Origin of the sequence: Sphingopyxis sp. J-6, assembly GCF_046603995.1 — a bacterium.
GTDB lineage: Bacteria > Pseudomonadota > Alphaproteobacteria > Sphingomonadales > Sphingomonadaceae > Sphingopyxis.
The window spans coordinates 3,784,869-3,899,941 of record NZ_CP145810.1; the positions used below are offsets into that span (position 1 = coordinate 3,784,869).

98 protein-coding genes and 1 tRNA gene (2 of these 99 cut by a window edge) are annotated in these 115,073 nt (G+C 66.1%); 50 read left to right on the forward strand and 49 right to left on the reverse strand.

Annotated elements, in window-relative coordinates; genetic code table 11:
• Positions 1-1,259 carry the 3' portion of a DUF1963 domain-containing protein gene (locus tag V6U71_RS18100; RefSeq protein ID WP_411339734.1) on the forward strand. The gene continues 427 nt to the left of window position 1, outside the view, so only the last 1,259 of its 1,686 coding nucleotides appear in the window; its start codon lies beyond the left edge, outside the window; it ends in the stop codon at positions 1,257-1,259.
• A gap of 110 nt (positions 1,260-1,369) precedes the next feature.
• A complete protein-coding gene (phbB, locus tag V6U71_RS18105; RefSeq protein ID WP_411339735.1) occupies positions 1,370-2,092 on the forward strand; it encodes an acetoacetyl-CoA reductase in 723 nt (240 codons plus the stop codon).
• A gap of 292 nt (positions 2,093-2,384) precedes the next feature.
• Here the strand turns inward: phbB and V6U71_RS18110 are convergent, their stop codons facing one another.
• Both V6U71_RS18110 and V6U71_RS18115 read right to left on the reverse strand, forming a co-directional pair.
• Positions 2,385-2,798 (reverse strand): DUF4019 domain-containing protein, encoded by a 414-nt coding sequence (locus V6U71_RS18110; protein ID WP_411339736.1) that lies wholly within the window; start codon positions 2,796-2,798, stop codon positions 2,385-2,387.
• A gap of 14 nt (positions 2,799-2,812) precedes the next feature.
• Positions 2,813-3,133, reverse strand: coding sequence for a helix-turn-helix domain-containing protein (locus tag V6U71_RS18115; RefSeq protein ID WP_411339738.1), 321 nt, complete (start codon positions 3,131-3,133; stop codon positions 2,813-2,815).
• 113 nt (positions 3,134-3,246) lie between these two features.
• Between V6U71_RS18115 and V6U71_RS18120 the strand changes: the two genes are divergently transcribed.
• Positions 3,247-3,474 carry a ribbon-helix-helix domain-containing protein gene (locus V6U71_RS18120; protein ID WP_411339739.1) on the forward strand — a complete coding sequence of 76 codons (228 nt, stop codon included), beginning with the start codon at positions 3,247-3,249 and terminating at the stop codon, positions 3,472-3,474.
• A 25-nt stretch (positions 3,475-3,499) separates the two neighbouring features.
• On the opposite strand, the gene V6U71_RS18125 is transcribed toward V6U71_RS18120, so the two are convergent.
• The 4 genes from V6U71_RS18125 to V6U71_RS18140 form a co-directional block, all read right to left on the reverse strand.
• Complete coding sequence (locus V6U71_RS18125) at positions 3,500-3,805, reverse strand: hypothetical protein (RefSeq protein ID WP_411339740.1); 306 nt, start codon at positions 3,803-3,805, stop codon at positions 3,500-3,502.
• A gap of 53 nt (positions 3,806-3,858) precedes the next feature.
• Positions 3,859-4,722 carry an ATP-grasp domain-containing protein gene (locus V6U71_RS18130; protein ID WP_411339741.1) on the reverse strand — a complete coding sequence of 288 codons (864 nt, stop codon included), beginning with the start codon at positions 4,720-4,722 and terminating at the stop codon, positions 3,859-3,861.
• 129 nt (positions 4,723-4,851) lie between these two features.
• A complete protein-coding gene (locus tag V6U71_RS18135) occupies positions 4,852-9,564 on the reverse strand; it encodes an NAD-glutamate dehydrogenase (protein WP_411339743.1) in 4,713 nt (1,570 codons plus the stop codon).
• Between the two features lie 160 nt (positions 9,565-9,724).
• The gene (locus tag V6U71_RS18140; protein ID WP_411339744.1) at positions 9,725-11,056 is read right to left on the reverse strand and encodes a hypothetical protein; all 1,332 of its coding nucleotides are present in this window, start codon (positions 11,054-11,056) and stop codon (positions 9,725-9,727) included.
• Between the two features lie 313 nt (positions 11,057-11,369).
• On the opposite strand from V6U71_RS18140, the gene V6U71_RS18145 reads away from it, so the two are divergent.
• Complete coding sequence (locus V6U71_RS18145; RefSeq protein WP_411339745.1) at positions 11,370-11,801, forward strand: DUF983 domain-containing protein; 432 nt, start codon at positions 11,370-11,372, stop codon at positions 11,799-11,801.
• The gene (locus V6U71_RS18150) at positions 11,791-13,161 is read left to right on the forward strand and encodes a PLP-dependent aminotransferase family protein (RefSeq protein WP_411339747.1); all 1,371 of its coding nucleotides are present in this window, start codon (positions 11,791-11,793) and stop codon (positions 13,159-13,161) included. The genes V6U71_RS18145 and V6U71_RS18150 overlap by 11 nt, the downstream gene beginning before the upstream one ends.
• A 5-nt stretch (positions 13,162-13,166) precedes the next feature.
• Here V6U71_RS18150 and V6U71_RS18155 read toward each other — a convergent pair whose 3' ends face one another.
• The 5 genes from V6U71_RS18155 to V6U71_RS18175 all read right to left on the reverse strand — a co-directional run bounded on the left by V6U71_RS18155 (position 13,167) and on the right by V6U71_RS18175 (position 20,623).
• The gene (locus V6U71_RS18155; protein ID WP_411339748.1) at positions 13,167-14,576 is read right to left on the reverse strand and encodes an efflux transporter outer membrane subunit; all 1,410 of its coding nucleotides are present in this window, start codon (positions 14,574-14,576) and stop codon (positions 13,167-13,169) included.
• A gap of 11 nt (positions 14,577-14,587) precedes the next feature.
• A complete protein-coding gene (locus tag V6U71_RS18160) occupies positions 14,588-17,773 on the reverse strand; it encodes an efflux RND transporter permease subunit (protein WP_411339749.1) in 3,186 nt (1,061 codons plus the stop codon).
• Between the two features lie 135 nt (positions 17,774-17,908).
• Positions 17,909-19,177 (reverse strand): efflux RND transporter periplasmic adaptor subunit, encoded by a 1,269-nt coding sequence (locus V6U71_RS18165; protein WP_411339750.1) that lies wholly within the window; start codon positions 19,175-19,177, stop codon positions 17,909-17,911.
• A 403-nt stretch (positions 19,178-19,580) separates the two neighbouring features.
• Positions 19,581-20,192 (reverse strand): TetR/AcrR family transcriptional regulator, encoded by a 612-nt coding sequence (locus V6U71_RS18170; RefSeq protein ID WP_411339751.1) that lies wholly within the window; start codon positions 20,190-20,192, stop codon positions 19,581-19,583.
• Between the two features lie 50 nt (positions 20,193-20,242).
• Positions 20,243-20,623 carry an OsmC family protein gene (locus V6U71_RS18175; protein WP_411339752.1) on the reverse strand — a complete coding sequence of 127 codons (381 nt, stop codon included), beginning with the start codon at positions 20,621-20,623 and terminating at the stop codon, positions 20,243-20,245.
• A gap of 176 nt (positions 20,624-20,799) precedes the next feature.
• On the opposite strand from V6U71_RS18175, the gene V6U71_RS18180 reads away from it, so the two are divergent.
• Positions 20,800-22,155 (forward strand): amidohydrolase, encoded by a 1,356-nt coding sequence (locus tag V6U71_RS18180; protein WP_411339753.1) that lies wholly within the window; start codon positions 20,800-20,802, stop codon positions 22,153-22,155.
• Between the two features lie 19 nt (positions 22,156-22,174).
• Here V6U71_RS18180 and V6U71_RS18185 read toward each other — a convergent pair whose 3' ends face one another.
• Positions 22,175-22,930, reverse strand: coding sequence for a helix-turn-helix domain-containing protein (locus V6U71_RS18185; protein ID WP_054589223.1), 756 nt, complete (start codon positions 22,928-22,930; stop codon positions 22,175-22,177).
• A 203-nt stretch (positions 22,931-23,133) separates the two neighbouring features.
• Here V6U71_RS18185 and V6U71_RS18190 point away from each other — a divergent pair, with 203 nt between their 5' ends.
• The 10 genes from V6U71_RS18190 (at position 23,134) to V6U71_RS18235 (ending at position 34,649) form a co-directional block, all read left to right on the forward strand.
• Positions 23,134-25,284, forward strand: coding sequence for a prolyl oligopeptidase family serine peptidase (locus tag V6U71_RS18190; protein WP_411339754.1), 2,151 nt, complete (start codon positions 23,134-23,136; stop codon positions 25,282-25,284).
• Positions 25,285-25,320: 36 nt separating this feature from the next.
• Positions 25,321-26,784 (forward strand): amidohydrolase family protein, encoded by a 1,464-nt coding sequence (locus tag V6U71_RS18195; protein WP_411339755.1) that lies wholly within the window; start codon positions 25,321-25,323, stop codon positions 26,782-26,784.
• Positions 26,785-27,019: 235 nt separating this feature from the next.
• The gene (locus V6U71_RS18200; protein ID WP_411339756.1) at positions 27,020-28,369 is read left to right on the forward strand and encodes an amidohydrolase; all 1,350 of its coding nucleotides are present in this window, start codon (positions 27,020-27,022) and stop codon (positions 28,367-28,369) included.
• A 379-nt stretch (positions 28,370-28,748) separates the two neighbouring features.
• Positions 28,749-29,294: a spore coat U domain-containing protein gene (locus V6U71_RS18205; RefSeq protein WP_411339757.1), complete on the forward strand. Its 546-nt coding sequence runs from the start codon at positions 28,749-28,751 to the stop codon at positions 29,292-29,294.
• A 22-nt stretch (positions 29,295-29,316) separates the two neighbouring features.
• Positions 29,317-29,862 (forward strand): spore coat U domain-containing protein, encoded by a 546-nt coding sequence (locus V6U71_RS18210; protein WP_411339758.1) that lies wholly within the window; start codon positions 29,317-29,319, stop codon positions 29,860-29,862.
• A 22-nt stretch (positions 29,863-29,884) separates the two neighbouring features.
• Positions 29,885-30,655 carry a molecular chaperone gene (locus tag V6U71_RS18215; RefSeq protein WP_411339759.1) on the forward strand — a complete coding sequence of 257 codons (771 nt, stop codon included), beginning with the start codon at positions 29,885-29,887 and terminating at the stop codon, positions 30,653-30,655.
• Positions 30,656-30,661: 6 nt separating this feature from the next.
• Complete coding sequence (locus V6U71_RS18220) at positions 30,662-33,031, forward strand: fimbria/pilus outer membrane usher protein (RefSeq protein WP_411339760.1); 2,370 nt, start codon at positions 30,662-30,664, stop codon at positions 33,029-33,031.
• Complete coding sequence (locus tag V6U71_RS18225; RefSeq protein WP_411339761.1) at positions 33,019-34,014, forward strand: spore coat U domain-containing protein; 996 nt, start codon at positions 33,019-33,021, stop codon at positions 34,012-34,014. The genes V6U71_RS18220 and V6U71_RS18225 overlap by 13 nt, the downstream gene beginning before the upstream one ends.
• Before the next feature lie 88 nt (positions 34,015-34,102).
• On the forward strand, positions 34,103-34,447 hold the full coding sequence (locus V6U71_RS18230; protein ID WP_411339762.1) for a hypothetical protein: 345 nt from the start codon (positions 34,103-34,105) through the stop codon (positions 34,445-34,447).
• A 43-nt stretch (positions 34,448-34,490) separates the two neighbouring features.
• A complete protein-coding gene (locus V6U71_RS18235; protein WP_411339763.1) occupies positions 34,491-34,649 on the forward strand; it encodes a hypothetical protein in 159 nt (52 codons plus the stop codon).
• 74 nt (positions 34,650-34,723) lie between these two features.
• Here V6U71_RS18235 and V6U71_RS18240 read toward each other — a convergent pair.
• A tRNA-Cys gene (locus tag V6U71_RS18240) sits at positions 34,724-34,797 on the reverse strand.
• Between the two features lie 265 nt (positions 34,798-35,062).
• Between V6U71_RS18240 and V6U71_RS18245 the strand changes: the two genes are divergently transcribed.
• The 3 genes from V6U71_RS18245 (at position 35,063) to V6U71_RS18255 (ending at position 37,754) form a co-directional block, all read left to right on the forward strand.
• The gene (locus V6U71_RS18245; RefSeq protein ID WP_411339764.1) at positions 35,063-35,725 is read left to right on the forward strand and encodes a protein-L-isoaspartate O-methyltransferase family protein; all 663 of its coding nucleotides are present in this window, start codon (positions 35,063-35,065) and stop codon (positions 35,723-35,725) included.
• 34 nt (positions 35,726-35,759) lie between these two features.
• Positions 35,760-37,253, forward strand: a complete 1,494-nt coding sequence (locus V6U71_RS18250) for a TolC family outer membrane protein (protein WP_411339765.1) — start codon at positions 35,760-35,762, stop codon at positions 37,251-37,253.
• 102 nt (positions 37,254-37,355) lie between these two features.
• Entirely contained in the window at positions 37,356-37,754 is a 399-nt protein-coding gene (locus tag V6U71_RS18255; RefSeq protein WP_411339766.1) for a DUF2497 domain-containing protein, read from the forward strand.
• On the opposite strand, the gene nudC is transcribed toward V6U71_RS18255, so the two are convergent.
• Genes nudC through V6U71_RS18270 form a run of 3 tightly spaced genes read right to left on the reverse strand, consistent with a single transcriptional unit; the run spans position 37,755 to position 40,902 of the window.
• On the reverse strand, positions 37,755-38,624 hold the full coding sequence (gene nudC / locus V6U71_RS18260) for an NAD(+) diphosphatase (protein ID WP_411339767.1): 870 nt from the start codon (positions 38,622-38,624) through the stop codon (positions 37,755-37,757).
• The gene (locus tag V6U71_RS18265) at positions 38,624-39,910 is read right to left on the reverse strand and encodes a serine hydrolase domain-containing protein (protein WP_411339768.1); all 1,287 of its coding nucleotides are present in this window, start codon (positions 39,908-39,910) and stop codon (positions 38,624-38,626) included. Before V6U71_RS18265 ends, nudC begins: the two co-directional genes overlap by 1 nt.
• A complete protein-coding gene (locus V6U71_RS18270; RefSeq protein WP_411342373.1) occupies positions 39,907-40,902 on the reverse strand; it encodes an A/G-specific adenine glycosylase in 996 nt (331 codons plus the stop codon). The genes V6U71_RS18265 and V6U71_RS18270 overlap by 4 nt, the downstream gene beginning before the upstream one ends.
• Positions 40,903-40,997: 95 nt before the next feature.
• On the opposite strand from V6U71_RS18270, the gene V6U71_RS18275 reads away from it, so the two are divergent.
• The 4 genes from V6U71_RS18275 to smc all read left to right on the forward strand — a co-directional run bounded on the left by V6U71_RS18275 (position 40,998) and on the right by smc (position 46,739).
• The gene (locus V6U71_RS18275; RefSeq protein ID WP_411339769.1) at positions 40,998-41,570 is read left to right on the forward strand and encodes a DUF721 domain-containing protein; all 573 of its coding nucleotides are present in this window, start codon (positions 40,998-41,000) and stop codon (positions 41,568-41,570) included.
• 14 nt (positions 41,571-41,584) lie between these two features.
• Positions 41,585-42,310: a thioredoxin domain-containing protein gene (locus V6U71_RS18280; protein WP_411339770.1), complete on the forward strand. Its 726-nt coding sequence runs from the start codon at positions 41,585-41,587 to the stop codon at positions 42,308-42,310.
• A gap of 37 nt (positions 42,311-42,347) precedes the next feature.
• A complete protein-coding gene (locus tag V6U71_RS18285) occupies positions 42,348-43,091 on the forward strand; it encodes a thioredoxin domain-containing protein (RefSeq protein WP_411339771.1) in 744 nt (247 codons plus the stop codon).
• A 204-nt stretch (positions 43,092-43,295) separates the two neighbouring features.
• Complete coding sequence (smc, locus tag V6U71_RS18290; protein WP_411339772.1) at positions 43,296-46,739, forward strand: chromosome segregation protein SMC; 3,444 nt, start codon at positions 43,296-43,298, stop codon at positions 46,737-46,739.
• 14 nt (positions 46,740-46,753) lie between these two features.
• Here the strand turns inward: smc and ubiA are convergent, their stop codons facing one another.
• The 4 genes from ubiA to V6U71_RS18310 all read right to left on the reverse strand — a co-directional run bounded on the left by ubiA (position 46,754) and on the right by V6U71_RS18310 (position 50,904).
• Positions 46,754-47,662 carry a 4-hydroxybenzoate octaprenyltransferase gene (gene ubiA / locus V6U71_RS18295; RefSeq protein ID WP_411339773.1) on the reverse strand — a complete coding sequence of 303 codons (909 nt, stop codon included), beginning with the start codon at positions 47,660-47,662 and terminating at the stop codon, positions 46,754-46,756.
• A 70-nt stretch (positions 47,663-47,732) separates the two neighbouring features.
• Complete coding sequence (locus V6U71_RS18300; RefSeq protein WP_411339774.1) at positions 47,733-48,389, reverse strand: TadE/TadG family type IV pilus assembly protein; 657 nt, start codon at positions 48,387-48,389, stop codon at positions 47,733-47,735.
• On the reverse strand, positions 48,386-48,985 hold the full coding sequence (locus tag V6U71_RS18305) for a TadE/TadG family type IV pilus assembly protein (RefSeq protein WP_411339775.1): 600 nt from the start codon (positions 48,983-48,985) through the stop codon (positions 48,386-48,388). Before V6U71_RS18305 ends, V6U71_RS18300 begins: the two co-directional genes overlap by 4 nt.
• Positions 48,982-50,904, reverse strand: a complete 1,923-nt coding sequence (locus V6U71_RS18310; RefSeq protein WP_411339776.1) for a TadE/TadG family type IV pilus assembly protein — start codon at positions 50,902-50,904, stop codon at positions 48,982-48,984. Before V6U71_RS18310 ends, V6U71_RS18305 begins: the two co-directional genes overlap by 4 nt.
• A 204-nt stretch (positions 50,905-51,108) precedes the next feature.
• Between V6U71_RS18310 and V6U71_RS18315 the strand changes: the two genes are divergently transcribed.
• From V6U71_RS18315 to V6U71_RS18330, 4 genes are all read left to right on the forward strand, one after another.
• Positions 51,109-51,855, forward strand: coding sequence for a 16S rRNA (uracil(1498)-N(3))-methyltransferase (locus V6U71_RS18315; protein WP_411339777.1), 747 nt, complete (start codon positions 51,109-51,111; stop codon positions 51,853-51,855).
• 155 nt (positions 51,856-52,010) lie between these two features.
• Positions 52,011-53,924 carry a proprotein convertase P-domain-containing protein gene (locus V6U71_RS18320; RefSeq protein WP_411339778.1) on the forward strand — a complete coding sequence of 638 codons (1,914 nt, stop codon included), beginning with the start codon at positions 52,011-52,013 and terminating at the stop codon, positions 53,922-53,924.
• Positions 53,924-56,290, forward strand: coding sequence for a beta strand repeat-containing protein (locus V6U71_RS18325; protein WP_411339779.1), 2,367 nt, complete (start codon positions 53,924-53,926; stop codon positions 56,288-56,290). The genes V6U71_RS18320 and V6U71_RS18325 overlap by 1 nt, the downstream gene beginning before the upstream one ends.
• Positions 56,291-56,351: 61 nt before the next feature.
• Positions 56,352-57,725: a glutamate--cysteine ligase gene (locus V6U71_RS18330; protein WP_411339780.1), complete on the forward strand. Its 1,374-nt coding sequence runs from the start codon at positions 56,352-56,354 to the stop codon at positions 57,723-57,725.
• A 176-nt stretch (positions 57,726-57,901) separates the two neighbouring features.
• On the opposite strand, the gene V6U71_RS18335 is transcribed toward V6U71_RS18330, so the two are convergent.
• The 4 genes from V6U71_RS18335 to V6U71_RS18350 all read right to left on the reverse strand — a co-directional run bounded on the left by V6U71_RS18335 (position 57,902) and on the right by V6U71_RS18350 (position 60,119).
• Complete coding sequence (locus V6U71_RS18335) at positions 57,902-58,369, reverse strand: Dps family protein (protein WP_411339781.1); 468 nt, start codon at positions 58,367-58,369, stop codon at positions 57,902-57,904.
• Positions 58,370-58,475: 106 nt separating this feature from the next.
• Entirely contained in the window at positions 58,476-59,048 is a 573-nt protein-coding gene (locus V6U71_RS18340) for a hypothetical protein (protein ID WP_411339782.1), read from the reverse strand.
• A gap of 30 nt (positions 59,049-59,078) precedes the next feature.
• The gene (locus V6U71_RS18345; protein ID WP_054589242.1) at positions 59,079-59,408 is read right to left on the reverse strand and encodes a hypothetical protein; all 330 of its coding nucleotides are present in this window, start codon (positions 59,406-59,408) and stop codon (positions 59,079-59,081) included.
• 66 nt (positions 59,409-59,474) lie between these two features.
• A complete protein-coding gene (locus V6U71_RS18350) occupies positions 59,475-60,119 on the reverse strand; it encodes a GGDEF domain-containing protein (protein WP_411339783.1) in 645 nt (214 codons plus the stop codon).
• Between the two features lie 178 nt (positions 60,120-60,297).
• Here V6U71_RS18350 and purE point away from each other — a divergent pair, with 178 nt between their 5' ends.
• The 9 genes from purE (at position 60,298) to V6U71_RS18395 (ending at position 69,676) form a co-directional block, all read left to right on the forward strand.
• On the forward strand, positions 60,298-60,795 hold the full coding sequence (gene purE, locus V6U71_RS18355; protein WP_411339784.1) for a 5-(carboxyamino)imidazole ribonucleotide mutase: 498 nt from the start codon (positions 60,298-60,300) through the stop codon (positions 60,793-60,795).
• Between the two features lie 4 nt (positions 60,796-60,799).
• Positions 60,800-61,873: a 5-(carboxyamino)imidazole ribonucleotide synthase gene (locus tag V6U71_RS18360; protein WP_411339785.1), complete on the forward strand. Its 1,074-nt coding sequence runs from the start codon at positions 60,800-60,802 to the stop codon at positions 61,871-61,873.
• Positions 61,870-62,364: a dihydrofolate reductase gene (locus V6U71_RS18365; RefSeq protein WP_411339786.1), complete on the forward strand. Its 495-nt coding sequence runs from the start codon at positions 61,870-61,872 to the stop codon at positions 62,362-62,364. Before V6U71_RS18360 ends, V6U71_RS18365 begins: the two co-directional genes overlap by 4 nt.
• Entirely contained in the window at positions 62,364-63,581 is a 1,218-nt protein-coding gene (locus tag V6U71_RS18370) for a dipeptidase (RefSeq protein WP_411339787.1), read from the forward strand. The genes V6U71_RS18365 and V6U71_RS18370 overlap by 1 nt, the downstream gene beginning before the upstream one ends.
• Positions 63,578-64,519 (forward strand): bifunctional riboflavin kinase/FAD synthetase, encoded by a 942-nt coding sequence (locus V6U71_RS18375; protein ID WP_411339788.1) that lies wholly within the window; start codon positions 63,578-63,580, stop codon positions 64,517-64,519. The genes V6U71_RS18370 and V6U71_RS18375 overlap by 4 nt, the downstream gene beginning before the upstream one ends.
• Positions 64,520-64,618: 99 nt before the next feature.
• Positions 64,619-65,659 carry a glycerophosphodiester phosphodiesterase family protein gene (locus V6U71_RS18380; RefSeq protein WP_411339789.1) on the forward strand — a complete coding sequence of 347 codons (1,041 nt, stop codon included), beginning with the start codon at positions 64,619-64,621 and terminating at the stop codon, positions 65,657-65,659.
• Between the two features lie 147 nt (positions 65,660-65,806).
• Positions 65,807-68,689 carry an isoleucine--tRNA ligase gene (gene ileS, locus V6U71_RS18385; protein WP_411339790.1) on the forward strand — a complete coding sequence of 961 codons (2,883 nt, stop codon included), beginning with the start codon at positions 65,807-65,809 and terminating at the stop codon, positions 68,687-68,689.
• On the forward strand, positions 68,686-69,231 hold the full coding sequence (gene lspA, locus V6U71_RS18390; protein ID WP_411339791.1) for a signal peptidase II: 546 nt from the start codon (positions 68,686-68,688) through the stop codon (positions 69,229-69,231). The genes ileS and lspA overlap by 4 nt, the downstream gene beginning before the upstream one ends.
• A 25-nt stretch (positions 69,232-69,256) precedes the next feature.
• On the forward strand, positions 69,257-69,676 hold the full coding sequence (locus tag V6U71_RS18395; RefSeq protein ID WP_411339792.1) for a DUF3035 domain-containing protein: 420 nt from the start codon (positions 69,257-69,259) through the stop codon (positions 69,674-69,676).
• A gap of 56 nt (positions 69,677-69,732) precedes the next feature.
• Here the strand turns inward: V6U71_RS18395 and V6U71_RS18400 are convergent, their stop codons facing one another.
• The 4 genes from V6U71_RS18400 to V6U71_RS18415 are packed head-to-tail and all read right to left on the reverse strand — an operon-like array spanning position 69,733 to position 73,183.
• The gene (locus V6U71_RS18400) at positions 69,733-70,401 is read right to left on the reverse strand and encodes a hypothetical protein (RefSeq protein WP_411339793.1); all 669 of its coding nucleotides are present in this window, start codon (positions 70,399-70,401) and stop codon (positions 69,733-69,735) included.
• Positions 70,402-70,430: 29 nt separating this feature from the next.
• A complete protein-coding gene (gene dxs / locus V6U71_RS18405) occupies positions 70,431-72,359 on the reverse strand; it encodes a 1-deoxy-D-xylulose-5-phosphate synthase (protein WP_411339794.1) in 1,929 nt (642 codons plus the stop codon).
• Between the two features lie 55 nt (positions 72,360-72,414).
• Positions 72,415-72,936 (reverse strand): hypothetical protein, encoded by a 522-nt coding sequence (locus tag V6U71_RS18410; RefSeq protein WP_411339795.1) that lies wholly within the window; start codon positions 72,934-72,936, stop codon positions 72,415-72,417.
• Entirely contained in the window at positions 72,923-73,183 is a 261-nt protein-coding gene (locus V6U71_RS18415; RefSeq protein WP_411339796.1) for a hypothetical protein, read from the reverse strand. The genes V6U71_RS18410 and V6U71_RS18415 overlap by 14 nt, the downstream gene beginning before the upstream one ends.
• Positions 73,184-73,380: 197 nt before the next feature.
• Between V6U71_RS18415 and V6U71_RS18420 the strand changes: the two genes are divergently transcribed.
• On the forward strand, positions 73,381-74,391 hold the full coding sequence (locus tag V6U71_RS18420) for a MipA/OmpV family protein (protein ID WP_411339797.1): 1,011 nt from the start codon (positions 73,381-73,383) through the stop codon (positions 74,389-74,391).
• A gap of 39 nt (positions 74,392-74,430) precedes the next feature.
• On the opposite strand, the gene V6U71_RS18425 is transcribed toward V6U71_RS18420, so the two are convergent.
• The gene (locus tag V6U71_RS18425) at positions 74,431-75,144 is read right to left on the reverse strand and encodes a Bax inhibitor-1/YccA family protein (protein WP_411339798.1); all 714 of its coding nucleotides are present in this window, start codon (positions 75,142-75,144) and stop codon (positions 74,431-74,433) included.
• A 245-nt stretch (positions 75,145-75,389) separates the two neighbouring features.
• Complete coding sequence (locus V6U71_RS18430) at positions 75,390-76,742, reverse strand: flavin monoamine oxidase family protein (protein WP_411339799.1); 1,353 nt, start codon at positions 76,740-76,742, stop codon at positions 75,390-75,392.
• A gap of 65 nt (positions 76,743-76,807) precedes the next feature.
• Here V6U71_RS18430 and V6U71_RS18435 point away from each other — a divergent pair, with 65 nt between their 5' ends.
• Together V6U71_RS18435 and V6U71_RS18440 are read left to right on the forward strand one after the other, a co-directional pair.
• A complete protein-coding gene (locus tag V6U71_RS18435; RefSeq protein ID WP_411339800.1) occupies positions 76,808-77,440 on the forward strand; it encodes a TetR/AcrR family transcriptional regulator in 633 nt (210 codons plus the stop codon).
• A gap of 267 nt (positions 77,441-77,707) precedes the next feature.
• Entirely contained in the window at positions 77,708-79,585 is a 1,878-nt protein-coding gene (locus tag V6U71_RS18440; RefSeq protein ID WP_411339801.1) for a serine hydrolase domain-containing protein, read from the forward strand.
• A gap of 66 nt (positions 79,586-79,651) precedes the next feature.
• On the opposite strand, the gene V6U71_RS18445 is transcribed toward V6U71_RS18440, so the two are convergent.
• From V6U71_RS18445 to V6U71_RS18460, 4 genes are read right to left on the reverse strand one after another with little or no spacing between them, the layout of a single operon-like run.
• The gene (locus V6U71_RS18445; RefSeq protein ID WP_411339802.1) at positions 79,652-80,692 is read right to left on the reverse strand and encodes an alcohol dehydrogenase family protein; all 1,041 of its coding nucleotides are present in this window, start codon (positions 80,690-80,692) and stop codon (positions 79,652-79,654) included.
• A 21-nt stretch (positions 80,693-80,713) separates the two neighbouring features.
• A complete protein-coding gene (locus V6U71_RS18450) occupies positions 80,714-81,940 on the reverse strand; it encodes an acyl-CoA dehydrogenase family protein (protein ID WP_411339803.1) in 1,227 nt (408 codons plus the stop codon).
• Positions 81,941-81,954: 14 nt separating this feature from the next.
• A complete protein-coding gene (locus V6U71_RS18455) occupies positions 81,955-82,692 on the reverse strand; it encodes an SDR family NAD(P)-dependent oxidoreductase (RefSeq protein ID WP_411339804.1) in 738 nt (245 codons plus the stop codon).
• A gap of 10 nt (positions 82,693-82,702) precedes the next feature.
• Positions 82,703-83,728 carry a phosphotransferase family protein gene (locus tag V6U71_RS18460; RefSeq protein WP_411339805.1) on the reverse strand — a complete coding sequence of 342 codons (1,026 nt, stop codon included), beginning with the start codon at positions 83,726-83,728 and terminating at the stop codon, positions 82,703-82,705.
• A 74-nt stretch (positions 83,729-83,802) separates the two neighbouring features.
• On the opposite strand from V6U71_RS18460, the gene V6U71_RS18465 reads away from it, so the two are divergent.
• Positions 83,803-84,438, forward strand: coding sequence for a TetR/AcrR family transcriptional regulator (locus V6U71_RS18465; RefSeq protein WP_411339806.1), 636 nt, complete (start codon positions 83,803-83,805; stop codon positions 84,436-84,438).
• 2 nt (positions 84,439-84,440) lie between these two features.
• Here the strand turns inward: V6U71_RS18465 and V6U71_RS18470 are convergent, their stop codons facing one another.
• From V6U71_RS18470 to V6U71_RS18500, 7 genes are all read right to left on the reverse strand, one after another.
• The gene (locus V6U71_RS18470; RefSeq protein WP_411339807.1) at positions 84,441-85,937 is read right to left on the reverse strand and encodes an acyl-CoA synthetase; all 1,497 of its coding nucleotides are present in this window, start codon (positions 85,935-85,937) and stop codon (positions 84,441-84,443) included.
• Positions 85,934-86,440, reverse strand: a complete 507-nt coding sequence (locus V6U71_RS18475) for a hypothetical protein (RefSeq protein WP_411339808.1) — start codon at positions 86,438-86,440, stop codon at positions 85,934-85,936. The genes V6U71_RS18470 and V6U71_RS18475 overlap by 4 nt, the downstream gene beginning before the upstream one ends.
• On the reverse strand, positions 86,437-87,528 hold the full coding sequence (locus V6U71_RS18480) for a zinc-binding dehydrogenase (protein WP_411339809.1): 1,092 nt from the start codon (positions 87,526-87,528) through the stop codon (positions 86,437-86,439). The genes V6U71_RS18475 and V6U71_RS18480 overlap by 4 nt, the downstream gene beginning before the upstream one ends.
• Positions 87,525-88,043 carry a cupin domain-containing protein gene (locus tag V6U71_RS18485; RefSeq protein ID WP_411339810.1) on the reverse strand — a complete coding sequence of 173 codons (519 nt, stop codon included), beginning with the start codon at positions 88,041-88,043 and terminating at the stop codon, positions 87,525-87,527. The genes V6U71_RS18480 and V6U71_RS18485 overlap by 4 nt, the downstream gene beginning before the upstream one ends.
• 13 nt (positions 88,044-88,056) lie before the next feature.
• A complete protein-coding gene (locus V6U71_RS18490) occupies positions 88,057-88,848 on the reverse strand; it encodes an SDR family NAD(P)-dependent oxidoreductase (RefSeq protein ID WP_411339811.1) in 792 nt (263 codons plus the stop codon).
• A 13-nt stretch (positions 88,849-88,861) separates the two neighbouring features.
• On the reverse strand, positions 88,862-91,186 hold the full coding sequence (locus V6U71_RS18495) for a TonB-dependent receptor (protein ID WP_411339812.1): 2,325 nt from the start codon (positions 91,184-91,186) through the stop codon (positions 88,862-88,864).
• Between the two features lie 105 nt (positions 91,187-91,291).
• Positions 91,292-91,897: a TetR/AcrR family transcriptional regulator gene (locus tag V6U71_RS18500; RefSeq protein ID WP_054589271.1), complete on the reverse strand. Its 606-nt coding sequence runs from the start codon at positions 91,895-91,897 to the stop codon at positions 91,292-91,294.
• Positions 91,898-92,115: 218 nt separating this feature from the next.
• Here V6U71_RS18500 and V6U71_RS18505 point away from each other — a divergent pair, with 218 nt between their 5' ends.
• On the forward strand, positions 92,116-93,240 hold the full coding sequence (locus tag V6U71_RS18505; RefSeq protein WP_411339813.1) for a phosphotransferase family protein: 1,125 nt from the start codon (positions 92,116-92,118) through the stop codon (positions 93,238-93,240).
• Positions 93,237-94,247, forward strand: a complete 1,011-nt coding sequence (locus V6U71_RS18510) for a DUF7065 domain-containing protein (RefSeq protein WP_411339814.1) — start codon at positions 93,237-93,239, stop codon at positions 94,245-94,247. Before V6U71_RS18505 ends, V6U71_RS18510 begins: the two co-directional genes overlap by 4 nt.
• Here V6U71_RS18510 and V6U71_RS18515 read toward each other — a convergent pair.
• The 3 genes from V6U71_RS18515 to V6U71_RS18525 are packed head-to-tail and all read right to left on the reverse strand — an operon-like array spanning position 94,244 to position 98,220.
• Complete coding sequence (locus tag V6U71_RS18515; protein ID WP_411339815.1) at positions 94,244-94,615, reverse strand: EthD domain-containing protein; 372 nt, start codon at positions 94,613-94,615, stop codon at positions 94,244-94,246. The two genes, V6U71_RS18510 and V6U71_RS18515, sit on opposite strands and share 4 nt — an antisense overlap.
• Before the next feature lie 9 nt (positions 94,616-94,624).
• The gene (locus V6U71_RS18520; RefSeq protein ID WP_411339816.1) at positions 94,625-95,881 is read right to left on the reverse strand and encodes a cytochrome P450; all 1,257 of its coding nucleotides are present in this window, start codon (positions 95,879-95,881) and stop codon (positions 94,625-94,627) included.
• Positions 95,881-98,220, reverse strand: a complete 2,340-nt coding sequence (locus V6U71_RS18525) for a TonB-dependent receptor (protein WP_411339817.1) — start codon at positions 98,218-98,220, stop codon at positions 95,881-95,883. Before V6U71_RS18525 ends, V6U71_RS18520 begins: the two co-directional genes overlap by 1 nt.
• Before the next feature lie 175 nt (positions 98,221-98,395).
• Between V6U71_RS18525 and V6U71_RS18530 the strand changes: the two genes are divergently transcribed.
• Positions 98,396-100,561 (forward strand): molybdopterin-containing oxidoreductase family protein, encoded by a 2,166-nt coding sequence (locus V6U71_RS18530; RefSeq protein WP_411339818.1) that lies wholly within the window; start codon positions 98,396-98,398, stop codon positions 100,559-100,561.
• On the opposite strand, the gene V6U71_RS18535 is transcribed toward V6U71_RS18530, so the two are convergent.
• Positions 100,562-101,161 (reverse strand): TetR/AcrR family transcriptional regulator, encoded by a 600-nt coding sequence (locus V6U71_RS18535; protein WP_411339819.1) that lies wholly within the window; start codon positions 101,159-101,161, stop codon positions 100,562-100,564.
• An 82-nt stretch (positions 101,162-101,243) separates the two neighbouring features.
• Here V6U71_RS18535 and V6U71_RS18540 point away from each other — a divergent pair, with 82 nt between their 5' ends.
• Both V6U71_RS18540 and V6U71_RS18545 read left to right on the forward strand, forming a co-directional pair.
• On the forward strand, positions 101,244-102,986 hold the full coding sequence (locus V6U71_RS18540) for an N-acyl-D-amino-acid deacylase family protein (RefSeq protein ID WP_411339820.1): 1,743 nt from the start codon (positions 101,244-101,246) through the stop codon (positions 102,984-102,986).
• 8 nt (positions 102,987-102,994) lie between these two features.
• The gene (locus tag V6U71_RS18545; RefSeq protein ID WP_411339821.1) at positions 102,995-103,780 is read left to right on the forward strand and encodes an SDR family NAD(P)-dependent oxidoreductase; all 786 of its coding nucleotides are present in this window, start codon (positions 102,995-102,997) and stop codon (positions 103,778-103,780) included.
• Between the two features lie 10 nt (positions 103,781-103,790).
• Here the strand turns inward: V6U71_RS18545 and V6U71_RS18550 are convergent, their stop codons facing one another.
• A complete protein-coding gene (locus tag V6U71_RS18550; RefSeq protein WP_411339822.1) occupies positions 103,791-104,399 on the reverse strand; it encodes a TetR family transcriptional regulator in 609 nt (202 codons plus the stop codon).
• Positions 104,400-104,532: 133 nt separating this feature from the next.
• Here V6U71_RS18550 and V6U71_RS18555 point away from each other — a divergent pair, with 133 nt between their 5' ends.
• Together V6U71_RS18555 and V6U71_RS18560 are read left to right on the forward strand one after the other, a co-directional pair.
• Positions 104,533-105,972, forward strand: coding sequence for an aldehyde dehydrogenase family protein (locus V6U71_RS18555; protein ID WP_411339823.1), 1,440 nt, complete (start codon positions 104,533-104,535; stop codon positions 105,970-105,972).
• Between the two features lie 784 nt (positions 105,973-106,756).
• Positions 106,757-107,752 (forward strand): MBL fold metallo-hydrolase, encoded by a 996-nt coding sequence (locus V6U71_RS18560; RefSeq protein ID WP_411339824.1) that lies wholly within the window; start codon positions 106,757-106,759, stop codon positions 107,750-107,752.
• Between the two features lie 3 nt (positions 107,753-107,755).
• Here the strand turns inward: V6U71_RS18560 and V6U71_RS18565 are convergent, their stop codons facing one another.
• From V6U71_RS18565 to V6U71_RS18575, 3 genes are all read right to left on the reverse strand, one after another.
• Entirely contained in the window at positions 107,756-108,523 is a 768-nt protein-coding gene (locus V6U71_RS18565; protein ID WP_411339825.1) for an SGNH/GDSL hydrolase family protein, read from the reverse strand.
• 74 nt (positions 108,524-108,597) lie between these two features.
• Positions 108,598-109,524: a sugar phosphate isomerase/epimerase family protein gene (locus tag V6U71_RS18570; protein ID WP_411339826.1), complete on the reverse strand. Its 927-nt coding sequence runs from the start codon at positions 109,522-109,524 to the stop codon at positions 108,598-108,600.
• 156 nt (positions 109,525-109,680) lie between these two features.
• Positions 109,681-110,694, reverse strand: coding sequence for a LacI family DNA-binding transcriptional regulator (locus V6U71_RS18575; RefSeq protein WP_411339827.1), 1,014 nt, complete (start codon positions 110,692-110,694; stop codon positions 109,681-109,683).
• Between the two features lie 223 nt (positions 110,695-110,917).
• On the opposite strand from V6U71_RS18575, the gene V6U71_RS18580 reads away from it, so the two are divergent.
• The 3 genes in view from V6U71_RS18580 to V6U71_RS18590 are tightly spaced (at most 26 nt apart) and all read left to right on the forward strand, a layout consistent with a single transcriptional unit that may run on beyond the window.
• Positions 110,918-112,354, forward strand: a complete 1,437-nt coding sequence (locus V6U71_RS18580; RefSeq protein ID WP_411339828.1) for an MFS transporter — start codon at positions 110,918-110,920, stop codon at positions 112,352-112,354.
• A 26-nt stretch (positions 112,355-112,380) separates the two neighbouring features.
• Positions 112,381-113,610: a Gfo/Idh/MocA family protein gene (locus V6U71_RS18585; RefSeq protein WP_411339829.1), complete on the forward strand. Its 1,230-nt coding sequence runs from the start codon at positions 112,381-112,383 to the stop codon at positions 113,608-113,610.
• A gap of 3 nt (positions 113,611-113,613) precedes the next feature.
• A protein-coding gene (locus V6U71_RS18590; RefSeq protein ID WP_411339830.1) for a GMC family oxidoreductase crosses the window boundary here: on the forward strand, positions 113,614-115,073 show its 5' portion. Its footprint extends 244 nt past the window's final position; 1,460 of the gene's 1,704 nt are visible here — the first part of the coding sequence; it begins with the start codon at positions 113,614-113,616; its stop codon lies beyond the right edge, outside the window.

The window sequence follows — 115,073 nt, forward strand, 5'->3', positions numbered from 1 at the left end:
CGCCGCGCGATGCGGGCGGAGCGACGAGCTGGCTCGGCGGCGCGCCCCGCCTCGACGCACGCACGCCATGGCCCGAGATTCGCGAGACGCCGGCCGATTTCCTCGCGCAGATCGATTGCACCGCGCTGCCCGCCGAGCTTTGGGACGGCTTCGGACCGCGCAGCGGCGCGCTCGCCTTCTTTATCCATCCGCGCGACGGCGACATGCTCGTCGTCCATGTCGCCGAGCCCGGCGATCCGGTCGGCCCGCCGCGGCCGCAGGGCGACGACGACAATTTCTTCGCGCCGCACGGCGGGCTGCGTTTCGGCGACCTGATGCCCTTCACGCGGCGCGCCTTTCCCCAATGGCCCGTCGATCTGGTCTCGGTACGCCCCGGCGATCCCGATCCGCGCGATGCCGAGAACGGCGACGACGGGCCGGGCCACCGCCTCTACCGCGCCGGCTATGATATCGCCGACCCGGCATGGCACCCGTTCGACTGGGCGAGCATGACCGCGATGGCCGAGATCCTCGACATGCGGATTTCGCGCTTCTGGCGCGATCCCGGCGATGCGCCATCGCCGATCGAGGTACAGCGCGCCAATGTCGAGCGGCGCCTCGCCGAGACTGTCGACGGAGAAGCTGAATCGATCGACCGGACGCTGCTCGAAAACCAGCTTGCGACGCTGACGGAGCTTGCCGAAGCCGCACATGCCGCCGCCGAAATGAACCGCGAAGCGCTGGCCAATGCGCAGGAAATCATCGCGATCGTGCGCGAAAGTGCCGGCCGCGACGATTTCTCGCCGGCCGCCGCCGCGGCGGTGATGGGGGCGCTGCAGACGATCCGCTGGGCCAAGGTCAACCGCAAGCCCGATCCCGCGGGACGCCCCGGCGCCGAGGCGATCGAGACGCTTGTCCTGCCGCTCACCGAGCATCATCCCGAAGCGCCTCTGTGGGCGCATGATTACCACAGCCTCTGGTTCGACCATGCGAAGCATGCCTATGCCGCCGGATCGGACGCGCTGTCGCCCGAGGCGCTCGCGTTCCTCGAACCCTATTGCCGCGAACTGGCGGCGCGCGAGATGGCCGGGATCGGCCATGTCCCCTTCGCCTATGTCCATGATTATGATGCGGACGCCGATGCGACGATGCTCGAACTGCCGTCGAGCGGGCTGATGAGCTGGATGTTCGGCGATGTCGACCATCTGGTGCTGACGATGCGCAAGAGCGATCTTGCCGCCGGACGGCTCGACCGGCCGGTCGTCCAGATCAGCAACTAGCCCCCTGCCCACCCCCCTGAAATAGCGTTGCGATTGACGTTCCGGTCAACTTGCGGCGCCCCGTAGCGCCGCCTACTCTGGTCCTCCAACTCTGTGGGAGAGCCTGATTCATGACACGCGTAGCAATCGTCACCGGCGGCAGCCGCGGCATCGGCGAAGCCATTTCGCTGAAATTGCAGGAGCAGGGCGTCACCGTCGTCGCCAACTATGCCGGCAACGACGAAAAAGCCCGGGAATTTACCGAACGCACCGGCATCGCGGCGATGAAATGGGATGTCGGCGACCATCAGGCGTGTCTCGACAGTTGTGCGCGGATCGCCTCCGATGTCGGCCCGATCGACATCGTCGTCAACAACGCCGGGATCACCCGCGACGGCACGCTCGCCCGCATGAGCTATGACGATTGGGACGACGTCATGCGCGTCAATCTTGGCGGCTGTTTCAACATGGCGAAGGCGACCTTCGGCGGCATGGTCGAGCGCGGCTGGGGCCGCATCGTCAACATCGGCTCGATCAACGGACAGGCGGGCCAATATGGTCAGGTCAACTATGCCGCCGCCAAATCGGGCATTCACGGCTTTACCAAGGCGCTGGCGCAGGAAGGCGCCAAGAAAGGCGTGACGGTGAACGCGATCGCGCCCGGCTATATCGACACCGACATGGTCGCGGCGGTGCCTGCGCCGGTGCTCGAAAAGATCGTCGCCAAGATCCCGGTCGGCCGCCTCGGCCAGGCCGACGAGATCGCGCGCGGCGTTGCCTTTCTGTGCAGCGAGGACGCGGGTTTCGTCACCGGATCGACGATGAGCATCAACGGCGGGCAGCATATGTATTGACGGGCCGAGGGCGCTAGCGAAGGCGTTCGCGCCGCGAACGGCGAACTGGCAACCGGTGGCGAAGCCACGGCCCGGCTCGGCCAGCGGGGCGGACGGCCCCGCAAGGCCGGCCGAACCCGTCTGACGTCATGGCGGCGGCTTTGCCGTCGCTAGCGCTCCACCAAATAAAAACCCGTTCGCATCGAGCGAAGTCGAGATGCCCCTCGGGCTTGGCTATCCCGCCGCGTGTCTCGACGTCGCTCGACGCAAACGGGAAGAGAGGGAATTCCGACCCCGGATCGGCGCCTCCCGATTACTCCACCATCACGCCCACAACCCGCCAACTCCCGCCCTCGCGCACCAGCGACAGCGTTTCGATCGCCCCCGCCTTATTCGCATAGTCGGTGCGGAACTTGACCATCTGATAGCCATAGGGCGGCGCGGGCACCGCCTCTTCGTTCAGCAGCACGCGCGCCTTCACCGCGCCGAGCGGCCCTTGCACCTGGTGCGCCACGCGCGCCCAGGTCTCCGGCGTGTTGAGCGTCTTGAACGACTGGCCCGTCGCCTCCCAGCTACCGTTCCAGTCGCCGCGGTCGACCAGCGCGAGCCAGCCCAGCGCCGCCGCGACCGCGGCGCTTTCGGCGGGCGCGGTCAAGGGCGGTGCCGCAGGGGTATCGGCGCTTCCGGACATCGAGGCGAAAGCGAGCAGGGCAAGAGCGAACGACATGAACAAACCTCCGGCTATCCAGCCGGACCGCCGCCCCATGCGGCGCGTCGCGGCTGATGCGTCGTCTGTTCCATGCCGGGGACGGCCGCGGCTTCCCCCAAAGCCTTGTCCCCGAGAATTTGAGGGTCACGATGTTCGAGGTCGCGCAGTTGCCGCGCCGCTTCGCGGCTGCTCGACACCGCGAGCTTGCGCCGCGCATCGCGTAGCCGCTCGTTGACCGTGTGCACCGACAGGCCGAGGTGGCGCGCCATCGACTTCGCGTCATAGCCGCTGACCAGCAGGCGCAGTGTCTCCTTCTCCTTTTCGGTGAGCGCCTGGATTCCGGCTGTCGTCACGTTTCCTGTCCCTCGCTCCGCTGCTATCGACGCCGACATTAAGCTCCGCCAGAACGCGGTCACCCCCAAATAATTCGTACTCCGATCGGCGGCCGAGCCGCTATGCTACGGCGATGGCCGCCCCCTATCGTCCCCCCGTCAAACGCTCGGTCACCATCGCCGGCCACCCGACGTCGATCAGCCTCGAACCCTTGTTCTGGGACGCGCTGGAGGAAGCGGCAGCGCGGCTCGCGCTCCCGGTCAACGCGCTTGTCGCACGCATCGATGTCGAGCGGATGGAGGCCGACGATCCACCGAACCTCACATCGGCGATCCGGCAATGGCTATGGCGCGAGCGCTGATCCGACGAGCGCGTTCGCCGCGACCCTAGCCCAAACGGTGCGGCGTGGGGTCGCCCAGTTCGCCGACGAGCTGCCGATAGGCTTCGGCACGGCAGCGCGCATATGACGCGCTGAGCTCGGCCCGATCGAGACGCCGGTCGGCGACAAGCCGCTCCAATATTCCCGCATCGTCGGACAGCGCGATTTCGCCGACCAGTTCGTCACCGCTCGCGCCCAACGCTTCGGCGAGCAGGCGGAACGTCCGCGCGCGCTGCCGGAATTCGAAGTCCATCAGCCGCGCCGATTCCACCTCTTCCTTGCGAAGCAGGGCCGCTCTGAGGTCGAAAGCCATGGCGTCGATTTAGGCCGCAAGGCGCGTCGGCGCAATCGTCATGCGTCGTGCGTTCAGCCGAACAGCGCCGCTACCACGGCGTTGCCGAACGCCGCTCCCTTGTCGGGCGCGTGGTGCAGGAAGAGCGAAGGCTCGATCAGTTCGAGTTCGATGATGTGCAACCTGCCCGCCGCATCGCCGACCATATCGACGCGCGCATAGACCGGCGGTACCGGCGCCGCGGCCAGCGCGGCGGCGGCCAGATCGCGCGCCGCTTTGCTCGCGTTCCAATCGGCCTCGCGCCCGCCGAACTGTTCCTGGACGCGAAAGTCGCCCGCCGCAGGGCGCTTGACGATCGCGTGGCTGAACTTGCCGGCAAAAAAGAAGAGCGAAAATTCGCCGTCGGTCAGAATGCCTTGCATCAATGGCTGGATGAGCCGGCGCCGGCCGAGCGCGTCGCCGGGGATCGGTGCCCCCGGAGCGACACGGTGCGTGCCGTCGGCGCCACCCGAAATGGCGGGCTTGATCACCACCTCTTCGGCACCGAGCGCGGCGCGCGCCTTGCGAAGCCCCGCTTCGTCGAGTGCGGCGATCTCGACCGTCGGCACCACGGCAACCCCTGCCGCGCCCAGTTCGGCCAGATAGGCCTTGTCGCTGTTCCAGCGTAGCACCGGCACCGGATTCACCACCGGCAGCGCCTCGGCTTCGAGCCGGTCGAGCAACGCATACCAGGCGACGACGTCGCGCTGATAGCCCCAGGTAAAGAGCGGCAGGATCAGCTCATATCCCGTCAGGTCGCCGGGATCGGTCCACACGCGCTGCTCGACGACCAGTCCCGCCGCCGTCAGCGCCGCAGCCTTGCGCGCGAAGGCGGGCTGCCATTTTTCATAATAGTCGGACGCCGGGACGAGGATCGCGACGCGGGGCTGATAGGGCATGGGTTCCACTCGCTTCCTTAAGCTCGTCATTGCGAGGAGCCGAAGGCGACGCGGCAATCTCCAGCTATCGACCTTGAGTCCGTTCGATAGCTGGAGATTGCTTCGCTTCGCTCGCAATGACGATGGTTGTTACCGCCCCAGCAGCCCGCGCGCCTGCCCGGCGATATGCGACAGCATCGCGCCGTTCGGGTTCGGGATCGTCCGCGCGCGGTCGACCGTGGCCCGGAACTGCGCAACACGCGGCGCATTGTCGGCGAGCCATTTGGTCACCGCCGCGTCGAGATCGCCCTTCGGCAATCCCGCCAGGAAACCCAGCCGCATCTGCTGGAAATCGCGCGCAAGGCTGTTGACCAGCAAGCGCTCCCACGGATCGGCGGGGCTCATATGCGCCGCGAGCGTCTGCGCCCAGTCGAGCCCCAGCGCTTCGCCCAAATGAGTGAAGGCGTGCGTCACCGCGATCTCGTCGTCGCCGCGCCGTTCGGCAAGATCGACGATGCCGATCGCGCCGTCGGTCTTGAACAGGCGCACGACCGATGCTGTAAGCGCCTCGGGCGCCCCGGCGTCGAGCAATTGCTGGCTGAGCATATCCCACTGGCGCTTGACCGATTGGCTGAGCAGTCCGTCGACCCCGGTGGTCAGGCGATCGACCCCGGGTTCGAGCCGCGCCACCACCGGGCCGGGCAGCGTCAGCGTCGGGTTGATGCGGAGCAGGTCGGCCATTTGCGATGTCATCGCCGATGCGGCCTGCGCAAACAGCGACAGGCGGATCGTTTCGTCGATCTTGGCCGCGTCGAGCGCGGTCCAGATCGCGGGCATGTCGAGCAGGCGTTCGACAGCAACAAACGCCGCCGCGATGTCGCCGAGTGCGCAGCCTTCCTCTTCGACGAGTTCGAAGGGATGGACGACGCCCAGACGGTTGATCATCCGGTTGGCGAGCTTGGTCGCGATGATTTCGCGGCGTAGCTGGTGATCGGCGATCGCACCCGCAAAGTCGCGCTGCATCTCGGCCGGGAAGGCCGCCGCAAGGTCGGACCCGAGCGCCGGATCGCCCGGCAGCTCGCTGTTCTCGATCGCGTCCTGCAAGGCGAGTTTCGCGGTCGACAGCAGCACCGCGAGTTCGGGCCGCGTCAGCCCGCGGCCCTCGGCCGAGCGGCGGAGCAGTTCGTCGTTCGCCGCGAGCCCCTCGACCTTGCGGTCGAGCCGGCCCGACGCCTCGAACGTCTCCATGATCCGGACGAGCGACGGCACCGCCGACGAACCGCCCTTTTCGGCGATCGACAGCGCCAGCGCCTGCAACCGGTTGTCTTCGAGCACCAGCGCGGCGACATCGTCGGTCATCCGGACGAGCAAGGCATCGCGATCGTCCTGCGCCAGACGGCCTTCGGCCATCTCGCGATTGAGCGCGATCTTGATATTGACCTCGTTATCCGAGCAGTCGACGCCGGCGCTGTTGTCGATGAAGTCGGTGTTGATCCGGCCGCCCTTCGCGGCAAAGGCGATGCGCGCCGCCTGCGTGACGCCAAGGTTGGCGCCCTCGCCGACCGCCTTGACGCGCAGATCCTCGGCATCGACGCGCAGGGCGTCGTTCGCGGGATCGCCGACCTCGGCATTGTTCTGGCTGGCCGCCTTCACATAAGTGCCGATACCGCCGAACCACAGCAGGTCTGCGGGTGCCCGGAGGATCGCCGAGATTAGCGAGCCGGGGTCGATTTCGGACTGCGAAAGGCCAAGCGCCGCTTGCACTTCGGCGGTCAGCGGGATGCTCTTCTGGCTGCGCGGGAAGACGCCGCCGCCCTTCGAGATCAGCTTCTTGTCATAATCCTCCCAACTCGACCGCGGCAGCGCGAACATGCGGTCGCGTTCCTTCCAGCTTTTCGCCGGATCGGGATCGGGGTCGAGGAAGATATGGCGATGGTCGAACGCCGCGACGAGCTTGATCGCCTTGCTGAGCAGCATGCCGTTGCCGAACACGTCGCCCGACATGTCGCCGCAACCGACGACGCGGATGCTGTCGGTCTGCACATCGACGCCCATTTCGGCGAAGTGGCGCTGGACCGAGACCCATGCGCCCTTGGCGGTGATGCCCATCGCCTTGTGGTCGTAACCCTTCGACCCGCCGCTCGCGAAGGCATCGCCGAGCCAGAAGTTGCGCTCCATCGCAAGGCCGTTGGCGACGTCGGAGAAGGTCGCGGTGCCCTTGTCGGCGGCAACGACGAAATAGGGGTCCTCGCCGTCGTGGATCGCGACGCCCTTCGGATGCACGACCTTGCCCGCGACGATATTGTCGGTGATCGACAGGAGCGAACGGATGAAGATGCGATAGCATTCGGTGCCCTCGGCGAACCACGCATCGCGGTCGAGCGCCGCGTCGGGGAGCGCCTTGGGATAGAAGCCGCCCTTCGCTCCCGTCGGCACGATCACCGCGTTCTTGACCCGCTGCGCCTTCATCAGGCCGAGGATTTCGGTGCGGAAGTCGTCGCGGCGGTCGGACCAGCGCAACCCGCCGCGCGCGACCGGACCGGCGCGCAGGTGGATGCCCTCGACGCGCGGGCTGTACACCCACACTTCGCGCCAGGGCAGCGGCTTGGGCAGCCCGGGGATCAGGCTGGAATCGATCTTGAACGCCAGCGCTTCGGCCGCCGCGGGCGCAAAGGCGTTGGTGCGCAAGGTCGCGCCGATCACCGCGTGGAAAAGCCGCAGGATGCGGTCGTCGTCGATCGACTTGATGTCGGCGAACCCGGCGACGATCTCCTCGCCGAGCGCCTTGGCACGCGCCGCGTCGGCGCGTTTCGGATCGTGGAGCGCGCAGAAACGCTCGATCATCTTCGCGGTCAGTTCGGGCGCGTGGCGCAGCGCCGCGACGACCGTGTCCATACCGTAACTCGCCCCGCCCTGCCGCAGATAGCGGAACCAGGCGCGCAGCCAGACGATCGCCTGCGGATCGGTCTGCGTCGCGATGACGAGTTCGTTGAACGCGTCGTTTTCCGCCGCGCCATCGAGCACCGCGGTGATCGCGCCCTCGATCACGTCGGTGTGCGGGAGCAGCGCGGTCTCGTCGACGTTGGCGGGAACGCGCAGCGTGAAGTCGTGGATGAACGCCGGCCGCTCTTCGCCATCGGCGTCGGGCGCCCGGCTCTGTCCCAGCGGCGTCGGGATTTCCTCGAGCACTTCGAAGCCGAAATGTTCGAGCGCCGGGACGACGTCGGACAATGCGAGCGCGCCCGCCGAGCTGTAGACCTTGAGCCGCAGCCGGTCGTCGCCGTCGAGGCTCTTGCGCGCCAGCCGCACCCCGCGCGGGCTGTCGGCGTCGAGGTCGCGGAGCCGCAGGATGTCGCGCGCGGCCTCCTCGGGCGAATAGAGGTTGCGGTAATTGGGCGGGAACAGCGCGGCGAACCGCGACGCCAGCGCCGCCGCGCGGCCGGGATCGCCGCGCTTCGCCAGTTCGGCCTCGACCTCGGGCTGCCAGCCGCGCACCATCTGTTCGAGCTGGGCGTTCAGCATATCCGCGTCGGGAACGACCCCGCCGCTGCGTAGGTCGAGCGTATAACGGAGCAGCGCGGCACCGCCGTCTTCGAGGACCATCGTCCAGCCGATCACCCCGGCCCTCGCTTCGCGCACCAGCAAGGATTCGACGGCGATGCGGCGGCCGGTCGACACCTCGTCGCGCGGCAACCAGACAAAGGCGAACAGGTGGCGGCCGAGCGCGCTCTGCACCATGACGATGCGCGGGCGCGGCCGGTCGGTGATCGACATCGAGGTCAGCACCAGTTCCTCGAGCGAGGGGGCGTCGAAGGCGATGAGCAGGTCGTGCGGCAGCGCGGTCAGCGCATGGGTCAGCGCCTTGCCGGCGTGGCCCGTCGGATCGAAACCGAATTTCGCCATCAGCGCGGCGAGCTGCGCACGCAGCATCGGCACCTTGTCGGGACGCGCCGACAACGCGGCGCTGGTCCACAGGCCGGCGTGGATCGACAGGCGTTCGGCCTTCGTCCCCTTATATTCGGGGACGATAACCAGATCGAGGAGGACGCGGCGATGCACCGCCGACAGCCGGTTCGACTTGATGAGCAGCGGCCCCTGATTGCCCTTGTCGAACCAGGCGAACGCCGCTTCGAGCGCCGCCGCCGACAGGAGATCGCCGGCACCCGAGGCCGAAATTCCGAGCGGGTCCTGCGCCGGGCCCGAACGCGCGCGCCATTCATGGCCGAGCTGCGTCAGCGCGCCGCCTTCGAACCAGCGCAACAGTTCGGCGGCTTCGCCGTCGGCGCGCATCGCGGCATCGGCGAGCATCGCGGCGCGCATCGCCTTCCAGTCCTGGACCGCGGCGCGGACGTCGCCGAGCGCCTGTTCGAGGCCGTCGACCAGGCGGCGGCGGGCGCGCGCGTCGCCGCGTTCGAGTTCCATATAGATGACCGATTCGCGCCCGGCGCTGCCGGGCTGCGCATCGCCGGCTTCCTGAAGCTGTCCCTTGGCATCGCGCTTTGCCGCGACGACGGGGTGGAGGATGCGGTGGACGACAAGCCCCTGCGCCGCGACGACCTGCGAGGTCGAATCGACGAGGAACGGCATATCGTCATTGACGATCGCCAGCCGCATGCGCCGGTCGGTGCCGTCGGCCACGACGGGCTCCAGCAGCAACGAAGGCTTGCCCGGCGCACGCGCGATCGAGGCGCGGCCGACGAACTGCGCGGCATCCGCGAGCGCCGCCTGATCGAGGTCGTCGCCTTCGCCGGGCAGCGCGCTGCCGCGCAGCGCGGCCAGATAGGCGGCGGCGATTTTAGCGGGGATTTTGGGGGTCGAAAGCGTGGCGTCCGTATCGGGGGTTTCGGACAATTTTTTAGGCATGGGGTACGGCATCCTGAACCGAGGCGAACCCTTGCCGACGATCGGCTGGTCCGTTCGCTGCCGCCCCTATGCGCCTGCCGCGCGCAGGGCTCAACCCCCCGCGCAGCGGTCGCGCAAATAAATATCACGCAATTGATTGACTATTACGTGAACGTCAACGTCAGGGCAAAATCGGGCTCGCCTTGCGCGCCAGCCGGGCGACGAGAGCGGGGTCATCGGCCGCCTTGGCGACGATGCCGATATGCCCGCCCGGCAGCGCCCGTGCGATCAGCACAACAAATTCGGCGCCCTCTGCCTCATGTTCGAGGATCACGGCAGGATGCGCCTGACGGAGCGTGTCGAGCGCCGTACCGCTACCCTCGTCGCCATCCTTTGCCGGCCGGCGCCGGGCGCGCTCGTCCTTGACGAGGCCCTTGAGCCCGCCCGGATAGCGGTCGAGATAGGCGGCGAGTTCGCCGCGGCCGACACCCTCGCCCTTCGCATGGCCAAGGACGCAGGCATATTCGGCGAGGCGCGTCTTGTCATAGGCGGCGCCGAAAACCAGTTTCACGACCGGCGTCATCGGCGCGCGGTCCTGCACCGTCAGCCCGGCATCGTCGAGCAGCGCGGCAAAGGCTTCGGGCTGGCGTTCGGCAACGAGCGCAAAATCCCATGCCTGGCCGACCGCCTGATAGAGCGCGCTGCGGCTGCGGCTGTCGGCGGCGCTTGCCCGATCGGCGGTTTCGCGCGCGAGCGCCAGCCAGTCGGCAAGCTCGGCCTCATCGCCGGGATCGACCGGCGAAAGATCCGCGTGCATGGCGCCGCCGCGGACCGACAGCAGTTCGCTCCCCTCGCCCAGCGCCGCAAAGCCCGGCGCCGCATCGTCGTCGATATGCCCCGAGTCGGGACCGTCAGCCCACACCGGTACCGGCGCGGTGAGCGGCGGCGCGCTGCGCAGCGACTGTTCGACCGAAAGCTGGAGCTCCTCCGCTTCGTCGGCGGGCGCCGCTTCCTTCCAGTTGATCACGCCGAGGATGAAATCGATCGTGTCGTCGTCCGACGAGAAGGGCAGCAGGATGCCGCGATACATGATCGTCACGCCGCGGTCGTTGACGAATTCGGCCTCGAAACCGATCGGCGCGCGGTTGGCGATGATCTGCAGATAATGGTCGGTTAGCCGCGACAGCAGCGAACGCCCCGGTATCTGGTTGATATAATGGACCTCTTCGTCGATTTCCGACTCGGCGCGCAGCCGCTCGCCGATGAAGGCGATGCCGGGGTTCTCGACCCCGGTGGTGAAATCGAGCAAGACCGAATGCGGGCCGAAATCGCCGACATTCTCGAGGTCGAGGTCCTCGACCGACGGATAGGCGCGATCGGCGAGCAGCGACGCCCAGTAATTATAGGCGCGCACCTGCATCCGCCGTTCGTCGACGCCGACAGAGACGGGCGTGTCGATCGCTCCGTCATCGTGGCCGTGGCTGCCCGCGAGCAGTCCGCGCATGCTGTCCATCATTCATCCCCAGTCGCAAACATTGGTAAACACCATGCAACAGGACTGGTAAAAGCGGCGTAAACGATGGCTTCGCCGCCTCGCGCCGACGCCATGCGCGATCAAGCTGCGCCGCGACCCTTCAGGCCACGTAAGATTGCTAGCAGGACATAGCTGACCATATGCTCTATATGCATGGCTACATCGTCTGACTTTCCCATACAAAATAGCATAGTTGAACTTATATCATTGTTAAAATGATGTTTTCATTGATATGGACAATATCGATTTCACTCCTATGTACGGCACATTGCATGTACAAGCGAGATGAGGAATGTTGAGCGAACTCGGCAATGACAAGTTGCGCTGGATCCTGTGGTCGGGCTGGCACGGACGCTGCCCCGAATGCGGCGAGGGCAAGATGTTCCGGTCGTGGCTGAAGCTGGCCGACCGCTGCGAGGTCTGCGGACTCGATTTCCGCTTCGCCGCGCCCGACGACGGCCCGGCCTTTTTCTCGCAATGCTTCGTCGCCTTTCCGCTGACCTTCCTCGTCCTGTGGCTCGAGATCGCCTATGATCCGCCCATCTGGGTCCATCTGTTTTTTTCGATCCCGCTGATGGTCATCGGCTGCGTGCTGCCGCTCCGACCGATCAAGGGTTGGCTCGTCGCTTCGCAATATGTGAACAAGGCGCAGGAATCGGGTACCGAGCATCTGTGGGCCAAGCTCCATGCGCGCGAGGAGGTGGACAAACAGCGTGACAAATAGCAGCTGGCTGCCCGACCTGTCGGCAGAGGCGGGTCCGAAATATCGCGCCGTCGCGGCAGCGATCGCCGCCGACATCGCGCGCGGCCGGCTCCACCATGGCGACCGCCTGCCGCCGCAGCGCGACCTGGCCGCGCGACTCGGCATCGACCTGACCACCGTCACCAAAGCCTATGATCTCGCCCGCCAACGCGGACTGATCGTCGCCCGCGGGCGCGCGGGAAGTTTCGTCAGCCCGCAGGCGCGCGATCACGCGGCGGCATCGGCCGCACAGACCGATATCATGATGAACAGCCCGCCAACCCCGCCCGAAGCACGGCTGACCGAAGCGATGGCGGCCGCTTTGGGAGCCTTGGCGCGGCGGGGAGAATCGGCGCGGCTCCACTATCAGCGCCCGGGCGGCGCGGCGGCGGATCGCGAGACCGGCAGCGCCCTGCTCGCCCGGGTCGGTCTGGCATCGGACGCCGAGCAGGTGGTGGTGACCGCCGGCGGCCAGAACGCACTCCACGCCATCGCTTCGATGCTGCTTCGTCCCGGCGACCGCGTTGCGTGCGGCCTCTATATCTATCCGGGCTTCCATGCCCTTGCCCGGCGGATCGGCTTCACGCTCGTCCCGCTTGCCGAGATCACGCCCGCCGCCCTCGCCGCCGCGCACGACGCCGCGCCGCTCCGCGCGCTTTATGTGGTCCCGACGAACGACAATCCGACCGCGCAGACGATCGCCGCCAACGACCGGGCAGCGATCGCGACGTGGGCGGAGGATGCCGGCGTGCGGATCATCGAAGACGACGCCTATGGCCTGCTCCCCGAAAAGCCTTTGCCCGCGATTACCAGCTTGGCGCCCGAGATCGGCTGGTACATCGCCAGCATGGCGAAGATCGTTTCGCCCGCGCTGCGCGTCGCCTTCGTCCACGCCCCGACGGTCGTCGACGCGATGGCGCTTGCGGCGTGCCAGCATGAAAGTGCGGTGATGGCGCCGCCGGTCAACGCCGCGATGGTCTCCCTATGGCTTGCCGACGGCAGCTTCGACGCATTGGTCGGCGCGGTGCGCAAGGAGTCGGCGTGGCGCCAGCGGTTGGCGGACACGATGCTCGGCGACGCGCGGCCCACGGCGCACCCCGAGGGCTATCATCTGTGGTTGCCGCTCGCGCCGGGCCTGGCGCCCGAAGTCCTTGCCGCGGCGCTCGCGCTCGAGGGTCTGTCGGCGGTGACCTCCGACCGTTTCGCCGTCGCTGCCGATGCGCCGAAGGCGCTGCGCATTTCGCTCGGCGGCGCCATCGACCGCAATCTTCTGGCGCGCGGCCTCCGCACGCTCGACGGCCATTTGCGGTCGCCCGCCGCGCAGGCGCTGCCGGTGATCTGAAAAACTCAGCTCGACCAGCCGCCAGCGAGCGCGCGGAACAAGGCGATCTGGCGGCGCGAGATCTGCGCGTCCTGCGCGGCGAGCACCGCTTCGGCCTCCGCGAAGGTGCGTTCGGCGTCGAGCCATTCGAGCGAATCCGACGCGCCCTCGGCGCGCTTCGCGCGGACGATCCGCGCGGCGCGTTCGGACTGGTCGCGCGCCGCGCGCAGCGCCTGCCGCCGGTCGAGCGAGCGGGCGTAGGAGGAGAGCGCGGTTTCGGTCTCCTCGATCGCGCGCAGCACCGTACCGTCGAAGCGCGCGAGCGACGCCTGCGTCTCGGCCTCGGCCGAGGCGATCCGGGCTCGCGCCGGTTCCTGATTGGGGAAAGCCCAGTTGAGCAAAGGCCCGAGCAGCCAGCGCAGCGGCCCGCCGCCGAAGATATCGCCGAAGCCCGCACCGGTCGAGCCGACTGAGCCACCGAGCGTGATGCGCGGATAGAGGTCGGCGGTCGCGACCCCGATGCGCGCGGTGTCGGCGGCGAGCCGCCGTTCGGCGGCGCGGACGTCGGGGCGGCGCTTGAGCAGCGCCGCCCCGTCACCGACCGGGATGGGGTCGGTGATCTCGAGGCTGATGTTGCGGTCGGCGGCGATCGTCGGCAACGCCGCGGGGGGGCGGCCGGTCAGCGTTGCGAGACGAAATAATGCCGCCTGCCGGTCGGCCTCGATGTCGGGAATATCCGCCGCGCGCTGGTCGCGCAGCGTCGTGATGCGGGCAAGGTCGAGCCCGGTCGCAAGCCCCGCCTCCTTGCGCCGCCCGGTCAGCTTCACCTGCTGGTCGAGCAGCTCGACGATATGCCGCGCGACGTCAAGCCGCGCCGCGCCCGAGGCCGCATCGGCATAGGCGAGCGTCGTGTCGGAGACGACCATCACGCGCACCGCGTCGGCATCGGCCTCGGCGGCTTCGGTATCGCCGCGCGCCGCCTCGACCGAGCGGCTGACGCGGCCGAACAGATCGACTTCATAAGCGACGTTGAGCCCGACATCGACCGACCAGTCTTCGCGGTCGGCGCCGGGCAGGCGCTGACCCTCGGGGCTGCGGCCGTAATTGGCGCCGGCGCCGATCTCGCCCTGCGGCAGCCGGTCGGCACGCGCACCGCGCAGCGATGCCCGCGCCTTCGCGATGTTGGCGACCGCGACGCGGACGTCGGTGTTCGCGGACAGCGCGTCGGCGACAAGCCCGTCGAGCACGGGGTCGTTGTACAGCCGCCACCAGTCGGCCGCGACCGGATCGAGGCTCACGGCGGGACTGCTGGCCGAGAGGAACGGCCCGGTCGCGGCCGGCGCCGACGCGGACTGCGGCGCCTTGTAGTCGGGGCCGACGGCGCAGGCGGCGAGCGCGAGCGCCGAAGCGGCGGTTATAAGATTGCGGAGCAACATGGTCATTCTCCTTATTCCGCCGGCACGGGCAGCGCCGCGCCATGGTCGTCCGATCCGCGCCGCCGCGCGGCGATCCACTCGCCGAGCGCGCGGCAGACGACGTAGAAGGTCGGGGTGAAGATGAGGCCGAACGCCGTCACGCCGAGCATGCCGAAGAAGACGGCAGTGCCGAGCGCCTGGCGCAGCTCCGCCCCCGCCCCGCTCGCGATCAAGAGCGGCACCGCGCCGAGGATGAAGGCGAAGCTGGTCATCAGGATCGGGCGCAGGCGGTCGCGCGCCGCACGCACCGCCGCCTCGACCGGCGACAGCCCGTCCTGTTCCTCGGCCTGCTTGGCGAATTCGACGATCAGGATCGCATTTTTCGCCGCGAGCGCGATCAGCACGACAAGCCCGATCTGGGTCAGGACATTATTGTCCATGCCGCGCAGGTTGACCCCGATCATCGCCGCGAGCAGGCACATCGGCACGATCAGAATGATCGCGAGCGGGAGGGTCAGGCTCTCATATTGCGCCGCGAGCACGAGGAAGACGAACAGCACCGCGAGCGCGAAGACGATCCCCGCGGTGTTCGCCGCCGCCTTCTGCTGGAAGGCGATGCCGGTCCATTCGGTGCCGTAGCCCGCAGGCAGCGTGTCGGCGCCCAGCTTTTCCATCGTCGTCAGCGACGCGCCCGACGACGATCCCGGCGCGGTGTCGCCATCGACCTCGACCGCAGGGAACAAATTGTAGCGCGTGACGCGATACGGCCCGGTGCGATCCTCGAAATTGGCGACCGACCCGATCGGCACCATCGCCCCCGAATTCGACCGGGTGCGCAGGTTTGCGATGTCGGCGACGGTCTGGCGATAGGGCGCATCGGCCTGCGCAGTGACGCGATAGGTGCGGCCGAGCAGGTTGAAGTCGTTGACGAAGGCCGAGCCGAGATAGACCTGCAGCGCCTCGAACACCCGGTCGGACGGGACGCCGAGCGCATTCGCCTTGGCGCGGTCGATATCGGCATAGATGCGCGGGTTGCTGGGATCGAAGAAGGTGAAGACATTCGCCAGCCCCGGCGTCTGGTTCGCCTTGCCGATCAGGCCGTTCACTTCCTTCGCCAGTTCGGCATAGCCGTGGCCGCCGCGATCCTGCACGATCATCCGGTACCCGCCCGCGGTGCCGATCCCCTGGATCAGCGGCGGCGGGATGATCACGATCTGCGCCTCGGTGATGTCGGCGGTGCGCTTCTGCGCCTCGCCCATGATGTCCGCCAGCGTGACGCCGAGTTTCTTGCGCTCCTCGAAGCTCTTGAGCGGGAAATAGGCGGCGGCCGAATTGGGCGCCAGCGTCTGCGACGGGCCGTCGAAGCCCGCGAGCATCACCGACCCGAGCACGCCGTCGACCGGCAGCACGCGCTGCGCGACCTTTTGCAGCACCGCGTCGGTGCGTTCGACCGAAGCGCCCGCGGGCAGCTTGGCGACGACGAGGAAATAGCCCTGGTCCTGCGCCGGGATGAAGCCCGTCGGGGTCGCCCAGAACAGGGCGACGGTCGCCGCGATCAACCCCGCATAGGTCGCCATCACCTTCTTCGGCGCGCGGACCAGCCGCGCGGTGAGCGCCGCATAGGCGTCGCCCATCCGTTCGAAACCGCGATTGAACGCGTCGCCGGCGCGGCGGACGAGTTGCATGCCGCGCCCCTCGTTCACCGGCGCCGCGTGCGGCTTCAGCAGTATCGCTGCGAGCGCGGGCGACAGGGTGAGCGAGAGGATCAGCGAGATGATCGTCGCGGTCGAGATGGTCACCGCAAACTGCTGGTAGAAAGCACCCGACAGCCCGGTGAGGAACAGCGTCGGCACGAACACCGCGCAAAGCACGAGGACGATAGCCACCAATGCCGCCGACACCTCGTCCATCGACGTCCGCGCCGCTTCGAGGGCGCTCATGCCGCGCTCGAGATTGCGCTCGACATTCTCGACGACGACGATCGCGTCGTCGACGACGATCCCGATCGCCAGCACCATGCCGAACAGCGACAGGTTGTTGAGGCTGTAGCCGAAGCCGGCGAGCACCGCGAAGGTACCGATCAGCGACACGGGAATGGCAAGCACGGGGATGATCGCGGCGCGCCATTTCTGCAGGAAAACCAGAATGACGATGACGACGAGCACGACAGCTTCGAACAAGGTGTCCATCACCGCGTCGATCGACTGGGCGATGAATTCGGTGGGGTTGTAGATGACGCGATATTCGAGCCCCTTGGGAAAGCTTTTCGACGCCGCCTGCATTTCGGCCTCGACCGCCTGCGCGGCGGCGAGCGCGTTCGATCCCGGACGCTGGAAGGTCGCGAGAATGACGGTCGGATCGCCCGACAAATAGGTGTTCGAATTATAGTCGGACGCGCCGAGTTCGACGCGCGCGACATCGGATACCCGCACCTGGCGCCCGTCGGCGTCGCTGCGGATGACGATGTTGGCGAAATCGGCGGGGTCGGCGAGGCGGCCCTGCGTTTCGACGTTCAACTGAAAGCTGCTGCCATTCGCCTGCGGCGGCTGGCCGAGCGATCCCGCCGCGACCTGCACATTTTCGCGGCGCAGCGCCGCGACGATCTCGCCCGCGGTCAGGTCGAGCGCGGCGGCGCGACCGGGATCGATCCACACGCGCATCGCATAATCGCGGCTGCCGAACAGACGGACGTCGCCGACCCCGTCGATGCGCGACAGGCGGTCGCGAAGCTGGGTCAGCGCATAGTTGGAGATATAGGCGCGATCGAGCGACTTGTCGGGCGAGACGAGGTTCACGATCAGCAGGAAGTCGGGCGACGTCTTGCGCGTCACGACGCCGAGCCGCTGCACCGTTTCGGGCAGCCGCGGGGTCGCGATGGCGACACGGTTCTGTACCAGCACCTGCGCGGCATCGAGGTCGGTACCGATCTTGAAGGTCACGGTGATCGTCACCGCGCCGTCGCCGGTCGACTGGCTGCTCATATAGAGCATATTGTCGACGCCGTTGATTTCCTGTTCGATCGGCGCCGCCACCGTATCGGCGACGGTTTCGGCCGACGCGCCGGGATAGGTCGCGGTGACGGTGACCGTCGGCGGAACGATGTCGGGATATTGCGAGACGGGAAGGCCGATATAGGCGACCGCCCCGACGATGGTGATGATCACCGCAAGAACCGCCGCGAAGATCGGCCGGTCGATGAAGAAACGCGATAGGCGCATGGGAGAGCCCCTGTTCTAGGATGGTGTCGAACCTCCGGACCGATCCGGAGCGTAAGGGGTGAGGGCCGCCGGCCTTTGCGGGTGGCCGCGGCCCCCACCCCGGCCCCTCGCCCGATGGCGAGGGGCTAACTCAACTCACTTCGCGAAGGTCGCCTGCGCCGACAGCGGTTCGCTGGCCGATGCGGCTTTCTTCTCCGCTGCCGCCGCGATCCGGCCGGGCTTGGTCGCCGCCTTTTCGCCGGGCCGTGCGAACTGGTAGCCGGTGATCACGACGCGGTCGGTCGCGGCGAGCCCCGAACGGATGACGCGCAGGCCGTCGACCTCGGGACCGAGTTCGACCGGCTTCGCGGCAACCATGCCGTCCTTGCCGACGACATAGACGATCTTGCGCGCCTGATCGGTCTGCACCGCCGCCGCAGGGACGAGCAGCGCCTGAACGGTCTGGCCGGTCGACAGGCGCATGTTGCCGAACATGCCGGGGGTCAGGAACATTTCGGGGTTGGCGAAGCGGGCGCGGGCGCGGATCGTCCCCGAACGCGGGTCGAGCCCGTTGTCGGTGAAATCGAGCTGGCCCTTCCAGCGGTAATCGCCTTCGTCCTGCAGGCGGACTTCGACCGTCGAGCCCTTTTCGGCAGCGGCACGCTTGGCCTTCAGGAACAGGGCTTCGGAGCCCTGGAAGCTGAAATAGATCGGATCCATCGCATTGATCGTCGTCAGCAAAGTGCCACCGGCATCGCCGGCCGAGACGAGGTTACCCGCGTCGATCTGGCGATCGGAGATACGCCCGCTCAGCGGCGCGCGAACGGTGGTGAATTCGACGTCGAGGGCGCGCGCCGCAATGCGGGCGTCGGCCCCGGCAAGCGCTGCGTTTGCCGCACGGACGCGGGCGCGGAGGCGGTCGATCTCGCTCTGCGACACCGCCTCGACATCGACGAGCCGGCCGGCGCGTTCGAGTTCGAGCTGCGCCAACGCAAGATCGCTGCGCGCGCTGGTCGCCGACGCGCGCGCTTCGGCGAGCGCGGCGCGATAGGGACGCGGATCGATGGTGAAAAGCGGCTGGCCTTGACGGACGACCTGACCGTCCTTGAAATGGATCGCGGTAATCGCGCCCGAGACGCGCGGACGCACCTCGACCGATTTGCTCGCCTCGAAGCGGCCGATATAATCGTCCCATTCGGTGATCTCGCGCGCCAACGGCGACGCGACGGTCAGCACCGGCGGCGGTGCGGCGGCGGCCTGCGGGGTGCGGTCGCCGAGCAGCCACCAAGCGCCTGCGATCAATACAAGCAGGGCTCCGACCCACGCTGCGCGCCGGCGGCGGCCGGGGTGGAGCAGTTCGTTGAGGTCGCGGCGGACCTTGGCATCGGCGGGATCGAATTTTTCGATCGGAGTGTGGACGGTCATGGCTGGGCCTCTTCTTTTTGTTCGGTCGATCGGGCACACGCCCCCGATCCCGGAAGCGCATCTTCCGGGCCGGATCGGGCAATCCCTTGTCGAGAAGCGGCAAAGCGCCGCCCTCCCTGGACAGCCGCTTTTGTCGCGGCTGCCGGTTATCTGGCATATTCGTCGGATCTGAAGCCCGCCCCCGGTGGACCGGGCAGCGGCGAATCTTCCCGGCCACCGCACGGACGGGGTGCGGCAGCCGGTCGGGGGAGAGACTGTTTCCTTTCGAACGCGACCGCGCCTTCTCGGAAAAGCGCCAAGCGCTCCACCGGTGCCGGTTCATCCTTCTTTATGTACTATGCGGTATATAATCTATGCTGCGCCGCGTCAAGACCATATTGTACCGGTCAGTAAAATATTTCTATCAGCGTCCCGGCCACAGCTTCAGACTGGTCTCGACGAGCCGTTCGAGTTCGGCGCGCGTCGCGCCCGCACCCGCCTGCACCGCCATTCCCTGGTTTACCGCGGTGAGGAAGGACGCGAGGCCTTCGGGATCGGTGCCTTCGGGAAAATCGCCTTCGTCCCTGGCGCGCGCGAAGCGGGCGAGCATCGCCTTTTTCGCCGCCGCGCCGCGCGCGACGACGGCCTCGCGGATGCATTCAGCCTCGGCGCCGCAGGCAACCGAACTGATTACCCCGAGGCAGCCGTTCGGATTGTCGGGGCAAGTGTGCATATCGAGCGCGCCGTACATCAGCCGTTCGGCGACCCCGCGCGCGGTCGGCGCATCGAGCGCCGCGTGCATATAATCGGCCTTCTCGCGCTCGTAGAGATCGAGCGCCTTGTTGAAGAGCGCTTCCTTGTTGCCGAAGGCGGCGTAAAGGCTGGGCTTGGTGATTCCCATCGCATCGGTGAGGTCGGCCATCGAGGCGCCCTCATACCCCTTGCTCCAGAACACGCGCAGCGCCGCCGCGAGCGCGGCATCGACGCAGAATTCGCGCGGACGGCCCTTGGTGGCGGGGAGGGAATCGACTTCCATAACGGGCGGTATATATGTGGTCGGCGGGGCTTTGTCCAGTGGGGCGGCCTTCAGGCCAGCCGCGTATCGATCGGCAAGCCATTCTTCAGCGTCAGCGTCACCGGCGTTCGCTCGGCGATATCGGCCATCCGGGCCATTTGTTCGTCGTCGAGCCCCGCAATCGTCAGCACCCGGTCGATCCGCCGCTCGTCCTTGCCGTGAAGACGCAGCGCGACCTCGACCGACGCCATCGGCCAGCCCTTGCGGTCGGCATACATGCGCAGCGTGATCGCGGTGCACGCGCCGAGACTGGCGAGTAGCAGGTCGTAGGGCGCCGGCCCCACCCCCTGCCCGCCCAGCGAGCGCGGCTCGTCGGCGACGATCGCATGGCCGCCGACCTCGATCTCGGTGCGATAGCGGTCGTTGCCGATCCGTGCGGTGCCCTGCGCCATGCGTCTCTCCTTTGCTGCCGCACCACTAAGGCGATTTGCGGCCGCCGGGCAAGCTGGCAGCGCTTGCCAGCCTTCCGATAAGCGGGCACCAGAAGCACGGCCCGGGCGCAGCCCCGGCACATTCAACAGATGAGCAGCAATTGGGGGAAGCGATCGTGGCGTATCGGAAGCAGAGCATGGGCAGCATTCACAACGGCGTCCGGACTTCCCGCCGGACGGGATTCGCCGCGCTGGTCGCGGCATGCCTCACCGCCACGCCCGCGCTTGCCGCGTCCGACGTCGTGCCCGCCGTCGAAGCCGATTATGCCGCGCATCTCGAAAAGCTGTTCCTCGATTTCCACCAGAATCCCGAACTCTCGTTTCTCGAGGTCCGCACCGCCGCGATCATGGCGAAGGAACTCCGCGCAATCGGCGGGATCGAGGTCACCGAAAAGGTCGGCGGTACCGGCGTCGTCGGGGTGATGCGCAACGGCGACGGCCCGGTGCTGTTGATGCGTGCCGACATGGACGGGTTGCCGCTGAAGGAAGACAGCGGGCTGCCCTATGCCTCGACCGCGACGCAGGTCGACCGCGACGGGGTGACCAAGCCGGTGATGCAGGCGTGCGGCCACGACGTCCATATCACCGCGCTGATCGGCGCCGCGCGCCAGCTCGCACGCCTCAAGGACCGGTGGCAGGGTACGATCCTGTTCGTCGTCCAGCCCGCCGAGGAACGGATCGCCGGCGCCCGGATGATGCTCGAAGACGGGCTCTACACGCGCTTCGGCAAGCCGGACTATGCGATCGGTTTCCACGTCACGTCCGACTTTCCGTCGGGCACGCTCGGGATCGAGCCCGGGACCGTGCTGTCCTCGGCCGACAGCGTCGATGTGATCATCCCGGGTGTCGGCGCGCACGGCGCTTCGCCGCAGATGGGCAAGGACCCGATCGTGATGGGGTCCGAAATCGTCATGGCGCTCCAGACGCTGGTCAGCCGCCAGATATCGCCCCTCAAACCCGGCGTCGTCACCGTCGGCTCGTTCCAAGCGGGCAACAAGCATAATATCATTCCCGACAAGGCGCTGCTGCAACTCAGCGTCCGCGCCGATGACGAGGGGACGCGCGCCAAGCTGATCGACGGGATCAAGCGGATCGCGGTCAATGTCGGCCGGATGAACGGCATGCCCGAGGACAAGCTGCCCGAAGTGAAAGTCGGGTTCGAATCGACCCCGGTAACCTCGAACGACCCGGCGCTGACCCAGCGCGTGCGCAGCGCCTTCGTCGCCGGACTCGGCGAGGATGTCCTCTATTCGAAGCCGCGCGAAAGCATGGGGTCGGAGGATTTCTCCTATTTCATCCAGCCCGACCTCAAGGTGCCCGGCGCCTTCTTCTGGGTCGGCGGCACCCCGCGCGCCGAATATGACGCGGCGGCGAAGGGCGGCGCACCGCTACGTCCACACCATTCACCATTCTTCCGGATCGAGCCGCGTCCGGCGGTGACGCTGGGGACGCAGGCGATGACGGTCGCCGCGCTCGATATCCTCAAGAAATAGCCCGCGCGGCGGGGCAGCGTCACGCCGTCGTTTCGAGCCGCCGCATTTCGGTCGGCGCCATCCCGAAACGGCGCGCGAAGGCGCGGGTGAAGCTGGCGTTGCTCATATAGCCGCAGCGATAGCCGATGCTCGAAATCGGCAGGTCGCTCTGGGCCAGCAACCGTTTCGCATGTTCCAGCCGGCGTTCGCTGACCGCTTCGGGAACGGTGCATTGGTAAAGCTCGCGAAAGCCGTAGGTCAGCTTCGCCTTGCTGAGCCCGCACCGCCGCGCGACATTGCCGACCGTCAGCTTTTCCTGCCAGCGCTCGTTGACCATCTGGTGCGCCGCCGCGATCCGCGTGATGTCCTGCTCGCTCAGCGTCGTGACGCCGCCGACCTCGACCATGCTGTTCGCCTGGAGCGCGATGAAGAGCTGGCAGAGCAGCTCCATGCTGCGCGCGACGCGCAGCATTTCCGGCACCAGCCCCTCGCCCTCGACCGCAACGACGGCACGCCCCAGCCCGCGCAGATTGGCGGGCAGATACCAGCGCCCGTCGGGGCGTGGCAGCAGGTCGAACAGGCGCAGACATTCGCTCCGGCTGATCGCGAAGACGATCAGATGGTCCTGCGCCTCGCCGTCCAGATCATCTGCGGTCAGCATCATCACCGCCGGCTCGCCGATATCGCCAAAGCCGAGGATCACCGCATCAAGCGGCAGGCGGGCGGGGTCGCAGACGCCGCGCCCGACGAAGCTCGTGAACGCGGGTGAGATGATGACGGAAAGCTTGCTGGTCATTGGCAATGGTTCACATGTCACGGCTGCGCCAAGTCTAGCAAGATACAGCAGTGTATCAATCGCGCAATTCTCCCTTGGCCGATCGACGCCGATAACGCCTTCAACCTCATTCCCGTTCGGAACAACATGTGTCCGAATCCGGCATTTTCACGTCACGGGTAATATGGAATATATTATACGATAATTGAAAACGGGAGGCGAGCATGCGGGGACATTTCCTATTCGCGATGTCGGTGTCGGGATTGATGCTGATGACACCGCCCGCTGCCCGGGCTGCGCAGGAAACGTCGGCGGCGGCCGCTGCCCCTATCGCCTATCCCCAGACCCGACGCGATAATGTCGTCGAGGATCATTTCGGACAGAAGGTCGCCGATCCCTATCGCTGGCTGGAGAATGACGTCCGCGAGGACAGGCAGGTCGCGGCGTGGGTCGAGGCACAGAACAAGGTAACCGGCGCATATCTCGACGCGCTGCCCGGGCGCGACCTGTTCAGGGCCCGGCTGAAGCAGTTGTTCGACCACGAGCGCTTCACCGTGCCGATCAAGCGCGGCGGCCGTTATTTCTATCGCCGCAATTCGGGACTGCAGAATCAGGCGGTACTCTATGTCCGCGACAGCCTGAACGGGCCCGAACGGGTGCTGATCGACCCCAATAGCTGGTCGAAAGACGGCGCCGACGCGCTCGCCGAGCTGTCGGTATCAAACGACGGCAAGCGCATGGCCTATGCCGTGCAGGAAGGCGGCGGCGACAAGCGGACCTTCCGCGTCCTCGACATCGACAGCGGCAAGACGTTGGCCGACGAGGTCCATTGGGCGCGCTTCACCACGATCGAGTGGCTGAAGGACGGGTCGGGCTTTTTCTATTCGCGCTTTCCTGCCACCACCGCTTTCCAGAGCCTGGCGCACAACCACAGCATCTATTTCCACAAGGTCGGCACGCCGCAGGCGCAGGACCGGCTGGTCCATGCGACGCCCGACGAGCCGAAGACCGCGCATTATTCGGGGATCACCGACGACGGACGCTATCTGACCATCGTGTCCGACAATGGCTCGATCCAGCCCAAGCTGGGCATCGTCGATCTGAAGTCGAGAGACTGGAAGGTCCGCCACCTCGCCGGCGACTATAACAGCAGCTGGTTCTATGTCGGCAATGTCGGCACCAAATTCTATATCGCGACCAGCGAGGGCGCGGAGCGGTTCAAGCTGGTGTCGATGGATATCGCCGCCGCCGATCCGGTCGCGACCGATGTCGTGCCCGAACAGGAGGCGACCCTCAAATCCGGCCGGCTGATCGGCGACACGCTGTTGCTGTCCTATCTGGTCGATGTGAAGTCGGAGGTGCGGCGCTTCACGCTCGACGGCAAGCCGGCGGGGGTCGTGCCGCTGCCTGGCATGGGCGTCGCGGGCGAAATCAGCGGCAGCGCGAGCGATCCGGAGACCTTCTTCGAATTCAGCAGTTTCAACATCCCGAAGACGATCTACCGCTATGATGCGGCCGCCAACACCGTCACCCCGTGGGCCAGTCCGGAGGTGAAGGCCGATCTCGACAAGATCGTGGTCGAGCAGCGCTTCTATCATTCGAAGGACGGCACGCGGGTGCCGATGTTCGTCGTGCGCCGCAAGGATGTGACCGGACCCGCGCCGACGATCCTCTACGGCTATGGCGGCTATACGCTGGTCTTCCCGCCTGAATTTTCGGAAGAAAAGCTCGCCTGGGTCGAGCAGGGCGGCGTCTATGCGGTCGCCCATATCCGCGGCGGCGGCGAATATGGCGAGGCTTGCCATGACGCCGGCCGCCTGCACAAGAAGCAGAATGTTTTCGACGATTTCATCGCCGCCGGCGAATATCTGAAAGCGCAGCAGATCACCCCGGCCAAGGGGCTGGCGATCCAGGGCGAGTCCAATGGCGGCATGCTGATCGGCGCGGTCGTCAACCAGCGGCCCGATCTGTTCGAAGCCGCGTTGCCGATGGTCGGGGTGCAGGACATGCTGCGCTTCCACAAGTTCACCAACGGCATCTTCTGGACCACCGAATATGGCTCGCCCGAGGTGGAGGCCGACTTTCGCAACCTCTATCGCTATTCGCCCTATCATAATATCCGGTCGGGCGTGACCTATCCGGCGATCCTCGCGGTGACGGCCGACACCGACGATCGCGTGATCCCGGGACATACGTTCAAATACACGGCGGCGCTGCAGGCCGCGGACATCGGCCCCCGACCGCATCTGGTCCGCATCGAGACGCGCGCCGGGCATGGCCGCGGCAAGCCGGTCGACAAGATCGTCGAGGAGACCGCCGACATGTGGGCCTTCGCGGCGAAGTGGACCGGATTGCCGATCGAACCGGTCGAGTGACCGGGCAGGCGCAGGGCTGGGACAAGGGGAAAGATGATGACAATCGCACGGATCGCCGCGCTGCTGCTTGCGACCGCTATCACCGCGACGCCGGTCATGGCGCAGGAGCCGGTTATAGCGCAGGATAGGGATAGCGGACCGGAGGCGCGGCCGCTCTATAATCGCGACCAGTGGCTGCCCCCGACGGTGCCGACGTCGGACGAGGTGCTGCGTATCCCGGTACCCGCCGACTATAACGCGCCCAAGGGGTCGTTCGTGCTGGTGGGCGGCCGGTTGTTCGACGGCACCGGCAAGCCGGCACGCCCGGCGACGGTGGTCGTTCAGGGCAAGTCGATCACGGCGGTGCTGAGCCCCGGCGACAGGAACTGGCCGGCCGATGCGGTGGTCTATGATGTCGCGGGCAAGACGGTGATGCCCGGTCTGATCGACCTGCATACACACCTGACGAACTTCCGTTCGGCAGACGCGGCCAACGTCTATTCGTCAGCCGGGATCAGCGGCGCAGAATCGGTGATGCGCGGGCAGTGGCGCATGGGCATCTTCCTGCAGGCCGGGGTCACCAGCATGCGCGACGTCGGGTCGCATGGCGATGCGCCATTCGTGCTCAAGCGGGCGCAGGCGGCCGGCGAAATTCCCGGTCCGCGTATCTTCGCGGCGGGCCAGCTCATCACCCAGACCGGCGGACATGCTGCAATCCATGCCTTCGGACCGGGCTTTCCCGAAGTCCCCAATGGCAACCCGAATTCGATGACCCGTATCGCGTCCGGTCCCGACCAGTGGCGCGAGGCGGTGCGCATCCAGTTCGCCAAGGGCGCCGACCTGATCAAACTCGCCAGCGAGTATAGTCAGGCCGAGATCACCGCGGCCGTCGATGAGGCGCATTCGCTTGGCTTGCCGGTGACGACGGATACCGAAACCCAATATATCGACATGGCGATCAGGGCCGGGGTGGACTCGATCGAACATCCGCTGCCGCGCAGCGACGCGGCGATCGCGCTGATGGCCAGGCGCGGCATCGCCTCGGTCCCGACCTTCGTTCCCTATCGCCTCGTCATGCGGACTTGGGGCGGTGGATATTTCGGCTCCACCTCGCGCCGGTTCGAACTGAACGAGGAGAGCATCCTCGCAATGGGCAGGAAAATGCGGCGCGCCGGCATCAAAATGGGAATCGGGCTCGACCTGATCAGCGATTGGCCGGACTATATGCCCGGCGCCTATATCAACGAGCTCGAGAGCTTCGAACTGATCGGCTACACGAAGACGGAAGCGCTGGTCGCGGCGACCAAGACGAGCGCCGAGATCATGCACATGGGCGACCGGCTGGGGACGATCGAGCCCGGCAAGCTGGCCGACATCATCGTCGTCGACGGCAATCCCGACGAGGATTTCGCCGCGCTGCGCAAGGTCAGGACCGCCTTCGTGGGCGGCCGGCTGATGCTGCAGGACGGCCGCCTCTACAAGCCGCCGCACGAAGAAGTGCCGATGCCGGAGAGGAAATAGCCTGACCGGGATCGCCGTCGCCGAGGCGCGCCCTGCCCGGCACGACCGGACATCTTCGTGCTATCTTGCTCCGCCGGCCATGCTTTCGACGTCGCGATATCGGAACTCGCTCCGCAATCTCTCTTGTTCAGTTGATAATTCAATTCATATTGCATCAAGTGTTGAAGCAAGGCAATAAGGTCGCCTGACATGCGATCCTTCGGTGCCCAAGCACCGAATTGCCGGGAGATACACGATGCGCAAAAAGTTGCTGGCGATCGCCGCCGGGGCCGCTGCAACGCCAGCCCTCGCCCAGACGCCTCCGGCGCCGGCCTTCGACGTGGCAGCCGCGAGGGCCCGCATCGCGCCGGTTCTCGAAAAGGCCTATCCGCATCTGGATGCGATCTACAAAGACATCCATGCCCATCCCGAACTCGGATTTCAGGAGACCCGCACGGCGGCCCTCCTTGCCGAGGAAATGCGCCAGCTCGGCTTTACCGTGACAACCGGAATCGGCGAGACGGGCATTGTCGCAATCTACAAGAATGGCGATGGCCCGATCATCCTGGTGCGCACGGAACTCGATGCGCTTCCGATGGAAGAAAAAACAGGGCTTTCCTATGCGAGCCGCGTCCAGCAGACCGCGAACGGCAGCAGCACCTTCGTCGCCCATAGTTGCGGGCATGACCTCCACATGGCGTGGTGGCTCGGCACCGCGACGACCCTTGTGGAAATGAAGGATCGCTGGAGCGGAACGCTGATGTTCGTCGGCCAGCCCGCCGAAGAGCTCGGCACGGGCGCCAGGGCGATGCTCGACGATGGTCTTTTCACCCGCTGGCCGAAGCCCGACTTCGCCTTTGCGGCGCACGTCATGCCGCTGCCCACGGGCCTTGTCATCGTGAAGGACGGCGTCGTCAGTTCGGCGTCCGACGCGATCGACATCAGCTTCAACGGCGTCGGCGCCCACGGATCGATGCCCGACAAGGGTATCGACCCCATCATGATGGGCAGCCGCTTCGTGACCGACGTACAGTCCGTCATCAGCCGCGAAAAGGATCCGAAGGCCTTTGGCGTCATCACCGTCGGCAGCTTCGTGGCCGGCACCGTCGGCAACATCATTCCCGACCGGGCGGACCTCAAGCTGACCCTTCGCTCTTATGACGACGCGACACGGAAGCTCCTGGTCGAGGGGGTCGAAAGAACGGCGCGCTCGGTAACCGACATGGCGCGCGCGCCGGCCCCTGTGATCACCCATCAGGGCGGGACCGCCGCGGTCGTCAATACCACCGACCTCGCGCAAAAAGCCGCGACGATGCTGAAGACCGCCTTCGGCAGCGAAGCCATCTTCGTCCCCGCCAGCGAGGCCGGCGGCAACGCCAGCGAAGATTATTCCGAATTGGTGAAGGCGGGCATAGCATCGGTTTTCTTCGCGATCGGCGGGCTCGATCCTGCCCTTTTTGCCAAAGCGCAGGCCGACAAGACCGCCATCCCCGTCAATCACTCGCCGTTTTTCGCGCCAGTGCCGGAGGCAAGCATCAAGCGCGGCGCCGAAGTTCTGACCCTCGCCGCTCTCATGGCACTCGCGCAGCCCGGCGCGGGGCAATAGCCGGGCGTGCGAGACGCGCCGGAAGAGAGTCGCGCTGGCTGTGCGATGTCCGCCAGCCAATATGGCTAGCGGAGCGAAACATCCATTACGGAAGAACCCGTCGTCCAGCCCGGTGCCCTGCGCCGATGATTCCGCAAAATCCCTCGCCTCCCGTCGCATCCGGCCTGACGCAGCAATGCTCCAGATCGGACCCACCCCGCCGTGACAATTCAACAATCTCTCTATAGTATCAATATAAAATGCAGGAAGTATAATTTTAATAACATAATAAATTAATTCATCATATTGTTGCAACTTGTTAACTCCATGATCGTATGTTGATTTTGCCGAGAACATAAATAGCGGCAAAAAAAGGGGGGATAGATCAGGAGTTATTCTCGTGCGTAAACATCTATTACACGCCACCCTCCTCCTTCCTGCCCTGTTTATTGCTGCCCCCCCGGCGTATGCCGATATTACGGGAACGATCGACGCGACGATCACGCTCGAAGCCGGCTGCATCATCAATGGTCAGAATTACGACGATGGCTCGACCGGCGTAGATTTCGGCACGCTCGATTTCGGGACCCAGAACACGCTGTTCACCCAGACCGATGCACAGGTGCTCAGCGGCGCGACCGGTTTCACGATCCAGTGCAGCAACGGCATCACGCCGACCCTGTCGTTCGACGCCGGGCAGAATGACGGGTCGGGTGCGGGCACCGGGCTCCATGCCATGGCGCATCAAACCGCCGCGGGGCAGTTCGTGACCTATAATCTCTATTCGGATGCCGGCCGTACGGCCGTCATCCCGGTCGGCGGAGACATCGTCCTCGCCGGCGACGGATCGGTGCAGACGGTGAACGTTTATGGCCGCGCATTCGGCGAGGCCGGGCTGACGCCGGGCGTCTATGCCGACGTCGTAACGGTGGTGGTCGAGCTTTAGGGCCGGCCGCCGGTTCGCGGCGATGTCCCGCCCACGCCCGTGGACCGCATTGGCGGCTTTTGCCGGGCTCGTCGCATATGCGGCGGGCAGCTCCGCGCAAGCCGAAACGACAGCCCAGTTCGACGTTTCGGCGACGATCACCGCCGGATGTCTGGTCGACGGTCTCGGCGGCAGCGGCAATGCCGGACGGGTCGGCACGCTCGATTTCGGGCTCGATTCGACCTTCTCGACCGCGACGCACACCGCGACGACGACCGGCACCCAGGCGATCCGCCTGCGCTGCACCCCGGGCGCCAATCTGACGATGAGCATCGACGGCGGCAGCCATGCAGCCGCTGGCGCGCGCAATCTCCAGCTTGGTGCCAACAGCGGCGCGCGCCTCGTCTACACGCTGTGCCGCGATGCCGGATGCACCCAGCCGATCGCGATCGGCACACCCTACGCAGTCCCGGTCTCCGGCGCGAACAGCGAGGATGTGCGCCTGCCGATCTACGGCTTGCTGACGCTGCCCGGAACGCGGCCGCCCGGCACCTACACCGACACGTTGACGGTCACGCTGACATGGTGACCGCGCTTCCAAGGATTGGCCCATGAAACGCGCATATCTTCCCGTCGTCCTGTTGATCGTTGCGATCATGATGCTCCTCACCGCGCCTCGCCCCGCTGGGGCGCGGCAGCCCGGGTCGATCCTGATCTGGCCGATCAATCCGGTCATCGAAGGCGATGATCGAGCGGCCGCGCTATGGCTCGAAAACCCGGGGAAGACGCCGGTCACGCTGCAGATACTCGTCTATGCCTGGGCCCAGCAGGACGGCCGCGACGCCTATGCGCCGCAGGACGAGGTGCTGGGAACGCCGCCGATCGTCAGCATCCAGCCCGGCGAACGGCAACTGGTCCGCCTGACCCGCACGACGCCGCCGCCGACCGTCGCGGAAAAGCCTTACCGCGTCGTCGTCGACGAAATCCCGACCAGCGATGCGCCGACGGCGCCGGGCGCCGCGGTCAGTTTCCGGATGCGCTACTCGCTGCCACTGTTTTCCTATGCCGGGGGCGAGGCCCGTAAAGGCAAGGCAAAGGCGCCGCCGCCGCCCGCGCTCGGCTGGCGTTTCGGCTCCGACGCGAGCGGGCGCTTTCTCGAGATCCGCAATAGCGGCGCCGGCCACGCGCGCCTCACCGACGTCGCTTTCGTGACGAGCGGCCGCCGCTCGGCGATCGCCGAAGGACTGTTCGGCTATGTGCTCCCCGGCGCGACAATGCGCTGGCCTTTGCCGCAGGGAACGACGGCGCCGGGCGACCTGTCGGCCCTGTCGGCGGCGATCAACGGGCAGCAGAGCGCGCGCATCGAGCGTCTGCCGGAATGACGGGCGGTGGCGCGCGCGATATTTCCGCCGCGACGCCTCCGCTGGGCGCCGGCCTTTGCCGCCGCGCTCTGCAGCCCCGGCGGCGCCTATGCCGCGAATGGCGATACGCGCCTCGATGGCTACGCCGACCTGCCGCCCCCCGTGCGGTCGGACGACGTCGCGAAGCTCGCCGCCGAGCAGCGGCTCGAGCTCGAACTCTTCGTCAATGGCCTGCAGACCGGCATTGTCGCGGCCGTCGTCAAGCAGGGTGGCCGGTTCCGGATGCAGGTGGCCGACCTGCGCCGCGCCGGACTGTTGTTCGAAGCGCCGGGCGACATGCTGTTCCTCGACGATCTCGAAGGCGTGCGCGCCGACTATGATGCGCTGACGCAGCAACTGCACCTGACCGTGTCGCCCGAATATCTCCCCGCCCAGCGGCTTGGCGGGGCGGACCGCGAATTCCGGCCGGCGCAATATGATATGGGGGCGCTGCTCAATTACGATCTTTATGTCACCGGCGGCAACCGGGGGTCCGTCCAGGCGTCGCTATGGCACGAAGCGCGCATATTCGGCCCGGCAGGCATTTTTTCGACTACCGGCGCGATCCGCACCGGCGCCGGGAAGCGCTACGTCCGCTTCGACAGCTATTGGCGCTGGTCCGACGAGCGCAGCATGACGACGGTCGAAGCGGGCGATATCATCACGCGGACCTTGCCCTATGCGCCCGCCGTCCGCCTCGGCGGCATTCAGGTGTCGCGCGACTTTTCCGTCCGCCCCGACATCATCACCTATCCGCTGCCCGAATTCGCCGGCAACGCCGCGCTGCCGTCGACCGTCGATCTGGTCGTCGACGGCCAGCGGATCGCGGGTAGCCGGGTCAATCCCGGACCCTTCACCCTCGGCACGCTGCCGCCGATCAACGGCTATGGCCAGGCCAACCTGATCGTCACCGACATGCACGGCCGCAGCGTCGCGACGGCGCTGCCCTTCTATGTGAGCAGCGCGTTGCTTCGCCCGGGCCTGACCGATTATTCGGTCGCGGCGGGCGCGTTCCGCCGCAACTATGGCATCCGCAATTTCGATTATGGCGGCCTCGCGGTCAGCGCCTCGGCCCGCCACGGAGTGACTCCCGGCGTGACGCTGGAAGTGCGCGCCGAGGTCGCCGACGACATGCGGCTCGCCGGCGGCGGCGCCGTCGTGAAGCTCGGCAATTTCGGAACGGTCAGCGCCGCCTATAGCCGCAGCTTCGGGGACAATGCCAATGGCGGCCAGCTCGACCTTGCTTATGAATATCAGGCGCGGGGCTTTTCGATCGGACTGCGCCACACGCGGCGCGGCAGCGGCTATCTAGACCTCGGCCTCCTCGATCGCGGCAATCGTGGCAATCGCCCGGGCTGGGAACGGCTAAGCGCTGCAACCGCGAGCGTGTCGCTGGGCGCGGCCGGAACACTGGGCATCGGCTATTTCGAACTGCGGCAGGAACGCGGGCGCGATGCGCGGCTGGCGAATCTCGCCTGGGCGATCCCGCTGTGGGGCGAAAGCCGGGTCTATGCGTCGCTGTCGCGCGATTTCATCGACCGCAGATGGTCGGGCGCGCTGACGCTCAGCATCCCGCTCGGCGGCGGTACGCTCAACGCCGGGGTGGCGCGGGATCAGGACGGGCGCGCCGGCGTGCGAGCCGACTATTCGCAGCCGGTTCCGACCGAGGGCGGTTTCGGCTGGAACGCCAGCGCCGTGAGCGAGGACGGCGGCAGTCCCTATCTGCGCGGCGACGTGATCTGGCGGACGCAGCCGGTCCAGCTCCGCGCCGGCGCCTATGGCCGCGACGATGTCACCGCCTGGTTCGGGGCAAGCGGCTCGCTGGTCTTCATGGACGGCTCGCTCTTTGCCGCGAACCGCGTTTCCGACGCCTTTGCGGTGGTCAGCACCAATGGCGAACCCGGCATCCCGGTGCGTTACGAGAACCAGCTCATCGGCACGACCAACGACAAGGGCCAGCTGCTCGTCCCGTCTGCGAGCGCTTATTATCCCGCGCGCTACGACATCGATACGCTCGACCTGCCCGCGAACGTGCAGACTCCGGTCGTCAGCCAGCGCGTCGCGATCGCCGCGGGCAGCGGTCATGTCATCCGCTTTCCGGTCGCGCATATGGCCGCGGCGCGCGCCACGCTCCGCGACGCCGCGGGCGCGGTGATCCCGGCGGGGGCGGCGGTCACGATCAACAGCGATCGTTCGACTTACGTCGGCTGGGACGGCCTGCTCTTCATCGAGCAGGTCGCGGCGGACAATCGCATCGCGGTCAGCCTGCCCGACGGCACGACCTGCCACGCCGCCTTCGCCACCGATCCGAAAGCCGACGCCATCATCGAACTGGGAAGTGTGACATGCCGACCCTGACCCGCCTTGCCGGAGCGTCGCTCCTGTTCGCTGCCGCAATCATGGCGCCGGAGGCGGCATCGGCTTGCACGACCGCGACGACGAATACGAATCTCGGCAGCTTCAGCTCCTATACGATCGCCTCGACGCCGCAGCAGGGCAGCGGTCTGGCCGGCCTTCAGTGCGATATCCTCCTCGCGGCGCTCACCACCCATTATATCGGCCTGCGTGTCGAAGCCTCGACATTCCGGCTGACCGGACCGACCGGCCAAACGATTCCCTACACCGCATCGCTGACGTCCGGCGGCACGCCGCTGGCGGTGGGTAATGTCCTCGACCTGTCGTCGCTCAGCCTCGTCAGCCTGCTCTCCGGAACGAACAACAGCGTGCCGATCTATTTCCGCACCAGCACGGCCGCGGGCCTCCGCGCCGGCACCTACACCGGCTTCATCGATCTTCGCTGGTATTATTCGGTCTGCTCGCTGGGCGTGGCGGTGTGCCTTGCCTATTCGTCCAGCCCCGGTTTTGTCCGCCCGCTCCTGGGGCCGGCGACCGTCTGGGGAACCGGCGTTCCGGTGCGCGTCAATGTCCAGCTGACCGTCCAGAACGACTGCATCATCACCGCACCGAACGTCGCCTTCGGATCGGCACCGCTGGCCGGCGCCTTCAATCCCGTGACGCGCACGATCCTGATCCGTTGCAGCGCGGGCGCAGCTTACACGGTCGGTCTCAACGACGGCAACAATGCCGTCGGCGGCGTGCGGCGGATGCGCAGCGGCACCAATTATCTGCGCTATGAACTCTACAAGACCGCCACGTCCGCCGACCGGTGGGGCGCCGTCGGCGCCGCGCGCCGCAGCAGCGCCAGCGCCGACACCAACGCCGGCATCTATGATTCCACGACAACGCAGGGCTATACTTATCGCGCCGCGATCCTGCCGGGGCAGATCACCCCGCCGGCGGGCAGCTACAGCGACACAATCCGGATCGACGTGGCCTTTTAAGACTGCATCCGGCCAACATGAACAAAATATGGAACAATCCTGCATGCCAAGCGCTATAGGGCGGGGACCGTAGCGAAGGGGGTGACCAATGGGTCATCAGGCGCAGGACGGTGCCCGCAGCGAATCCGAAGAATCGCGTCTCGACCGGCTGGAAAGCCGGCTCGACAAGCTTGTCGCGTTGCTGGAAACCATGGTCGCGGGCGCTCCGGAAACGGGACCGCCATCTGCCGCAGCCGCGCTCACTCCCGATAGTCTTTTGTCTGCCTCCGAGCGCAAGGCGGACATCATTCGCCCGACCAGCTTTCCGAAGGCGCGCGCGCTTTGCCCGCGAAACGATTCGCCGCAGGCGCAAACGCGAGGAATATTTCCCGGCCGAACTATTTTCGGACGCCTGCTGGGACATTCTGCTCGACCTCTATGCCGCGCATTATGAGGGCGAGGCAGTATCGATTTCCAGCCTTTGCATCGCGGCATCGGTGCCGCAAACCACCGCGTTGCGTTGGATCGCCTTGCTGACCAACGAGGAATGGCTGGTCCGCTGGGCCGATCCGACCGACCGCCGGCGCTCGTACATCAAATTGAGCGATAGGGCGCGCGGCCGGCTGGATGCCTATTTCGACGACCTGCCCTATTAACGGCAGTCGCAGAAGCAGGCGATTGCGCTATTTCGCTGACGACACCGTCTATCGTTCGCTTCGACGGATATGGTTGGAGGCCCGAGCCGGAATCGAACCGGCGTATACGGATTTGCAGTCCGCTGCGTCACCACTCCGCCATCGGGCCTCAAGCGCAGAAATGCGTGGAGACAGCGCCCCTAGCCGTTTCACTTCGCGACTGCAATCCGATTGTTCGGCAAATCGGCGGCAGTTCCGCGCCCGCTATCGAACCGACGCATTCGCGGAAGGGCGATGCGGGCTTGGCGGCACCCCCATTGCCAGCTATGCGGCGTCAGCATGGGGACGCACCTGTATTACTATTGCAATACAGCACTGCTTCGGTTAGAGCTTCCCCGTAAGGATAGGACCCTTAGGAATCGGAAAACAGGCTGATGGCGACCCAATATAGCGAGATAAGCGCGGCCGACATGCGCGCGGCGATGATCGACAGCCAGCTGCGTCCCAGCGACGTCATCGATCCTGCCGTCATCGGGGCGATGGCCGAGGCGCCGCGCGAGGCCTATGTGCCGGCGGCGCTCGCGGGCGTTGCCTATATGGACCGGGCGATAGCGCTGGGTCAGGGCCGGGTGATCAATCCGCCGCTCGTCACCGGCCGCCTGCTCGCCGCTGCGGCGATCCGGCCGGGATCGCGCGTGCTGCTGGTCGGCAGCGCCACCGGCTATACCGCCGCGCTGCTCGCGTTGATGGATGCCGAGGTCCATGCCGTCGAGGAAGCGGCCGAGTTGATGGCGGCCGCTCAGGCCACCGCCACCGACGACAATATCCGCTGGACCCAAGGCCCGCTGAATGCCGGTGCGCCCGACGCCGCGCCGTTCGACCGCATCATCGTCGAAGGCGCGATCGAGACGCTGCCCGAAGCCCTCGCCGCGCAGCTCGCCGAAGGCGGGCGACTGGTCGCGGCGCGCCGCGAGGGGGCGGTGACCCGGCTCGTTCAGGGCGTCAAGACCGGCGGGACGATCGCGCTGCGCAGCTTCGCCGATATGGATGTCGCGCCGCTGCCCGGCTTTGCCGCCCCGGCGGGATTTCGCTTCTAAACGCCCTTCCCTCTTGCTTCAGGCGACAACCATAATGCACGATATCCAGATCAGACCGCCAATCCGCCGCGCGCGGCTGTTCGGCGGGCTGGCGTTCGGCGCGCTGATGCTGGCATCGCAGGCGCAGGCCGAAACGCTGCAGGGGGCGCTCGCCAAAGCCTATGAGAACAACCCGACGCTGACCGCAGCGCGCGCCGGACAGCGCGCGAACGACGAAAATGTCCCGATCCAGAAAAGCTATGGCCTGCCGAATCTCGGCGGGCAGGTCGATTATCAGGAAAATATCGTCGTCCCGGGCAACAGCTTCACCTCGCCCGGCCGGGTGCTGAGCGCGACGGGGCAGTTTTCGGTCCCGATCTATCAGGGCGGCGCGGTGCGTAACGCCGTGAAGGCAGCAAAATTCCGCGTCGAAGCGGGCCAGGCCGACCTCCGCGCCACCGAGGCGAGCATCTTCTCGCAGGTTGTCGGCGCCTATATGGACGTCATCCGCGATCAGGCGATCGTCCAGCTCAACCAGAAGAATGTCTCGGTCCTGCGGACCAATTTGCAGGCGACGAGCGACCGTTTCGAGATCGGCGACCTCACCCGCACCGACGTTGCCCAGTCGGAAGCGCGGCTCGCACTCGCCGAAGGCGATTTGCGCACCGCCGAGGCGAACCTGATCGCCAGCCGCGAATCCTACATCCGGCTCGTCGGCGACGCGCCGGTCGACCTTGAAAGCCCGCCGACGCTGCCGAACCTGCCGGCGAGCGCCGAGGATGCGGTGGCGATCGCGCTCACCAGCAATCCCGACATCGAAGCGGCCAACCAGATCGTCAGTGCGAATCGCGCCGACATCGGCGTTGCTCGTGCTTCACGGATGCCCAAGCTGTCGGGGACTGTCGGCGGCGGCTATAGCGACTATCTCGGTTCGCTGCGCGGCACCGACCAGACCGGCGCGCGTTTCGCCCAGACGACGACGAGCGCACAGGCCGGCCTGTCGCTGACCGTACCGCTCTTCCAGGGCGGCCGCCCCGCGGCGCAGGTTCGGCAGGCGCAGTCGCGCACCAGCCAGGCGATCGAAAATTATGTCGAGACCGAACGCGGCGTGATCGCGCAGACGCGCGGCGCCTATGCGGCGTGGCAGGCGAACGAGCGAATCATCGCGGCGACGCAGCAGGCGGTCGGCGCCAATGCGCTGTCGCTCGAAGGCGTACGCGCCGAAAACAGCGTCGGCACCCGCTCGATTCTCGATATATTGAACGCCGAACAGGAATATCTGAACACCCAGGTCCAACTCGTGTCGGCGCGGCGCAACAGCTACGTCGCCGCCTTCTCGGTGCTCGCGGCGATGGGCAAGGCCGAGGCCCGCGACCTCGGCATCGAAGGCGGCGCGCTTTACGATCCGGCGGCCAATTATGAGCGCGTGCGCGGCAAGATCTTCGACTGGGACGACGATCCGAAGCCGCAGCAGCAATCGACCGACACGCGCAACATCCCCGCCGCCAACGCCAATGTCCCTGCCGGCGAGCCGCTCCCCGGACAATAGGGCTTGGCAAGCGCCGCCCCTCACCGGTATGATCATGGTTAATCGCCCTTGCCGGGCGCGCCGAAGGGGGATTTGATGGGCGACATGTCGCGAGAGCCATCGATGGAAGATATCTTGTCGTCGATCCGGCGCGTTATCGCGCGCGACGAGGCGCCGGGCGCCGCGCGCGATGCGCAGGCGGTCCGCGTCGAGGATATCCTCGACCTTCAGGACGAAGACGTTGGCGGCGGCGATCCCGCGCCGTCCACCGAGGAGCTGGTATCCGCGGCGAGTGCCGATGCTGCGCGCCAGTCGCTCGAGGCACTGAGCGCTGCCGTGACGCCCGATACCGGCGCGGCGCATGCTACCGCAGCCCCCGTATCGGCCGCCCGCACGATGGAAGACGTCGTGCTCGATGCGCTGCGCCCGATGCTCAAAGACTGGCTCGACGCCAACCTGCCGCCGCTGGTCGAAGCTATGGTAGCCAAGGAAATTAGCCGGATTACCGGCAAGCGGCTCTAGCTAGCCCACCCAATCTTCCAGCAGGTGCCGGGCGATCGCCAGCGACGGCGGCGCCATGAACGGTGCCCCCATGTCGCCCGCCAGCGCGGCGCGGACTTCGGCGCGATCGACCCACATCGCCGCTTCGATCTCCGTCGTGTCCAGCGTCAGCGCCGGGTCACGGGCGACCGCGCGGCAGCCGATCATCAGCGACGACGGGAAGGGCCACGGCTGACTCGCGACATAGGTCACGTCGGAAACGCGAATCCCGGCTTCCTCGAACAATTCGCGCGCCACCGCTTCCTCGAGCGATTCGCCGGGCTCGACAAAACCCGCGAGCGCCGAGAAGAAGCCCGGCGGAAAGCCGCCCTGCCGCCCGACGAGCACGCGCCCGTCGCATTCGGCGAGCATGATCACCACCGGATCGACGCGCGGGAAATGCTCGGCATTGCAGGCCCCGCACTTGCGCCCCCAGCCGCCGCGAAACAACTCGGTCGGGACGCCGCACACCGCGCAGAAGCGATGCCGCGCGTGCCAGTCGACAAGACTGCGCGCGCCGCCATAAAGCGCCGCCTCCTCACCCGACAGCAAAGGCAGCAGACGCATGACGGTGCGCGAGCGCGCGTCGATTCGCTGGCCCGCGGCGGGCTCACGCACGAAATGCGGCACCCGGTCATCGTCGAGACCGAGCAGCAACAGCGCGCGGTCGTCTGTGCGGTCGAGCGGCTCCCAACGGAGCCCGCCGCCATCGCCGGGCACGAAATCGATCCCGTCGAGCGCGAGGCAGCGCGCCCGCGGATCGGACGTCGCCGCCGCAAAGGCATCGGCGTCGGTGCGCAACTGGTCGGCGCGGTCGAGCCGCGCGCCGGTGAAACCCAGCGGCAAGGCCATCAGCCTGCGACGTCCTTGAAGAAGGTCTCGCCGAACTTGCCCTGGAAGGAAACGGCATCGGGCGGCATGATTTGCGTATAACCGGCCGCCCGATAACCGAGCCCGCGGTGAACGAAGCCGATCGTCCCCGCCGCGCCGGCCCAGCCGAAAATCCCTTCGCCGCCCGGCGAGGTCGGCAGCGACACCCGGCCGCCCGCGCCGAAGCCTTCGCCGTCGATGAAGCTGCCCTTGCGGTCGACGCTGTCGGAGAGAAGGTTCGACATCGCGAGCCGCGCGGTTTCGGGCTGCATCACCCGCACCCCGCCCGTCTCGCCTTCGCCGAGCAGCATCGCGAGGAACCGGTCATAATCGCGCGCGCTCGACACCAGTCCGCCGCCGCCGAACGGATAGGGCGGCGGATCGAGATAGATCGAATTCGCCGCCGGATCGAACGGGATCAGCGCGCCGCCGAAGGGGGCGTAATTGCTCGAGAAACGCGAGACGTCCCGCGCGCCGACCATGAAGCCCGTGCTGGCCATGCCGAGCGGATCGAACAGTCGCGCCTTCAGGAAGGCGTCGAACGCTTGCCCCGACACGACCTCGATGACGCGGCCCATCAGGTCGAGACCGATCGAATAGCTCCATTTGGTGCCGGGCTCATAGACCAGCGGCAGCGCCGCGAGCCGGTCGGCCATCGCAGCAAGGCTCGGCGCGGGCTTCACGTCGGCGAAGCCCGGAATCGGCAGGCGGCTGGCCTGTCCGCCGACGATGCCGGCATCGTCATAAGCCTTTTTGATCGGGCCCTTCTGGATGATGTTATAGCCGAGCCCCGCGGTGTGGGTGAGCAACTGGCGCACCGTGATCGGGCCTTTCGCCGGGCGCACATCGGTGATCGAGCCATCGGGCGTGTTCTGCACATTCATCTTTGCGAACAACGGCAGGAAATCGGCAATGGGCTGGTCGAGCGTCATCTTGCCGTCCTCGATCAGCAGCATCGCGGCGATGCCGGTGACCGGCTTGGTCATCGAATAGAGCCGCCAGAGCGTGTCGGGGCCGACCGGGGTCGGCGCATCGTTCGATTGCACCCCGGCGCCAAAAAACACCGGTGCCTCCTGCCCCTTGCCGATCGCGGCGAGGGTGCCGACGAGTTCGCGGCGGTCGACGAAGCCTTTGATGAAGCTGTAGGTTCCGGGGTAAAGCTGCTCGCCGCCCGCCTTCCATGCAAAGGCATTGCGCGGCAGCAGCGCCGTCGCCCCGGCGGCGGCAAATCCGCCGAGCAACGCGCGCCGCGAAACCATCATGTTCATGCATCTCTCTCCCGCATCTTGTCGACCAGCTTGCGATAGAGCGTCGGCAACCCCGCCGCGTCAAGGTCCGAGATCGGCCACCATTCGCCTTCCGCTGCGGCATCCCGGGCTTCCGGAGATCCTTCACGGCGTATGAGGGTCAGCGTCAGGTCGAAATGGGTGAAACCATGATCGACGCTGGCGATTCCCGACTCGTCCGCCGGAGTATCGGCCCATTCGCCGCCGGGGAGCGCGCGCATCCCGCCGAGCATGCCCTTGCCCGGCCGGCGGACCAGCCAGAGCCGGCCGTCCTGTTCGATCCACCACGCGACCCCATGCCGGTGCGGCTTGGCCTTTTTGGGCGGCTTGACCGGTATCCGCTCGATATCGGCGCGCCCGGGCGCACGGCAATCGGCCATCACCGGACAGATCGCACAAGCGGGCGAGCGCGGCGTGCAGATGGTCGCGCCAAGATCCATCAGCGCCTGCGCGAAATCGCCCGGCCGATCTTCGGGCACCCGCGGCGCCAGCGCGGCGCGAATCTCGCGCTTCGCCAGCGGCAGCGGGGTGGTAATCAGCCGGTGGCGTGCGAGCACGCGTTCGATATTGGCGTCGATCACGACCGCCGGACGGCCGAAAGCGATCGCCGCGACCGACGCCGCGGTATAATCGCCGATCCCGGGAAGGGTGCGCAGGCCCGCCTCGCTGTCGGGGAAGCGCCCGCCATGCGCTGCGACCACCGTCCGCGCGCAGGCGAGCAAGTTTCGCGCGCGGGCGTAATAGCCGAGCCCGGCCCACGCCGCCATGACGTCGGCGTCATCGGCCGCGGCAAGATCGGCAACCGTCGGCCAGCGCGCGGTGAATTTCAGGAAATAGCCCGTAACCGCTGCAACGGTCGTCTGCTGGAGCATGATTTCGGCAAGCCAGACGCGGTATGGATCGGGGACGGTGCGGTCGCCGGGGCCGATCCGCCAAGGAAGGTCGCGCGCCGCGCGATCATACCAGCTCAGCATGCGTCCCGCGAAATCGCCGGCCGTCTCGTCAATCGGATCGTCGATATGGTCGGATGTCTGGACGCTCACCCCCCGCCTATGGCATGGCACATGCGATGACGAAAGACACGGGAGACGGGCCGCCCGCCAAAAAGGCGAAGGCGAAAGAGGGCGGCAAAAAGCCCAAGGCAAGCGCACGCCCCTATGAACGCCCGCGTGGCGGCGAAGCGCGGTCGATCGCCGACCTCGTTCCCGAAATCGGCCGCACCGCCTTTCGCAAGTTCGGGTTCATCCAGTCGTCGGTGGTCAGCCGCTGGCGCGAGATCGTCGGCGACCGGCTCGCCGACGTCACTCAGCCCGCGATGATCCGCTTTCCGGCCGGCCAGAAGGCGGGCGGCACGCTGCACCTCACGATCAGCGGCGCGCACGCGCCGATGCTCCAGCATGTCGCGCCCGACATCATCGGCGCGGTCAATCGCTTCTTCGGCTATGCCGCGATTGCCACCGTCCGTATGACGCACGGGCAGGTCACCCCGGCGGCGCCCGTTCAGCCTCCGGCAATGCTGAAGCCCGTACCCGCCGAACTGGGGGACAGTCTTCGCGACATCGGTGACCCGGAGCTCAGGACCGTGCTCGAACGCATGGCGGCCGGGCTGGCGACCGCACCGAAGCTTCCCCGCATCAGTTAGAAAGACCCGCGACGATGTCCGCTTACCGCTCCATCCTTTTCGGACGCCGCGCCGCGATCGGCGCCCTCGCCGCAGGCGCGCTGACGCTGATCGGCGCCGCCGCACCGGCCAAGCCCGCTGCGCCGCGCTGGTCGGCCAGTGTCGCGACGACCGACATCGGCTCGTTCAGCATCGGCAACCCCAAGGCGAAAGTCCGGCTGATCGAATATTTCAGCTATACGTGCAGCCATTGTGCCGACTTCGCGCGCCTCGGCTCGGTGCCGCTGAAGACGCTGTATGTCGACAAGGGGCTGGTGGTCTTCGAATATCGCAACCTCGTCCGCGACCCGGTCGACATGACCGCCGCGCTGCTCGCGCGGTGCGGCGGCGGCAAGGCATTTGTGGGCAACCATCAGGCGATTTTCGCGGCGCAAAAAGTCTGGCTCGCCAAGGTGCAGAAGGCCAGCGAGGCCGAAATGAAGAGCTGGTATCAGGGCGATCTCGGCGAGCGGGCGAGAAAGATCGCCGCCTTTACCGGGCTCGACGCGCTGATGCGCGCGCGCGGTTATACGGCGGCGCAGCTCGATCGCTGCATGAACGACGGCGTCGCGCAGGCCGAACTCGAGGGCATGACCAATATCGCCTTCAACGCCGACCGGGTGAAGGCCACCCCGACCTTTTTCATCAACGGCCGCGAGGCCGGCGCAAGCCAGTGGCCAGCGCTGAAAACGCCGCTCGACGCCGCGCTCAAGGGCTCCTAAAAGCCCGCCAAACCCTTTTCGTCCGGAGAGAAAACCCATGACCCGCACGCTGCGTATCGCCATCCTGTCCTCGCTCGGCGCACTCGCGCTTGCCGGCTGCGGCGACAGCAAGACCGACCCCGCCAAGGAACAGGATGTCATCGCCAAGGTCGCGGCGCCCGCGAACAAGAGCTGGTCGCAGACGGTCGCCGTCTCGCCCGACGGCGGCTATGTGATGGGCAACCCCGACGCGCCGATCAAAATCGTCGAATTCGCGTCGATCACCTGTTCGCACTGCGCCGAATTCTCGAAGGAAAGCCATGAGGAGATCAAGCGCGACTTCATCGATACCGGCCGCGTCAGCCTCGAACTTCGCAACTTCATCCGCGATCCGCTCGACGCGTCGGCCGCCGCGATCATCCGCTGCGCGCCCGTCGACCGCTTTTACCCGCTGATCGAGAATACTTTCGCCTCGCAGGCCGAACTTTTCGCGGCGGCGCAGGCAAACCCGAAAGGCGGCGAGGAAGCGATGGCGCTGGCACCCGCACAGCGTTTCCCCGCGCTCGCCAAGGCGTGGAAACTCGACACCTTCTTCCAGTCGCGCGGCGTAACCGCAGAACAGGTGAACGCCTGCCTCGGCAAGATCGAGAATATCTCCAAGCTTGAAGAAGGCACCAACGCGGCGATCGAGAAATATCAGGTGCAGGGCACCCCGACCTTCCTGATCAACGGGCAGGTCGCCGAGGGCGTCGCAACCTGGCCGCTGCTCCGCGACCGGCTGCGCACGATGGGCGCGCGGTAAAAATTATCCTGTTTCATTCGTCATCCCGGCGCAGGCCGGGATCTCATCGTCGCGTAATAGCGATAGGGCGAGATCCCGGCTTTCGCCGGGATGACGAGGATGCCCTTGCGACTCCCCCGGCCACACGGCATGACGGGTCGCAGGGGGAAATGTGACATCAAGGTTGCAACAGCTCCGATTCGATAGCCTGCGCGGGAGCCCTCCGTGCAGATAAAGCGCTTGCGCCTGACCGGTTTCAAAAGCTTCGTCGAACCCACCGAGCTGCGCATCGAACCCGGGCTGACCGGCGTCGTCGGTCCCAACGGCTGCGGCAAGTCGAACCTGCTCGAAGCGATTCGCTGGGTAATGGGCGAATCCTCGCCGAAATCGATGCGCGGCGGCGGGATGGAGGATGTCATCTTCGCCGGCACCTCGACCCGTCCGGCGCGCGACTTTGCCGAGGTCGCCATCCATTGCGACACCGAGGGGGCGCTGGTCGCCGGATTATCCGACGCGAGCGAAGGCCACGAACTCGAAATCATCCGCCGCATCGAACGCGGCGCCGGTTCCGCCTATCGCGCCAACAGCCGCGACGTGCGCGCCAAGGATGTCGCGCTGATCTTCGCCGACGCGGCAACCGGCGCGCACAGCCCGGCGCTCGTCAGCCAGGGCAAGATCGCCAATGTCATCGCCGCCAAGCCCACCGACCGCCGCGCGATGCTCGAGGAAGCGGCAGGCATCGCCGGGCTGCACGTCCGCCGCAAGGATGCCGAGCAAAAGCTGCGCGCGACCGAAACCAACCTCACCCGCCTGTCCGAAATCGTCGCCGACATGGAGGTGCGCGCCAACGCGCTGCGCCGGCAGGCGCGCGCGGCGGAGAAGTACAAGAAACTGAGCGACGAAATCCGCGTCGCCGAAGCGCGGCTCATCTATGCACGCTGGCGCGATGCCGCCGCCGCCGCCGACCAGGCACGGCGCGACGCCGACGCGGCCGAAGCCGCGGTAAAGACCACGCAGGACGAGCTCGAAACCGTCTCGAAGGCGCAGACCGAGGTTGCGACGCGCGTCGCCGCCGCGCGCAGCGATGCCCAGACGCAGCGCGACGCGCTGGCCGAGGCGACCGCGACGCAGGTGCGGCTGCAAGGCGAGGAACGCGCCGCGCTTCAGCGCCTCGAAGATCTGGCGGCGCAGCAGCGGCGCATCGCCGACGACCGCGCGCACGAAGGCGAACTGGCGCGCGAAGCCCATACCGCGCTCACCGCACTCGATACCGAGACGAAATCGCTCGCACAGGATATCGCGGGGCACGACGCCGGCAAGGCGGCCCTCGCCGAAGCCAGCCTCGCCGCGCAGGCGCGCCTCCGCGACGCCGAGGTTGCGCTGGCGCAGGCGCGCGCCAGGGCGGCGAGCGAAGCCGCCGACCGGCGCATCGCCGCCTCGGCACGCGACAGCGCCGAAAGCGCGGTGCGCCGCGTCGCCGGCGACAAGGCACGGGTCGACGCCGAAGTTGCCGCGCTTGGCGACAGCGACGCGCTCGCCGCGCGGCAGGTCGAAAGCACGGAGGCGGCTGTCGAGGCCGAAGCCGCGATCGCGGCGGCCGAAACCGCGCTGCAGGACGCCGAGGCCGACCGCGAAGCCACCGCCGCCGACCTCGCGGGCGTCGAAGCCGGGCTGGCCGAGGCCCGCGCCGCGCTCGCCGCGCTCGACGGCGAGGCCGCGACGCTCGAACGTGCGCTGGCGGCAGCGCGTAGCGGCGACGACCGCGTTCTCGACCAGTTGCGCGTTGCCGCCGGCTATGAAGCCGCGCTCGCCGCTGCGCTCGGTGACGACCTCGACGCCGGAACCGACAGGCAGGCGGCGCGCAGTTGGGGCGGTGCGGACGCGGCCAAGGGCGATCCGGCCCTCCCGGCCGGGACCCGCTCGCTCGCGGATTTCGTGACAGCACCGGCGGCGCTTGCGCGGCGCCTCGCACAGGTTGCGGTCACCGAAACCGACGACGGGCAACCGCTCGCGGTGGGCCAACGGCTCGTGACCACCGAAGGCGTGATGCGCCGCTGGGACGGCTTCGTCACCCGCGGCGACGGCGCGACCGCGACCGAGCGTCTGCAACGCCAGAACCGGCTCGACGCGCTCGCAGCGCAGCGGCCGCAGGTCGAACTCGGTGTGCAGGAATTGCGCGACCGGCGCGATGCGGCCGCGACGAAAAGTAGCCAGATCGTCGAAGCCGCCGCCGCTGCGCGCAAGGCGCTGGCGCAGGCCGACGAGGCGCGGCGCACCGCCCTGCGCGCTGCCGATCAGGCGCAGGCCGCGCTCGACCGCCACCGCGACGCCGCCGCGCTCTTCGACCGCCGGCTCGGCGAAATCGCCGAAGCCGCGAAAGAGGCTGCCGAGGCGCTCGCGGTGACCGAAGCTGCGCTCGCGGCGCTGCCCGACGACAGCATCGCGCGCGCGGCGCTCGAAGCCGAAGAGGCGGCGGCCGAGCGCGCGCGTACCGACGCCGGGACCGCCCGCGATGCGCTCGCCGCACACGAACGCGCGCTCGCGGCGCTGAACGAACGCCAGGCGGTGGTCAGCGCCGAGATCAAGAGCTGGAAAGCCCGCGCCGGCGAGGCCGCACGCCGCGTGACCGAAATGGACAAGCGCGCCGACGCGCTTGCCGCCGAGGCCGCGAAGCTTGCCGACCTGCCGGAGCGGCTCGCGGCGCAACGCGTCGCGGCCGAGCAGCAGCAGACCGCGCTGCGCGAAAAGGTAGCCGCCGCCGAAGCACAGGAACGCGAAGCCGAAGCCGCGCTACGCGAAGCGGAAACCGCGCTCTCGGCGATCCGCGAACGCGTCGCGGCCGCGCGCGAAACGCGCGCCGGCGCGATTGCGCGCTCCGAAAATGCCGAACTCCGCCGCATCGAAATGGGCCGCCTGTCGGGCGAGCGCTTTGAATGCCCGCCGCCGCTGCTACCCCAGAAGGCCGGTTTCGATAGCGCCGAGGTCGGCGATGCCGCGCACGAATCGACGCAGCACGACCGGCTGATCGCCGACCGCGAACGGCTGGGCCCGGTGAACCTCGTCGCTGCCGACGAGCTCGCCGAACTCGACGCCGAACGCGAGAAAAATGCCGCCGAGATCGAGGAGCTGACGCAAGCGGTGAATCGCCTGCGCGGCTCGATCGGCAATCTCAACCGCGAGGGCCGGGTTCGCCTGCTGGCGGCGTTCGAGACGGTGAACGAGCATTTCCAGCGTCTTTTCACCACGCTGTTCAACGGCGGGCAGGCGCATCTCGAACTCGTCGATTCGGACGATCCGCTCGAGGCCGGGCTCGAAATCATGGCGCAGCCGCCGGGCAAGCGGCTCGGCACCCTGACATTGCTGTCGGGCGGCGAACAGGCGCTGACCGCCGTCGCGCTGATCTTCGGCCTCTTCCTCACCAACCCGGCGCCGATCTGCGTCCTCGACGAGGTCGACGCACCGCTCGACGATGCGAACATCGAACGTTTCTGCGACCTGCTCGACCGCATGACGCGCGAGACCAGCACCCGCTATCTGATCGTCACCCACAATGCGGTGACGATGGCGCGCATGCACCGCCTGTTCGGGGTGACGATGATCGAAAAGGGTGTCAGCCGCCTCGTCTCGGTCGATCTGGGCGGCGCCGAGGAACTGCTCGCCGCCGAATAGCTAGGGTCCTGACCCTAGGGCGCGCTGCCGACCACCAGCATCGCGGCGAAGATCAGCAAACCGGCGAAACGATTGCTGCGGAACTTGGCGAGCGCATCGGCCTCGTTCGCCGGGTCGAGCGTGACGACCTGTCCGGTGAAATGCACCGCCGCCGGAAGCAGTGCGACGAGCACCAGCGGATCGGGACGCACCGCCCATAATGCCCCGCCCCACGCCGCCAGCGCCGTGCCATAGCAAAGCGCGACGCCGCCGCGGACATGACGCCCCATCGCGCGTGCGCTCGACTTCACGCCGACCAGCATATCGTCCTCGATATCCTGCAGCGCATAAATGGTGTCATAGCCGATCACCCAGGCGATACAGCCGGCGTAGAGCAGGGGCAGCGCCAGGCCGTCCTGCCCGCCGACGGCGGCCCATGCGACGAGCGCGCCCCAGCTGAACACAAGGCCGAGCCACGCCTGCGGCCACCAGGTGATGCGCTTCATGAACGGATAGCCGGCAACCAGCAGCAGGCTGCCCAACGCGACGATCTGCGCGCCGCGAGGCAATTGGAGCAATACCGCCAGCCCTACCAGCGACAGGAGCAGCGTCCACAGCAGCGCGCCCCGCACAGAGACCGCTCCGCTCGCGACGGGACGCGATGCGGTGCGCGCAACCTTCGCATCGAGGTCGCGATCGACGATGTCGTTATAGACGCAGCCCGCCCCCCTCATGGCAATCGCGCCAAGCAGCAGCCACAGGAACAACGGCCAGTGGCTGACCGCCCCGCCGCCGAGCGCGAGGGCAAAGGCGCAGGGCCAGTAGAGCAGCCACCAGCCGATCGGCCGGTCGAAGCGCGCGAGCAGCGCATAGGGCCGCGCACGGGCGGGCAGCAGGGCGACGAAACCCCGGTGCTGGCTGTCGGGAGGATGGATTGCAGTCATCGGCCCCGGCGCGATAGCAGGCTGCGGCGCGCCGATAAATGCCGATTATCTCCGCGCGCCGCGCGGCGCGTCAGCAGCTCGATTTGGTACCGGGGCTGTAGACCTGGGTCAGGTCGCGCGTCTCGCGGATATTGAAGGCTGCGGTCGATTTGATCGTCTTCGGTCCCAGCCATTTGCCGTAGACGAGCGGCTGATATTTATAGCTGATCTCGACGAACATCACCGCCGTGCCGCCTGCCGCGGTCACTTCCTTGCCCTTGTCCCCCATGCCGGCGAAGCTCTTGCCCGTCGCCCCCGTTCCTTCCGTACCGTAGGCCGAAGCAACGGCAAGCTTGCCATAGCAGCGCTGCCACTTGATCGTCTGGCCGCCGTCGTTGTTGCGCTGGAGACTCGACAGGATGATGCGGCCGTTTTTCTGGAAATCCAGCCCGACGCCCTGTTTCTCGATGCCGGCGAACACCTCGTTGATGTCGGCCTCGCGCACCTGCGGCAGCGCGAGGTTGCTCCCCGCCGCGATGCGCGACGCGTTGTCGGCAACGCTGAGGCCGATCTGGCTGATCTGCGTGTTGACGAGCGTCAGGTTGGCGACCTCGAGCCCGCCGAAGCCGATGAGGACGAGGATCGGGATGGCAAAGGCCATTTCGATCATGATCGCGCCGCGCACATTGCGCGCGAGGCGCCGGGTTGCGACCCGCGCACGGCGGAGAAGGTCGGGACGGGCGATCATTTGCATTCGTCCGGCGGCGCATCGGTGCCGTTAGCGAACGGCTGGTTGCGCAGCACCGTCGACGACGACAATGTCGTCTCCTGCGGCTGGCCCAGCATGTACCACACCGGCAGGACGCGTTTGAACTTCATCGACGCGGTGTAAAGGACGACGTCGCCCGCGGTGCCGTTGCTGTCGCGGCCGCGGTCGCGATCCCACCGGCCGTTCTTGTTGAAGTCGTCGAAACATTCGCCAGCGTCGTACCGGCCGTTTTTCGGCTTGTCGTCGGTATAGCGTTCCTCGGTGCCGACCTGATCGAAGGTGTCATAGGCCTTGCGGGTGAAGGTCACATCGGCGTGGTTGAACACGTTCAGCACCTGCGCCTTGACCCGGTCGTCGAGCGCTTTCTGGTTGATCGCAAATTGCTCGAGCGTCGAATCGCGGCCCGCCTTGCTGACGGCGCCCTGCAGCACCTGCTGTGCATACATTTGCCAGCAATAGTCGAAGATGCCCATCAGCAGGAGCAGGAAGACCGGCGCGGTGAGCGCGAATTCGACCATCGCCACGCCGCGCTTATTGCGGCGCAGGCGGCGGATCAGGGCGTGCCGGCGCGTCATTGCGACAGCCTCAGCTTCGAAATCTGCCGTGCGATCGACTGGAAATTCGCATTGAGCTGGGCCGAATCGTCGGCCTCATAGGCCTTGCCCGAGGTCGAGCAGCTATCGAGCTGGGTATTGGTCCCGACCCCGAACGACACGACCCAGATGGTGACGCCGAGTTCGCGCGTCCGCCGGCAGAGCTGGACGAAGCGGTTGTTGTGCCGGGCGACGGCGTTGTCGTCGCTCGTCGCACCGATGCGCTGCATCGTGATCTCATTGCCCTGGTGCGACAGATTGTCGCGCGGCGCGGTCATGTCACCGTCGGTCATGAAGACGATGTGCCGGCTGATCGGCCGGTTGTTCGACGCCGTCGCATTTTCGCTGGCGAACAAGCCGACCGGCGAAATCAGCCGCGCGCCCCACGCCATGCCGGCGTCGTGGTAGGTATAGCCCTTGGGCTGCAAGGCGTTGATATAGGCTTCGAAGGTCGACTTGTCCGCCTTCGTCATCTTGGTCAGCTTCATCGCCGCAACCGGACAGGCGCCATAATCGCTGGTCAGCGACCGCGTCGCAAAGCTCGAACTGTTGGTCGTGCTCGTTGTGTTGCTGCTCGACGACCGGCCATAGGCGACTTCGGACAGGAACATCTGCCACTGGGTGTCGGCATCGCTCGGGTCGGGGACCAGTGTGATGTTCATGTCGAGCGCGTCGTCGGGCGCGGTCGCGGTCGGACCGAACGGGTCGGTGGCGCGTTCGATGATGCAGCCGTTCCAGGCAACGGTAACGTCCGCGCCGTTCGTGCCGGTGTTGGTGACCAGCGAATTGCCCTGTTTCACCGCGGTGACGTCGAACGAGCGGTTCTGGTAGGTATAGTTCTGGAACGTCTTGATCGGCTCTTCGGTCACGGTTTCCTTGAAGGTCCGCGTGAAGGTCATCGTCCGTTCCTGCAACTTGCACTTGTTGCTCGAGGTCGTGTAGCGATAGCTGTAATAGACGTATTTCTGGTTGCGATCGTACGTCGTGATGCGGTCGCCCTCACCATCGATGAACTGTGCGGTCTGGTTGCGCGTCGGCGTCCCGCTGGCCGTCGGCGTCGTGTCGGGCGGCGGATTCGCGTTGTTGTTGCAGAAGCTCTTGTCGACGTTCGATCCGCTCGACCAACTGCCCGCGGTGGTGGTGCCGTCGTTATAGGTGTTGCTGATCTCGGTCGACGCGTTGCCGTAGGTGATCTTGAAATTGGGCGTTCGCGACGGCAGCGTCGTTTCGTTCGCCAGCCAGTCGGGATTCTTGGCGCGCAGGATCTGCCCGACATTGACCGTCGAGCTATAGGGAACGACGCCGAAGCGTAGCTGGCCGTCGCCGATATCGGCCTTGGTCAGCGTGTCGAAAAAGTCGATCGCCGCAGTGCGCAGGCCCTGGATCTTCGTCACCGTATCCGACCCGTTGGCGCGCGCCATCGAACCCGTGACGTCGAGAACGAGCATCACGTCGACGTTCGAGATTTCGAGCTTCGCGGTGCAATTGACCGACAGGTCGAACTTGTCGGTCCCGAAAATATACATGATCGCGGTCGGCAGCTTCGCGGTGGCGGTGCCGGTGACGTCGGCCGTGCTCGGCGCGCTCGAGGTGAAGGTGACGGTATTGCTGCCATAGATGCCGGACGGCATGTTGAAGTTGAACATCTTGTTCGCTTCGGCCTTCGCCGTATCCGAATAGGTCCCCGCCGCCATCGCGCGGCGCCCCGCGAGCACGCCGGCGTCGCACGCCTGCTGCAGGCGGAGCTGCGTCATATAGGCCCGGCCGATATCGACACCCGATCCGACGATGCCGATGACCGGCACGATCGCCGCGGCAGTCAGAATCAGGGCATTGCCGCGCTGGTCGCGCGCAAGTGCTTTTCCTGTTCGCCGCAAGCGGCTGAAAATGGTCCCACCCATGGTCAAAACCCCTCTTGGACCAGGCTCGCGGCCCACCCGGATGCGCGACTGGTATCCTCGCACTAGAGGGAAACTGCTTACCAAATGGCTAATCGACCCCGCGGCGTTTGGCGGCCGAACGGCCGATTTGCCCCGTTTCAGGACAGATTCGCCGTCCTGTCGCAAAAGATGCACAAGGAATCGCCTTCTGCTATTGCGTGCGCCATGCCCGCGACACCCGCCTGGCCGCCCGCCAGCACCCCCCGCCTGTTCATCGACACCCCGCTCGGACCCGATGCCGCGCCGGTGATCGACGGCAGTTCGGCGCATTATCTGCTGGGTGTCATGCGGCTGAAGGCAGGCGATCCGGTCTTGCTGTTCGACAACCGCAGCGGCGAATGGCTGGCGGTCGTCGCCGACGCCGGCAAGCGGTCGCTGACCGTGCGGATCGAGCGCCAGACCCGTCCGCTCGAACGCGTGCCCGACCTCTGGCTCTGCTTTGCGCCGGTCAAGAAGGCGCGGCTCGACTGGATTATCGAAAAGGCGACCGAACTCGGCGTCGCGCGCCTGCAGCCGGTGATCACCGAGCGGACGATCGTCGAGCGGGTGAAGGCCGAACGGATCGCAGCGCAGATCGTCGAGGCATGCGAGCAATGCGGCCGCACCGCCCTTCCCGCACTCGCCGACCCCGTAAAGCTGCCGCAGCTTTTGCAGGACTGGCCGGCCGAACGTGCGCTCCTGTTCGCCGACGAAGCGGGCGGCGCAGCTTTTAATAGCGTCGATGCCCCGGCCCCGGCGGCAATTCTGACCGGGCCCGAAGGCGGCTTTACGACCCGCGAACGCGACCTGCTTCTGGACTGTTCCGCGGTCCGCCGCGTCGCGCTGGGCCCGCGCATCCTGCGCGCCGAAACCGCCGCGATCGCGGCCACCGGCCTGTGGATGGCCAAGCACGGCGACTGGGCCGGCACCTAGCCATAGGTGTGCCCATCCGACACAATAACGGCCCCAACTTCACAATCTTAACCCGCTGTTAGCCACGACTGCCCCATAGCGCCGCCATGCAGCGGCGGGACCAGAGCCGAAACTGCTGGTGTGGGGACCAGTATGTGCAGCTATTGCGAGCGTTGATGGCGCTCGCCTGTCTGACGGCGGGTCTCGTCGCTGCGCCCGTCGGGGCGCAGACCACCACAAGCTACAGCAACACCGTCAGCGGTACGATCAGCGAGACCGCGACCCCGTGCACCGCCCCGATGGTGCGCAATTTCACCGTCGCGTCGAACGCCCAGATCACCGATGTCGATATCGGCGTCCAGCTCAGCCACACCTATCGCGGCGACCTTCGCGCGACTCTGGTGTCGCCCGGTGGCACGGTGGTCAACCTGATCACCAACGTCGGCACGTCGGCGGACAATCTGAACGTCCTGTTCGACGACAGCGCGGCCGCGAGCATCTCGACGCACAGTTCGAACGACAACACGACCGCCGCGCCGCCGTATCAGCGCAATTTCAGGCCCGAGGGTTCGCTCGCCAGCTTCAACGGCGAAGCGTCGGCGGGAAGCTGGCAATTGACGATCTGCGATTCACTGAACGGCGACAGCGGCAGTTTTGCCCGCGCACATCTCTATCTCACCACCGTACCGCTCACGCCCTATGCCGACCTTTCGCTGACCAAGACGGTGAGCAGCGCGTCGCCGGCGTTCGGCGCGAGCATCAGCTATACGTTGAGCGTCACCAATGCGAGCGCCTCGCCGCTCACCGCCACCGGCGTCACGGTGCAGGACAGCCTGCCGCCGGGGTTCGCCTTCACCGGCGCCTCGGGCTTCGGAAGCTACAGCAGCGGTACGGGCGTCTGGACCGTTGGCAGTATCCCGCCGGGCACGACACGAACGCTGACGATCAGCGGCACGGTGACCGCCACGTCGGGCGCCACCGTCACCAACAGCGCCGAGATCAGCGCCTCTTCGGCCTATGACATGGACTCGACCCCCGGCAACGGCGCCGCCAGCGAGGACGATGGGGATTCGGCAAGCTTCACCGTGTCGGGTACGCGCACCGCAGGCGTCGCGCCGACGCTCGTCTGCCCCGCGCTGACGACGACCCACGACTGGGACAATATCAGCTGGTCGGCCGGAGCGACCAGCGGCGGCTATGCGCTTGCCGGCATCGGCACGACAAACTTCGGCATCACGATCAGCGGCGGCAGCTTCCTCAGCAACGCGACCTATGGCGGACAGTCGCCGACGCGGCAGAATGTCGTCACCGGCGGACTGTCGCCGGCGCAATATTCGATCTTCGAGCTTGTCGATTTCACCAGCCAGGCGGGCACCGTCACCTCGACGATCACCTTGCCGACCGCGGTTCCCGGCGCCCAGTTCCGGTTGTTCGACATCGATTATTCGTCGGGCCAGTTCGCCGACCGCGTGACCGTCACGGGCAGCTTCAACGGATCGCCCGTCACGCCGGTGCTGACCAACGGGACGAGCAACTATGTCATCGGCAACAGCGCCTATGGCGACGTCCTGTCGGCCGACACCAGCGCCAACGGGACGGTGACCGTAACCTTCACCGCGCCGGTCGATACCATCGTCATCGAATATGGCAGCCATTCGATCGCGCCCGCAAATCCGGGGCAGCAGGGGATGGCGATCCACGACATCGTCTTTTGCCGCCCGGTCGGCAATCTCGCGATCGCCAAGACGAGCGGCGTCGTCAGCGATCCGGTCAACGGCACCACCGACCCCAAGGCGATCCCCGGCGCAACGATGCGTTATTGCCTGCTCGTGACGAACAACGGCAGCAGCACCGCGACCGCGATCAATATCGCCGATCCGCTGCCGCCGACGGTGACCTTCGTTGCCGGCTCGCTGCGCAGCGGCACGAGCTGTGCCGGGGCGACGACGGTCGAGGATGACAATGCGACCGGCGCCGATGAAAGCGACCCGTTCGGCGCGTCGTTCGCGGGCGCGACCGTATCGGCGACCACCGCGACCCTCGCCCCCGCCGCCGCGATGGCGGTCGCGTTCAACGTGACGGTCAACTGATGGCTTCGCTGGCCCGCTTGGCGCGCCTCGGCGCACTCCTCCTGATCGCTGCGGGGGCCGGCGCGCCGGCGATGGCGCAGCGCGTCATCGTCAATCCCTCGTTCGAATCGAACAACCCGCAGGGCGCGGGGGCGGCGAATTACGAAATCTACGCCAACGGATCGGTGACCGGCTGGGATTCGGCGTCGGGCGAGATCGAGCTGTGGGATACCGGCTTTCAGAGCGTGCCCGCCTATGACGGTTCGGTCTTCGCCGAAATGAACGCCAATGTGCCCGGCGCGCTCTACCAGAATATCTGCATGGTGAATGGCGAGACGATCGGCTGGACCTTTGCCCATCGCGCCCGCTCGGGCGGCCCGGCAACCCAGACGGCGCGCTTCCAGATCGCGAACGGCGGCGGCACGCTGATCCAGAATCTGGCGACGCAGGCATCGACCACCGCGAACCAGGTCTGGAACGTCAACACCGGTACCGCGACCTACAGCGGCGCGTCGGGCGTCCAGCGCGTCCAGTTCATCACCACCGACGCGGGCAGCTACGGCAATTTCCTCGACGACATCCGCATCACGCTCAATCCGTTCATCGAGCTGTCGGCCGCGACCGCCTCCGGGGTCGAATCGATCGCGTCGGCGAACCTGCCCGGGCTCATCGTCAGCGGCACTTTGTTCTCCGCGCGGACCGTCAACGTCAGCATTACCGGCGGCACGGCGACGCGCGGGACCGACTATACGACGCCCGGCGGCGGCGCGACCTTCACCGTCACCATTCCCGCCGGCACCTATCAGAATGTCACCGTCCCGCTCGGCATACAGATCATCGACGATACGGTGAGCGAGGGTAGCGAGACGATCCAGATCGCGCTGAACACGGGCACCGGCTACACCGTATCGAGCACATCGAGCTGCGGCGGTACGCCGCGGACCGCGAGCACCTACACGATCACCGACAATGATTCGCCCGTCGTGCTGGCGAAGAGCTGGACGAACGGGATCGCGGGCGACGCGGTCGGGCTGTCGATTTCGGGAGGCCTCGTCCCCGTCGCCGGATCGTCGACGGTCGGGGGCAGCGCGACCAATGCAACCGCCGTCGCCGTCGCCGGCTCGACGCTGACCCTGACCGAAAGCTTCACGACCGGATCGGCGACCAACTACACCAGCAGCATCGAATGCCGCCGCAACAGCGACAATGCCGTCGTCGCCACGGCGGGCAGCGGGCTCAGCCGGACGGTCACCATGCCCTCGGGCACCTCGCTGACCTGCACCTTTACCAACAACCGCAAATCGGCGACGCTCGTCGTCCGCAAGACCTGGGTCAACGCCCAGACGACCAACGCCGTCACCGTGGCGAGCGACGGCTTTACCAACGATGCGACGCTGTCATCGGTCGCGAACAGCGCCAACGAAACCGACACCAATGCCGCGGTCACCGTCTATGCCGCCGAAAGCGGCGCGCTGACCGAAAGCTGGACGGTCGGCAATGGCGCCAATTATGCGCAGGCGCTCGCCTGCACCGGCAATACGACCGCGCTTTCGGATAATGTGCTGACGGTCAATCCCGCCGATACCGCGATCGTGTGCACCTTCACCAACAGCCGCATCGCGCAGCAATTCCGCCTCGCCAAGGCGTGGTCGGGCGCCACGGTCGGCCACACCGCCGCCGCGACGACCAGCGGCGGCACCGCCAACGCGACTTTCAGCTCGACCGCGCCGACCGCGACGAACGGAACGCAGGTCATAATGCGCGCGGGCGACGTGGTGACCCTTCCCGCCGAAAGCTGGGGCGGCGGCGCGGTCGCCGCGCTCTATAACGCCACCGTCGAATGCACCGGCGGCAGCCCGCTGGCCAGCGGCGCGACGGGACGGACGCTGACGATCCAGCCGAGCACGACGGCGACGGTCTGCACCTACACCAACGCCTATGTCCTGCCGCTCGCGATCGCCAAGACTTCGGTCCCCTATAGCGACCCCGTGAACGGGACGACGAACCCGAAGCTGATCCCCGGCGGTTTCGCAGACTACGGCATCACCGTCACCGCGCCGTCGGGCACCGCGCCGACGAGCAATAGCGTCGTCGTCACCGACGCGATCCCCGCGAACCTTGCGCTGTTCGTCGGCACCTATGCACCCGGGCCCGGGCCCGTCAGCTTCACCGCAGGGAGCAGCGGGCTGACCTACAGCTTCACCAGCCTGTCGAACGCCAGCGACGACATCAGCTTCTCGAACAACGGCGGCTCGACCTGGACCTATACGCCGGTCGCCGATACCAATGGTGTCGACACCAATGTCACCCATGTCCGCGTCAATCCGAAGGGCAGCATGGCACCGGGATCGAGCTTCACGATCAACCTGCGCGCGATGGTCGAATAGGCGAGCAAAAGGCGCTGCAACAGCCGATTGTATTTTGTACCGAACCGTCTAAATGCGCGAAATGAGCACGCGCACCGCCTCGGACAGCAACGATCCCGTCGTCGAACATGCGAGCGATCTCGCAGTCCCCATGATCAAGGGCGAAAAGCCCCGCGAACGCTGGCGCATCGGGACCGAGCACGAGAAATTCGTCTATCGCACCGCCGACCATCGCGCGCCTTCCTACGACGAGCCCGGCGGCATTCGCGACCTGCTCATGGCGCTCACCCGCTTCGGCTGGGAACCAGTGATCGAGGGCGGCAATGTCATCGCGCTGGCCGGCAGCGACGGCACCGTCAGCCTCGAACCCGCGGGGCAACTCGAACTTTCGGGCGCGCCGGTCGAAAATCTCCACCAGACCTGCGCCGAGACCGGCCGCCACCTGAAGCAGGTCAAGGAAGTGGGCGCCGAACTCGGGCTCGGCTTCCTCGGCCTCGGCATGTGGCCCGACAAGACGCGCGCCGAGCTGCCGATCATGCCCAAGGGCCGCTACAAGATCATGCTCGAGCATATGCCGCGTGTCGGCAGCATGGGGCTCGACATGATGCTGCGCACCTGCACCATCCAGACCAACCTCGACTATTCGTCGGAGGCGGACATGGTGCAGAAGTTCCGCGTGTCGCTCGCGCTCCAGCCGCTTGCGACCGCGCTCTTCGCCAGCTCGCCGTTCACCGAGGGCAAGCCCAACGGCTATATGTCGTATCGCAGCCATATCTGGACCGACACCGATCCCGCACGCACCGGCATGCTGCCCTTCGTGTTCGAAGACGGCTTCGGCTACGAGCGCTATGTCGACTATATGCTCGACGTGCCGATGTATTTCGTCTTCCGCGACGGCAAATATATCGACGCTGCGGGGCAAAGCTTCCGCGACTTCCTGAAGGGCGAACTGCCGGCCCTGCCCGGCGAAAAGCCGCGCCTCTCCGACTGGAACGACCATCTTTCGACCGCCTTTCCCGAGGTGCGGCTCAAAAGCTTCCTTGAAATGCGCGGCGCCGACAGCGGCCCGTGGAACCGTATCTGCGCCCTGCCCGCGCTCTGGGTCGGGCTGCTCTATGACAGCCAAGCCCTCGACGCCGCATGGGACCTCGTCAAGGGCTGGAGCATCGAGGAACAGCAGGCACTCCGCGATGCCGTCCCGGCCGAAGGCCTCGACGCCCCCGCGCCCGGCGGCGGCACGCTCGGCGAACTCGCGCACCGCGTGCTCGATATCGCCGCAGCGGGACTGGCCGCGCGCGGCGAGGTCAATTCGATGGGCGATAACGAGGTCGGCTTCCTCGAACCGCTGCGCCGCATTGCCAAGAGCGGCAAATCGCCGGCGCACGACCTGCTCGACCGCTATGACGGCGCGTGGAACCACGACCTTTCGAAGATTTACGACGAGCTTAGCTTCTAGGATTGGCGCGTCAGCTCTGGGGTGGGGAGCTGCCGCTTGTTAAGTCGTCATCCCGGGCTTGACCCGGGACCCGCCTTCCTTCTTTCGACGCCGGATCAAAGAAAAGGCAGGCCCCGGGTCAAGCCCGGGGTGACGAAGAGGGACGTGTCCGCTTTCGGCCGCAAGCAGACCTTAGCTCAATATCCCAGCGTCGCTTCCAGAAACCAGATGCGCTGCTGGGTTTCGTCGGCCCAGCCGTCGACAAGCCCGCTCGTCGCGATGTCGCCCGCTTCCTCGGCGGCGGCCTTGGTTTCGCGGATCTGCGCGAGCAGCGTCCGGTTGTCCTCCGCGAGCGCACGGACCATCGCGTCGGGCGCGACGCCGGCGGCATCATCGTCGCGGATCGACTGGCGGCGGCCGATGTCGCCGACCGAGCGCAAAGTCGCGGCGCCATTCTTGCGCACCCGTTCGGCGATCAGGTCGGTGGTCGCGAGAATCTGCGCCGCCTGTTCGTCGAACAGCAGATGCAGTTCGCGAAAATGCGGACCGTGGACATGCCAGTGGTAGTTTTTGGTCTTGAGATAAAGCGCAAAGCTGTCGGCGAGCAACGCGTTGAGCGCGTCGGCAACCGCGGGCTCGTTTTTCTGGGTCATCGTTTCGGACATGGGAGAGATCCTTTCTGTTGCCGCTCCGATATAGGAGGCCGGCACCGCGAAGGCCCATGAAGACTCTGCGTCGCTATCATCGAAAAAATCGATGATCTGAAATTTTTCAGGCAGAACCGCCGATCAGTCCGAAGGCGCCGAGCGCGGTGCGGATTGCCCAGATCAACAGCACGGCGGCGCTCGCCCCGCGCACGATACGCGCCGCGCGCGTTTCGCGCAGCGCAGCGCCGAAAGCGAGGAAAGGCAGCATCGCGATCGTCCAGCCGACCAGCCCGCCCGCCGCTGCCCACACCCCGGCGCCGCTCGTAGCGGCGAGCGCGCCGATCAGGAAATGGCTGCGGTCGCCGAACTGGGTGACCAGCATCCGACCCGCGAGTAGCACGGGCGGGGCTTGGTCCGAGTCGGCGGGGACGGCGCGGTCGCGCCAGAGCAGCGCGACCACCGCCGAAAGCATGGCAAAAGCGACGAACAGCGCCGCAACGCCCTGCCCGATCATGCGGTTCGCGACCGACCCGAGGACCGCCGCGACGACCGCGTTGAGGATGAAAGCCGAAAAGGCGATGACGACAACGACGCGCCGGTCGCTGCGCACGCTCAGCAGGTTCGAGAGAGAGGCGCCCGTTCGTCCGTCGGCGTTGGCGAGCGCCACCGCGACGAGGGCCAGCATGATCGCGTCCATAACCCGACCTGCGACGTCAGCGCGCCGCGGTCAATGGCCGAGCCGCATCGCCACCGAAGCGAGCCACGCTTCCTCCGCGGCGGCGGGGAGCGGTCCGCGCGGCGCGCTCGCGGCGTCGCTCATCGCGTCGAGATAGGTCAGGATCGCTGCGCGGTAACCGCCCGCGGCGACCGCCGATTCGAGCCGGCTGGCCAGCGTCTCGACCGCCCCGAAGCCATTATCGCGCGCGAGGCAGCGGATATCGTCGATGCCCTGAACGATCTGCGCCAGCGCGCAATGCGGCAGCGCCTCGGCCAAAGCGCCGATCTGGCCGGTGATCCGGCCCTGAATGTCGTGAAAAGGATCGCCCTGCGTTTGCATGCCATACCCCCCCTGTGGTCCGGGAACGACGATGCGCCTTTTTGGTTAACGGGCGGTTAGCGCCGATTATCGGTGCAGGCGCGGACCGTCCTGCCGCTGCTTGCAGCGATACATGTCGCGGTCGGCGGCGGCCAATATGTCGGCCTCGGCCATCCCGACCTGCAGCATCGCGACCCCGAAGCACGCCGACAGTTCGATTTCCTGCCCGTCGTAGAGCGCCGGACCGGCGCTCAGCACCTCACCGAGCCGTTCGATCTGCGCGCGCGCGCCGCCCTCGGTCGACTGATCGAGGATCAGGCCGAACTCGTCGCCGCCGATCCGCGCCGCGACGTCGGTCGAGCGGATCGATGCCGCGAGCCGCGCCGCGACCTCCATCAGCGCAAAGTCGCCGGCGGCATGACCGAAGCTGTCGTTGATATATTTGAGCTGGTTGACGTCGACGAACACCACCGCGGCGCATTCGGCGTGGCGCTCGAAGCGCGCGAGGCGGTGATGGATCGCGGTCAGGAAATAACGGCGGTTGTACAGCGGGGTCAGCGTATCGCGTTCGGACACGCGCTCGAGTTCGGCGACGGCGATCTTCAGGACGCGATTCTCGCGGCGCAGCGCATCGCGTTCGCGGCGCACGTCGCGCAGTTCGTCTTCGATGGAGACGATCGGAGCGACGCCGAACTGGTCGACCGCTATCCGTGCCCCCCCTACGCTATCCATTCTCTGTCCCCGGTGCGACCCCAGTTTCCGGCGGCGGGATGCCGACGGTGCGAAGCGGTGTAACCTCCGACATGATACCAATCGGTAAACGCGCCCGCCGCGCGGCGTTGCCCCCATCGGGTACAGTCGCTAGGGGAAAGGCGACGGCGGTGAATCGCGCCGCGAGGAGGGTTGATCGATGGGCGAGAATGCGCCGCTGGTGGGCGTCATCATGGGCAGCCAGTCGGACTGGGCGACGATGACGCACGCGGTCCAGATCCTCGAAGAATTCGGCATAGCGCACGAGGTACAGATCGTCTCGGCGCACCGCACCCCCGACCGCCTGATCGCCTATGCGAAAAGCGCCGCCGATCGCGGGCTCAAGGCGATCATTGCCGGCGCCGGCGGCGCCGCGCATCTGCCCGGCATGGTCGCGTCGATGACGCGCGTGCCGGTGCTCGGCGTGCCGGTCCAGTCGGCCGCGCTGAGCGGCGTCGACAGCCTCTATTCGATCGTCCAGATGCCCGGCGGCATTCCCGTCGCGACCTTCGCGATCGGCAAGGCGGGTGCGACCAACGCCGGGCTGTTCGCCGCCGCGCTGCTCGCAAATAGCGACCCCGCCCTCGCTGAAAGGCTCGATGCCTGGCGCGCCGCGCAGACCGACAGCGTGGCGCCTGTCCCCGTACGCGAGGGCTGAGCTTTTGTTGCCACCCGGTTCGACCATCGGAATCCTGGGCGGCGGCCAGCTCGGCCGCATGCTGGCCGTCGCCGCGGCGCAGCTCGGCTACCGTGTCCACATCTACGCCCCCGACGCCGAAAGCGTCGCCGCGCAGGTTGCGGCGCAGCACACGCAGGCCGCGTGGGACGACGAACCTCGTCTCGCCGCCTTTGCCGCGGCGTGCGACGTCGTCACCTATGAGTTCGAAAATGTGCCCGTCGATACGGTGCGCTTCCTGTCGGGGCATGTTGCGGTCCGCCCCGGAGCCGGCGTCCTTGAAATCGCGCAGGACCGGCTCGCCGAGAAGAATTTCGTCGCCGGCCTCGGCGGCCGCCCCGCCCCCTTCGCCGCGGTTGCCGATCGCGCCGCGCTCACAGCCGCGCTCGATCAGGTCGGCGCTCCGGCGATCCTCAAGACCGTGCGCATGGGCTATGACGGCAAGGGGCAGGCGCGCCTCGCGGCCGCCGGAGACGCCGATGCGGCGTGGGATGCGATCGACCGCCACGCCGCGGTGCTCGAAGGCTTCGTGACCTTCGCACACGAGTTTTCGGTGCTGATGGTGCGCGGCATCGACGGCGAGACGCGCTTCTGGGACAGCAGCGTCAACGTCCATGAGGGCGGCATCCTTGCGACATCCTCGCTGCCGCCCCCGCGACAAATCCTCGACCAGCAGGACGAAGCACGCGCGCTGCTGGCGAAGATCGCCGACGATCTCGACTATATCGGCGTGCTCACTGGCGAATTTTTCGCCACCGACGACGGCCCGATCTTCAACGAAATGGCACCGCGCGTCCACAATAGCGGCCACTGGTCGATCGAAGGGGCGGTGACGAGCCAGTTCGAAAATCACATCCGCGCCGTCGCGGGCCTGCCGCTCGGCGACACCGCGACCGTCGCCCTGCCCGTCGTCATGCGCAACCTGATCGGCCACGACATCGATGGCGTGCCGGAATTGCTCGCCGACGGCGCCGCGCATGTGCATCATTATGGCAAAGCCGAGGTCCGCGCCGGGCGCAAGCTCGGCCACGTCACCTGGGCCGGAACCTCTCCCGCATGAACCACCCCGAAATCACCCTGATCCTCGCCCGCGCCGCCAATGGCGTCATCGGCGCCAAGGGGAAGATGCCCTGGCACATCCCCGCCGACCTGCGCCGTTTCAAACAGCTCACCATGGGACGGCCGATGATCATGGGGCGCAAGACCTTCGACAGCCTGCCCGCGGTGCTTGAAGGGCGGCGCCATATCGTGCTGACCCGCGACGCCGACTGGCAGGACGAGAATGCCGAGGTCGCGCACAGCGTCGAAGAGGCGCTGCGCCTCGCCAACGCGCCGCAGGTGATGGTGATCGGCGGCGCCGAGATTTACGGGCTATTCCTTGCCAGCGCCGACCGCATCGAACTGACCGAGGTCGCGCTCGAACCGCAGGGCGACGCGTCGATCCCCTATCCCGACCCCGCCGCCTGGAAAGAAGTCGCGCGCGAAAGCCACGCCGCCGACGATGCGGGGCGCCCCGCCTACAGCTTCGTCACCTTCGTCAGGAAAGCATGATGCGCCGCTGGCTCCTTGGCATATTGATCGTCGCATTGGTCGCCGCCGGCGGCTTCTTCCTCCTCGCGCCCGGGATGATCGAGCGCGGGACGAACAAGATCGACGGCAAACCGCTCCTGCAAGTCAGCGAACGAGCCAGAGCGTTGCACCGGACGCTGACGATCGTCGACCTGCACAGCGACACGCTGCTCTGGAAACGCAGCATCCTCGATCGTGCCGACCGCGGCCATATGGACCTGCCGCGGCTCGAGGACGGCAATGTCGCGCTGCAGGTGCTCGCCAGCACGACCAAGTCGCCGAAGGGACAGAATTACGACGCCAACAGCGGCGACACCGACAATATTACGACGCTGGCGATCGCCCAGCTCCAGCCGGTGCGGACGTGGGGCTCGCTGCTCGAACGCTCGCTGTGGCACGCCGAAAAGCTGCATCGCGCGGTCGCCGCGTCGGGCGGGGAGCTGCGCGCCGTCGCCGCGCCGGCCGATGTCGACGCGCTGCTCGCCGCGCGCGGCGGCAAGGCGGTGCCGGTCGGCGCCATGCTCAGCATCGAGGGACTGCACGGACTCGAAGGCAAGCTCGCCAATCTCGACCGGCTCTACGCTGCGGGCTTCCGCATGGCGGGACCGGCGCATTTCTTCGACAATGAGGTCGCGGGGTCGATGCACGGCCTCCAGAAGGGCGGACTGACGCCGTTCGGCCGGCAGGTCGTGCAGGCGATGGAAGCCAAGGGCATGATCGTCGATATCGCGCATTGCAGCAAGGCGTGCGTCGCCGACATCCTCAAGATGGCGCGCCGGCCCGTCGTCTCCAGCCATGGCGGCGTGCAGGCAACGTGCCGGGTCAACCGCAACCTCGACGACGCGCAGATCCGCGGGGTCGCTGCGACCGGCGGCCTGATCGGCATCGGTTACTGGGACGCCGCGGTGTGCGACACCTCGCCCACGAGCATCGCCAAGGCGATGAAGCATGTGAAGGACCTTGTCGGCATCCAATATGTCGCGCTCGGCAGCGATTATGACGGCGCCACCACCGTCCGCTTCGACACATCGAAGCTGGTCCAGATGACGCAGGCGCTGATCGACGCGGGCTTTACCGACGACGAAATTCGCGCCGCGATGGGCGGTAATGCGATCCGGGTGCTGAAAGCGGGCATCGCCCCGATGGCGTCCCCCGCACCGCCCCCGTCCGCGCCGCCTCTATCCACTCCGGCGCGATGATCCGCCTCAACGGCCACAACCGGATTGCCGAACCGCTGCGCGGCGGGGTGATCGCGCTCGGCAATTTCGACGGCTTCCACGCCGGGCACCAGGCGGTCGTCGGCCGCGCCGTCCGCCATGCACGGGACGAGGGCCGCGCGTGCATCGTTGCGACCTTCGACCCGCATCCGGTGCGCTTCTTCAAGCCCGGCGTACCGCCCTTCCGCCTCACCACGCTCGACCAGCGGGAGGAATTATTCGCCGCCGCCGGCGCCGACGCGATGCTTGTCCTGCCGTTCGATGCGGCGCTCGCGGGCACCACCGCGGAGGATTTCATCACCGGCCTCCTTCTCGACCGCTATGGCGCCGCGGGAGTCGTCACCGGCGCCGATTTCGTTTTCGGCAAGGGGCGCGGCGGCAATGTCGTGACGCTCGCCGACCATGCCCGCCGCCTCGGTTTCTTCACCGAAATGGTCGCGCCGGTCGACGACGCCGACGAGGCGATCTCGTCGAGCCGTATCCGCGACGCGCTGCACGCCGGCGACTGCGCCGCCGCGGCGCGCCTGCTCACCCGCCCCTTCACCGTGCGCGGCACCGTCCAGCATGGCGACAAGAACGGCCGTCTGCTCGGCTTTCCAACCGCGAACATCGACATGGGCAACTATCTGCGCCCGCGCTACGGCATCTATGCGGTGACCGGCCGCCTGCTGAATGAAGGTTCCGACGGCCGCGTCCTGAAAGGCGCGGCGAACATCGGCATCCGGCCGAGTTTCGATCCGCCGAAGGAATTGCTCGAACCGCATTTCTTCGATTTCGCCGAAGACCTTTACGGACAGGACATCGACGTCGCCTTCCACGCCTTCATCCGCCCCGAGGCGAAGTTCGACGGCATGGACGCGCTGATGGCGCAGATCGCGGCGGATTGCGATGAGGTAAAGGCGCTACTGGCGGACATCTGACATCATCGTCACCCCGGACTGGATCCGGGGTCCCGCTTGTCACCGTCGCTGAGCGGGACCCCGGATCAAGTCCGGGGTGACGAAACGGGGGGATGAGATATGCAAGACGACTGGGCCGCAGCGCTCGAAGGCCCGCCCAAAAAGCCGATGAAGCGCGGGACGAAGATATTCCTCTGGGTCTTCGCACTGCTCGTCGCGTGGCTCACGCTGTCGAACGCCAGCTTCCTCGCCCCCGATCCGGCCGGCAAGCCGAAGCTGATCGCGCACCGCGGCGTCCATCATCTCTACGACAAGCGCGCTGCCGCCGGCCGCGACACCTGCACCGCGCGCCATATCCTGCCGCCGCGCGATACGACGTTCGAAAATACCCCCGAATCGATGCGCCGCGCGGTCGGCATGGGCGCCGCGATGGTCGAGGTTGACGTCGCACCGACGAAGGACGGGCGCATGGTGCTGTTCCACGACTGGACGGTCGATTGCCGCACCAACGGCAAGGGCGCGACGCGTGACCTGACGCTGGCCGAGCTCAAGGCGCTCGACATCGGCTATGGCTATACCGCCGACGGCGGCCAGACCTTCCCGCTGCGCGGCAAGGGCATCGGGCTGATGCCGACGGTCGAGGAAGGCCTTGCGGCGCTGCCCGTCCATCCGATCCTGTTCAACTTCAAGTCGAAGGATGCCGCCGAGGCCGACCAATTGTTTGCGATCCTGACAGCATCGGGCCGCGACAGCGCGAAGATCGGCGACGCCTTTTACGGCGCCGAAGGTCCGGTGAAACGGATGCGCCAACTGTTGCCCGCGAACTGGTCGTTCGACCTCAAGACCGGGGCGATGGCGTGCTCGAAGGATTATGTGACATGGGGCTGGACGGGTATCGTCCCCGAAAGCTGCCGGAACGGCGTGATCGCGATCCCGGTCAACTATCAATGGGCCTATTGGGGCTGGCCCGACCGGCTGATCGCGCGGATGGACAGCGTCGGCGCGAGAATCATCGTCTTCGGCCCCTATGAAAGCGGCAAGTCGAACGAGGGGCTGACGACGCCGCAGCAACTCGCGAAAGTGCCCGCGAGCTTCAACGGCTATATCTGGGTCGAGGACATCCGCGAAATCGGGCCCGCGCTGCGGCCGCGGCAGAAGTAACCTCGCAAATTACTTTCGTGTCGAGCGAAGTCGAGACACCCCGAAGGCGTGTACGCCCGGTGGGCATCTCGACTTCGCTCGATGCGAACGGGAATAGAAGACGACGGTGGTTTGCTCCCACGCAAATCTGCGCTAAGCGCCCGGGCCATGACCGACAGCACGCCTGCCCCCGAAGCCCGCGACTACCGCGACACCGTCTTCCTGCCCAAGACCGACTTTCCGATGAAGGCCGGCCTGCCGCAGAAGGAGCCGCTGATTCTGGCGAAATGGCTCGAAGGCAATCTGGAGGGGCAGATTCGCGAAAGCCGCAAGGACCGCGAGCAGTTCATCCTCCACGACGGCCCGCCGTACGCGAACGGCGACATGCATATCGGCCATGCGCTCAACCATATCCTGAAGGACATGGTCGTCCGCACCCAGACGCTGAAGGGCAAGGATTCGCCCTATGTGCCCGGCTGGGACTGCCACGGCCTGCCGATCGAGTGGAAGGTCGAGGAGCAGTATCGCAAGAAAAAGCTCAACAAGGACGAAGTGCCGGTCGAGGAATTCCGCGCCGAATGCCGCGCCTATGCGCAGCATTGGGTCGATACCCAGCGCGAGCAGTTGAAGCGCCTCGGCATCGGCGGCGACTGGGACCATCCCTATCTCACCATGGATTATGACGCCGAAGCGGTGATCGTCCGCGAGCTGATGAAATTCGCCGAATCGAACCAGCTCTATCGCGGCGCCAAGCCGGTGATGTGGTCGCCGGTCGAAAAGACCGCGCTCGCCGAGGCCGAGATCGAATATGAGGATATCGTCTCGACGCAGATCGATGTCGCGTTCGAGATCGTCGAAGCGCCTGAAGTTCCAGAACTGGTTGGCGCATTTGCAGTAATCTGGACGACCACACCTTGGACCATCCCTGTTAATCAGGCTATCGCTTACAATCCTGCGCTCGAACAAGTCGATTATTCAGCCTGTTATGGCGTTTTCAATGCTTCTGACGGTCGTCGTTACATACTGTCTGGATCGTTGGCTCCTGCGTTTTCTATGCGTTCGGGCCTTACACTCGAGCTTGAAACGACTCTGTCAGACGACGCTTTGAAGGGAGCCATCGCCCGCCACCCGATGCATGCGCTCGGCGGCTTCTACGCGCGCCCGCGCCCCTTCCTGCCCGGCGATTTCGTCACCACCGACAGCGGCACGGGCCTCGTCCATATGTCGCCCGACCATGGCGAGGATGATTTCGACCTCTGCAAGGCGAACGGCATCGACCCCGTGTTCGCGGTCGAGGGCGACGGCAAATATCGCGCGGACTGGGCATGGCTCGGCGGTCAGGGCAGTGTCATCAACCCCAAGTTCAACGCCCCCGACGGCCCGATCTGCACCGACCTGCGCGAAGCCGGCGCGCTGCTCGCCGCCAGCGCCGATTACAAGCACAGCTATCCGCATAGCTGGCGCTCGAAGGCCAAGGTCATCTATCGCTGCACCCCGCAATGGTTCGTGCCGATGGACAAGGTCATCGACCGCGACACCCCGCGCTGCGCCGACGAAGCCGATATCCGCGCCGCGCAGGGCGACGGCGAGACGCTGCGCCAGCTCGCGATGCAGGCGATCGCCGACACGCGCTTCGTCCCCGCCAAGGGCCGCAACCGCATCGGGTCGATGGTCGAGGGGCGCCCCGACTGGGTGCTGAGCCGTCAGCGCGCGTGGGGCGTGCCGATTACCCTGTTCGTCCATCGCAAGAGCGGGCAATATCTGATCGACACCGCGGTCAACGACCGCATCGTCGCCGCAGTCAAGGCGGGCGGGGTCGACGCGTGGAGCGACGCGCGCGCGCAGGAATATCTCGGCGATCAATATGACGCCGCCGATTACGAACGGATCACCGACATTCTCGACGTGTGGTTCGATTCGGGCTGTACCCACGCCTTCGTGCTCGAAAGCGGCAAATGGCCGGCGCTGATCCGCCGCGACGGATCGACGCACAGCGCCGACCTCTATCTCGAAGGGTCCGACCAGCATCGCGGCTGGTTCCAGTCGTCGCTGCTCGAAAGCTGCGGCACGCGCGGCCGCGCGCCGTACAAGGCGGTGCTGACCCACGGCTTCACGATGGACAGCAAGGGCATGAAAATGTCCAAGTCGCTGGGCAACACGATCAGCCCCATCGACCTGATGCGCGACTATGGCGCCGATATCCTGCGCCTGTGGGCGCTGTCGGTCGATTTCACCGAGGACCACCGCATCGGCAAGGAAATCCTCGCCGGGGTCGCCGACCAGTATAGGAAGCTCCGCAACACCTTCCGCTACCTGCTCGGCGCGCTCGACGGGTTCAGCGAGGAAGAGCGTGTCACCGACGTCGCGGCGATGCCCGAGCTCGAACGCTATATGCTGAGCCTGCTCGCCGAGCTCGACGCGAAGCTGGCGCGCGCGGTCGATGACTTCGACTTCAACAGCTACACCCGCAGCCTTGCCGATTTCTGCAACGAGGATCTGTCGGCCTTCTATTTCGACATCCGCAAGGACCGGCTCTATTGCGACGTCAACCCGGCGACCGGTTACCAGACCGCCGAACGCGCCGCCTATCGCACCGTGCTCGACACGCTGTTCCACGCCCTCGTCCGCTATGCGGCGCCGGTGCTGGTGTTCACCAGCGAAGAGGTGTGGGGCACGCGCTATCCCGAAGCGGCGTCGGTCCACCTGCTCGAATGGCCTGCCGTCGATGCCGCGTGGAACGATGCCAATCTTGGCGGCAAATGGGCCGGGGTCCGCGCGCAGCGCGAAGCGGTGACCGAAGCGATCGAACCCTATCGCCGCGAAAAGACGATCCGCTCCAGCCTCGAGGCCGAGGTCACGATTCCTGCCCCGACGCTCGACAGCGCCGCGCTCGAAGAGGTGTTCATCGTGTCGGTGGCCCGCGCCGGCGACGAACTTGCGGTGACCCGCACCGAAAACCACAAATGCGGCCGCTGCTGGCGCCATCTGCCCGAGGTCGAGACCGACGGCAGCTTGTGCAATCGCTGCGAGACGGTATTGGAAGCGGAATGAGTAGCCAACGTTCGCCGTATCTGCGCTTCGGCCTGTTGATCGCGGCCTTCGCCTTCCTTCTCGACCAGGTCAGCAAATGGGTCGTGATCGTGCCGCTGTCGCTCGAACCGAAGCGCGTCATCGAGATCCTGCCCTTCTTCAACCTGACCTGGGCGGAAAATTGCGGCATTTCGCTGTCGATGTTCGCCAGTTGCACCGACACGACGCGCTGGACGCTCGTTGCGGTGACGGGAATCGTCGCCGGTGCGGTCGCCATCTGGATGACGCGCGAAAAGGCGCGCGGCGACGTGGTCGCGCTCGCGATGATCCTCGGCGGCGCGCTCGGCAATATCGTCGACCGCGTCCGCTACGGCTATGTCGTCGACTATGCCGACCTGCATTTCGGCGACTTTCGTCCCTTCATGATCTTCAACGTCGCCGACGCCTGCATCACCCTGGGGGTGCTTTTGCTGGTTGCGCGCGCGCTGCTCTTGCGCGAAAAGGCCCCCGAGGCAGCCCCTTCATCGAACCCTTCGTCGAACAAGGGCGCCGCCGCCGATTAACGGGGCGCATAGGAGAGATTTTCAAGTGAACCGGACCACCGCCATCCTCGCCGCCACCGTTGCCGCATCGACCCTGTCGGCCTGCGGGTCGAACAGCCTGTTCAGCCGCGACCGGCCCGACGAATTCGCCGTGTCGCGTCAAGCACCGCTCGTCGTACCGCCCGATTTCGCGCTCACCCCGCCGGCGCCCGGCTCGGCACGCCCCGGCGGCGAATCGACCGCAGAGCAGACGCTGCGCGCGCTGTTCGGCGGCCCTGCTCCGCGCAGCGCGACCGAAGCCGCGATCATCGGTAGCGCCGACGGCACGCGCGGCGACCCGGGCATCCGCAGCCAGGTCGGCAGCCCCGACACGCAGGTCGTCGACAAGGGTCTCGTCACCCGCGACATCCTGGCGGCCCCCGAAGGCGACGGCCGCGAAGCCTCGGCGGCGATCCCGGGGAACTGAACCGCCCCGCATCGCGCATGAAACCGGCCCGGCTTTCCGGGCCGTTTTCTTTTGGGTCAGGTGACGATCAGCGAAAAAATAACAAAGAGGGCCAGCGCCTCGACCATCGCGCGCGAGGCGTGCAGCGCGGCGCGCCAGCGGCTGATCCGCAGATGCTGCGCGAACCACAAGATCTGCAGGCTGCCGAACCACAAGAGCGCCAGCGCGAGCAACGCCAGCCCCGCGATCCCCGCCGCCAGCGGCTTGAACTGCAGCAGGATGCCGGCGCCCGAGACCATCAGCGCGAAGGGCGCGGCGACATAGCATTGGCTATAGAAGGGCGCTTTCAGCGGCACCCGGTCGAGCTTCACATGCCGCGCCCGCACCAGCCGCGCCGCCATGACGAGCGGAAACAGGCTGAAAAAGGCGACGCGCATCAGGATATAGGTCGTATCGTCGTTGACCAGCCCGCCCAGCCCGGTCTTGTCGGCGACGATCGCGCTCTCGCCGACCGTCGACAGTTCGAGCGCGTGGCTGATCACCAGCGTCAGCAGCAGGAACAGCGGCGGCGATAGCGTATCGGTATATTGCTTTTCCTCGGCATCGCCCTGTTCGGCGTCCGAATAGTCCATCATCTTGAGCGGCCGGGTCAGCCCCTGCCACAGCGTCACCGGATAGAAGATCAGCCACGACATCACCTCGTAGAGCAGCTCGTCGAGCGACTTCAGGAGGTTGAAGAAGTTCATGCCGCCCCCGATTCCGCGCGGCTAGCAGTTCATGCCCGCGCACCCGCCTCTTCGACGCCCGCGCTGTTGTGGCGCAGCGCCTTCAAGACGGTATCGACGATCTGCGGCGCGTTGAGCCCCGCCGCGTCATATTGCAGCTCGGGCTTGTCCTGATCCTGAAAGACGTCGGGCAGGCGCATCGTGCGCAGTTTCAGCCCCGCATCGATCAGCCCTTCGTCGCTTGCCAGGGTCAGCACATGCGCACCGAGGCCGCCGACGCTGTTCTCCTCGATCGTCACGCAAACCTCGTGGCTCGCCAGCGTCTTGCGAATCAGCTCCTCGTCGAGCGGTTTGGCGAAGCGAAGGTCGATGACGCTCGTCGACAGGCCCCTTGCTTCGAGCGTGTCGGCCGCCTTGAGCGCCTCGGCGAGGCGGGTGCCGAGCGAAAGGATCGCGACGGTCTTGCCGCTGCGCACGACGCGGCCCTTGCCAATCTCCAGCTTCTGCGGGACCTCGGGAAGCGCCACCCCGGTGCCATTGCCACGCGGGTAGCGAAAGGCGATCGGACCGTCGTCATATTCGACGGCAGTATAGGTCATATGGACGAGTTCGGCCTCATCGGCCGCCGCCATCACCACCATATTCGGCAAGGTCGCGAGATAAGTGACGTCGAACGAGCCCGCGTGCGTCGATCCGTCGGCACCGACGAGCCCCGCACGGTCGATCGCAAAGCGCACCGGCAAATTCTGGATCGCGACGTCGTGGACGACCTGATCATAGGCGCGCTGGAGGAAGGTCGAATAGATCGCCGCGAACGGCCGCATCCCCTGCGCCGCCAGCCCCGCGGCGAACGTCACCGCATGCTGTTCGGCGATGCCGACGTCGAAGGTGCGCGCCGGATGCGCCTTGGCAAATTTGTCGACCCCGGTTCCCGACGGCATCGCTGCGGTGATCGCGACGATGCGCGGGTCGGTGTCCGCGAGCTTCGCCAGCGTTTCGCCGAAGACATTCTGATACTGGGGCGGTCCCGGCGGTGCCTTTGCCTGTTCGCCGGTGATGACGTCGAATTTCTGGACGCCATGATATTTGTCGGCCGCCGCCTCGGCGGGGGCATAGCCATGCCCCTTCTTGGTCACGGCATGGATCAGCACCGGACCATGATCGCTGTCGCGGACATTTTCGAGCACCGGGATCAGATGCTCCAGATTATGCCCGTCGATCGGCCCGACATAATAAAAGCCGAGCTCCTCGAACAGCGTGCCGCCCATCGCCATGCCGCGCGCGAACTCGTCGGTCTTGCGCGCCGCCTTGTGCAGCGGCTCGGGCAGCTTCCTTGCGAAGCGCCGCGCGATCTCGCGCAATTCGAGGAACGGCCGCGACGACACCAGCTTGGCGAGATAGGCGCTGAGCCCGCCGACCGGCGGTGCGATCGACATGTCGTTATCGTTGAGGATCACGATCAGACGGTTGCCCGCCGCCGCGGCATTGTTCATCGCCTCATAGGCCATGCCCGCCGACATCGACCCGTCGCCAATCACCGCGATCGCGCGCCCGGGTTCGTCCTTCAGCTTGTTGGCGATCGCAAAACCGAGCGCGGCGCTGATCGAGGTCGAACTGTGTGCGGCGCCGAACGGATCATATTCGCTCTCGCTGCGCTTGGTGAATCCCGAAAGCCCGCCGCCGGTCCGCAAGGTCCGGATGCGGTCGCGGCGCCCGGTGATGATCTTGTGCGGATAGCATTGATGGCCGACGTCCCAGACCAGCTTGTCGCGCGGGGTGTCGAACACATAATGGATCGCGACCGTCAGCTCGACGACGCCGAGTCCCGAGCCCAGATGGCCGCCGGTGGTGCCGACGGCCGAGATCATCTCGGCCCGCAACTCGTCGGCGAACGGGCGAAGATCTTCGGGCTTCAGCTTGCGGAGGTCGGCTGGGACATCCACCGTGTCGAGCAGCGGCGTATGCGGACGATCGGTCATGCCGCCGTCATAAAGCCAAGCCCCGAAGCTGTCGAACGAAAAGGGGGCGTGCGGGTCAGGGCGCGCCGGCCTTGTTCCGGATATCCTTCGTCAATTGCCAGCAACCGGCCGCCTTCCGGAAATGCAGGGACCCACCCGGCCCGGTCTTTTCGATCAGCGTTCCGGGGCCGTCGCCCTCGTCGGGTTCGAAGCGCCCCGGCGCCCAGTCGACGCGCTCGACACCGTCGGGTCCGGTGCGGAAATCGACCTGCACATAGACGAGCTGGCGCGGATCACCGCCGTTCGCCTCGAACAGCCGTTCCGACGCGCGGGTGACATAGCTGTAATCGATCATCACGATCGGAAAATCGTCGGCCGCACCGGCGGCCGCGCCATAATGCGCGCGCACGGCGCTACTGTTCGCGAAAGGCCAGAGGAAGGCCGGAAAATCGCCGCTGCGACACGCGCTCGCGGCCTCGTCCAGAAAGAAACGGTCGCTCTCGCTCGCCGGTTCATCGGCCATGGCGCTCGCTACCGGCACCAGCGCGAGCAGCGCGGCCGCGAGCATAGGTCCGGCCCAGGCTTCACTCCATTTCATCGCGTCTCTTCTCCTCGTCGGGCGCGTCATCGGGCGCGGCGTTTTTCGCTGCGCCGATCTGGGCATAGAGCCCGCGCACCATCAGATCTGTGAACACGAGCATAACCCCGATCATGCCGACGAGCAGCGCGACCGCCGCGACTGGAAAGGGGCCGATCTGGTCGATCGCCCCGCGCCGCATCGCGAGCGCGAGCAGCGCCGCGACCGCCATCAGCGCATAGCCGGCAAAACGCGGCGCCCGGCTCATGCCGATTTCCCCATCAGGGTAGCGGATCGCACGGAACCAAAGGTGACGGGGCGGCATATCAGCACGGGAACACAGGATTGATGCATGGAAGCCACGTTGAAACGAAAAGCACGCGCCCGCAAGACGAAGCCTTTGCATTGCGCCGACAATCACTTACACGCGTGTCCAGAGGGGCGGATCACAGGATATTCATACCCATGCCGATGAGCTTGACCCGCCTTGCCTGCCGCTTGCACCTGTTTGCGCTTTGCGTCGGCGGCGGATTGGCCGCCGCGCCGGCGCACGCCGAAGATTTCGCCCTGCCCTATGATTTGGCCGGCGACCCCGACACGCGGCTGGCTGCAAGCGACAACGAGCCGGCCCGCTACGTCCAGGACACCAGCGATCTCGACGAGAATATCCTGCTTCCCGCCGCGCGGCCGCAGGACGACAATCCCGAACGCAAATGGTCGCGCGATTATCTCGCGGTGGGCGCCGGGGTGCTCAGCACCCCGAGCTACAATGGTTCGGACGACCGCAACATCCTGCCCGCCTTTTACCTGCGCGGGCGCGTCAGCGGCTTTTCCTTCTCGACCCGCGGCACCAATTTCCAGGTCGACCTGATCCGTCAGCGGCGGGGGCAAAAGACCGATTTCAAGTTCGGCCCGATCATCAACCTGCGCAGCGACCGGACCGGCCGCATCAAGGATCCGCAGGTCGAGGCGCTCGGCGAAAAGAAAATGGCGGTCGAACTCGGCATATCGGCGGGTGTCACCCATACCGGGGTGATCACCAGCGAATATGACCAGATCGGTTTCCGCGTCGTCGGGCTCAAGGATATTTCGGGCAAGCACGGCAGCTGGGTGGTCTCGCCGACGCTCGACTACGGCACCCCGATCTCGAAGCGCGCCTATCTTGGCGCCTCGGTGTCGGTGAATGTCTATGGCAAGGGTTTCGGCCGCTATTATTACGACATCGACCCGCTTGGCAGCGCCGCAAGCGGACTGCCGGTCTATACCGGTGCCGGGCGCAAGGCGACCGCGGGCAAATATACCATCGGCGTCGCCGGCGCCTATGCCCTGTCCGGCGACCTCAGGAAGGGCTTCGTGCTCGTCGGCGGGGCGCAATATGGCCGGCTGACCGGGCGCTACGCCGATTCGCCGATCGTGTCGCAGGCGGGCAGCGCCGACCAGTGGCTGTTCGGCGGTGGCGTCGCCTACCAGTTCTGAGGGCGACCGGGCCTTCCGGCTTCGGCCGCCCCGAAAGGCCTATTCCTCGCGCTGACCCATCAGGGTGAGCAGCATCTGGAACAGGTTGACGAAGTTCAGATACAGCGACAGCGCACCGAAAACGGCGAGCTTGCTGTTCGCTTCATCGCCGTGATGCGCGGCATATTGCGACTTGATGTTCTGCGTGTCCCACGCCGTCAGGCCGGTAAAGACGATCACGCCGACGATCGACACCACCAGTTGCAGCGCGCTCGATTGCAGGAACAGGTTGACGAGGCTCGCGAGCACGACGCCGATCAGGCCCATGATCAGGAAGCTGCCGACCTTCGACAGATCGCGTCCGGTCGTATAGCCGTACAGGCTCATCGACAGGAACATGATCGCCGTGACGAAAAAGGTCTGGGCGATGCTGGCGCCGGTGAACACCAGAAATACCGAGGCGAGCGACAGGCCCATCAGCCCCGAAAAGACCCAGAACATCGTCTGCGCGGTCGCGGCCGACATCTTCTCGATCCGGAAGGAGAAGAGAAAGACGAAGGCGAGCGGTGCGAGCATGACCACCCATTTGAGCGGCGTGCCGAAAATCGGCTGATAGAGTGCCGGCGTCGAGGCGACGAGCATCGCGACGATGCCGGTCAGCAGAACGCCCGACGCCATATAATTATAGACCCGCAGCATGTGGCGCTTCAGGCCCGCATCGAACTCCGCGCCCTGAGCGGCGGCGGTCCGGTGAAGAGATTGCTGTTCGAACATAACCATCCTCGTTGATCGATCCAACGAGCCGCACGAACAGGTTCTACGAAAGAAAATAGAAATGGACCTGCATCGAGCACGCTCGATGCGGTCCGACATCACGACCGGCCGAAGACGATCGCCAGAGGGGCCCGGCCCGCATGCGAGCCAGATGGCACAGCCGCGATGAAATTTCAATGAACGGCGAGTCCCGACCGTTCGGCGAACAGCCGGGCAACCCCTGCTGCCGAAACAATAGTTCGTTCTCAGGCGGCCTGGCGCAGGACCTCGGCGGCCCGGATGCCGGCGCGCAACGCCCCTTCGAGATATCCGGGAAACTCGGTCGCGGCCTCGGTTCCGGCCCAGTGGATGCGGCCGCACGGCTCGCGCAGCGCGTCGCCATAGCCGGTCATGACACCCGGCGGCATGTGCGCCGCATAACCGCCGAGCGACCACCGCTCGGTCAGCCAGTCCTGTTCGACATAGCCGATCGGCCGCGACGCCGCGGCGCCGAAATAATGAACGAGGTCATCGACGACCGCAGCGCGGCGGGCGTCCGGGTCGAGCGCGCTCATGGCCACGGCGTGGCGGGCCTCGATCAGGCCGACCAGCACGCCGATCCCGTCGTCGCCGAGCGACTGATCGAACACCGTACCGAGATGGCGGTCGCCGCTGACCGCCGAACCGCTGAGGCCCGCTTGGCGCCAGAATGGCGTCTCATAGGCTATATGAACCTTGATGACCGCGCCCATCGGCATGCGCTGCATCAGCCCTGCCCGCCGCGCCGGCAGCCCCGGCGTGAAGTGAATGCGCGATGCGAGAATGGGCGGCACCGCCACGACGACGTGGCGCGCGAGATAGGCGCCGCGCGCAGCAAAGACCCGAACGCCCGCAGCATCCTGTTCAACGGCGTGCACCGGACACTCCAGCTCGATATCGGCGCCGAGGATATCGGCAAGCCGCTTCGGGATCTGCCAGGCGCCGCCGGCAAATTTGTCCTGCTGTGCGCCGCCCTCGACGCCGATCATCGTTTCCAGCCCTCCACAGCTCCGGAGCATCTCGAGAAAATGGAGGTAGGATATCTGGCTGGTATCGATACAGAGCAGCGCCCCGGCAATCGTCCGGACAAAATAGCGGGCGCCCTCCGTGCGCACATTGTGCAAGGCCCAGCTTTCGAGCGACAGCGCGTCCCATTCGCGAGCCCGTTCCGCCGACCAGGGCGCGCCCAGCGGCAGAGTCGCGATATCGCGGCGCCAGCGCCGCTCGATCAGACCCAACTCGACGAGCGACGGCAATGGGAGTTTCGGCGTCGAGGTATAGCGGCTGACCCGGCCATGGCGGCTCAGCAGGTTCGCCCCTTCGGTATATTGCGGCCGGGTTTCGATCCCGAGTTCGCGGGCCTGCGCCAGCAATTGCGTTTGCTGCGGCCCGACCCACTGTCCGCCGAAATCGACGGCCTGGCCGCAAATCTCGCCGGGCATCGATCGCCCCCCGACGCGATCGCGCGCCTCGAGGACCAATATGCTTTTCCCGGCCTTCTTGAGTTCGAGGGCAGTCTTCAGCCCCGACAAGCCGGCGCCGATGACGATCACGTCGTACCGCCTGTCCGAATCGGCCATCCCGTACTCCTTTCACCGCAATAGGGCTTGCATTTAAATGAACGCGTTCTTTAAAAGCAAGCCCCATGGATGAGGAACGCCCCGAACCGCCCCGACGCGGCCGCCCGCCACGCAGTTCCGATGCGATCGAAGCCCAGCGTCAGCATATCGTCGCCGCAGCGCGCGACCTCTTCGCCGCCGAGGGCTATGACGGCGTTTCGATGCGCAAGGTGGCGGCAAAGGCCGGATGCCTGCCGTCTACGCTCTACACGCTCTTTCCCGGCAAACGGCAGCTGCTCCATTTCCTCTGGGGGCACATCTTTGCCGACCTTAACGATGCGCTCGACCGTAGCGCGGGGGAGGAGGCTCCGGACGGTCTCACCCGCCTGTGCCTGACGCATATCGACTTCTGGCTGCAGCGTCCGCAGGACTATCGGGCCATCTTCCTCGTCGAGGACCGGGTCCAGGATTCCGACGATCCCTATTTCGTCGAAAGCGCCGTCGCGGCGCGCTATCTCGGCATCATGCACCGGGCGATCGTCGACGGGCAGGCGCGCGGCGAAATAGGCCCCGGCAATCCCGACGAGATCCGGAAGATACTGCTCTGCTGCATTCAGGGCGTGGCCTATAATCTGATCGCGATACCCGAATATGACTGGGGCGATGCCGACAGGCTCAAGACGATGGTGATCGGGGCTGCGATACTCGGATTGCGATGAAATGGGTTGTCGGAGATCTTCACGACGGATGACCTGAGGATGAAGGCGTGCCCCGCCGCCGGCTACCCGATGACCGCCTTCCCCGAGGCCGTTGCAACCTCCCCATAAGCCATTCATAACGGCCAGGAGAATCTGGGGGGATTTATGAAAATGCGATCATTCTTCGTCGGTCTGAGCTTGTCGGCGGCACTTCTTGCCGTTTCCCCGGCGGCGGCGGACCAACCGTCGCCTGCCCCGGCATCGATCGCAGTGGGATCCGATGCGTCGATGGTTCCCCCGGAAGGCTGGAGCGTCGCGCGCGAGGGCAATCTGGTCCGCTTCGTTCCGCCCGAAGCCAATCTCGTCATCACGCTCGTCCCTGTCGCCGAGGCGAAAAGCGGAGCGGAGGCCGCCGCAGCGGCCTGGACGATGGCCAAGCCCGGTTTCGCCCGCCCCGTCCATTTGTCCCAGACCCTGCCCGCGCGCGACGGTTGGGACGAGGTCGTCGTCGTCAGCTACGATGTCCCCCCGGCCGAAAACGCGGTTGCCCAGGCCGTCGCATCGCGGACAGGCACGGCATGGACCGTGGTGACGATCGACGGCGCCCTCGCAACCCTCGCCAAGCGGGGCGCGCAGATCAACACCGCCGCCGAGACGCTGCGCCCCGCCAATTACACCAAGGAGAGCTTCGCGGGCCGCCAGCCGCATGCGCTCGATACTGCGCGGATCGCCGAGCTCGAAACCTTCATCCGCACCTCGATGGACGAGCTCAAAATCCCCGGCGCCGGAATCGCGCTGATCGACGATGGCAAGATCGTCTATGAGCGCGGGATCGGCGTGAAGGATATCGAGACCGGCGCGCCGGTCGACAAGGACACGCTGTTCATGATCGCGTCGAACACGAAAGGCATGGCGACGCTGCTGCTTTCCACATTGGTGGATCAGGGCAAGCTCGACTGGGACAAGCCGGTGATCGACTATATGCCGAGCTTTCGCCTCGGCGATGCAGAGACGACGCGCAAGGTGCTCGTCAAGCATCTCGTCTGTGCCTGCACGGGCCTGCCGCGGAAAGACATGCTGTGGCTGTTCAACACGCGGCCCGAAACGGGCGCCGAAGACACGTTCAGGCAGCTTGCCGAGACCCAGCCGACGTCCGGGTTCGGCGAGGTGTTTCAGTATAATAATCTGATGGCGAGCGCGGCGGGCTATCTCGGCGCGCATATCCTTTATCCCGACATGGAAATCGGCGCGGCGTTCGACCGCGCGATTCAGGAAAGGATTTTCGACCCGCTCGGCATGCGCGACAGCACGATGAGCAATCCGAAGGCGATCGCAGGCAATTGGGCCAAGCCCTATGACACCGACCTCGACGACAAGATCGCGTTGGTCGATATGAAGTTCAACGACACCGTCGTGCCCTATCGCCCTGCAGGAGGCGCTTGGTCGTCGGCTCACGACATGGCGCTCTATGTCCTCAACGAGCTCAAACAGGGCGAACTGCCCGGCGGAAAGCGGATGGTCTCGGCCCAGAATCTGCTCGCGCGCCGGGTCCATTATGTGCCGACCGGCGAGAACCAATGGTATGGCATGGGTCTCGAGGATGATGCCAGCAGCGGCGTCTCCGTCATCTCGCACGGCGGCAGCCTGTTCGGATACAAGAGCAACTGGTTCGCGCTCCCCGCGTCGGGGGTCGGCGTGGTTGTCCTGACCAACTCGGAGAATGGCTACACACTGGCCAATCAGGTGAAGCGCCGGCTGCTCGAACTTGTTTTCGACGGCAAGCCCGAGGCGAAGGAAAATGTCGCCAGCGCCGTGAAACGCAATGCCGAATCCTTCGCCAAATTCCGCAGCGAACTGACGCTTCCTGTCAGTGCGGACGCATCGAAAGCGTGGGTCGGCGAATATTCCAATCCCGAACTCGGCCCCCTGTCGGTGCAATATAGGAACGGCACGCTGTCGGTCCGTGCGACTTCGATATGGTCGGACGTCGCGACGAAGACGAACAAGGACGGGACGATTTCGCTGGTCACCATCTCGCCCGGGATCGGCGGCGTCGACCTGCTGGCGGCGACGCGCGACGGCAAACGGGCGCTCATTCTCAACGACGGCCAGCACGAATATGTGTTCATCGAGGCACGCGACGGCGGGGTAGCCGCAGCTCGCTGAACCCGGACGCAAATTTCATCGCCTTCACCCGCCGCCGGACACAGCCGTTGGGCCCGCGCGGGTTCTTCAGTCGGGCACCAGGAGCATCTTGAGCGCCCCGGCGCTTCGCCCGTCGAACAGCTTATAGGCTTCGGCGCCCGCGCTCAGCGGCATGCGATGGCTGATATATTTTTCGGGTTTCAGCCGCCCCGACTGTACCAGCGGGAACAGCGTCGGCAGTTCCTCGGGGACCGAACAGGTACCGGCGCGGAAGGTCAGCCCCGCAGCGAAGAAGCGTTCGAGCGGGAAGGCATAGCGACGCGATTGCTGTACCCCGATCACCGACACGGTGCCGCGCGCGCGAACGAGGCGCAGCGCCAGATCGACCGCCTCGTCGCGCCCGACGACCTCGATCGCGCAGTCGAGCTTGCGTCCCTTCGTTGCCTCGCGGATCGTCTCGACCGCTTCGCCCGGATGGAGCGCGATGGCGCCCGCTTCCTCGGCCAGCGCGCGCCGCTCGGCGACCGGGTCGATCGCATAGACGACGTGCGCGCCCATGACGAAGGCGCTCTCGACCGCCATCAGGCCGATGGGCCCGAGCCCGATCACCGCGACGCTGCTGCCCGGCACGATATCGGCATTGCGAGCGCCGAACCATGCGGTGGCGAGCGCGTCGGTCATCAAGAGCGCCTGTTCCTCCGTCACGCCGTCGGGGATCGGCACCGCATTGATGTCGGCGGCGGGCACGCGCACCGCCTCCGCCTGCGAGCCCTGCAGCTTTGCCGACAGGCCATAGCAGGAGCCCATGCCGAACTCGCAGAGGTTGACGACCCCGGCGAGGCATTGGCGGCACGATCCACAGCCGACCGCGGCGGGGATCATCACCTTGTCGCCGACCTTCAGCCGCGACACGCCGCGCCCGGTCTCGACGACCTCGCCCACTGCTTCGTGCCCGACGCAAAAGCCGACATCCTCCGAAAAGCCGTGGCCGTGATAGATATGAAGATCGCTGCCGCAGATCGCGCAGGCGGTGACCCTGACGATCGCGTCGCGGTCAGACTGCGGCACCGGATCGTCCATGCTCTCGTAGCGGATGTCGTGGGCGCCGTAATAGCGAAGGGCTTTCATGGCCGTGGCTCCCCGTCCCGTTCAGCGCCGGTTCGCGGCGACATATTCGGCGATCTTCTGCTTGCCGAGCTGCGACATATGCACTTCCTCGGGCCCGTCGGTGATGCGGACGTAGCGGTTGAGCGTGAAGAAATAGGCGATCGGCGTATCCTCGCTAACCCCCATGCCGCCATGTGCCTGGATCGCGCGGTCGGAAACGGTCTGCGCCATCGTCGGCGCAACGACCTTGATCGCGGCGATCAGATCCTTCGCCTGCTTGTTGCCATAGCGGTCCATCGCGTCGGCCGCCTTCAGCGTCAGCAGCCGCGCCATTTCGACCTCGCAAAAGCTTTTCGCGACGTCCTGCCGGATGCTGCTCTGGTCGGCGAGCTTCTTGCCGAAGGCGACACGGCTGTCGACGCGGCGCGCCATATGTTCGAGCGCGCGCTGCGCCTGCCCGATCGAGCGCATGCAGTGATGGATACGGCCCGGCCCGAGGCGGCCCTGCGCGATCTCGAACCCGCGGCCTTCGCCGAGAATCAGATTTTCCTTCGGCACGCGGACATTGTCGAAGCGCAATTCGGACTCGCCGCCCGGCGAATTATACGATCCGAAGACGGTCTGATGACGGACCACCGTCACCCCCGGCGTCTCGCGCGGAACGAGGATCTGCGAATGCTGCGCATGACGCGGCGCGTCGAAATCGGTCTTGCCCATCACGATGAAGATGTCGCAGCGCGGATGCATCGCGTTCGAAATCCACCATTTGCGGCCGTTGATGACATAATCGTCACCATCGGGGATGATCGACAGTTCGAGGTTTGTCGCGTCGGACGAGGCGACCTGCGGCTCGGTCATCACATAGGCCGAGCGGATTTCGCCCGCGAGGAGCGGCTTCAGCCATTTTTCCTGCTGTTCGGGCGATCCGAATTTCGCCAGCACCTCCATATTGCCGGTGTCGGGCGCCGAGCAGTTGAAGACCTGGCTCGACCAGGGCACGCGGCCGAAGAGTTCGGCGAGCGGCGCATATTCGAGGTTGGTGAGACCCGGCGAGAATGCGCCATATTCGTGCGGCAGGAACAGGTTCCACAGCCCCTGTTCGCGCGCCTTGTCCTTCAGCGCCTCCATCCCCGGCCATTCCTGCCAGCGGTTGTCCTGGTCGTGGACGAAATCATAATAGGCCTGCTCGTTCGGATAGATATGCTCGTCCATGAAGGCTTCGATCCGGGCGAGGAGCGCGGCGACCTTGTCGCTATATTCGAAATTCATCAGTCAGCCTTTCGTTAGAGGGAGAGCCCGCCATCGACGATGAGCGTGTGGCCGGTGACATAGGACGCGAGCGGCGAGGCGAGGAAGATCGCGCCGCCCGCCATGTCGCCGGGGGTGCCCATCCGCCGCTGCGGGATGTGGGCGAGCGTGCCTTGCAATCGCTCGGGGTTCTGGGTGGTAACCTTGGTCAGCTTGGTATCGACGAGGCCGGGGGCGAGCCCGTTGACGCGGATGCCATCGGCGGCGAACGCCTGCCCCAGCGTCTTGGTCAGGCTGATCGCGCCCGCCTTCGATGCAGCATAGGCGGGGTTGCCGATATTCGCCTTGAGCCCCGAGATCGAGCTGACGATGACGATCGAACCGCCCGCATCGGAGAGCTGCGCGCGGAATTTGCGCGATATGTGCATCAGGCTGTCGAGGTTGACCGCCATCACGCGGTCCCAGCCTTCGCGCTCGAACTCGCCGCGGCGATAGACGACGGTGCCCTGACAGAGGATCAGCACGTCGAGCCCGTCGAAGGGCAGCGGTGCTGCCTCGATCGCATCGGGATCGCCGGCATCGACGCTGGTGTAGCCGAGGCCGTTCAGGTCCGATCCGTCGGCCGGATCATAATCGGCCGCCGCGGCGCGCGTGCCCCAGACATGGACATCGGCGCCGCGCTCGCGAAAGCCGTGCGCGATGCCGTTGCCGATGCCGCTCGATCCGCCGACGACCAGCACCCGCCGGCCCGTGAAATCGGTATCGTCCTTCATATCTTTTCCTTCAATTGATGCGGCGGAGCGCGCGGTCGAACAGGTCGAGCGTATGGGCGTGGAGGCGGTCGCCGGTTTCCTTCGGCGCCTTGCCGGCACAGGCGCGCGCGTGCGTGCCCTCGAGGATGATGCCGAGCTTGTAACAGGCGAGCACGACATACCAGTCGAGCGCCGCGAGATCGCGGCCGCTGACCGCGGCATAATGCTGGGCGAGTTCGTCGGGAGTCGCAAACCCCTCCCACGGCGTGATCGCGACGTCGGTCGCGCGCGGCGCGTCGCCCTCGGGCCATGTCGCAAGCAACCAGCCGAGGTCGAGCAGCGGATCGCCGATGGTGCTGAGTTCCCAGTCGACCACCGCCGCGAGATCGCCGCTGTCGGGGCGCACCATGACATTGGCGAGGTGAAAATCGCCATGGATGATGCCGGGGCGGAAATCCGCCGGACGATGCGCGTCGAGCCAGTCCGCGACGCGCTCGACCCCGGGGATCGCTTCAGGACCGGGCCATTCGGCGAAATCGGCATAGCTCGCGAGCTGCGCCTTCCACCGCCCGACCTGCCGCTCAAGATAATTGTCAGGCTTGCCGAAGCCGTCGAGCCCGACCGCGCGATAATCGAGCCCGCCGAGCGCCGCGATCGCCTCGACCATCGACAGGCCGATGCGATGACGGACGCCTGCGTCACCGGCATGGAGAGCGGGCAGGCCCTGCGTCGGGTTAAAGCCCTCGACGGGTTCCATCAGGTAGAAGGCGACGCCCAGCACATTTTCTTCGGGACAGGCTGCGACGAGCCGCGGGTGCGGTACCGCCGTGCCGTCGAGCGCGGCGAGCACGCGCGCCTCGCGCCGCATCGTATCGTTCGAATTGGCGCGCGGCACCGGCGGCGGGCGACGGAGCACATAGGCCGCCTCGCCGCGGCGAAAGCGCATCAGGATATTCTGGGTGCCGCCCGACAACAGGCGCGCGTCGGAAATCGGCCCGAAGCCGACGCCCTGCCCGTCCATCCAGCGCTGAAGCGCCGGGAGATCGACTCCCTCCATCATCCTCTTCCCGTTCTTTATCCATTTGGATAAATGCATTTGACGCGTGCCGCTGTCAATGGCAAATGCCGCGCATGCCCCGTGCCCCCTCGACCGCGCATTCCGAAGCGCCCGCCCATATCAAGGCGGTGGCGCTGAAGCTCTTTGCCGAACGCGGCATCGACGGGGTGACGGTGCGCCAGATCGCCGAGGCGGCGGGGCAGAAGAACCACGCCGCGCTCACCTATTATTTCGGGTCCAAGGAAGCGCTGATCCGCGAGCTGATCGTCGATGGCGCACGCGCGATCGACGAGCGGCGCAACGCCGCGCTCGATCGCAGCGTCGCGGCCGGCGGGCCGCGCAGCATCGTCGAGGTGATGGAGATATTGGTCGAAACCTCGGTCGATCCGGACCCGCCGCCATGGGGCGAATGTTACAACCGCTTCATCGTCGGCCTGCAACTGTCGAACCGGGCGCTGTTCATGGACGCTCTCGCGGGGCGGTGGAACTCCGGCTATCAGCGCTGCCTCGACGAAGTCCGGCGCCTGATGCCGCAGGCCCCGCCCGACCTGCTCAACCAGCGGCTCGTCTTCATGGGCGGCGCGATCAACGGCATATTGGCGGGCCGCGAAACCGAACTTGCCGACCGGTCGCGCCAGCACCCGATGTGGTCGCATGCGGAAACGCTGGGCCGCGTCGCCCGCGCGCTGGCGTCGATCATCGAGGGCTGACCTCAGCCGCGCAGCTCGGCCTTCAAGATCTTGCCCGCCGCCGAGAGCGGCATTTCGTTGCGGAACTCGACCGAGCGCGGGCACTTATAGGCGGCGAGCTTCGTTCGGGTATAGGCGATGATCTCGTCGGCATCCGCTTGAGGTGCCTGATTCGCGACGATCACCGCATGCACGCGTTCGCCCCAGCGCGCATCGGGGAGCCCGACGACGGCACATTGCGACACCGCCGGATGGTTCGCCAGCACCGCTTCGACCTCGACCGAATAGACATTCTCGCCGCCGGTAATGATCATGTCCTTCAACCGGTCGACGACATGGATATAGCCGTCGGCGTCCATCCGCCCGACATCGCCGGTGTGCATCCAGCCGCCGCGCAACGCCTCCGCCGTTTCTTCCGGGCGGTTCCAGTATCCGCTCATCACCGCCTCGCCGCGCGCGACGATCTCGCCGATCTCGCCGACCGGCACCTCGACATCGTCGGGGTCGACGATGCGCGCCTCGATCGCCATCACAGCGCGCCCGGCCGAGCGCCGCCGCTGAGGGTCGCGGTGGTCGGCGGGCTTCAGCAGCGAAATCGAGCCTGAGGTTTCGGTCATGCCATAGCCCTGCACGAAACCGACGCGCGGCATCGCGGCGATCGCGCGGTCCATCAACGCGGGCGGCATCGGCGCCGCGCCATAATAGATGCGCTCGACGCTGGTGAGATCATGCTCGCCGAAGCGCGGATGGTCGAGCACCGCCAGCAACATCGTCGGGACGAGGAACAGGTCGGTAACATGCTGGGCCGAGATCGCCGCCATCACCGCCTCGGCATCGAAGGCGGGCAGGAAAACATGCCGCCCGCCGCCGAGCAGACAGGCGAGGAAGCCCGAGATCGCACCGACATGGAACAAGGGCGCGGTGTGGAGCATGCATTCGCCCGGCGCCGCGTCGCCAGCCCCCGCGAGACACAGCGCATAGGTCATCAGCGCGCGGTGCGAGAGCATCACCCCCTTCGACCGTCCGGTGGTGCCGCCGGTGTAGAGGATCATCGCCAGATCGTCGCCGTGGCGCAGATGCTCGCCGGGTTCGGCAGCAGCGGCGATCAACTGCTCGAATACCGGTCCGGCCATCACGACCTCGCGCAGCGCCGGGGCCGCCCGGCGAATATCCCGCAGCATGACCCGGAAATCCGGATCGACGATCAACACCTCGGCGCCGCAATCGGCGAGCGCATAGGCTATCTCGTCGGCGGTCCAGCGCGTATTGACGGGACAGGCGACCGCGCCTGCCCACAGGCTGCCGAACAGGAAATCGACGAACAATTCGCCATTGGGCGCGAGCAGCGCGATGCGATCGCCCGGCGCGACGCCAAAGCTTTGCAAGACCGCCGCAATACGGCGCGTTCGCGAGGCGACCTCACGCCAGTTGCGCTGTCGCCCGCCATCGACGGTCGCGACACGATCCGGCATTTCGCGCGCGGCGCGGTGCAGCGGCTGTGTGATCGCAAGCCCGGTCATGCTGCCGCCGCCACGCGCCGCGCCACGATTGCGCGTCCGGCCGCAACGATACCGCCGAAATAGAGCGTCGCGACGGCGATCGCGGCCATGACATGGCCAAAGCTCTCGCCCGCCTGCAGCAAGGGCGCCGCCATCACGGTCAGATAGAGCATGTAAGGCCGGTTGATCAGCAGCGGCAGCCAGCCGCGAAGCTGGCAATAGATCGCGGCGACGATCAGGCTGAGCACCGGCAGCACGCCCGCCGGCCCGCCGTGAACCGCGCCATATTGCAGCAGCCACGCGGTCGCGGTGCCGCCGCACGCGCCGACGAGCAGCGGTGCGAGCGCCTTGCCCTCGACCATATCGACGCTGCCCCAGTACCAGAGCAGCAGGAAACCGGCGTAGAGCGGCGTCAGTCCGAACAACAAGCCGAGCGCGATGAAGCCGGCGATGAGCAGCACGACACCGCCGGTGACGACCGCCGCCTGCCCGCCCGCCATCGCCGGGGCCGCTTCGTCGCTCACCGCCAAGGCTCCACGACGATCTTCACCTGATCGCCCGGCGCGGCGAGCCGTTCGAACGCCGCCGGCGCCTCGCCGAGCCCGACGCGGTCGGTCAGGAACGCCGACCCGTCGATCGCGCCTTCGCCCAAGGCATGCAGTGTGTCGGCGAACTCGCCCTGCGAATAGGCCCAGACAAAGCTGAAGCGCATCTGCTTGTTGATGCCGAGCACGGGAAGGATGCGGTCGTCCTCCATGCACGCGCCGACCACGACGATATGCGCGAGCGGCGGCGCCTGTTCGAGCAGGTTCTGCAGCATTCCCGGCACGCCAACGCATTCGAAGACGATCGCGTCGCGCATCGAGCGGCCCGACAATTGCGCCACGCCGAAGGTGGCAAGCGTCGCGGGGACGTCGAGCGCCTCCCAATGATCGTGCGGCGAGGTCGCGGCGGGATCGACGACGATGTCGGCGCCGAGCCGTTCGGCGCGCGCGCGGCGCGCCGGGGAGAAATCGGCGGCGATGATCGGACCGATGCCGCGGCGCTTCAAGGCGACGATCACTGCGAGTCCGATCGGGCCGCAGCCGATCACCATGGCGACACTGCCCGGGCCCGGATTGGCGACCGCGACGGCATGGGTGCCCACCGAGAGCGGTTCGGTCAGCGCCGCGATCTCGGACGGAAGACCGTTCGGCACCGGCAGCAGCAACGCCTCGGTGAGCACCACACGCTCGGCGAGCGCGCCGCGGTAGCGGGTCGAAAAGCCGATCAGTTCGGCCCCGAGCGGCCCGAAGGCAAAGGGCGTCGAGACGACCCGCGTCCCCGCCGCGAAGCGCTTTTCGGTGCCCGGCCCATGGTCGAGGATTTCGGCGCAAAACTCATGCCCCAGCACCAGATCCTGCGCCGGATCGATCGTGTCCGGCGCGCCGCAGCGGCGCCCGATCTCGACACCATGCTCCAGATGATGGACCGCGTGCAGGTCCGACCCGCAGATGCCGCACGCAAGCGTCCTCGCAACGACCTGCCCCGCCTCCGGCACCACGTCGGGAACTTCGGCAACGGTTAGTGCGGCCCCGCGGCGCACCGCCGCACGCATCGTCGCACCGCTCATTTGCTGCCTGCGAGTTCGGTCGGCTTGCGCTGGCCTGCCCAGCCCGGCTTTTCCTTGCGCAACCCGTCGACGATCTTGTCCCAGAATGCGGCCGTATTACCCCGGAAGCGGATATCGAACGCATCGGCGGTGCGGAATTCGAGCACTTCGACGCCCTCCGGGCCCGGCTTGTAGGTATAGGGGACGTCGGTGCCGACATAGAAGCCGTCTCCGGGGCCAAGTTCCTCGGTGCCGAGCTTCAGCGAACCCGCGATGATATAATAGAGACAATCGGCATTGTGGCTGTGCAGCGGCAATGGAAAGCCGCTCTTGAACCACGCGTAGGTCAGGCTCATCCCCGGCATCGAGAAGAGCAGCTTCACCTCGTTACCCTCGTCGGCCCCCTCGGCGGTGGCGCGGACGATGCCGTCCTCGATCACCGGGGTGATACCCGAATATTCCATGCACGACGTCTCGCTGTACGGCGGTGCGTCGGCGGCGCGATAGACTTCGAAGCTCGGTTTTTTGGCAGTCATCGTCTCTATCCTTTCACGCTGTGCCCGCGGCGCCCAGAACGTCGCGGAGGTCGGGCTGGCCCGTATGCGCGGTCAGCCCGCCATCTACCGGAACGGTCGCGCCGGTCATGCCGCTGGCATCGTCCGACGCGAGGAACAGCGCGACGGCAGCAATCTCCTCGGGACGTGCGAAGCGGCCCGCCGGAACGATCCGCTCCCATTCGGCGCGCAGCCCCTCGATCTCGTCGACGCCGCTGGTAAGAAGCGGCGTATCGACGGGCCCCGGACAGATGGAGTTGGCACGGATGTTGTCGCGCGCATGGTCGATCGCGAGGCAGCGGGTGTAGTTGATCACCCCCGCCTTCGCGGCATTATAGGCGGTGAAACCATAGTCAGCGGCCATGCCCGAGGCCGATGCGGTGTTGACGATGGCTCCACCGCCGCGCGCTTTCAAATGGGGGATGACGGCGCGGCAGGCATAGAAAACGGCGTCGAGATTGACCGCGATGCAGCGGCGCCATTGCTCGATGTCCATATCGGGGGTCAGGCCGAAATTGCCGATCCCCGCATTGTTGAAGAGGATGTCGATCCCGCCGAAGCGGCGGGCCGTCTTGTCGGCGAGCGGCGCGAAGGCATCGGCGTCGGCGACGTCGACGAATTCGAAGGCCGCCCGCTCGCCGAGTTCGGCCGCGAGCGCGGCGGCGCGCTCGACGTCGAGCTCGGCGATCATCGCCGATCCGCCCTCGGCGACGAAGCGGCGCACGAACGCCGCTCCGATGCCCGAGGCGCCGCCGGTGACGATTGCGGTCTTGCCTGCAAAACGCATGGCTTCAGCTCCCTCAGTAACGCCAGCCGACCGAGATGCCATAGGTCGCGGGGCGGCCGGCCATGCGCCAGGCGGTGTCGGCCTGGAAGGTCGAGTTCCAGTAATATTCGTTGAAGATGTTGCGGCCCCAGAGCTGAACGCGCAGCTTGCCATCCTCGCTCTCGACACCCGCGCGGACATCGACGAGCGTCCGCGCGTTGATCCGCAGGATCGCGGGATCGCCGAAGGTCGAATTGGTCGCGCTGTTGTAATTGACGTTGGCGCCGATCATCGCATTCCAGTGATTGCTGACCGGCCATTTATACTGGACGTCGGCGGTCGCCTGCCACTTCGGCGTGAACGGAAAGGCCGAGCCTTCATAGTCGGCGAACACGCCCGTACCGTTATAGCCGGTAAACTCGTCGATGCGGCTCTTCACATAGGTGCCCGACAGATTGGCGGTCAGCCCCTCGACCGGACGCCAGTCGATTGCAGCTTCGACGCCGTAGATGTGCGACGTCGGGATGTTGACGAGCCGTTCGAGCAGCCCGAAAATCGGGTCGAGGATACGCCCGCGCACCTGCTTGTCTTTATAATCATAATAGAAGCCCGCGGCGTTGAACTGCAGCGTGCGGTCGGCCAGCGGCAGTTTGAATCCGGCCTCATAGGCGAGCAGCGATTCCTGCGTCGCGGGCAGGAAGCCGGTGAAGGACGAGGCCGGCACCGTCGGGAACCCGCCCGCTTTCCACCCGCGCGAGATGTTCGCATAGAGGATCGCGCGATTGTCGAACGTATAGGTCAACCCGCCGCGCCACGAGATATTGTCCTGCTTCAGTTCGTCGACGACCAGCGACGGCTGGAATTCGGGGCTGAAGGTCAGGCAGCCACCGGCCGGGATCGGCGTGATCGGCGGGGCGCCGGTGAACAGCTCGGTCAGCACGTTGAAGCTCAAATAGGTCGTGCCGTCGCCGTCGTAGCCGCAGCCATCGAAGCTGCGCTCGTTGCGCGTGTAGCGAATGCCCCCCTGCGCGGTGAGGTTCGGGGTCAGGTCATATTCGACATTCGCATAGCCCGCGTAGGTCGTGACCTTCTGGTTGGTGAAAACCGCCGACACGGTCAGGATCGGCAGGCCGGGGATGATGACGTTGCTGCTGAGGTCGTTCGTGAACAGGATCTGCTGTTCGCTCGCCTTGTCGTGCGAATAATTGGCGCCGAGAATCCAGCGCGCGTCGCCGCTGGTGCCGGTGAGGCGCAATTCCTGGAAGAAGCTCTTGACGCTGCCCGGGGTATAGCTGTCGAGCTGGCGCCACTGGGTCGCGTCGAGATCCTGCGTCGCATCGGTGTTGAATTCGAGCCACGAGGTGATCGAGGTCAGACGGACGTCGTCCGACAGGTCGAGGTCGGTGCGGAGCGAGGCCTGATAGAAATCATCGTCGCGGCGCATCGGCGTCGACGCCGACCAGTTGGCGGCGCGGGCATTTTCGGGCGCGAGCGGGGTGGCGAGCACATAGGGATAGGCGCCAGCGGGATTATAGGGCGTATGCGCGGTCAGTTGCGGCGCCTGCACGTCCGACTTGTCGCGCCAGCCATTGAGGTTGAGCGTGAATTCCAGCGTGTCGGTCGGGTTCCAGACGACGAGCGCACGCCCGGCGATGCGGCGGGCGCTGCCGAGCTTGTCGTCGCGGGTATAATTTTGCTGCCAGGCGCCGCCCTCGTCGATGCGCGCGCTGAGGCGCACGCCCAGCGTGTCGGTGACCGGCGCGCTGACGAAGCCCGACAGCTCCAGCGCGCCGAAACGGCCAAAGCTGGCGTCGGCGCCCGCCTCGAAATCATTCCCCGGCTTGGCGGAGATGTAGTTGATCGCACCGCCGGTGGCATTCTGTCCATAGAGCGTGCCCTGCGGCCCCTTGAGCACCTCGACGCGCGACAGGTCGAGCGCGGCGCCCTGCGTCAGGATCGCGAAGGGCAGCGGCACTTCGTCGACATAGACGCTGACCGCCGGTGACGCGGCGAGCGTCGATTCGTAAAAGCCGACGCCGCGAATCGTATAGACCGGGGTGGCGATCTGGCTCTGGGTAAAGGTCAGGCCGGGCACGATCTTGGCGAGATCCGCAACGGTGCTGATGCCCTGCGAGACGAGCTGGTCGCCGCCGATCGCGGTGATCGACATCGGGACCGAGTTCAAAGACTGTTCGCGGCGCTGCGCGGTAACGATGATTTCGCCGGCGTTGTCGGCAGGCGCGCTCGCGGCGCTATCGTCGCCGTCGACTTCCACGGTCTGCGCCATCGCCGGTGCGGCAGCCATCAACGCGATATAGGTAACACCGGCACACAGCCGCGCGGCCACTCCCTTGGACATCATACTCTCCTTTTTGGGGCCGGCTTTTGATGCCGGCTCCCAATCAGGAAACCAGATTGTCTAAAATTAGTCAAGTTCGACTAATCAAAGATGACTATTTTTATCCTATCGCGCGTCTCGTGCGGCAAGATTGGCGCAAAACCGCCGGTGCCGCTCCTTCATGCGTTCGATCGCGGCCAGGATCATCGGGCGCGACTGGTTCACGCTATGCTCGATGATCAGGCCGCGGACGCTGGCGATCAGCAGCCAGCCATGCGGGACGAGCGCCTCGGCATCGGTGAAGCCCGCCTCGCTCGCGAGGTTGATGAACTCGTCGTGGATTTCCTGCTCGACCCGGCTCGTGATCGGCTGCAATCCGGCCAGCAGTTCGCCATCCCAGCGCGCGGCAAGCAGGATATCGGTCAGCGCCAGCCCTTCGGGCTGCGAATGGGTTTCCCATGAAATCCGCGCATAATCGGACAATCGCTCGAAGGGGTCCTCGATCGCCTCGGCCATGACGCGCGCCGAATCCATTACGCGCCGCATCGCGCGCTCCGCCGTCGCCACCATCAGCGCCACCCGATTGGGGAATTGGTGCAGAACCGATCCGCGGCTGAGACCGGCCTCGACCATGACATGCTCGATCGTCGTTGCCGTAAAACCCGCGCGCACGATACATTTGATCGTCGCGTCGAGGATCTTCTCGCGCGTATCGATTCCGCGTTTCGTCAAGCGTCTTGCCCGCCCGGAAACGGGAGCAGAGATGACTTCGGTCATCCGGTCATTTGACCGCATGGGACTGAAAGGTCAAATCCCGTGCCCCCTCTTCGGACGGCCTGAGCCTCGTCCGCCGGAAGCGTGGCGATATGCCACGACGACTAAATTTGACAAAATTTATTTTTCGTCGCATTTTTCAAAAGAGGCCACGGACGAGGGCTTGGGAGATGCCGATGGATAACGACAATGCGCTGGAAGCGAGCCGCGCGATTACGGGCGCGACTCAGCAGGGCGAGGATGACGAAATCGGGTTGCGACTGGAGAATTTCCTGCAACGGCAAACGGGTCTCGGCGGCAAGATAACGGCGATCCGGCTCGACGATGGACGACGCTCGGCAGGGGCGTCGAGCGGGACGATCCTGTTCGATGCCGTCGTCGATACCGGTACCGGTACGCAGGTCCGCAGACTCGTGTTTCGCTATGATCTGGGCGGCGCCTTCTTCAGTCAATATTCGCTGCCGCCGCAGTTCGAGATCATGCAAGCGCTGTACGCGCGAGGGCTTCCCGTCCCCAGGCCGCTCTGGCTCGATGCCGGAGGCGAGGTAAACGGCAAGCCCGGTCTGTTCATGGAACGGATCGAGGGCATCGCCCCCAGCACGATGCCCTTCAACGAAGGTCCCTATATGGCGGTTGGCGCAGCAGACCGGCACAGGATGCTGCTCGAAGCCGCGCGAACGCTTGCGGCGGTGCACGCGACGTCATCGGCAGGTCTCGCCGACGATCATTTTGCCCGGCGCGGCGGCGATGGCCACTATCTCGATCGCGAGATCGGCTGGACCCTCGTCGAACTGCGGCGGACGATCCCGCCTGCCGCACCCGGCGCGAAGGCCGATTTCTACCGCGATATCCGCGACACGCTGGAGAAGGTCGCCGACTGGCTGACCGCGCAGGCGCCGCGTCACCGCGTCCCCGAACTCGCGCACGGCGATGCGAATATCTCGAATTTCATGTATGACGACGCCGGCCAGGTCGTCGCCTTGCTCGACTGGGAGCTGGCGCATCACGGTGTCGGCGAGGCCGATCTGGCGTATCAGATCGCCGGGATCGCGCATTTCGCGCTGCTTGCGCCGCCGGTCGCCGGCATTCCGGCCCCCGACGAGATGATGGCCTCCTACGCGCAAGCGCGCGGCAAGCTCGAAGATTGGGACTTCGCGCAGGTGCTCGGCGAGTGGCGCCTCGCGGTCTTCGCCTCGATGGGGATGAGCCGGTTGCCGCCCGAGCTCGAGGATGTCGAGCGGACCTATTGGGCTGCTTCGCGCAAGCGCCTCGCGGCACTGGTGCCGGGGATCGGCGCATGATCGCGGCCGAGGATATCGTCATCCTGCCGGTCGAGGACGAATGGCCGCACCCCCCCGAACCCGACGCGCATTGGCAGGAAAGCGTCGTGCTCTGCTTTCAGGATATCGAACAGGGCCTCGGCGGTTTCATCCGCATCGGCCATCACCCGAACCTCGGGACCGGCAATTGCACCTTCGGCGTCGTGGCGCCGGGGATCGGCTACAACCGTTCGCGGATCGACGTGCAGATGCGCGAGGGCGACCGCTTTGCGAACGGCTTCGCGATCGACGGCTTCCTGACCGCGACGTTCGATAGCATGACCAACCGCTGGGTCGCCGAAGATGCCGATTGCGCTCTCGACCTCCATGTCGAAAATCTCCACCCGCATTACGACGCCTGGGCGCTCTCGGGCCTCACCGGCGGCTTCCGCGAGAAATTTGCCGCGATGCATACCGAGGTCGCCGGGCGCGTACGCGGAACGATGCGGATCGGCGAGCGGACCTGGACCGTCGACGGCTTCGGCCATCGCGACCATAGCTGGGGGGTGCGCAAACACGACGATCCCGAAGCGGCGCTCGCGACCTTCTTCTGGCTCGTCGGTTCGTTCGGCCCCGACCTCATTTTCAGCATGAGCGAGTCGATCACCTTTGCGGGCAAACGCAACCGCACCGGCTTCGTGATCCAGGGCGGCGAAATCGCGCGGCCGCTGACGCAGGATGCCAGCTTCGGCGTGACGCTCGACGGCATGACGATGCGCGACGCGCGTGTGACCTTCGACGCTGGAACGCTCGGTACACACACGGTCGAGCTCGAAGGGCTAGGCAATGTCCTGCTCGGGATGGGCGGACGCTATCTCGAGGTCGGTATGCCGGCGCGCGGGCACTGGAACGGCCGTACCGGCGGGGTGCATCTCAGCACCATGTTCAACGCACGCGGCGGCACGGGCGCGCCGCCGATGCTGTTCGGCACCGCACCGACGAACGGCCTCTACTCCACTCGGGCCTTTCAGGAGGTACGAAAGCCCTAGCCGCCGACGACAATGTGCGAGCGCGTGAAGAAGATCGGCGAACGGGCAAGGTCGATGAAACGCTGCTCGTCCTCGAACAGTTCGCGATTGGCGGCGCGCCGCGCCGGATCGCTCCCGCCGCCGAGCAGATCGGCTTCGCTGTTCCAGCCGAGTTCGGCGATGCCGTCGAAGGCTCCGTCGGTCCGGCGCCCCTTGAGCAACGCCCCGAGGACCGGATCGTCCAGCCGGTGGTGCTGGCGATAGAGCGCGAGCCCGATCGCCGGCGCGTGGCGGGCGACGAGCGGCGCGTGCGTTTCCAGCCAATAGGTCTGGAATTCATCGAGGCTGAGCGACGGCAGCCGGTGCAGGCAGAACAGCATCCGGATCATCGGAGCCCCTTATCGCGCCTTGTATGCGATCGGCAGACGCTTGAGCCCGCTGACGAAATTCGAGGCAACCCACGCCGGGTCGCCCGCAAGTTCGATCGCATCGACACGCGCCAGCAGTTCTTCGAAGAAGATGCGGATTTCCATCTTGGCGAGATGCTGGCCGAGGCAGAGATGCGGGCCATAGCCGAAACCGAGGTGCCGGTTCGGCGGCCGCGACAGGTCGAAGCGGAACGGGTCGGGAAAAGCGTCGGCGTCGCGATTGGCCGACGGATAGCACATCATCAGATGGTCGCCCGCCCGGATCGTCTTCCCGCGCAACGCGTAATCTTCCACCGCGGTGCGGAAGAAATGCTTCACCGGGGTGACCCAGCGCACCATTTCGTCGACGCCGCCCGCGGCAAGGATCGCAGGATCGGCCCGCAGCCGTGCCATTTCGCCCGAATTCTGAAGCAGCGCGAGCAGCCCGCCCGCGATCGTCGAACTGGTCGTGTCGTGCCCCGCGGTCGCGATGATGATGTAATAGGACATTAGTTCGAGCGTGCCGATCGGCTGCCCGTCGACTTCGGCGGTCGATAGCAGGGTGGCGATGTCGTCCGACGGATCGCGGCGCCGCGCTTCGGTCAGTTCGGCGAAATAGTCGGTAAAGCCCTTGATCGTGGTCGCGAGGTCGGGTTTTGGCCCCTTGCGGATATCGGGATCGTCGGGGCCGAAGATGTCGCGCGTCAGCACGAGCATCCGCGCCTCGTCCTCGGCGGGCACCCCCAGGATGCGCATGATCACCCGCAGCGGATACCAGACCGCGACGTCGTCGACGAATTCGCAGCTCCCGCCGCGCTCGACCATCTGGCCGACGAAATGCCGTGCCAGCGCGCGTAAATCCTCTTCGAGCGCCTTCAGCCGCCCCGGCATGAACCACGCCTGCGTCAGCTTGCGGTGCACCATATGGTCGCGGCCGTCCATATGGACGATGTCGCGCAGCATCAGCGCGCTGCCGCCGGTGAGCTTGCGCACCTGTTCCTCGACCGACACCGGCCGCAGCATCATCCGCGGCGCGTTGAGGAATTGCGCCGCATGACGCTCGACCTCCTGAATGTCGGCGAATCTGGTGACGCTCCAGAAGGGGCGATAATCGGCGGGCTCGGTCCAGTGCACCGGGTCTTCGGCGCGCAGGCGCGCGAAGAGCCGGTCATAGGCATCCGGGTCGGCGTAGGTCGCGGGTGCGACGATCGCGTCGTCGTCGGTCGGCGGCGGCGCGATCGTGGCCATCAGAAGTTGAACCCGACGCGCACGCCATAGGTCGCCGGCGGCGCTGCGCGCGCGTTGCGCACGAGGCCGCTGATCGGCAGGCCGCTGTCGAAATATTTCTCATCGGTGATGTTCGCCGCGAACAGCGAGATCAGCCAGCGGTCGTCCGGCGCGGTGTAGGTCAGGCTGGCATCGACCAGTTGCATGCCGCGTGCCGTCGCACCGCCTGTGCCGGTCAGATTCTCGGCATCGAAATAATAGCCGTCGTTATGCGAGGCATCGACCGACAATTTGAGTTCGCCATCGCCGATCGGATATTTGACATCGGCGCCGAGCGAGATCGCGAACTTTGGCGCGCCCGCGAGCCGGTTGCCCTTGATGAAGAGCACCCCCGCCCCGCCCGCCGACTGGACGTCGCGGTCGTAGCTGGTGTCGAGCAGCAACCCGTTCGAGCGCAGCGTGAACATCGGCGACACCTGCCAGAGTAGGTCATATTGCGCGCCGGTGATCTTGGCGCCGGTTCCGTTGACCAGAATATTCGATCCGCTTGCCGAGTCGGTATAGGCGATATGGATATTGCCATAGTCGTAGCGGAACGCGCCGAGATTGAGCCGTGCGTCGGGCGACAGGCGGATCTTCGCCCCGCCCTCGAACGAGGTGATCGTCTCGGGCGTGACACCCGGGCTCAGAAGGTTGGTGTTCGAGAGCGTCGCGCCCTTGAAACCGGTCGAAACGCCCGCATAGAGCAGCAGGTCGCCGGTGTCGTACTGGATGCGGCCGGTATAGGTGAATTTCGACCCTTTCAGCACCTGCCGCCCCTGGTTCGGCGTGCCGAAAACGTTGCGCGGGTCGGTCAGCGAGATGAAGTCGTTGCTGATATATTTCTCGTCGGTATAGCGCCCGCCCGCCGTGATGCTGAGCCGGTCGGTGATCGGCACCGTGATCTGGCCGTAGCCGGCGATCGACTTGTTCTGCCAGCGGTTGTCGGCGGTCAGCGCCGACAGCGGCGGCAGGTCGCCGGTGAGCAGCACATCGCCCGCGGCGTCGAGATAGAGCACGCCCGCGATCCATTCGACCGGCGAGCCGACCGACGCGATCTGGAATTCCTGCTGCCAGGTCCGCGACGGGAAATCGCCGGTGAAGCCGACCGACCCGCCCTCGAAACCGGCGGGGTAGCTGTCCGGATCGGCAAAGAGCACCTCGGTCGCGGACAGCGATTTGGCGGTCTGATAAGCGGTCAGCGAGCTCAGTTCGACCGAACCGAGGTCGAGTGTCGCCTTCGCCGAATAGGTTTCCGTATTGAGCTGCACGAACGATCCGGCCGGCCCCGGACGCAGGACGCCGCGGGTCGATCCGTTCGCCTCATTGTCATAGGTCGCACCATGCTTGGTGCTGAAACGCAGGTTCGCGGCTGCGGCCATCGCGTCGGCAGGGGAGACGCCGAAGCTTTGCAGCAGCCCGGCGTAATAGAGCTGCGACCCGTTGAGGCCGGTGCCGCCGACGTCGATATCGAGCCCGACCGCCTGATAGCCCTGCCCCGACCGGTCGTCGGATTCGAAATGCTGCGCACGCAGGACCAGATTGAACCGTTCGGACGGCTGGAAGACCAGAACCGCGCCGATCGACTTGGAATCGCGGTCATAGAAATCGTCGTTGGTGGCGCCGGCGCCCGGCGCGTTCAAATTCCTGATATAGCCGTCGCGCTTGCGGATCGATCCGTTGACCGAGAAAGCGAACATGTCGCCGAGCCCGCCCGAGATGATCGCCGACGCCTCGCGATTGTCGTAATTCCCATATCCCGCCCGGAAGCGGCCCGAGATCGGGTCGCCCGGCCGCGGCGTCTTCGTCGTCACGACGATCGCGCCGCCGGTCGCGTTACGGCCATAGAGTGCGCCCTGCGGCCCTTCGAGCACCTGCACCTGTTCGACATTGTCGAGGTCGAAGGCGGCGCTGGTGAGCGTCGAGATATAGACCCCGTCGACATAGGTCGCGACGCTCGCCGCCTGCCCCGCGCCGGTGACGGTCGATCCGACGCCGCGGATGAAGGGCGTGACATTGCTCGCCTGATTCTGGACGGTCAGCGACGGGGTCAGCTTGGGCAGATCCTGCAACGTCGAAACATTGCGCGCTTCGAGCACTTCGGGCTCGACCGCGGTCACCACGACCGGAACCTTCTGCAGGTTTTCGGACCGGCGCTGCGCGGTCACGACGATATCGACCAGCCCTCCGCTCTCCGCAGCCGTGCTGTCGTCCGCGGCGGGCGCCGGGGCCGGAGCCGGAGCTGGAGCCGCTTGGGCCCATACGGGCGAAACGCTCATGGTGGCGATGGCAACACCGGCCATCAGAACAGCCTTACGCATCTTCGTCTCCCTCCAGACCGTGGAGCTTTTGCTCCATCTTTCTGCTTGCCAGCCCGCGCCACAGTAGCGCATATCCCCGACACGACAAAAATAGATATTCGTCGTATTTTATTCTGTCAACCGGGATTTTAAACGCTCATTTAACAAGCGATTCCGCGGATTTTCGACGAAGTGGATGGAGGGTGAATTGGCGAACGGCGCCGCGATTCGAACCGAGACGACCAGCTTCTGCCGCCTGTGCGAGGCCTTTTGCGGCACCGTAATCGCGGTCGAGGACGGCCGCCCCGTCAAGCTCTCTCCCGACCGCGACAACCCGCACACGCAGGGGCATATCTGCGTCAAAGGGGCCGCGATCGTCGACATCGCGAACGACCCCGACCGCGTGCTGCGGCCGCTGAAACGCATCGGCGGTCCCGGCGAGTTCGCCCCGGTTTCGTGGGATGAAGCGCTGGACGATATCGCCGCGCGGCTGAAGGCGATCATCGACGTCGACGGCCCCGAAGCGGTCGCGACCTATTTCGGCAACCCCGGCGCCTTTTCGACCGACACTTTCATGTCGAGCCAATGGTTCCTGCAGCGGATCGGCAGCACCAAATTCTATGCTGCAGGGTCGCAGGACAGCACGTCGCGCCATCTGGCGAGCTGGATCCTCTATGGCGTCGCCTTTCGCAACGCGATCCCCGATCTGCCCAATTGCGACTTCCTCGTCATAACCGGTGCCAATCCGCTGGTTTCGCACGGCGGCCTGCTGACCGCACCGCGGATGCGCCACGATCTCGACGCCATTGCCGAACGCGGCCGGGTGATCGTGATCGACCCGCGCCGGACCGAAACCGCCAAAAGATATGAGCATATCGCGATTCAGCCCGACGCCGACGCCTGGCTGCATGCCGCGATGCTCAAGGTGATGATCGACACGGACGTCGTCGACGAAAGCTTCCTCGCCGCCCACTGCTCGGGCTGGCCCGAATTGCGCGCGGCGGTCGGCGGCATCGACCTCGACCAGGCCGCGATGGCGACGGGCATCGCGCGCGACAACATCGAACAACTGGCGCGCGATTTCGCCGCCGCCCCGCGCGCCGCGATGTACGGCCGCGTCGGCCTTTGCCGCGGCCGTTTTTCGACGATCGCCAATCTGCTGCTCGACGTGATCAACATCGCCGGCGGCAAGTTCGGCAAGGTCGGCGGATCGACCTTTGGTGCCTTTCCGCTCGCCGAAGGGGCCGAACCGCTGTCGGGTTATGGCGAACATCGCACCCGCATCGGCAAGCTGCCAGTGGTCGCGGGTCTGATGCCCGCCGCCGCGCTTCCCGACGACATATTGGAACCCGGCGAGGGCCGGGTCCGCGCCATGATGGTCATCGCCGGCAATCCCGTCCTGTCGGCGCCGGGGGGCGAGCGGCTCGAAAGGGCACTCGAGTCGCTCGCCCTCCTTTTTTCGGTCGATCTGTACGTGACCGAAACCAACCGCTTCGCGCACTATATCCTTCCCGCGGCCACCTTCCTCGAAAAGGACGATATTCCGTTGATCGGGCTGTCGCACATGGTGCGCCCCTATATCCAGTACGCCCGCGCCGCGGTGCCGCCGATGGGCGAGGCGCGCGAGGAAAAGGCGATTTTCGACGACCTCGTCGCGCGCATGGGGCTCGGCTCGATCGCGCCGACGCCGGGCCTGCGCTGGCTCGAACGGCAGGGCCTGTCGATCACCCCGCTCACCCTCGTCGAGCTCGCGCTGCGCCATGGCCCGCTCGGCAAACGCCGCGGCAAGGCGGCGCTGAGTTTCGCCAAGCTCGCCGGGATGCCGCACGGGACGATGCTCGACCTCCCGCTGACCTACGACGGCTGGGCCGACCACATCGCCACCGACGACCGGAGGATCCGTCTATGGCATCCGATCATCGCCGACGAGTTCGCCCGCTTCGCCGCCGAGCATTCGTCGCCCGCCGGCGACGGGACGCTGAAGCTGTTCAGCCAGCGAAAGCTCAAGTCGATGAACAGCTGGATGCACAACCCCGAAAAGCTGGCCCGTTCGCAGGGCCCGACCCTGCTCGTCCATCCCGCAGATGCGGCGCGGCACGGGCTCAGCGACGGCGGCGAGGCGCGGGTGGCGAACGAACATGGTTCGGTCGAGGTCGCGGTCGAGATCAGCGAAGATGTCGTCGAAGGCGCGGTCTGCTATCCGCACGGATGGGGCCATAACGGCGGCTGGCGTCACGCGAACACCCTGCCCGGCGCGAACATCAACCTGCTGCTCGGGCTGGGCCCGGCGGCGGTCGAGCTCGTTTCGGGCACGACCTTTATCGACGGCATTCCGGTGACGGTCACCCCGGTCGCGGCCTGATCAGCGCGACATCACCGCCGGCGCCAGAAAGTTGCGAACCAGCGCGTCCATGCCGGCGCGGTCGTCGAGATCCTCGGCCGGGCGCTGAAGCAGCGCGCGATAGACGAAGCTCAGCCACCATTCGATCCGCTCGGCGGCAATATCGGTGCGCACGCGCCCCGTTGCCGCGATCCGCTCGATCACCGGCGCCCAATAATCGTGCATCATCCGTTCGATGACCTGCGAATGCTCGGCGAGTTCGTTGACATAGCCCATCGACCCCTCCTCGAAGAGCCCTTCGAAGATCGGCATCGCGCGCGCCGCATCGACCAGCGCGAGCACCGCCGCCGACAGCAGCGCCTCGCCCTCGAGATCGTTCGGGATATTCTCCTTCGCCCGCTCGTTGACCAGCGCCCCCTCGCGCAGCAGCACCGCGGTCGCGAGTTGCTGCTTGTTCGGGAAATAATTGTAGATCGTCTGGCGCGTGATCCCCGAGCCCTTCGCCACCGCCTCCATCCGCAGCCGCTTGTATCCGACCTTCGCGATCACCTGATTCGCGGCGTCCAATATGCGGGCCTGTGTCCGGCGCGCGACCTCGGTTTCGAGTTCCGTATCGATCATAATCCGCAGAAAATCCCAAAATTTGACGAAAATGAATTTTTGTCGCATTATTCCCGGATAACGACATACCGGGAGATTTGTCATGTACGGATTCGACCTCGTCATCAAGAACGGGACGATCATCGACGGCACGCGCTTTCCGCGCTTCAGGTCCGACATCGGGGTCAAGGACGGCAAGATCGTGCGGATCGGACATATCGCCGATCCCGGCGCGGCACGCGTCGTCGATGCCGAAGGGCTGGTCGTCGCGCCCGGCCATATCGACACCCACACCCATTATGACGCGCAGATTTTCTGGGACCCGACCTGCTCGAACGCGGGCGAGAACGGCATCACCACCGTCGTCACCGGCAATTGCGGCTTCGGTTTCGCGCCCGTCCATGTGCACGACCGCGAACGTGCGATGCTGATGATGGAAACGACCGAGCAGGTGCCGGCGATCCAGATGCAGACCGCCCTCCCCTGGTCGTGGGAGACCTTTCCCGAACTCGTCGAAGCGATGCGGCGGACGCCCAAGGCGGTGAACCTCACCATGTTCCTGCCGCTCAACGCCGTGATGTTCTATGTGATGGGCGAGGAGGCGAAGCACCGCCGCCCGACCACGGCCGAGATCGACCGGATCAAGGGCCTGATCCACGAAGCGATGGATGCCGGCGCCTGCGGCCTGTCGCTGAGCTTCATGGGGCATGAGAATAATCATGTCGATGTCGACGGATCGCCGATGCCGACCGACATCATGCACCCCGACGATGCCGCCGCAATGGCCGCCGCGCTCAAGGAACGGCAGGAGGGGATCATCCAGGTGATCTCGCAGATCGGTCCGGTCGGCGACCGCTCGATCAGCGAGAAACTGGCGCGCGAGACGGGCCGCCCGATCCTTCACAACGTCTTCTCGGTCAGCGAATATACGCCCGACCTCCACCGGCAGAGCATGGCATGGCTCGACGCGATGAACGAAGAGGAGGGGGTCGAGATGTACGCCGCGACGGTCATCTGCCGGGCGTGGAACGAAACCGAGCTGTTCAACTCGCCGGGCTGCTCGCTCGACGCGCTCGACGTCTATCGCGAACTGACCTTCTGCAAGGATCCTGCCGACAAGCGCGCGAAACTACTCGATCCCGAATTCCGCCGCCGTTTCAACGAAAGCTATGACCCGGTGATGTTCGAGGCGACCGCGGGCGGCCTCGCCGATTACACCGTGATCGGCATGGGCACCGGTTCGAACGATGCCAAAAACTATCTCGGCAAGACGCTGGGCGAGATCGCCGCGGCCGAAGGCAAGAGCGAAGTCGACGCCTTCATCGACACCGCGCTCGAAAGCGACCTCCGGATCGAGCTCAAGACGCCGGGAATCGCAATCGACCCCGCGAAAGTCGCCGATCTGCTGTCGAACGGCCGCGTCCTCGCCGGCGCGTCGGACGGCGGTGCGCACACCAAGAATTTCAGCGGCGGCCAGTGGACCACCGACCTGATCCTGTGGCTCGTCCGCGACAACGACTTCCTCTCGCTCGAGGAGATGCACTACCGCCTCTCCTACCAGCCCGCGCGCGCCATGGGCATCAAGGACCGCGGCGCGCTGATCGAGGGTATGGCGGCCGACATCCTCGTCTATGATCTTGGCGAACTTTATTTCGATCAGGACCGGTTCGACGTCGTCCACGACCAGCCCGGTGGCGACTGGCGGCGCAAAGCGCGCGCCGGGGGATATCGCCAGATCTTCGTGAACGGCGAGCAGACTTTCGAGCGCGACCGCCCGGTAGGCGCGACACCCGGCGTCTATCTGGGCGACAGCGCGCCGCGCCCGCAGATCGCCCGCGCCGCCTGATCGCGCCCGTGCTCACGGACAAGGTCATCCTCGTCGTCGGCGGCTCGACGGGCATCGGACGCGCGACCGCAATCGCCTGCGGACAGGCGGGCGCGACCGTCGTCGTCGGCGCCCGCGACCGCGCGAAGGCAGAAGCAGTCGCCGGCGAAGCCGCGCGTGCCGGCGCACCGCGCACGCTGGGACTCCCCGTCGATGTGCGCTCGTCCGCAGCGGTCGACGCCTTCGTCTCGGCCGCCGCGGACAGCTTCGGCCGCCTCGACGGTGCGGTGAACAACGCCGGAGTCGAGGGGCAGCTGGCCCCGATGCATCGACTGACCGATGCCGATTATGCCGAGATCATGGACGTCAACGCGCGCGGCGTCTTTTTTGCGATGCGCGCCGAGATCGCGGCGATGGGCGAGAGCGGCGGCGCCATCGTCAATATCGGATCGGTGGGATCGTTCACCGGGCTCGTCGGCCAGTCGGTTTATGCCGCGTCGAAGCACGCGGTCTGGGCGCTCACCCGCTCGGCGGCGGTGGAGAATGCCGGACGCGGCATCCGCATCAACATGGTTGCGCCGGCCGGCACCGAAACGCCGATGCTCCACCGCGTCCTGCAGGGCAATGAGGAAGCGATGCGCGGCGCAGCGAAGATGCATCCCATCGGCCGTTTCGGCACGCCGGAGGAAAGCGCCGCGGCGATCGTCTGGCTGCTCTCCGAGGCCGCCTCTTTCGTTTGCGGCCAGTCGATCGGCGTCGACGGCGGTTATTCGGCGACGCTCGGTTTCAACCCGCAGGCTGCGCTCGCCAGCTAGGGTCAGGACTCTAGCGCATGAGCATGCCGCCGACGACCAGACCGGTGACCGTCGCGGTATAGCGTTCGACGAGATCATGTTCGAGCGAGCCGTCGCCGAGGATGGTGCGCCGCGACTGCACCGAGGAGAAGAGATGAGCGCACGCGCCATCGATCGCGAAACTGACGAGATTGGCGTCGACGGGGCGGAATTCTCCGCGCGCGACGCCGTCGGCGATGATCGCGCGACGCGCCTCGATCACCGGCTGGACGAAGCTCGCACCGACTTTCGCCGAGGCTTCGGGCGACGCCTCGCGGAGCAGCTTCTGGAGCAGGCGGTTGAGATAAGGCCGCTCGAAATAGGCTTCGATCAATCCCTTGACGTGGATTTCCATCTTCGCCGTCGGCGAGATATCGGCCGCGAGCAAGCGTTCGAGATGCCCCGAAGCGCGCCGCGCGTCACCCTCGATGATCGCGATCATCAGCCCCTCGCGATTGCCGAAATAATAGCTGACGAGCGCGACATTGGTCCCCGCGCGTTCCGATATGTCGGCGATGGATACCTCAAGCAATCCGCGTTCTATCATCAGGCTGCGCGCCGCCTCGACGATGCGCTGCGCGGTCGCCGGCTGGTCGGTCATATCCTCGGCCATCGTGCCCCGTCGCCCCTCCGATTGCGTCGCCGCGCCTTCCTTGACGCGATTTAAATGTTCATTTAATCGAGGTTTAAATACTCATTTAATCCGAGTCAATCGGATCGCAGGAGAGGCTCCCATGAATTTCGAAACCGGCTATTCGATGCTCGTCGATGGCGTGCTGGTCACCAGCGACGCGCAGATCGAAGTGATCAACCCCGCGACCGGACAGGTCTTCGCCGCCGCGCCCGATTGCTCGGCGGAGCAGCTCGATATGGCGGTGAGCGCCGCACAGCGCGCGTTCAGGACATGGCGCGCGGTACCGATCGCAGAACGGCAGGCGTGCCTGCTCAAGGCGGCCGACATTCTCGCCGCCAACGCCGAGCAGCTCGCGCGCCTGTTCACGCGCGAACAGGGACGCCCGACCGACGGCGCGCTGTCGGAAGTCGGCATCGCGGTGGCGTGGCTGCGCGCCTATGCGGCGATGACACCGCCGACCCATGTGATCGACAAGGGCGACGGACAGCGGATCGAGACGAGCTATGTTCCGCTCGGCGTCGTTTGCGCGATTTCGCCGTGGAATTTCCCGATCAATCTTTCGATCTGGAAGATCGCCCCCGCGCTCGCCGCGGGCAACACGATCGTCCTCAAACCATCGCCCTTCACCCCGCTCTGCATGCTCAAGATCGGCGAGCTTCTGAAAGACGTGTTTCCGGCGGGTGTGCTCAACATCGTCTCGGGCGCCGACGCGCTCGGCCCGCTGATGACCGCGCACCCCGGCTTCGCGAAAATCTCGTTCACCGGCTCGACCGCGACCGGCAAGCGCGTGATGGAAAGCGCAGCGAAGGATCTGAAGCGCCTGACGCTCGAACTCGGCGGCAACGACGCCGCGATCGTCATGCCCGACGTCGACCTCGACGATGTGGCGCAGAAGATTTTCTTCGGCGCCTTCTTCAACAGCGCGCAAATCTGCGTGGCGACCAAGCGGCTCTATGTCCACGACAGCATCTATGACGCCCTGCGCGACCGGCTCGCGGCGATTGCGCAGGCGGTCAAGCTCGGCGACGGAAGCGAACAGGGCACCGTCCTCGGCCCGCTGCAGAACCGCCGCCAGTTCGACCGGGTGACCGCGCTGATCGACGATGCCCGAACCGCCGGCCTCACGCTCGTCGAAGGGCCCGCCGGCCCCGATACCGGCGGCTATTTCATCCCCGTCACGATCATCGACAACCCGCCCGAGGATGCCGCGGTGGTGCAGGAAGAAGCCTTTGGCCCCGTCCTGCCGATGATGCGCTTTCGCGAACTCGACGAGGTCATCGACCGGGCGAATGCCAGCGAATATGGCCTTGCCGGCGCCGTCTGGTCGAAAGACGTCGATCAGGCCGTCGCAATCGCGCGCCGGCTCGAAACCGGCACGGTGTGGATCAACCAGAATCTGATGCTCCGCCCCGACACCCCCTTCGCAGGACACAAGCAGAGCGGCTTCGGGGTCGAAAACGGCATGGAAGGCATGCTCGAATATATGGTGCCGCAGAGCATCTACATTCCGTTGCCATCGTTACCAGTCGATAGCCAATAAGGCCACACGCGCCGATCCTTGTCGCGAATCGAGCAGGGGACAATGTGAAGGCAACGGGCTTTATAGCCCGGCCTGCCTCAAGCGTTGCCGGCACAAGTTTTGATTTTGCTGTAAAACTGGAGCCGGCGAAGGGATTCCAACCCTCCACCCAATCTCCGGCTTTCTATAGTCGGAGACTATTTGGAGGCACCGCCCTTGGTAAGGCTTTGTCTCCAGCAGAAGGCAACCATGCCAGCGGCAAACTAACAGCAACTGCCTTGGAACAAGAGGGATTGGATGTTCATCCTTGGCGCCACGCCGTAACACATTGGAAGACGCCTAAGTCACCCGTCGAACTTGGTCAGCGGAGGGTCGAGCCCATCGATATTACGATGCCGCGCACCTCAACATCGTCAAGGTGATCGGACTGGCAGGGCTTCGAGACTGTAGCGAGATCTCGCGCTACTCCTGGGCATCCTCATCCGCTCGACCGCATCGCCGAGTTCGGCGATTTTGCCCGGATCCGACAGGCGCAAACGGCAGTTCGAAAGTCGATCATGGACCTCCCCATTCGGCGCTCAAGACGCCCCTCTGCCATCCTTCTGGCGGTTCATCCGGGTGTCCGGAACATAACCGGCTTTGCCCATCGGCACGGTTGCTTTGCCATCTGTTCGCGGAAGGCTGCCGACAGCGGAGAACCACGATCCGCTTATTGTACCGATGAGAAAAAACGATATGCGGAGCGGGTGGCAAAATTTGCGCAAAGAGCTTCTCTCGAAGGGGCGTCGGGCAGCAGGCTCACTTGATGCGGCGGCGTCTGAAACCCGTCCTTATTGTTCTCTTCACTCTGATCGTCGGCGCAGGCGGCTGGATCGCCTGGCAGCTTCGAAGCCCTCCGGCACCACCGGCGTCGCAGCAACTACCTATTTCGCTGTCCCCGTCGCCTGCTCTGCACGCGCAGTTTTTTGGTGCCACCACCCTGCTCCTGCGCGATCGCGACCATGCGGTAATGATCGACGCCTTGCTCTCACGCCCGGGCATGCGCGATGTCCTGTTCGGCGCCATCGGCCCTGACGCTGCACGGGTCGATAGCGTGCTGACGCGCGGCAAGGTCGACAAGATCGACCTGCTTTTCATCACCCACTCCCATTACGATCACAGCCTCGACGCCGCGGCGATCGCACGGCGTACCGGCGCGATCGTCATCGGGTCAGCCTCAACGCAGCAGATCGCGCTCGGCAGCGGCGTCGCGGCAGACCGTACACGGCTGGTTGCGGGCGGCGAACGTTTCGACGCCGGCGGCTTCCGTGTCACCGCCTTCCGATCGCTCCATTCACCCGGCGACCGCATTCCCGGCGTGATCACCGGCCCGATCCGCCCGCCCGCGAAGGCGCAGGATTACAAGAATGGCGGAACCTACGCCTATCTGGTCGAGCATGGGGGACTGCGCATTCTGGTCCATGCCAGCGCCAATTATGTGCCGGACATGTATCGCGGCGTGAAGGCCGACGTCGTCTTCCTCGCAATCGGCGGACTGGGCGGTCAGCCAGCGGATTTCGTGGAACGCTATTGGCGCGAGACGGTCGGCGCGACGGGCGCAAGGCTGGTCATCCCGACGCATTGGGATAATTTCCTGCGCCCGCTCGACGGCCCGTTCGTCCCGCTCCCGCGGCTGATGGACGATGTTCCCACCGCGATCGCCAGGATCGAGCCGCTCGCAAAGCGTGGCGGCGTGACGATCCGCACTATGCCGCCGGTCGCGCCGGTCGACATCGCCGCGGCGCTTCCCGCCCGGCGCTGATGGCTATTTTCCTGTCATGACCGCCTTCCGCGCGAGCGATACCATCACCCGGTAGCCCGCATGATTGGGGTGGATACCGTCGAAGGTGAGCGCGGGCTGTAGGGCGCCGTCGGGCATCGTCAGCGAACTATGATAGTCGAGATATTCGACCTTCTCGGCCTTGGCATAAGCTTTCAGCCACGCGTTCAATTCGGCAACCCTGGGCGCTGGCTGCAGCTCGGGCTTCCACGCGAAACGCGCCGCCGGCGGGATCGAGGCCAGGATCACGTCGATGCCGTTCGCCTTGGCGAGCGTGACCATCGCGCGAATATTATTCTTATAATCCTCGGGTGCATTCGGCCCGCTATTGCCGGCGATATCGTTGGTCCCCGCCAGGATGTGCACAAGCTCCGGCTTCAGCACGACCACATCGGCCTGAAAGCGCAGCAACATCTGCGGCGTCGTCTGCCCGCTGATCCCGCGGTTTACGATACCGCTGCTGAAGAAACCCGGGTCGTCCAATCCCCAATTCTGGGTGATCGAATCGCCCATGAAGACAACGCGCCGTTCGGACGCCGGCAGCGCGAGCAGCCGCGCATTGTCGGCGCGATACCGGCAAAGATCGGCCCAATCATTTTTGCGCGCGTCGAGATTGGCCTGGCGATAGGCGGCAAGTTCGGGTGGCGGCGGCGGTATCGTCGCGGTCTGCACAAGGCCCGATATCACCCCGATATAAGCCTTCACGGCCTCGGGTATTTGCGGCGTCAGTCCCTCGCAGGGGCTCGCGACCATCCCGGCCGGCGGCGTTTGTCCAGCAGCTGCAGGAATGCCGCCCAGGATTGCGGCGACAACAAGCGCGCGCCGCATCATGCGACGACGCCTGAGAGATAGGTGAAATTGTCGCGCAGCGAATCCAGTACGGCTCGTACATATGGCGCTTCCTGCTCGACGAAGAAGCGATCGACGCCGGCGGCGCGCGCCGCAGCGAGCAGCTTCGGCCAATCGGTGACACCGCGCCCGATCTCGGCGGGATCCATCTGGAGCAGAACATTCGGCTTGTTCGTCGCCGCGACATCCTTGACGTGCAAAGCGCTGACCCGGCCCGTATGGCGCCGGATGAAGTCGGCAGGGTCTACCCCCGCCGCCACCGCCCAGCCGCAATCGAGCTGGAACGACACCAGCGAGGGATCGGTATTCGCGACGAGAAAGTCCATCGCCGTCCCCTCGCCGAGCGGGATAAACTCGTTGCTATGGTTGTGAAAACCGAAGCGAAGACCGCGCGCTTTCAGCTTTGCGCCCTTGTCGTTCATATAGTCGGCCGTCCAGCGCCAGTCGGCCTCGGTCATCCGCGCGGTGACGCCGCTCACCATCTTGCGGACGTCTTCACCCGGATCGAGCTTCATCGGCAGGTGCGGCGGGGTGACGAAGAGCGGCATGATGACGGTGTCAAAGCCCAGAATGCGTGCTTCGGCCGCTAGAATATCGAGATCGTCGTCGAGCGTGCGCGGTGCGGGCCGAAAGGATTTGGCGGGGACATGCGCGCTCGTGCAGCGCAGCCCGACGCGGTCGAGCGCAGCGCGCAATTCCTGTGGCGTCTTCCCCGCATAGCCCGCGAGTTCGACGGTGCGATATCCGATTCTCGCGATTGCGGAGAGCGTACCGTCGAGATCCTCGCCCAGTTCCTTGGCAACCGAATAAAGCTGGACGCCGATCGGCGGGTCACCCGGCGCAAAGAACCGGCTTGGTCGCCCGGGGGCGCACGCTGCCGCAAGCGCGGCAAGCCCGCCCGCCAATATCGTTCGGCGCCCAAGTTGATGCTCGCGCCCAAGAGGCCCGGAATGCTGCACACTCATATGTCTCTCCCTATCGTCCTTATCGCCTTCTTTTGGCGGAATTATATGTAATCCATTACATTTTTTTTCGATATCATCCGCTGCGAAGCGCCTTTCCTATCGGCGCTGCGTGGCAGGCCCGGTGCTCCCGCGCACGACCAGATCGTGCGGCAGCGTGATCCAGGGACGTTCGCCCGCGCTGCCGTTCAGAACCGCCAGCAGAAGCTCGACCGCTTCCATCCCGATCCGCTTCATCGGCTGCCTGATCGTCGTCAGCGGGGGGCTCTGGAACCGTGCATAACGCACGTCGTCGAAGCCGACGATCGAGACGTCGTCGGGGCAAACGATCCCGCGGTCGCGGCAGGTCGCAAGCGCGCCGATCGCGACCTCGTCGCTGAAACAGAAGAGCGCGGTCGGGGGCGTGTCGGTGTCGAAAACCGCAGCCGCAAGCGCGACGCCGGACTCGAGGGTATAGTCGCCATGCGCGACGACCAACTGATCGGCGACACCCGCCATGGCTGCGGCACGGCGAGCGCCTTCGAGCCGCTCGCGCGTCAAATGGCTGCTGTCGGGGCCGGCCAGCAGCGCGATCCGGCGATGCCCCATCGAGAGCAGAAGATTGATCGCATCGGCCGCGGCGCGCGCATTGTCGATATGGACGCTCGCCACGCCAAGCGCCGGCGAAAAATCACATGCATTGACCACGGGCGCCGAAAAACCCTTTTGCTGGATCAGCTTGCCGAGCTTTCCTGGCACGCGGTGGCCGAGAAAGATGAGCCCGTCGGCTTCCTTGCGGAGCAGCATGTCGGCATATTGCGCCTCGCGATCCGCGTCGTCGCGGGTATCGCCGAGCAGCAGCGAATAGCCCGCCGCCTGCGCCGCATCCTCGGCGCCGCGTATCACTTCGGCGAAGAAGGGGTTCGAGACGTCGGGGACCATCACGACGATCTTACGCGTCCGCAGTGTGCGCAAGCTTTTGGCCGCGAAATTTGGGACATAGCCGAGCACGTCGATCGCATCCTGGACGCGGCGACGCGTCTCGGGCTGGACGAGGTCGGGCTCGCTGAGCGCGCGCGATACGGTCGCCGTCGAGACCCCCGCACGTTCCGCCACCATCTTGATCGTCGCCACCTATTACCTCCCAAATCGCGGTCCCGCCGGTTTGCCCGCAAGAATATTCTTTGGCCAGAGCGATCCAAGCGAATGCCTGTCAAAGCCCCACTCTGAACCGATCGGCAAAGACTCGCTTCCGTCCGGCACATCGCGCGGCAGCAAATACCATTGCCCTGACACGCGCCTATGTTAACGATTACATCAAGCAGCCGTCAAGCAAGACGAATCGAAGGTGGAGAGGATGGAAGACACTCACAGCGACAACCGTCGCTTGTTCGCAGGCGCCTGCGCCGCGATCTGCGCGCTCGCCTTCAGTTTCGCAGCGCTCAGCGGCATCATGTATCAATTGAAGGGCGCATTTCTCCTCGACAATGGCCAGATCGGGCTGATCGGCGGCGCTGGCCTGTGGGGCATGGCGGTGTCGCAGATCGGCTTCTCTTCGCTCTGCGATGCGTTCGGCATGCGCAACCTGATGCGCCTCGCCGCGCTCGGCCATATCGCGGGCGTTGCACTGATCGTATCGGCGAGCGGCTTCACCGGCCTCTTCGTCGGCGCGCTTGTCCTTGCGATCGCGAACGGCATGGTCGAGGCGGTGTGCAATCCGCTCATCGCGACGCTCTATAAAGAGCGCAAGGCGGCAATGCTCAACCGGCTGCACCTCTGGTTCCCCGGCGGCATCGTGATCAGCGGGCTGATCCTGTGGACGATGGCGGGGCTCGACTGGCGCTGGATGATGGCGATCGTCGTACCGCCCACCCTGCTCTACACATGGCTCTTCACCGGCCCGCGCTTTCCCGCGACCGAAGCGGCCGAGGCGGGTGCGCGGCTGGGCGATGCATTTCGCGCGGTCGGAACCACGCCGATCTTCTGGCTGTTCCTTGGCCTGATGGCGATCACGATGAGCCTCGAGCTCGGTCCGAACCGCTGGATCCCTGCGGTGCTCGAGGCCGGCGGGATGCACGGCATCCTCGTCCTCGTGCTGATCAACGGGGTGATGGCGATTGCGCGCGGCAATGCGCATACGATCCTCGACCGCGTCTCGCCCGTCGTGCTGCTCTGCGTGTCGGCCGCGACCGCAGGGCTCGGACTGCTCTGGCTGAGCTACGCGAGCGGCTTGGCGCAGACGATCGCCGCCGCGCTCGTCTTTGCGATCGGCATCTCGATGGTATGGCCGACGATGATGGGCTTCGTCGCCGAACGCACGCCAAAGACCGGCGCGCTCGGGCTCGGGCTGATGGCGGCGGCGGGATCGCTCGCAGTCGGGCTGGTCACGACCCCGCTACTCGGTACGATCGCCGACCGGCACCTGCCGCAGGCGATCGAGGCAGCCCCGGCGCGCGCGCTGACCGAGCAGGTCGTGTCGGCGCCCGCCGCCGATCCAAAACTGCGCGCCGAAGCGCAGGCGATCCTTGCCGCGCCGCAGCTCCCCGAAGCGACCGGCGACTTCCTCCGCCGCGTGGCGGCTGACCAAACCAATGGCCCGGCCGCCAGGGCGGCGGCCGAGTTGCTCCACCCCGCCGAGAACCGCAGCGGGCTCCTCGCCTTCCGCTACCTCGTTCCTTTCGCGCTGCTCGTCAGCCTGATCTTCGCGCTCGTCGCGTTGCGTGACCGCCGTACCGGCGGATATGCTGCTGCGGTCGAGCGCGCCCGTTTCCAGCAAGGTGCTCCCGAACAATGACAACTCCTCCGCCTCCCCCGCCTTCTTTGCGCATCGGCTTTATCGGGTCGGGATTCATTGCCCGCTTCCATCTCAAAAGCTTCGACAATATACGCAATGCCGCGATCAGCGGCGTGTATAGCCCGACGCCCGCAAAGCGCGCCGCCTTTGCCGATACCGCGAACGACATGGAGCTTGGCCCCTGCACCGCGCACGCCACCCTCGAGGCGCTTCTGACCGCGCCCGACGTCGACGCCATCTGGCTGCTCGCGCCGAACGACACCCGGCTGGAGACGATGCGCGCGATTCACGCCGCGGTGAAGTCGGGCCGCTCGAATGTCCGTGCAATCGCCTGCGAAAAGCCGCTCGGCCGCAACCTCGCCGAAGCGCGCGAGATGCTGCGGCTCGTCAAGGACGCCGGGCTGTCGCACGGCTATCTCGAAAATCAGGTCTTCGCCGCCGCGGTAGAGCGCGGCAAGGACGTCATCTGGCGCCGCGCGGTCCCCGCCGCCGGCCGCCCCTATCTGGCGCGCGCGGCCGAAGAACATTCGGGGCCGCACGAGGCCTGGTTCTGGCAGGGCGACCGTCAGGGCGGCGGGGTGATGTCCGACATGATGTGCCATTCGGTAGAGGTCGGCCGCTTCCTCCTCACCCGCCCCGGCGCGCCGCGATCGAGCCTGAAGGTCAAAAGCGTGCAGGGATCGATCGGCTATCTGAAATGGAGCCGCGCGCAGCATGCTGCGAAGCTGCGCAGCGAATATGGCGCAAGCGTCGATCTGCTCCGCCATCCGGTCGAGGATTTCGCCCGCGCGACGATCACGCTCGAAGACGAAGACGGCGCGCCGCTGGTGATCGAGGCGAGCACGAGCTGGGCCTATGTCGGCGCGGGGCTGCGCATCGACCTGTCCTTGCTCGGCAGCGAGTATGCGATGGAATTTTCGTCGCTCAATCCGGCGCTCAAGGTCTTCCTAAGCCGCCAGATCCAGGGCGGCGGAGGCGAGGATCTGGTCGAGAAGCAAAATGCCGAACAGGGGCTGATGCCGATTGTCGAGGATGAGGCAGGCACCTATGGCTACACCGCCGAAAACCGCCACATGGTCGAATGTTTCCGCCACGGCCGCACGCCGATCGAAACCTTCGAGGACGGCGTCGAGGTCGTCCGGATGGTGATGGGCCTCTATCTCTCGGCCGAAACCGGGCGGACAGTCGATCTCGATAGCGCCGATCTGGAATCTTACGTGCCCGGTCCGGCGCGCCTGCCGATGGCGGCGGAATAAATCATGGCCGCGGAGCCCTTCGACGTGCTGATTGTGGGCTCGGGTGCCGGGGGCGGCATGGCGGCCTATGAACTGACGCGGCGCGGACTGAAAGTGCTGATGCTCGAGGCAGGCCGCAATTACGATCCGCTCACCGAAACGCCGATGTTCAACCTGCCGTCGGAAGCCCCGCTGCGCGGTGAGCCGACACCGGATAAGCAATTCGGCTATTATGACGCGACGATCGACGGCGGCTGGGACATTCCCGGAGAGCCTTATACCGTCGCCGAAGGGTCCGAGCCATTCAAATGGTGGCGCCCGCGTATGCTCGGCGGCCGCACCAACCATTGGGGTCGCATCTCGCTGCGCTTCGGCCCCTATGATTTCAAGCCCTACAGCCGCGATGGGCTCGGCTTCGATTGGCCGGTCGATTATGAAGAGATCGCGCTCTGGTACGACAAGGTCGAGCGGCTGATAGGGGTGTGCGGCGGACCGCCGCAGGGGCTGGAGAATATTCCGGACTCGCCCGCAGGCTGCCTGCAGCCTGCGCCGCCGCCGAAGCTGCACGAACTGCTCGTGTCGCGCGCCTACGCCAGCATGGGCATCCCGAGCGCGCCGGTGCACGCCGCGATCCTGACGCAGCAACTCGGTGACCGTCCGCCATGTTTTTACGCAACCTCGTGCATCCGCGGCTGCTCGATCCGCGCCAATTTCCAGAGCACCACGGTGCTTCTGCCCCCCGCGCTGGCGACGGGCAATCTGACCGTCCGGACAGATGCGATGGTCTATCAGGTCGATCTCGACAAATCGGGCAAGGCGACCGGCGTCAGCTTCATCGACCGCAAGACCGGCGAGCACCACAGCGCCCGCGCCAGGGCGGTCATACTATCGGCGGGCGCGGGCGAAACCGCGCGCATCCTGCTCAACTCAAAATCCTCCCAGTTCGCCGACGGGCTCGGCAATGATGAGGGCCTCGTCGGCCGCTATCTGATGGACAGCGTCGGCACCCGCATCACGGCGCACATCCCCGCGCTCGAGGATATGCCCGTCACCAACGACGACGGCATGAGCGTCATGCACACCTATATCCCCTGGTGGGGGCACGGCATGCAGGCGCGAAAGGAACTCGACTTTCCGCGCGGCTATCATGTCGAGATGCAAGGCGGTCGGATGATGCCGTCGATGGCGCTGGTCGACTGGCTCGATGACGGACAAGGACTGAACGGTCCCGAACTGCGCGCGATGATGCGCCGGCGTTATGGTGGCACGATACGCATGGGCTCGCGCGGCGAGATGATCCCGAATGACGACTGCTATTCCGACCTCGACCCGCAGGTGAAGGACAAATGGGGCATCCCGGTGCTCCGCTTCCACTGGAAATGGGGCGAGGCCGAGACCCGGCAGGCGGCGCACGCGATCACCACCTTCCTCGAGGTCATCGACCGCATGGGCGGCAAACCGATCGGCCCCGTCGAACGCGACGG

Excerpts from the sequence above, each read along its gene's own strand:
- V6U71_RS18470 (WP_411339807.1), bottom strand. The coding sequence starts at position 85,937 with ATGACCGGGCTTGCGATCACACAGCCGCTGCACCGCGCCGCGCGCGAA.
- phbB (WP_411339735.1), top strand. The coding sequence starts at position 1,370 with ATGACACGCGTAGCAATCGTCACCGGCGGCAGCCGCGGCATCGGCGAA.
- V6U71_RS18275 (WP_411339769.1), top strand. The coding sequence starts at position 40,998 with ATGACGAAAGACACGGGAGACGGGCCGCCCGCCAAAAAGGCGAAGGCG.
- nudC (WP_411339767.1), bottom strand. The coding sequence starts at position 38,624 with ATGGCCTTGCCGCTGGGTTTCACCGGCGCGCGGCTCGACCGCGCCGAC.
- V6U71_RS18370 (WP_411339787.1), top strand. The coding sequence starts at position 62,364 with ATGCGCCGCTGGCTCCTTGGCATATTGATCGTCGCATTGGTCGCCGCC.
- V6U71_RS18490 (WP_411339811.1), bottom strand. The coding sequence starts at position 88,848 with ATGCGTTTTGCAGGCAAGACCGCAATCGTCACCGGCGGCGCCTCGGGC.
- V6U71_RS18480 (WP_411339809.1), bottom strand. The coding sequence starts at position 87,528 with ATGAGCGGTGCGACGATGCGTGCGGCGGTGCGCCGCGGGGCCGCACTA.
- V6U71_RS18345 (WP_054589242.1), bottom strand. The coding sequence starts at position 59,408 with ATGCAAACGCAGGGCGATCCTTTTCACGACATTCAGGGCCGGATCACC.
- V6U71_RS18525 (WP_411339817.1), bottom strand. The coding sequence starts at position 98,220 with ATGCGTAAGGCTGTTCTGATGGCCGGTGTTGCCATCGCCACCATGAGC.
- V6U71_RS18485 (WP_411339810.1), bottom strand. The coding sequence starts at position 88,043 with ATGACTGCCAAAAAACCGAGCTTCGAAGTCTATCGCGCCGCCGACGCA.
- ileS (WP_411339790.1), top strand. The coding sequence starts at position 65,807 with ATGACCGACAGCACGCCTGCCCCCGAAGCCCGCGACTACCGCGACACC.
- V6U71_RS18430 (WP_411339799.1), bottom strand. The coding sequence starts at position 76,742 with ATGGCCGATTCGGACAGGCGGTACGACGTGATCGTCATCGGCGCCGGC.
- V6U71_RS18310 (WP_411339776.1), bottom strand. The coding sequence starts at position 50,904 with ATGGGTGGGACCATTTTCAGCCGCTTGCGGCGAACAGGAAAAGCACTT.
- V6U71_RS18460 (WP_411339805.1), bottom strand. The coding sequence starts at position 83,728 with ATGGAGGGAGTCGATCTCCCGGCGCTTCAGCGCTGGATGGACGGGCAG.
- V6U71_RS18230 (WP_411339762.1), top strand. The coding sequence starts at position 34,103 with ATGGGTCATCAGGCGCAGGACGGTGCCCGCAGCGAATCCGAAGAATCG.
- V6U71_RS18250 (WP_411339765.1), top strand. The coding sequence starts at position 35,760 with ATGCACGATATCCAGATCAGACCGCCAATCCGCCGCGCGCGGCTGTTC.
- V6U71_RS18440 (WP_411339801.1), top strand. The coding sequence starts at position 77,708 with ATGGTTCCCCCGGAAGGCTGGAGCGTCGCGCGCGAGGGCAATCTGGTC.
- V6U71_RS18225 (WP_411339761.1), top strand. The coding sequence starts at position 33,019 with ATGCCGACCCTGACCCGCCTTGCCGGAGCGTCGCTCCTGTTCGCTGCC.
- dxs (WP_411339794.1), bottom strand. The coding sequence starts at position 72,359 with ATGACCGATCGTCCGCATACGCCGCTGCTCGACACGGTGGATGTCCCA.
- V6U71_RS18560 (WP_411339824.1), top strand. The coding sequence starts at position 106,757 with ATGCGGCGGCGTCTGAAACCCGTCCTTATTGTTCTCTTCACTCTGATC.
- V6U71_RS18410 (WP_411339795.1), bottom strand. The coding sequence starts at position 72,936 with ATGAAATGGAGTGAAGCCTGGGCCGGACCTATGCTCGCGGCCGCGCTG.
- V6U71_RS18180 (WP_411339753.1), top strand. The coding sequence starts at position 20,800 with ATGGGCAGCATTCACAACGGCGTCCGGACTTCCCGCCGGACGGGATTC.
- V6U71_RS18415 (WP_411339796.1), bottom strand. The coding sequence starts at position 73,183 with ATGAGCCGGGCGCCGCGTTTTGCCGGCTATGCGCTGATGGCGGTCGCG.
- V6U71_RS18160 (WP_411339749.1), bottom strand. The coding sequence starts at position 17,773 with ATGCGCCTATCGCGTTTCTTCATCGACCGGCCGATCTTCGCGGCGGTT.
- V6U71_RS18125 (WP_411339740.1), bottom strand. The coding sequence starts at position 3,805 with ATGGCTTTCGACCTCAGAGCGGCCCTGCTTCGCAAGGAAGAGGTGGAA.
- V6U71_RS18170 (WP_411339751.1), bottom strand. The coding sequence starts at position 20,192 with ATGGAAGTCGATTCCCTCCCCGCCACCAAGGGCCGTCCGCGCGAATTC.
- V6U71_RS18165 (WP_411339750.1), bottom strand. The coding sequence starts at position 19,177 with ATGACCGTCCACACTCCGATCGAAAAATTCGATCCCGCCGATGCCAAG.
- V6U71_RS18450 (WP_411339803.1), bottom strand. The coding sequence starts at position 81,940 with ATGAATTTCGAATATAGCGACAAGGTCGCCGCGCTCCTCGCCCGGATC.
- V6U71_RS18195 (WP_411339755.1), top strand. The coding sequence starts at position 25,321 with ATGACAATCGCACGGATCGCCGCGCTGCTGCTTGCGACCGCTATCACC.
- V6U71_RS18555 (WP_411339823.1), top strand. The coding sequence starts at position 104,533 with ATGAATTTCGAAACCGGCTATTCGATGCTCGTCGATGGCGTGCTGGTC.
- V6U71_RS18510 (WP_411339814.1), top strand. The coding sequence starts at position 93,237 with ATGATCGCGGCCGAGGATATCGTCATCCTGCCGGTCGAGGACGAATGG.
- V6U71_RS18540 (WP_411339820.1), top strand. The coding sequence starts at position 101,244 with ATGTACGGATTCGACCTCGTCATCAAGAACGGGACGATCATCGACGGC.
- V6U71_RS18565 (WP_411339825.1), bottom strand. The coding sequence starts at position 108,523 with ATGGTCGCGAGCCCCTGCGAGGGACTGACGCCGCAAATACCCGAGGCC.
- V6U71_RS18515 (WP_411339815.1), bottom strand. The coding sequence starts at position 94,615 with ATGATCCGGATGCTGTTCTGCCTGCACCGGCTGCCGTCGCTCAGCCTC.
- V6U71_RS18200 (WP_411339756.1), top strand. The coding sequence starts at position 27,020 with ATGCGCAAAAAGTTGCTGGCGATCGCCGCCGGGGCCGCTGCAACGCCA.
- lspA (WP_411339791.1), top strand. The coding sequence starts at position 68,686 with ATGAGTAGCCAACGTTCGCCGTATCTGCGCTTCGGCCTGTTGATCGCG.
- V6U71_RS18530 (WP_411339818.1), top strand. The coding sequence starts at position 98,396 with ATGGAGGGTGAATTGGCGAACGGCGCCGCGATTCGAACCGAGACGACC.
- V6U71_RS18580 (WP_411339828.1), top strand. The coding sequence starts at position 110,918 with ATGGAAGACACTCACAGCGACAACCGTCGCTTGTTCGCAGGCGCCTGC.
- V6U71_RS18375 (WP_411339788.1), top strand. The coding sequence starts at position 63,578 with ATGATCCGCCTCAACGGCCACAACCGGATTGCCGAACCGCTGCGCGGC.
- V6U71_RS18305 (WP_411339775.1), bottom strand. The coding sequence starts at position 48,985 with ATGACGCGCCGGCACGCCCTGATCCGCCGCCTGCGCCGCAATAAGCGC.
- V6U71_RS18455 (WP_411339804.1), bottom strand. The coding sequence starts at position 82,692 with ATGAAGGACGATACCGATTTCACGGGCCGGCGGGTGCTGGTCGTCGGC.
- V6U71_RS18340 (WP_411339782.1), bottom strand. The coding sequence starts at position 59,048 with ATGGACGCGATCATGCTGGCCCTCGTCGCGGTGGCGCTCGCCAACGCC.
- V6U71_RS18365 (WP_411339786.1), top strand. The coding sequence starts at position 61,870 with ATGAACCACCCCGAAATCACCCTGATCCTCGCCCGCGCCGCCAATGGC.
- V6U71_RS18380 (WP_411339789.1), top strand. The coding sequence starts at position 64,619 with ATGCAAGACGACTGGGCCGCAGCGCTCGAAGGCCCGCCCAAAAAGCCG.
- V6U71_RS18400 (WP_411339793.1), bottom strand. The coding sequence starts at position 70,401 with ATGAACTTCTTCAACCTCCTGAAGTCGCTCGACGAGCTGCTCTACGAG.
- V6U71_RS18535 (WP_411339819.1), bottom strand. The coding sequence starts at position 101,161 with ATGATCGATACGGAACTCGAAACCGAGGTCGCGCGCCGGACACAGGCC.
- V6U71_RS18420 (WP_411339797.1), top strand. The coding sequence starts at position 73,381 with ATGCCGATGAGCTTGACCCGCCTTGCCTGCCGCTTGCACCTGTTTGCG.
- V6U71_RS18315 (WP_411339777.1), top strand. The coding sequence starts at position 51,109 with ATGCCCGCGACACCCGCCTGGCCGCCCGCCAGCACCCCCCGCCTGTTC.
- V6U71_RS18190 (WP_411339754.1), top strand. The coding sequence starts at position 23,134 with ATGCGGGGACATTTCCTATTCGCGATGTCGGTGTCGGGATTGATGCTG.
- V6U71_RS18130 (WP_411339741.1), bottom strand. The coding sequence starts at position 4,722 with ATGCCCTATCAGCCCCGCGTCGCGATCCTCGTCCCGGCGTCCGACTAT.
- ubiA (WP_411339773.1), bottom strand. The coding sequence starts at position 47,662 with ATGACTGCAATCCATCCTCCCGACAGCCAGCACCGGGGTTTCGTCGCC.
- V6U71_RS18550 (WP_411339822.1), bottom strand. The coding sequence starts at position 104,399 with ATGACCGACCAGCCGGCGACCGCGCAGCGCATCGTCGAGGCGGCGCGC.
- V6U71_RS18285 (WP_411339771.1), top strand. The coding sequence starts at position 42,348 with ATGACCCGCACGCTGCGTATCGCCATCCTGTCCTCGCTCGGCGCACTC.
- V6U71_RS18425 (WP_411339798.1), bottom strand. The coding sequence starts at position 75,144 with ATGTTCGAACAGCAATCTCTTCACCGGACCGCCGCCGCTCAGGGCGCG.
- V6U71_RS18335 (WP_411339781.1), bottom strand. The coding sequence starts at position 58,369 with ATGTCCGAAACGATGACCCAGAAAAACGAGCCCGCGGTTGCCGACGCG.
- V6U71_RS18215 (WP_411339759.1), top strand. The coding sequence starts at position 29,885 with ATGAAACGCGCATATCTTCCCGTCGTCCTGTTGATCGTTGCGATCATG.
- V6U71_RS18325 (WP_411339779.1), top strand. The coding sequence starts at position 53,924 with ATGGCTTCGCTGGCCCGCTTGGCGCGCCTCGGCGCACTCCTCCTGATC.
- V6U71_RS18320 (WP_411339778.1), top strand. The coding sequence starts at position 52,011 with ATGGCGCTCGCCTGTCTGACGGCGGGTCTCGTCGCTGCGCCCGTCGGG.
- V6U71_RS18155 (WP_411339748.1), bottom strand. The coding sequence starts at position 14,576 with ATGTTGCTCCGCAATCTTATAACCGCCGCTTCGGCGCTCGCGCTCGCC.
- V6U71_RS18245 (WP_411339764.1), top strand. The coding sequence starts at position 35,063 with ATGGCGACCCAATATAGCGAGATAAGCGCGGCCGACATGCGCGCGGCG.
- V6U71_RS18495 (WP_411339812.1), bottom strand. The coding sequence starts at position 91,186 with ATGTCCAAGGGAGTGGCCGCGCGGCTGTGTGCCGGTGTTACCTATATC.
- V6U71_RS18175 (WP_411339752.1), bottom strand. The coding sequence starts at position 20,623 with ATGGCGCAGGGCACCGCACGGATCGGCAACGACCGCTATCGCACCGAG.
- V6U71_RS18110 (WP_411339736.1), bottom strand. The coding sequence starts at position 2,798 with ATGTCGTTCGCTCTTGCCCTGCTCGCTTTCGCCTCGATGTCCGGAAGC.
- V6U71_RS18300 (WP_411339774.1), bottom strand. The coding sequence starts at position 48,389 with ATGATCGCCCGTCCCGACCTTCTCCGCCGTGCGCGGGTCGCAACCCGG.
- V6U71_RS18280 (WP_411339770.1), top strand. The coding sequence starts at position 41,585 with ATGTCCGCTTACCGCTCCATCCTTTTCGGACGCCGCGCCGCGATCGGC.
- V6U71_RS18210 (WP_411339758.1), top strand. The coding sequence starts at position 29,317 with ATGTCCCGCCCACGCCCGTGGACCGCATTGGCGGCTTTTGCCGGGCTC.
- V6U71_RS18520 (WP_411339816.1), bottom strand. The coding sequence starts at position 95,881 with ATGGCCACGATCGCGCCGCCGCCGACCGACGACGACGCGATCGTCGCA.
- V6U71_RS18185 (WP_054589223.1), bottom strand. The coding sequence starts at position 22,930 with ATGACCAGCAAGCTTTCCGTCATCATCTCACCCGCGTTCACGAGCTTC.
- V6U71_RS18465 (WP_411339806.1), top strand. The coding sequence starts at position 83,803 with ATGCCCCGTGCCCCCTCGACCGCGCATTCCGAAGCGCCCGCCCATATC.
- V6U71_RS18330 (WP_411339780.1), top strand. The coding sequence starts at position 56,352 with ATGAGCACGCGCACCGCCTCGGACAGCAACGATCCCGTCGTCGAACAT.
- V6U71_RS18505 (WP_411339813.1), top strand. The coding sequence starts at position 92,116 with ATGGATAACGACAATGCGCTGGAAGCGAGCCGCGCGATTACGGGCGCG.
- V6U71_RS18350 (WP_411339783.1), bottom strand. The coding sequence starts at position 60,119 with ATGGATAGCGTAGGGGGGGCACGGATAGCGGTCGACCAGTTCGGCGTC.
- V6U71_RS18435 (WP_411339800.1), top strand. The coding sequence starts at position 76,808 with ATGGATGAGGAACGCCCCGAACCGCCCCGACGCGGCCGCCCGCCACGC.
- V6U71_RS18145 (WP_411339745.1), top strand. The coding sequence starts at position 11,370 with ATGTTGAGCGAACTCGGCAATGACAAGTTGCGCTGGATCCTGTGGTCG.
- V6U71_RS18270 (WP_411342373.1), bottom strand. The coding sequence starts at position 40,902 with ATGCTGAGCTGGTATGATCGCGCGGCGCGCGACCTTCCTTGGCGGATC.
- V6U71_RS18265 (WP_411339768.1), bottom strand. The coding sequence starts at position 39,910 with ATGAACATGATGGTTTCGCGGCGCGCGTTGCTCGGCGGATTTGCCGCC.
- V6U71_RS18445 (WP_411339802.1), bottom strand. The coding sequence starts at position 80,692 with ATGAAAGCCCTTCGCTATTACGGCGCCCACGACATCCGCTACGAGAGC.
- V6U71_RS18255 (WP_411339766.1), top strand. The coding sequence starts at position 37,356 with ATGGAAGATATCTTGTCGTCGATCCGGCGCGTTATCGCGCGCGACGAG.
- V6U71_RS18140 (WP_411339744.1), bottom strand. The coding sequence starts at position 11,056 with ATGGACAGCATGCGCGGACTGCTCGCGGGCAGCCACGGCCACGATGAC.
- purE (WP_411339784.1), top strand. The coding sequence starts at position 60,298 with ATGGGCGAGAATGCGCCGCTGGTGGGCGTCATCATGGGCAGCCAGTCG.
- V6U71_RS18120 (WP_411339739.1), top strand. The coding sequence starts at position 3,247 with ATGGCCGCCCCCTATCGTCCCCCCGTCAAACGCTCGGTCACCATCGCC.
- V6U71_RS18135 (WP_411339743.1), bottom strand. The coding sequence starts at position 9,564 with ATGCCTAAAAAATTGTCCGAAACCCCCGATACGGACGCCACGCTTTCG.